At 70.3% G+C, this 96,168-nt stretch carries 92 protein-coding genes, 2 tRNA genes, 2 pseudogenes and 1 riboswitch (1 of these 97 only partly in view); of the genes and pseudogenes, 64 read left to right on the top strand and 32 right to left on the bottom strand.

Translation table 11 applies throughout. The features are described 5' to 3' along the window. The coding region (locus AB0N14_RS01515; protein WP_366023708.1) for a DEAD/DEAH box helicase at positions 1-1,977 on the bottom strand (1,977 nt) is incomplete at its 3' end. A 477-nt stretch (positions 1,978-2,454) separates the two neighbouring features. On the opposite strand from AB0N14_RS01515, the gene AB0N14_RS01510 reads away from it, so the two are divergent. Further along, positions 2,455-3,210 (top strand): ferritin-like domain-containing protein, encoded by a 756-nt coding sequence (locus AB0N14_RS01510; RefSeq protein WP_366023707.1) that lies wholly within the window; start codon positions 2,455-2,457, stop codon positions 3,208-3,210. Positions 3,211-3,386: 176 nt separating this feature from the next. On the opposite strand, the gene AB0N14_RS01505 is transcribed toward AB0N14_RS01510, so the two are convergent. From AB0N14_RS01505 to AB0N14_RS01490, 4 genes are all read right to left on the bottom strand, one after another. Next, positions 3,387-3,656 (bottom strand): hypothetical protein, encoded by a 270-nt coding sequence (locus AB0N14_RS01505; protein WP_366023706.1) that lies wholly within the window; start codon positions 3,654-3,656, stop codon positions 3,387-3,389. A 193-nt stretch (positions 3,657-3,849) separates the two neighbouring features. Beyond that, the gene (locus tag AB0N14_RS01500; protein ID WP_103843673.1) at positions 3,850-4,077 is read right to left on the bottom strand and encodes a DUF3107 domain-containing protein; all 228 of its coding nucleotides are present in this window, start codon (positions 4,075-4,077) and stop codon (positions 3,850-3,852) included. Between the two features lie 195 nt (positions 4,078-4,272). After that, complete coding sequence (locus AB0N14_RS01495) at positions 4,273-4,917, bottom strand: TetR/AcrR family transcriptional regulator (protein WP_366023705.1); 645 nt, start codon at positions 4,915-4,917, stop codon at positions 4,273-4,275. A gap of 260 nt (positions 4,918-5,177) precedes the next feature. After that, a complete protein-coding gene (locus tag AB0N14_RS01490) occupies positions 5,178-5,399 on the bottom strand; it encodes a hypothetical protein (RefSeq protein ID WP_366023704.1) in 222 nt (73 codons plus the stop codon). Positions 5,400-5,645: 246 nt separating this feature from the next. Here AB0N14_RS01490 and AB0N14_RS01485 point away from each other — a divergent pair, with 246 nt between their 5' ends. The 11 genes and pseudogenes from AB0N14_RS01485 (at position 5,646) to AB0N14_RS01435 (ending at position 16,637) form a co-directional block, all read left to right on the top strand. Then, positions 5,646-6,749: an alpha/beta hydrolase gene (locus tag AB0N14_RS01485; protein WP_366023703.1), complete on the top strand. Its 1,104-nt coding sequence runs from the start codon at positions 5,646-5,648 to the stop codon at positions 6,747-6,749. A 74-nt stretch (positions 6,750-6,823) separates the two neighbouring features. Then, positions 6,824-8,065: a DUF3152 domain-containing protein gene (locus AB0N14_RS01480; RefSeq protein ID WP_366024230.1), complete on the top strand. Its 1,242-nt coding sequence runs from the start codon at positions 6,824-6,826 to the stop codon at positions 8,063-8,065. 49 nt (positions 8,066-8,114) lie between these two features. Continuing rightward, the gene (locus AB0N14_RS01475) at positions 8,115-8,207 is read left to right on the top strand and encodes an Ms4533A family Cys-rich leader peptide (RefSeq protein ID WP_366023702.1); all 93 of its coding nucleotides are present in this window, start codon (positions 8,115-8,117) and stop codon (positions 8,205-8,207) included. 130 nt (positions 8,208-8,337) lie between these two features. Continuing rightward, positions 8,338-9,072 (top strand): annotated as a pseudogene (locus tag AB0N14_RS01470) (ATP-binding cassette domain-containing protein); the annotation flags it as partial. 235 nt (positions 9,073-9,307) lie between these two features. Next, positions 9,308-11,035 carry a DUF3492 domain-containing protein gene (locus tag AB0N14_RS01465; RefSeq protein ID WP_366023701.1) on the top strand — a complete coding sequence of 576 codons (1,728 nt, stop codon included), beginning with the start codon at positions 9,308-9,310 and terminating at the stop codon, positions 11,033-11,035. Beyond that, positions 11,032-12,339: a hypothetical protein gene (locus AB0N14_RS01460; RefSeq protein WP_366023700.1), complete on the top strand. Its 1,308-nt coding sequence runs from the start codon at positions 11,032-11,034 to the stop codon at positions 12,337-12,339. Before AB0N14_RS01465 ends, AB0N14_RS01460 begins: the two co-directional genes overlap by 4 nt. A gap of 183 nt (positions 12,340-12,522) precedes the next feature. Then, positions 12,523-13,482: an NAD-dependent epimerase/dehydratase family protein gene (locus tag AB0N14_RS01455; RefSeq protein WP_366023699.1), complete on the top strand. Its 960-nt coding sequence runs from the start codon at positions 12,523-12,525 to the stop codon at positions 13,480-13,482. Next, a complete protein-coding gene (locus AB0N14_RS01450) occupies positions 13,470-14,219 on the top strand; it encodes a spherulation-specific family 4 protein (RefSeq protein ID WP_366023698.1) in 750 nt (249 codons plus the stop codon). The genes AB0N14_RS01455 and AB0N14_RS01450 overlap by 13 nt, the downstream gene beginning before the upstream one ends. 63 nt (positions 14,220-14,282) lie before the next feature. Beyond that, positions 14,283-15,461 carry an adenylyltransferase/sulfurtransferase MoeZ gene (moeZ, locus tag AB0N14_RS01445; RefSeq protein WP_366023697.1) on the top strand — a complete coding sequence of 393 codons (1,179 nt, stop codon included), beginning with the start codon at positions 14,283-14,285 and terminating at the stop codon, positions 15,459-15,461. Between the two features lie 187 nt (positions 15,462-15,648). Further along, a complete protein-coding gene (locus tag AB0N14_RS01440) occupies positions 15,649-15,927 on the top strand; it encodes a hypothetical protein (protein ID WP_366023696.1) in 279 nt (92 codons plus the stop codon). A 167-nt stretch (positions 15,928-16,094) separates the two neighbouring features. Continuing rightward, positions 16,095-16,637, top strand: a complete 543-nt coding sequence (locus AB0N14_RS01435) for a hypothetical protein (protein WP_366023695.1) — start codon at positions 16,095-16,097, stop codon at positions 16,635-16,637. A gap of 192 nt (positions 16,638-16,829) precedes the next feature. Here the strand turns inward: AB0N14_RS01435 and AB0N14_RS01430 are convergent, their stop codons facing one another. Then, positions 16,830-17,408 (bottom strand): hypothetical protein, encoded by a 579-nt coding sequence (locus AB0N14_RS01430; RefSeq protein ID WP_366023694.1) that lies wholly within the window; start codon positions 17,406-17,408, stop codon positions 16,830-16,832. Between the two features lie 726 nt (positions 17,409-18,134). Here AB0N14_RS01430 and AB0N14_RS01425 point away from each other — a divergent pair. The 3 genes from AB0N14_RS01425 to AB0N14_RS01415 all read left to right on the top strand — a co-directional run bounded on the left by AB0N14_RS01425 (position 18,135) and on the right by AB0N14_RS01415 (position 21,095). Continuing rightward, positions 18,135-19,457 (top strand): ATP-binding protein, encoded by a 1,323-nt coding sequence (locus AB0N14_RS01425; protein ID WP_366023693.1) that lies wholly within the window; start codon positions 18,135-18,137, stop codon positions 19,455-19,457. Then, positions 19,454-20,080 carry an RloB family protein gene (locus AB0N14_RS01420; RefSeq protein ID WP_366023692.1) on the top strand — a complete coding sequence of 209 codons (627 nt, stop codon included), beginning with the start codon at positions 19,454-19,456 and terminating at the stop codon, positions 20,078-20,080. The genes AB0N14_RS01425 and AB0N14_RS01420 overlap by 4 nt, the downstream gene beginning before the upstream one ends. Before the next feature lie 454 nt (positions 20,081-20,534). Further along, on the top strand, positions 20,535-21,095 hold the full coding sequence (locus tag AB0N14_RS01415) for an HD domain-containing protein (protein WP_366023691.1): 561 nt from the start codon (positions 20,535-20,537) through the stop codon (positions 21,093-21,095). On the opposite strand, the gene AB0N14_RS01410 is transcribed toward AB0N14_RS01415, so the two are convergent. Both AB0N14_RS01410 and AB0N14_RS01405 read right to left on the bottom strand, forming a co-directional pair. Next, a complete protein-coding gene (locus tag AB0N14_RS01410) occupies positions 21,083-21,553 on the bottom strand; it encodes an NUDIX domain-containing protein (RefSeq protein ID WP_366023690.1) in 471 nt (156 codons plus the stop codon). The genes AB0N14_RS01415 and AB0N14_RS01410 overlap by 13 nt on opposite strands. Before the next feature lie 100 nt (positions 21,554-21,653). Further along, entirely contained in the window at positions 21,654-22,385 is a 732-nt protein-coding gene (locus AB0N14_RS01405; protein ID WP_366023689.1) for an XRE family transcriptional regulator, read from the bottom strand. A gap of 160 nt (positions 22,386-22,545) precedes the next feature. On the opposite strand from AB0N14_RS01405, the gene AB0N14_RS01400 reads away from it, so the two are divergent. From AB0N14_RS01400 to AB0N14_RS01340, 13 genes are all read left to right on the top strand, one after another. Next, positions 22,546-22,902, top strand: a complete 357-nt coding sequence (locus AB0N14_RS01400; protein ID WP_366023688.1) for a hypothetical protein — start codon at positions 22,546-22,548, stop codon at positions 22,900-22,902. Positions 22,903-22,905: 3 nt separating this feature from the next. Next, positions 22,906-24,261 (top strand): FtsK/SpoIIIE domain-containing protein, encoded by a 1,356-nt coding sequence (locus AB0N14_RS01395; protein WP_366023687.1) that lies wholly within the window; start codon positions 22,906-22,908, stop codon positions 24,259-24,261. Positions 24,262-24,342: 81 nt separating this feature from the next. After that, positions 24,343-24,549 carry a hypothetical protein gene (locus AB0N14_RS01390; protein WP_366023686.1) on the top strand — a complete coding sequence of 69 codons (207 nt, stop codon included), beginning with the start codon at positions 24,343-24,345 and terminating at the stop codon, positions 24,547-24,549. Between the two features lie 2 nt (positions 24,550-24,551). After that, positions 24,552-24,752 carry a hypothetical protein gene (locus tag AB0N14_RS01385; protein WP_366023685.1) on the top strand — a complete coding sequence of 67 codons (201 nt, stop codon included), beginning with the start codon at positions 24,552-24,554 and terminating at the stop codon, positions 24,750-24,752. 72 nt (positions 24,753-24,824) lie between these two features. Further along, a complete protein-coding gene (locus tag AB0N14_RS01380) occupies positions 24,825-25,508 on the top strand; it encodes a DUF2637 domain-containing protein (protein ID WP_366023684.1) in 684 nt (227 codons plus the stop codon). Positions 25,509-25,527: 19 nt separating this feature from the next. Next, positions 25,528-25,719 (top strand): mobile element transfer protein, encoded by a 192-nt coding sequence (locus AB0N14_RS01375; RefSeq protein WP_366023683.1) that lies wholly within the window; start codon positions 25,528-25,530, stop codon positions 25,717-25,719. Between the two features lie 12 nt (positions 25,720-25,731). Beyond that, complete coding sequence (locus tag AB0N14_RS01370; protein ID WP_366023682.1) at positions 25,732-25,887, top strand: hypothetical protein; 156 nt, start codon at positions 25,732-25,734, stop codon at positions 25,885-25,887. 24 nt (positions 25,888-25,911) lie between these two features. After that, complete coding sequence (locus tag AB0N14_RS01365) at positions 25,912-26,229, top strand: SpdD-like protein (RefSeq protein ID WP_366023681.1); 318 nt, start codon at positions 25,912-25,914, stop codon at positions 26,227-26,229. Between the two features lie 90 nt (positions 26,230-26,319). Beyond that, positions 26,320-26,517, top strand: a complete 198-nt coding sequence (locus AB0N14_RS01360; RefSeq protein ID WP_366023680.1) for a hypothetical protein — start codon at positions 26,320-26,322, stop codon at positions 26,515-26,517. Beyond that, positions 26,514-27,902, top strand: coding sequence for a replication initiator protein RepSA (gene repSA / locus AB0N14_RS01355; RefSeq protein ID WP_366023679.1), 1,389 nt, complete (start codon positions 26,514-26,516; stop codon positions 27,900-27,902). The genes AB0N14_RS01360 and repSA overlap by 4 nt, the downstream gene beginning before the upstream one ends. A 2-nt stretch (positions 27,903-27,904) precedes the next feature. Next, entirely contained in the window at positions 27,905-28,102 is a 198-nt protein-coding gene (locus AB0N14_RS01350) for a helix-turn-helix domain-containing protein (RefSeq protein ID WP_242712462.1), read from the top strand. Beyond that, positions 28,102-29,337: a site-specific integrase gene (locus AB0N14_RS01345; RefSeq protein WP_366023678.1), complete on the top strand. Its 1,236-nt coding sequence runs from the start codon at positions 28,102-28,104 to the stop codon at positions 29,335-29,337. The genes AB0N14_RS01350 and AB0N14_RS01345 overlap by 1 nt, the downstream gene beginning before the upstream one ends. Before the next feature lie 536 nt (positions 29,338-29,873). Next, positions 29,874-31,259, top strand: coding sequence for a hypothetical protein (locus AB0N14_RS01340; protein ID WP_366023677.1), 1,386 nt, complete (start codon positions 29,874-29,876; stop codon positions 31,257-31,259). Here AB0N14_RS01340 and AB0N14_RS01335 read toward each other — a convergent pair. Then, positions 31,250-31,456, bottom strand: a complete 207-nt coding sequence (locus AB0N14_RS01335) for a hypothetical protein (RefSeq protein ID WP_366024264.1) — start codon at positions 31,454-31,456, stop codon at positions 31,250-31,252. The genes AB0N14_RS01340 and AB0N14_RS01335 overlap by 10 nt on opposite strands. Between AB0N14_RS01335 and AB0N14_RS01330 the strand changes: the two genes are divergently transcribed. Continuing rightward, entirely contained in the window at positions 31,436-31,819 is a 384-nt protein-coding gene (locus AB0N14_RS01330; RefSeq protein WP_366024229.1) for an NUDIX hydrolase, read from the top strand. The two genes, AB0N14_RS01335 and AB0N14_RS01330, sit on opposite strands and share 21 nt — an antisense overlap. A 101-nt stretch (positions 31,820-31,920) precedes the next feature. Here the strand turns inward: AB0N14_RS01330 and AB0N14_RS01325 are convergent, their stop codons facing one another. The 3 genes from AB0N14_RS01325 to AB0N14_RS01315 form a co-directional block, all read right to left on the bottom strand. Further along, positions 31,921-33,405, bottom strand: a complete 1,485-nt coding sequence (locus AB0N14_RS01325) for an alpha/beta hydrolase (protein WP_366023676.1) — start codon at positions 33,403-33,405, stop codon at positions 31,921-31,923. A 186-nt stretch (positions 33,406-33,591) separates the two neighbouring features. Then, a complete protein-coding gene (locus AB0N14_RS01320; protein WP_366023675.1) occupies positions 33,592-35,136 on the bottom strand; it encodes an alpha/beta hydrolase in 1,545 nt (514 codons plus the stop codon). Positions 35,137-35,291: 155 nt separating this feature from the next. Next, positions 35,292-38,171: a lysylphosphatidylglycerol synthase transmembrane domain-containing protein gene (locus AB0N14_RS01315; protein ID WP_366023674.1), complete on the bottom strand. Its 2,880-nt coding sequence runs from the start codon at positions 38,169-38,171 to the stop codon at positions 35,292-35,294. 186 nt (positions 38,172-38,357) lie between these two features. Here AB0N14_RS01315 and AB0N14_RS01310 point away from each other — a divergent pair, with 186 nt between their 5' ends. Beyond that, entirely contained in the window at positions 38,358-38,723 is a 366-nt protein-coding gene (locus AB0N14_RS01310) for an MGMT family protein (RefSeq protein WP_366023673.1), read from the top strand. A 194-nt stretch (positions 38,724-38,917) separates the two neighbouring features. Here the strand turns inward: AB0N14_RS01310 and AB0N14_RS01305 are convergent, their stop codons facing one another. Continuing rightward, positions 38,918-39,046, bottom strand: a complete 129-nt coding sequence (locus tag AB0N14_RS01305) for a hypothetical protein (RefSeq protein ID WP_366023672.1) — start codon at positions 39,044-39,046, stop codon at positions 38,918-38,920. On the opposite strand from AB0N14_RS01305, the gene AB0N14_RS01300 reads away from it, so the two are divergent. The 5 genes from AB0N14_RS01300 (at position 39,047) to AB0N14_RS01280 (ending at position 49,134) form a co-directional block, all read left to right on the top strand. Continuing rightward, a complete protein-coding gene (locus AB0N14_RS01300) occupies positions 39,047-42,397 on the top strand; it encodes an ATP-dependent DNA helicase (protein WP_366023671.1) in 3,351 nt (1,116 codons plus the stop codon). Positions 42,398-42,502: 105 nt separating this feature from the next. Continuing rightward, complete coding sequence (locus AB0N14_RS01295; RefSeq protein WP_366023670.1) at positions 42,503-46,051, top strand: UvrD-helicase domain-containing protein; 3,549 nt, start codon at positions 42,503-42,505, stop codon at positions 46,049-46,051. A gap of 10 nt (positions 46,052-46,061) precedes the next feature. Further along, positions 46,062-47,465, top strand: coding sequence for a dipeptidase (locus tag AB0N14_RS01290; protein ID WP_366023669.1), 1,404 nt, complete (start codon positions 46,062-46,064; stop codon positions 47,463-47,465). Between the two features lie 164 nt (positions 47,466-47,629). Next, the gene (gene nudC / locus AB0N14_RS01285) at positions 47,630-48,571 is read left to right on the top strand and encodes an NAD(+) diphosphatase (protein WP_200419200.1); all 942 of its coding nucleotides are present in this window, start codon (positions 47,630-47,632) and stop codon (positions 48,569-48,571) included. A gap of 89 nt (positions 48,572-48,660) precedes the next feature. Continuing rightward, positions 48,661-49,134: a methyltransferase domain-containing protein gene (locus AB0N14_RS01280; protein WP_366023668.1), complete on the top strand. Its 474-nt coding sequence runs from the start codon at positions 48,661-48,663 to the stop codon at positions 49,132-49,134. A gap of 45 nt (positions 49,135-49,179) precedes the next feature. Here the strand turns inward: AB0N14_RS01280 and AB0N14_RS01275 are convergent. Continuing rightward, positions 49,180-49,254 (bottom strand): annotated as a pseudogene (locus AB0N14_RS01275) (NrdH-redoxin); the annotation flags it as partial. A 186-nt stretch (positions 49,255-49,440) separates the two neighbouring features. Between AB0N14_RS01275 and AB0N14_RS01270 the strand changes: the two are divergent. Continuing rightward, positions 49,441-49,569 carry a hypothetical protein gene (locus AB0N14_RS01270; protein ID WP_366023667.1) on the top strand — a complete coding sequence of 43 codons (129 nt, stop codon included), beginning with the start codon at positions 49,441-49,443 and terminating at the stop codon, positions 49,567-49,569. A 340-nt stretch (positions 49,570-49,909) separates the two neighbouring features. Here AB0N14_RS01270 and AB0N14_RS01265 read toward each other — a convergent pair whose 3' ends face one another. The 3 genes from AB0N14_RS01265 to AB0N14_RS01255 all read right to left on the bottom strand — a co-directional run bounded on the left by AB0N14_RS01265 (position 49,910) and on the right by AB0N14_RS01255 (position 51,146). Next, entirely contained in the window at positions 49,910-50,302 is a 393-nt protein-coding gene (locus tag AB0N14_RS01265; protein WP_366023666.1) for a transposase, read from the bottom strand. 54 nt (positions 50,303-50,356) lie between these two features. Next, positions 50,357-50,728 carry a Scr1 family TA system antitoxin-like transcriptional regulator gene (locus tag AB0N14_RS01260; RefSeq protein WP_366023665.1) on the bottom strand — a complete coding sequence of 124 codons (372 nt, stop codon included), beginning with the start codon at positions 50,726-50,728 and terminating at the stop codon, positions 50,357-50,359. Positions 50,729-50,888: 160 nt separating this feature from the next. After that, positions 50,889-51,146 (bottom strand): mycoredoxin, encoded by a 258-nt coding sequence (locus AB0N14_RS01255; protein WP_366023664.1) that lies wholly within the window; start codon positions 51,144-51,146, stop codon positions 50,889-50,891. Positions 51,147-51,259: 113 nt separating this feature from the next. On the opposite strand from AB0N14_RS01255, the gene AB0N14_RS01250 reads away from it, so the two are divergent. The 4 genes from AB0N14_RS01250 to AB0N14_RS01235 all read left to right on the top strand — a co-directional run bounded on the left by AB0N14_RS01250 (position 51,260) and on the right by AB0N14_RS01235 (position 54,943). Beyond that, positions 51,260-53,593 (top strand): ATP-dependent DNA helicase UvrD2, encoded by a 2,334-nt coding sequence (locus tag AB0N14_RS01250; RefSeq protein ID WP_366023663.1) that lies wholly within the window; start codon positions 51,260-51,262, stop codon positions 53,591-53,593. 165 nt (positions 53,594-53,758) lie between these two features. Beyond that, positions 53,759-54,079, top strand: coding sequence for a hypothetical protein (locus tag AB0N14_RS01245; protein ID WP_366023662.1), 321 nt, complete (start codon positions 53,759-53,761; stop codon positions 54,077-54,079). A gap of 175 nt (positions 54,080-54,254) precedes the next feature. Continuing rightward, entirely contained in the window at positions 54,255-54,623 is a 369-nt protein-coding gene (locus AB0N14_RS01240; protein WP_019072119.1) for a WhiB family transcriptional regulator, read from the top strand. After that, positions 54,620-54,943: a hypothetical protein gene (locus AB0N14_RS01235; RefSeq protein ID WP_366023661.1), complete on the top strand. Its 324-nt coding sequence runs from the start codon at positions 54,620-54,622 to the stop codon at positions 54,941-54,943. Before AB0N14_RS01240 ends, AB0N14_RS01235 begins: the two co-directional genes overlap by 4 nt. A gap of 128 nt (positions 54,944-55,071) precedes the next feature. Here the strand turns inward: AB0N14_RS01235 and AB0N14_RS01230 are convergent, their stop codons facing one another. Both AB0N14_RS01230 and AB0N14_RS01225 read right to left on the bottom strand, forming a co-directional pair. Continuing rightward, the gene (locus AB0N14_RS01230; RefSeq protein ID WP_366023660.1) at positions 55,072-56,445 is read right to left on the bottom strand and encodes an AarF/ABC1/UbiB kinase family protein; all 1,374 of its coding nucleotides are present in this window, start codon (positions 56,443-56,445) and stop codon (positions 55,072-55,074) included. Further along, a complete protein-coding gene (locus tag AB0N14_RS01225) occupies positions 56,438-57,661 on the bottom strand; it encodes a TOMM precursor leader peptide-binding protein (protein ID WP_366023659.1) in 1,224 nt (407 codons plus the stop codon). The genes AB0N14_RS01230 and AB0N14_RS01225 overlap by 8 nt, the downstream gene beginning before the upstream one ends. Before the next feature lie 223 nt (positions 57,662-57,884). On the opposite strand from AB0N14_RS01225, the gene AB0N14_RS01220 reads away from it, so the two are divergent. The 4 genes from AB0N14_RS01220 (at position 57,885) to AB0N14_RS01205 (ending at position 61,795) form a co-directional block, all read left to right on the top strand. Then, on the top strand, positions 57,885-58,481 hold the full coding sequence (locus AB0N14_RS01220; protein WP_366023658.1) for a M48 family metallopeptidase: 597 nt from the start codon (positions 57,885-57,887) through the stop codon (positions 58,479-58,481). 202 nt (positions 58,482-58,683) lie between these two features. Then, positions 58,684-60,330: a TerD family protein gene (locus tag AB0N14_RS01215; protein WP_366023657.1), complete on the top strand. Its 1,647-nt coding sequence runs from the start codon at positions 58,684-58,686 to the stop codon at positions 60,328-60,330. Between the two features lie 11 nt (positions 60,331-60,341). Continuing rightward, positions 60,342-61,022, top strand: coding sequence for an AIM24 family protein (locus tag AB0N14_RS01210; protein ID WP_366023656.1), 681 nt, complete (start codon positions 60,342-60,344; stop codon positions 61,020-61,022). A gap of 17 nt (positions 61,023-61,039) precedes the next feature. Continuing rightward, positions 61,040-61,795 carry an AIM24 family protein gene (locus AB0N14_RS01205; RefSeq protein ID WP_366023655.1) on the top strand — a complete coding sequence of 252 codons (756 nt, stop codon included), beginning with the start codon at positions 61,040-61,042 and terminating at the stop codon, positions 61,793-61,795. Positions 61,796-61,847: 52 nt separating this feature from the next. On the opposite strand, the gene AB0N14_RS01200 is transcribed toward AB0N14_RS01205, so the two are convergent. Together AB0N14_RS01200 and AB0N14_RS01195 are read right to left on the bottom strand one after the other, a co-directional pair. Further along, on the bottom strand, positions 61,848-62,363 hold the full coding sequence (locus AB0N14_RS01200; protein ID WP_366023654.1) for an NUDIX hydrolase: 516 nt from the start codon (positions 62,361-62,363) through the stop codon (positions 61,848-61,850). Then, positions 62,360-63,793 (bottom strand): zinc-dependent metalloprotease, encoded by a 1,434-nt coding sequence (locus AB0N14_RS01195; protein WP_366023653.1) that lies wholly within the window; start codon positions 63,791-63,793, stop codon positions 62,360-62,362. The genes AB0N14_RS01200 and AB0N14_RS01195 overlap by 4 nt, the downstream gene beginning before the upstream one ends. A gap of 191 nt (positions 63,794-63,984) precedes the next feature. On the opposite strand from AB0N14_RS01195, the gene AB0N14_RS01190 reads away from it, so the two are divergent. The 4 genes from AB0N14_RS01190 (at position 63,985) to AB0N14_RS01175 (ending at position 67,445) form a co-directional block, all read left to right on the top strand. Further along, positions 63,985-65,148, top strand: coding sequence for an SDR family oxidoreductase (locus AB0N14_RS01190; RefSeq protein WP_366023652.1), 1,164 nt, complete (start codon positions 63,985-63,987; stop codon positions 65,146-65,148). A gap of 286 nt (positions 65,149-65,434) precedes the next feature. Further along, the gene (locus AB0N14_RS01185) at positions 65,435-65,893 is read left to right on the top strand and encodes a molybdenum cofactor biosynthesis protein MoaE (RefSeq protein WP_366023651.1); all 459 of its coding nucleotides are present in this window, start codon (positions 65,435-65,437) and stop codon (positions 65,891-65,893) included. 239 nt (positions 65,894-66,132) lie between these two features. Beyond that, positions 66,133-66,264: a hypothetical protein gene (locus AB0N14_RS01180; RefSeq protein ID WP_366024263.1), complete on the top strand. Its 132-nt coding sequence runs from the start codon at positions 66,133-66,135 to the stop codon at positions 66,262-66,264. 83 nt (positions 66,265-66,347) lie between these two features. Beyond that, positions 66,348-67,445: a PDZ domain-containing protein gene (locus AB0N14_RS01175; RefSeq protein ID WP_366023650.1), complete on the top strand. Its 1,098-nt coding sequence runs from the start codon at positions 66,348-66,350 to the stop codon at positions 67,443-67,445. Between the two features lie 71 nt (positions 67,446-67,516). On the opposite strand, the gene AB0N14_RS01170 is transcribed toward AB0N14_RS01175, so the two are convergent. Continuing rightward, on the bottom strand, positions 67,517-68,059 hold the full coding sequence (locus AB0N14_RS01170; protein WP_366023649.1) for a PPA1309 family protein: 543 nt from the start codon (positions 68,057-68,059) through the stop codon (positions 67,517-67,519). A gap of 153 nt (positions 68,060-68,212) precedes the next feature. Between AB0N14_RS01170 and AB0N14_RS01165 the strand changes: the two genes are divergently transcribed. The 4 genes from AB0N14_RS01165 to AB0N14_RS01150 all read left to right on the top strand — a co-directional run bounded on the left by AB0N14_RS01165 (position 68,213) and on the right by AB0N14_RS01150 (position 73,643). After that, on the top strand, positions 68,213-71,197 hold the full coding sequence (locus AB0N14_RS01165; protein ID WP_366024228.1) for a UPF0182 family protein: 2,985 nt from the start codon (positions 68,213-68,215) through the stop codon (positions 71,195-71,197). 43 nt (positions 71,198-71,240) lie between these two features. Further along, positions 71,241-71,314 (top strand) — tRNA-Met (locus AB0N14_RS01160). 229 nt (positions 71,315-71,543) lie between these two features. Then, positions 71,544-73,481: a tetratricopeptide repeat protein gene (locus AB0N14_RS01155; protein ID WP_366023648.1), complete on the top strand. Its 1,938-nt coding sequence runs from the start codon at positions 71,544-71,546 to the stop codon at positions 73,479-73,481. Between the two features lie 88 nt (positions 73,482-73,569). Continuing rightward, a tRNA-Met gene (locus tag AB0N14_RS01150) sits at positions 73,570-73,643 on the top strand. A gap of 124 nt (positions 73,644-73,767) precedes the next feature. On the opposite strand, the gene AB0N14_RS01145 is transcribed toward AB0N14_RS01150, so the two are convergent. Beyond that, positions 73,768-74,184 (bottom strand): Fur family transcriptional regulator, encoded by a 417-nt coding sequence (locus AB0N14_RS01145; RefSeq protein WP_200419219.1) that lies wholly within the window; start codon positions 74,182-74,184, stop codon positions 73,768-73,770. Positions 74,185-74,335: 151 nt separating this feature from the next. Between AB0N14_RS01145 and AB0N14_RS01140 the strand changes: the two genes are divergently transcribed. Continuing rightward, the gene (locus AB0N14_RS01140) at positions 74,336-75,796 is read left to right on the top strand and encodes a catalase (protein WP_366023647.1); all 1,461 of its coding nucleotides are present in this window, start codon (positions 74,336-74,338) and stop codon (positions 75,794-75,796) included. A 126-nt stretch (positions 75,797-75,922) separates the two neighbouring features. On the opposite strand, the gene AB0N14_RS01135 is transcribed toward AB0N14_RS01140, so the two are convergent. Further along, the gene (locus AB0N14_RS01135; protein ID WP_263231972.1) at positions 75,923-76,318 is read right to left on the bottom strand and encodes a CBS domain-containing protein; all 396 of its coding nucleotides are present in this window, start codon (positions 76,316-76,318) and stop codon (positions 75,923-75,925) included. A 298-nt stretch (positions 76,319-76,616) separates the two neighbouring features. Continuing rightward, positions 76,617-77,417: a histidinol-phosphatase gene (hisN, locus tag AB0N14_RS01130; RefSeq protein WP_366023646.1), complete on the bottom strand. Its 801-nt coding sequence runs from the start codon at positions 77,415-77,417 to the stop codon at positions 76,617-76,619. 204 nt (positions 77,418-77,621) lie between these two features. Between hisN and AB0N14_RS01125 the strand changes: the two genes are divergently transcribed. After that, positions 77,622-78,230: a TetR/AcrR family transcriptional regulator gene (locus AB0N14_RS01125; RefSeq protein WP_366023645.1), complete on the top strand. Its 609-nt coding sequence runs from the start codon at positions 77,622-77,624 to the stop codon at positions 78,228-78,230. A 48-nt stretch (positions 78,231-78,278) separates the two neighbouring features. Here AB0N14_RS01125 and AB0N14_RS01120 read toward each other — a convergent pair whose 3' ends face one another. The 4 genes from AB0N14_RS01120 to AB0N14_RS01105 form a co-directional block, all read right to left on the bottom strand. After that, the gene (locus AB0N14_RS01120; protein WP_366023644.1) at positions 78,279-78,602 is read right to left on the bottom strand and encodes a multidrug efflux SMR transporter; all 324 of its coding nucleotides are present in this window, start codon (positions 78,600-78,602) and stop codon (positions 78,279-78,281) included. Positions 78,603-78,703: 101 nt separating this feature from the next. After that, a complete protein-coding gene (rsgA, locus tag AB0N14_RS01115) occupies positions 78,704-79,714 on the bottom strand; it encodes a ribosome small subunit-dependent GTPase A (RefSeq protein WP_366024227.1) in 1,011 nt (336 codons plus the stop codon). Positions 79,715-79,731: 17 nt separating this feature from the next. After that, on the bottom strand, positions 79,732-81,048 hold the full coding sequence (aroA, locus tag AB0N14_RS01110; RefSeq protein ID WP_366023643.1) for a 3-phosphoshikimate 1-carboxyvinyltransferase: 1,317 nt from the start codon (positions 81,046-81,048) through the stop codon (positions 79,732-79,734). Positions 81,049-81,201: 153 nt separating this feature from the next. After that, positions 81,202-81,933: a M50 family metallopeptidase gene (locus AB0N14_RS01105; RefSeq protein ID WP_366024226.1), complete on the bottom strand. Its 732-nt coding sequence runs from the start codon at positions 81,931-81,933 to the stop codon at positions 81,202-81,204. A 49-nt stretch (positions 81,934-81,982) separates the two neighbouring features. On the opposite strand from AB0N14_RS01105, the gene AB0N14_RS01100 reads away from it, so the two are divergent. The 10 genes from AB0N14_RS01100 to AB0N14_RS01055 all read left to right on the top strand — a co-directional run bounded on the left by AB0N14_RS01100 (position 81,983) and on the right by AB0N14_RS01055 (position 92,213). Continuing rightward, positions 81,983-82,837: an SOS response-associated peptidase gene (locus AB0N14_RS01100; protein ID WP_366023642.1), complete on the top strand. Its 855-nt coding sequence runs from the start codon at positions 81,983-81,985 to the stop codon at positions 82,835-82,837. A gap of 10 nt (positions 82,838-82,847) precedes the next feature. Next, positions 82,848-83,474: an alpha/beta family hydrolase gene (locus AB0N14_RS01095; RefSeq protein ID WP_366024225.1), complete on the top strand. Its 627-nt coding sequence runs from the start codon at positions 82,848-82,850 to the stop codon at positions 83,472-83,474. Between the two features lie 307 nt (positions 83,475-83,781). Beyond that, positions 83,782-84,462, top strand: a complete 681-nt coding sequence (gene sigR / locus AB0N14_RS01090; RefSeq protein WP_366024224.1) for an RNA polymerase sigma factor SigR — start codon at positions 83,782-83,784, stop codon at positions 84,460-84,462. Next, complete coding sequence (gene rsrA, locus AB0N14_RS01085; RefSeq protein ID WP_366023641.1) at positions 84,459-84,761, top strand: mycothiol system anti-sigma-R factor; 303 nt, start codon at positions 84,459-84,461, stop codon at positions 84,759-84,761. Before sigR ends, rsrA begins: the two co-directional genes overlap by 4 nt. Positions 84,762-84,955: 194 nt before the next feature. Next, on the top strand, positions 84,956-86,338 hold the full coding sequence (locus AB0N14_RS01080; RefSeq protein WP_366023640.1) for an HD-GYP domain-containing protein: 1,383 nt from the start codon (positions 84,956-84,958) through the stop codon (positions 86,336-86,338). After that, on the top strand, positions 86,335-87,579 hold the full coding sequence (locus AB0N14_RS01075; RefSeq protein WP_366023639.1) for an HD domain-containing protein: 1,245 nt from the start codon (positions 86,335-86,337) through the stop codon (positions 87,577-87,579). Before AB0N14_RS01080 ends, AB0N14_RS01075 begins: the two co-directional genes overlap by 4 nt. 140 nt (positions 87,580-87,719) lie before the next feature. Further along, positions 87,720-88,700, top strand: coding sequence for a hypothetical protein (locus AB0N14_RS01070; protein WP_366023638.1), 981 nt, complete (start codon positions 87,720-87,722; stop codon positions 88,698-88,700). 96 nt (positions 88,701-88,796) lie between these two features. After that, entirely contained in the window at positions 88,797-89,447 is a 651-nt protein-coding gene (def, locus tag AB0N14_RS01065; RefSeq protein ID WP_366023637.1) for a peptide deformylase, read from the top strand. Between the two features lie 319 nt (positions 89,448-89,766). Continuing rightward, positions 89,767-90,852 (top strand): epi-isozizaene synthase, encoded by a 1,086-nt coding sequence (cyc1, locus tag AB0N14_RS01060; protein WP_366023636.1) that lies wholly within the window; start codon positions 89,767-89,769, stop codon positions 90,850-90,852. Next, positions 90,849-92,213: a cytochrome P450 gene (locus tag AB0N14_RS01055; protein WP_366023635.1), complete on the top strand. Its 1,365-nt coding sequence runs from the start codon at positions 90,849-90,851 to the stop codon at positions 92,211-92,213. The genes cyc1 and AB0N14_RS01055 overlap by 4 nt, the downstream gene beginning before the upstream one ends. 64 nt (positions 92,214-92,277) lie before the next feature. Here the strand turns inward: AB0N14_RS01055 and AB0N14_RS01050 are convergent, their stop codons facing one another. The 3 genes from AB0N14_RS01050 to AB0N14_RS01040 form a co-directional block, all read right to left on the bottom strand. Continuing rightward, positions 92,278-93,291 carry a ribonucleotide-diphosphate reductase subunit beta gene (locus tag AB0N14_RS01050; RefSeq protein ID WP_366023634.1) on the bottom strand — a complete coding sequence of 338 codons (1,014 nt, stop codon included), beginning with the start codon at positions 93,289-93,291 and terminating at the stop codon, positions 92,278-92,280. Continuing rightward, positions 93,291-95,726, bottom strand: a complete 2,436-nt coding sequence (locus AB0N14_RS01045; RefSeq protein WP_366023633.1) for a ribonucleoside-diphosphate reductase subunit alpha — start codon at positions 95,724-95,726, stop codon at positions 93,291-93,293. The genes AB0N14_RS01050 and AB0N14_RS01045 overlap by 1 nt, the downstream gene beginning before the upstream one ends. 144 nt (positions 95,727-95,870) lie before the next feature. Then, positions 95,871-95,961: riboswitch (cobalamin riboswitch) on the bottom strand. A 77-nt stretch (positions 95,962-96,038) separates the two neighbouring features. Further along, on the bottom strand, positions 96,039-96,168 hold the 3' portion of the coding sequence (locus AB0N14_RS01040) for a GNAT family N-acetyltransferase (RefSeq protein WP_366023632.1). Its footprint extends 380 nt past the window's final position; only the last 130 of its 510 coding nucleotides appear in the window; its start codon lies beyond the right edge, outside the window; its stop codon occupies positions 96,039-96,041.

The raw sequence follows: 96,168 nt of genomic DNA, 5'->3' as shown, positions 1-96,168 counted from the left end.
GGCCGGTGCCGCTTCCGCGGTCTTGCGGGTGCGGCGGCGGGGCTTGGCCTCCGTGGCTTCGGCGGTGTCCAGGGCCTCCGCGGCCTCGCTCGCGGTGTCGGCGGCCGGGACCGTCTCGGCGGTCCTGCGGGTACGCCGACGCGGCTTGACCTCGGTCGCCTCGGTCGCGGTGTCGGTGGCCGGTGCCGCTTCCGCGGTCTTGCGGGTGCGGCGGCGGGGCTTGGCCTCCGTGGCTTCGGCGGTGTCCAGGGCCTCCGCGGCCTCGCTCGCGGCGTCGGCAACCGGCGCCGTCTCGGCGGTCTTGCGGGTGCGGCGGCGAGGCTTGGCCTCCGTGGCCTCCGCGGTGTCCACGGCGGTCTCGGCGGCTGCCGGGGCCGCCTCCGTCGCGGCGGTGGCCTCGGGCGCGACCGGGACGGGCTCGGACGTCTTGCGGGTGCGGCCGCGGCGCGGCTTCGTCTCCGTGGCCTCGACCGTCTCCGCCGCCTTCGTGGCCTCCGTCGCGGCCGGCTCCGCGGTCACCGGCGTCACCGGTGCCGCTGTCGCCTCCACCGGCGCACCGCCGCGCATACGGCGGCGTCGGCGGGGGGTACGGCGTTCCGCCGACTCGGTCGCCTCCGTCGCGGCCGTATCCATGGTGGCCGTGTCCGTGGTGGCCGTGTCCGTGGTGGCCGACGAGTCCAGCGGCGTACCGCTCCGCGTACGGCGGCGACGGCGCGGCGTACGCGCCGGGCGCTCGCCCTGCGCGGACGCGTCCGGGGAGCGGCGGCCGCGTGAGCCCCGGCCGCCCGTCTCGCCGAGGTCCTCGAGCTCCTCCGCCTCGAGCCCGGCGCGGGTTCGCTCCGAGCGCGGCAGGACGCCCTTGGTGCCCTCGGGGATGCCGAGGTCGGAGAAGAGGTGCGGGGAGCTCGAGTACGTCTCCACCGGGTCGTTGAAGTCCAGCTGCAGCGCCTTGTTGATCAGCTGCCAGCGCGGGATGTCGTCCCAGTCGACGAACGTGATCGCCGTACCCTTGGCGCCCGCGCGGCCCGTACGGCCGACCCGGTGCAGGTACGTCTTCTCGTCCTCGGGGGACTGGTAGTTGACGACGTGGGTGACGCCCTCGACGTCGATGCCGCGCGCGGCGACGTCGGTGCAGACGAGGACGTCCACCTTCCCGTTGCGGAAGGCACGCAGGGCCTGCTCGCGGGCGCCCTGGCCGAGGTCGCCGTGGACCGCGCCGGAGGCGAAGCCACGGCGCTGCAGCTGCTCGGCGATGTCGGCGGCCGTGCGCTTCGTACGGCAGAAGATCATCGCCAGTCCGCGGCCCTCGGCCTGCAGAATGCGGGCGACCATCTCCGGCTTGTCCATGGAGTGCGCGCGGTAGACGAACTGCTTGATGTTCGCGACCGTCACGCCCTCGTCGTCCGGCGCGGTGGCGCGGATGTGCGTGGGCCGGGACATGTAGCGACGCGCCAGGCCGATGACCGCGCCCGGCATGGTGGCCGAGAACAGCATGGTCTGCCGCTTGGCCGGCAGCATGTCGATGATCTTCTCGACGTCGGGCAGGAAGCCGAGGTCGAGCATCTCGTCGGCCTCGTCGAGCACCAGGCACTTGACGTGCTTCAGGTTCAGCTTCTTCTGCCCGGCGAGGTCGAGGAGCCGGCCGGGGGTGCCGACGACCACGTCGACGCCCTTCTTCAGGGCCTCCACCTGGGGCTCGTAGGCCCGGCCGCCGTAGATCGCGACGACCCGCACGTTCCGCACCTTGCCCGCGGTCAGCAGGTCGTTCGTCACCTGGGTGCACAGCTCGCGCGTGGGGACCACTACGAGCGCCTGCGGCGCGTCGGTGAGCGCCTCGGGCTCCGCGCGGCCCGCCTCCACGTCGGCGGGGACGGTGACACGCTCGAGGAGCGGGAGTCCGAAGCCCAGCGTCTTACCGGTACCGGTCTTGGCCTGACCGATGACGTCGGTGCCGGAGAGGGCTACGGGGAGCGTCATCTCCTGGATGGGGAAGGGATTGATGATGCCGACGGCTTCCAGGGCCTCGGCTGTCTCGGGAAGGATACCGAGTTCTCGAAAAGTCGTAGTCAGGGTGCTGCCTCTTCTGTGTGGGCGGCGCGAGGCGAGCGCGGGGGTCGTGACCGTGCCGGATGAACGTCGGCCTGCTTGGGGGACGGGCTGTGGCACGGGACCACGCCGACGCTCCAGCGCTCGTACCGCTGAGGGTCCCTCCGAACGCGTACGTCAGGTGCCGTACGCCCGTGGAGGGCTGTCGGGTCGGAGCCGATCGGGCCACCGACCGGGCATCCTCATACATGCGGCCCGTAGAGATACGTAGTCTTCATAGACGTACGCACTCAGCAGGCGCATTACCACCATACCCCGGAATCGCGCACTCGCGGTGGCCGATTCGGTCACGTAGCCGTCATCACACTGATTGACCAGGGACTTCCAGGCGGCGGTGAGCGGGCTATTGTGCGCTTCATGACGACGCCTGACAACGCCCCCGACAGCCCCGAGGCCCCCGCCGGACCCACCGGAGTGTCCGCCCAGGACTGGGCGACCGCCTCCGCCGATCCGCAGTACCGTGCCGCGATCGTGGACCTGCTGGGCGCGCTCGCGTACGGAGAGCTGGCGGCGTTCGAACGGCTCGCGGAGGACGCGAAGCTCGCGCCCACGCTGACGGACAAGGCTGAGCTGGCGAAGATGGCGTCCGCCGAGTTCCACCACTTCGAGCGGATCCGGGACCGGCTGAAGGAGATCGGGGCCGAGCCCACGGAGGCGATGGAGCCGTTCGTGGCGGCGTACGACAGCTTCCACAGGCAGACGGCGCCCTCCGACTGGCTGGAAGGGCTTGTCAAGGCGTATGTGGGCGACTCGATCGCGAGTGACTTCTACCGCGAGGTCGCGGCCCGCCTCGACACCGACACGCGCGAACTCGTCCTGGCCGTCCTCGACGACACCGGGCACGCCGGCTTCGCGGTGGAGAAGGTGCGCGCCGCGATCGACGCCGAGCCGCGCGTGGGCGGTCGGCTCGCCCTGTGGGCACGGCGGCTGATGGGCGAGGCGCTGTCGCAGTCCCAGCGGGTGGTGGCCGACCGGGACGCGCTGTCCACCATGCTGGTGGGCGGTGTGGCGGACGGCTTCGACCTCGCGGAGGTCGGCAGGATGTTCTCCCGGATCACGGAGGCCCACACGAAGCGGATGGCGGCGCTGGGGCTGGCTGCCTGAAGCCGCCCACCACCGGCCGCCGGGGTGCCCTGGGCCGAGCCTGCTGTTTGTCCGGCCGTCCCGCACGCTTCGGCGACGGCCGGCCGTACGGCGCGGGCCAGGCGCCCCCTCACCACAGGTGCCCCAGCCGTCGCCGTCTGCGGCGGCCGGCCTTGGGTCGGCCCCGGCGGCGGCCCTCAGGCCGTCGCCGAGCGGCGGCGAAATCCTTCCGCAGGCCTCAGCAGCAGGGACAGCGACGCCGCCGAGACCACCAGCGCCCCGGCCAGGATCACCAGGAGACCCGCCGGGCCCAGCGCGCTGTGGGTGAGGAACGCCCCGAAGAGCGCCCCCGCCGCACCCGTCGACAGCACCATGACACGGCTGGGCAGACGGTGCGGCAGCCGGCGTGCGGCCACCCATGCCAGGGCGAGCCCGAGGACGGCGGAGCCGAGCGCTTCCAAGAGCATGACGAGGTTCCCTCCCGCACGGCTGCTGCCTGGGCAAATCGGTCGTAGCCGGTATTACCCGCGGCGCGCGGAACACAATCATCCCCTGTGGGGCTGATGTGCTCCGTCTGTGTGTTCCTGAGCGGCACGCTCCCCGGACAGCGGAAGGGGCCCGGCGGTCCATCGACCGTCGGGCCCCTTCCGCTGTCCGGAACTACAGCGCGCCGAAACCCACCTTGCGCGGGGTGGGCTCGCCGATCTCCACGTAGGCGAGACGCTCGGTCGGGACCAGGACCTTGCGGCCGTGCTCGTCCACAAGGGACAGCAGCTGCGACTTGCCGGCCAGCGCCTCGGACACGACGCGCTCGACCTCCTCGGCACTCTGCCCGCTCTCCAGAACGATCTCGCGGGGCGCGTGCTGCACGCCGATCTTGACCTCCACGGCTTTGTCCCTCCGACGGTCAGTGATGTGCGCGGCCGTCCGCGCCGTACCCGCACACATTAGCCCGGTGAGGGGACGTACACGCTCCGCTCCGGCACGCCAGGAGCGAACACCCGCCGGGAACAAAACAGCCGTACGGCCCCGTCCGGTGGTGTCCGGACGGGGCCGTACGGCTGTCGATCGGTCGCCGAGGGGTCAGTGCTGAGGTTCGCTCCCGTGCAGCGGGAAGCCCGCGATGCCCCGCCACGCCAGCGAGGTCAGCAGCTGCACCGCCTGGTCGCGCGGCACGCTGCGGTCGCTGTGCAGCCAGGAGCGCGCCACCACCTGGGCCAGGCCGCCGAGCCCCGAGGCCAGCAGCATCGACTCGGCCCGCGACAGACCGGTGTCCTCGGCGATCACGTCGCAGATCGCCTCCGCGCATTCGTTCGTGACCTTGTCGACGCGCTCGCGCACGGCGGGCTCGTTCGTCAGGTCGGACTCGAACACCAGCCGGAAGGCACCGCCGTCGTCCTCCACGTACGCGAAGTACGCGTCCATCGTGGCCCGTACGCGCTGCTTGTTGTCGGTCGTCGACGCCAGCGCGTTCCGTACGGCCTGCAGCAGGGCCTCGCAGTGCTGGTCCAGCAGGGCCAGATAGAGGTCGAGCTTGCCCGGGAAGTGCTGGTAGAGCACCGGCTTGCTGACGCCGGCGCGGTCGGCGATGTCGTCCATCGCGGCCGCGTGGTAGCCCTGCGCCACGAAGACTTCCTGCGCGGCGCCCAGCAGCTGGTTCCGTCGGGCACGGCGCGGCAGGCGGGTGCCCCGCGGGCGTGCCGCCTCTGTCTGCTCGATGGCTGTCACGCCGCCTCCCAAAATCGTCCACATGCGGTGTGCGCCGCGACGCCATCGTACTTTTCGGTAACCCTGCTGTGCGCGGTGCGAACGCAGAATTTCACGGACCGGACGGCGGCGAAAGCCGTGCGGAACGCGCCGTACACGGGCAGGGAGGGCGAACGGACGCCGCCGACCCGTGTGACGACCCGCGGACGCTCACCGCATGCACTCGCTCCATTACCCGGCGTGGTCGTCGTACCTCACCGATCTGGCGACCCTCCGAGCGCTCACCGGTAGTCGTCCTCGTCGAGGGCGACGATGCGTGCCTGCTCCGCGAGGTCCGCCTCGTTGGCGCGCAGGATGTCATCCCCGGTCGGGGTCTCGTCCCGCTCGGGGGCCAGTTCGGCGTGCTGTTCGGCGGCGTCGTTCTCCGGGGCCTCCACGTCGAGTTCGGCGGCGTCGTCCGCCTCGTCCTCGAACGTCTCGGGATCAGTGGGGTCTACGGCCATGATGGGCTCCCTTCCTAGAACTCCTGGCACTTCTGGAACGTCCCTGAAGAGGCGGGGTCCATGTGCGGGTGCCCTGCTACGAGCCTAGGAGACACAGGAACCGGACGCTATGTGTGGTGAGAGGCTGCGCGTGGGGCAGGGGACGCTTCACGCCGGGCGTCGCCCGGCCTGATCCGACGGGCGGACCCCGGCCGTTGTGACAGCGAACACACGAACCACTATGTGATCGTCTCGTAACATTGCCGCATGTCTCCGACCGAGTTGCCGTCCGTCGCGGCCGCCAATGTTCTCCCGAAGGTGGCACCCGTCAGGGTCGAGGAAGGCGAGCGGCTCAGGTCGGTGGCGCTGCCCGGGATCACGCTGACGGTGCGGTCGAGACCACCGCGGCACGAGGAGCTGCCGCCCGCGCTGTACGTCCACGGACTCGGAGGTTCCTCCCAGAACTGGTCGGCGCTGATGGCGCTGCTCGACGGTCACGTCGACGGCGAGGCCGTCGATCTGCCGGGCTTCGGCGACTCACCGCCGCCGGACGACGGCAACTACTCCGTCACCGGGCACGCGCGCGCGGTCATCCGCTATCTCGACGCGGCCGGACGCGGTCCTGTGCACCTGTTCGGCAACTCGATGGGCGGAGCCGTCGCCACGCGCGTGGCGGCCGTCCGCCCCGATCTCGTGCGCACGCTCACGCTCGTCTCACCCGCGCTCCCCGAGATCCTCGTCCAGCGGGGCGCCATACCGACGGGCCTGCTCGCGCTGCCCGGGGTCGCCGCCCTGTTCACCCGGTACACCAAGGAGTGGACGGCCGAACAGCGCGTCCGCGGGGTCATGGCGCTGTGCTACGGCGACCCCGGACGGGTCACGCCGGAGGGCTTCCGCAACGCGGTGGAGGAGATGGAGAGGCGGCTGAGGCTGCCCTACTTCTGGGACGCGATGGCACGCTCGGCACGCGGGATCGTGAACGCATACACGCTGGGCGGACAGCACGGGCTGTGGCGCCAGGCGGAGCGGGTCCTCGCCCCGACGCTGCTCGTCTACGGCGGCCGGGACCAGCTGGTGTCGTTCCGTAAGGCCCAGCGCGCGGCCCGTGCCTTCCGCGACTCCCGCCTGTTGACCCTGCCCGAGGCGGGGCATGTCGCGATGATGGAATACCCGGACGTGGTGGCCGGGGCGTTCCGCGAACTCCTCACGGACGCGGGCGAGTCGGGCGCGGGCGAGTCGGGCGCGGGCCCGGCGAGCGCGGGTTCGGCGGCGACGGGCGGGACTTCCGCCGGGACCCCCACGCAGGACACCGGGACCTCCACGCAGGACACGGCGAGCGACGACACCGGCACGGCGGACACGAGGAGCTGAGACGCGGCGTGGGACGACACAGCCGCAAGGGGCGGGGCGACGGGACGAACGGTGACACGGAGGTGGTGCCGGGCATATCCGCGGCGGAGGGTTCGCCACGGGGAGCGGCGGTCGGCGGCACGCGTCGTACGGCCGACGGGACGCCCGCCCTAGGAGTCCCGCGGTTCGCCGACGGCACCCCCGCCCATGGCGTGCCCCGCATTCCCGACGGTGCCCTTCAGGCCCGCGGCGGTCACCCAGAGCATCGCGAGGACGGCGGCGCCTGGGGAGACTTCAGGGCCGGCGCGGCCCAGGAGGTGCCGCGCCAAGGTGCCGTGCCCCGTATCCCGCGGCAGCGGTCGCAGCCTGGCCCCCGTCAGGAGTACCTCGACGCGTTCGACGAGGACGAGGACGTCTTCACGCCGCGTCGCACCGGTCGCGCCCCCCACGCACCCCTGACCGGCGAACGCCACCCCGGCGCGCAGACCGAGGAGGCCGCGTCGCCCACCGGGACCGGTGAGGCGGCACGCGGCAGGGGCGGCAGGGGACGCTCGTACGCCGGGATCGTGGCCGCCGCCGTGACCACCGTGCTCGCGGTCGTCGTCGCCGGCCAGTTCCTCGCCGGACAGCACCGCGCCGCCGCACCGTCCCGGGCCGCCACCGACCAGGCCCGCGACACCTCCGGCCCGGTCACCGGCGCCGACCCCACCGTCTCGGTCTCGCCCAGCGCGACTCCGCTGACGTACGAGCAGGCGATGGACACGACGTACCCGCTCAGCGCCACGCTGAAGGGACCCGGCACGTTCTCCGCGGTCCCCGGCACCGCCAAGGCACCCGGCACCGGACGGAAGTACACCTACCGTGTGGACGTCGAGAACGGTCTCGGCCTCGACGGCGAACTCTTCGCCCAGGCCGTGCAGAAGACCCTCAACGACGACCGCAGCTGGGCGCACAACGGCGCCCGTACCTTCGAGCGCATCCACTCCGGCAAGCCCGATTTCGTGATCACGCTGGCCGGCCCCGGCACCACCGCCGCCTGGTGCGCGAAGTCGGGTCTCGACACCACGGAGGACAACGTCTCCTGTGACTCCGCCTCCACCGAGCGCGTGATGATCAACGCCTATCGCTGGGCGCAGGGCTCGACGACGTACGGTGACGAAATTCACGCCTACCGTCAGATGCTGATCAACCACGAGGTCGGCCACCGCCTCGGCTACGGCCATGTGACCTGCGACAAGAACGGCGAGCTCGCCCCGGTCATGCAGCAGCAGACCAAGTTCCTCGACCACGACGGAATCCACTGTCGTCCCAATCCCTGGCCGTACCCCGGGAGTTGACGGTGGCAGCTCTCGTCACATTGACACACTGAAACTTCGTTTGCTCCCCATGTCGCCCCGTCATGCCACCCGTCGCGCCGCCATCGAGCTGGCGCTCATCGGCGTGACCGCGCTCTGCGTGGTCGACATCCACTGTCGCTGACGCCCGCCTCAGGCGTTCACGTCGCGCCTTTCCTCTCTCTTCCGTGACCGTCGGCATGCGCCGACACCGGTTCACGCTTTTTCGACGACCCGGCGCCGAGGCAAACGTCTGACCAGATCCGTCTCACAAGTTCGCCGCCGTCGACGACGTGTCGCTGACGGTGCGGCGCGGGGAGACCCTCGGCATCGTGGGGGAGAGCGGCAGCGGCAAGACCACCCTGGGGCGCATGCTGGTCGGGCTGCTGGAACCCACGGCCGGCGAGGTCCGCCACGGGGTCATCGCACGGGCAGGGGTGGACCCGGCCGTGCAGATGGTCTTCCAGGACCCCGTCTCCTCCCTCAACCCCCGGCGCAGCGTGGGCGAGTCCATCGCCGACCCGCTGCGGGCGCGTGGGGAGCAGGACGAGCAGCGCGTCCGAGGGCGCGTGCGCGAGCTGCTGGAGCGGGTTGGCCTCGACGGGGCGCACTACGACCGGTACCCGCACGAGTTCAGCGGCGGTCAGCGCCAGCGCGTCGGCATCGCGCGGGCACTCGCCGCCGAACCGCGCGTCATCGTCTGCGACGAGCCGGGCTCCGCGCTGGACGTCACCACGCAGGCGCAGGTCGTCGCCCTGCTCGCCGAGTTGCAGCGCGAACTCGCGCCGGCACTCGTGTTCATCGCGCACGACCTCGCCGTCGTGCGCCAGGTCAGCGACCGGGTCGCGGTGATGCGGCGTGGCCGGATCGTCGAGTACGGCCGCACCGAGGAGGTGTACGAGTCGCCCAGGGACCCGTACACCAAGCAGCTTCTCGCGGCCGTCCCCGCGCTGGATCCGGCGGTCGCGGCCGAACGGCGCACGGCCCGCAGGGAGCTCACCGCCGCGTGACCCGGCCGCACGGCCGAAAGTGAGCCATGAGCCGGCCCCCGGGTGAACGACGGGAGTCCGACGACAGGACCTAGCGCGATCGAACGCGGCCTGTGCGGGAAAGTTACGCCCGTTCACCCCTTTTGGTGGCGCGACGGACAACCGTCCGTCGCGCCACCGCCCCGTCCGCGTACGTTCGTCCCGCTGCGGGCCGCCGGACGACGGCGGCTCCCTACGGGAGATCGGGGGTGCACACGTGCGCATCGGACTGCTTACGGAGGGTGGCTATCCGTATGTGAGCGGTGACGCCAGGCTCTGGTGCGACCGGCTCGTGCGCGGACTTCGGCAGCACGAGTTCGACGTCTACGCGCTCTGCCGCACCGAGCGGCAGGAGGCCGATGGCTGGATCCCGCTGCCGCCGCACGTCGGCCGGGTACGCACGGCACCCCTGTGGACCGCGCAGGACGACGGGGTCGCTTACGGGCGCCGGGCGCGGCGACGGTTCACCGAGGCGTACGGGGAGCTGGCCGCCGCCCTGTGCGCGGCACCGGAGCCAGGGGCGCCGCAGGGGGCGTCCGAACCGGCCGGCCCCGAGGCGGACCGTTTCGGCAGTGCCCTCTACGCGCTCGCCGAACTCGCCCGTGACGAGGGCGGACTGGCCCGCGCGCTGCGTTCCGAGACCGCCGTACGCGCGCTGGAGGGCGCCTGCCGCGCGCCGGGTGCCCTCCGGGCGGCGCACGCGGCGGGCGTCCCCGATCTGCTGGAGGTGGCCGCATTCGTCGAACGCGCCCTGCGCCCCCTCTCGCTGGACTGGTACGAGGACGACGGACTCGGCTCCGTCGACCTCTGCCACGCCACGTCGGGCGCCGCCGCGGCCCTGCCCGGGCTGCTCGCCGGGCACTTCGCCGGCATTCCGCTGCTGGTCACCGAGTACGGCGTACGGTTGCGGGCGCACTACCTGGGCGCGAAGGACGAGACGCGCCCGGTGCGCGCGCTGCTCGCCTCCTTCCAGCGCCGTCTGGCCGCCGAGGTCTACCGGCGGGCCGCCTGCGTCACGCCCGGCAACGCCCACGCCCGGCGCTGGCAGGAGCGGTGCGGCGCCGACCGCGCCAAGGTGCGCACCGTCTACCCCGGCATGGAGGCGTCCCGCTTCGCGGAGGTGGGCGAGGCCGCCGACCGCGCGGATCACACCCTGGTCTGGGTCGGCCGTGTCGAACCCGCCAAGGACCTGGTCTGCCTGCTCCACACCTTCGCGGAGATCCGCAAGGCGGAGCCGAAGGCCAGGCTGCGTGTCGTCGGGACCGCGGCGGACGCTGAGGGGGCGGAGTACCTCGGACGGTGCAGGGCCCTGGCCGCGCAGCTGTTCCCGGACGAGGCGGAGGGCGTGCACGCCGTAGGCGACAACCCGGTGTCCTTCGAGGAGATCGGCGGCCCCGAGGTGCCCGATCTGGCGGAGGCCTACGCGGCCGGGGCGGTCGTCGTCCTGTCGAGCGTCGTCGAAGGGTTTCCGATCAGCCTGGTGGAGGCCATGTTCTGCGGTCGCGCGACGGTGTCCACGGATGTCGGCGCGGTGGTGGAGGTCATCGGAGGCACCGGCCTCGTGGTCCCGCCGCGCAACCCGCGGGCGCTCGCGGAGGCGTGCCTGGCACTGCTGCGCGACCCCGCGCGCCGTGAGCGCCTCGGCGCGGCCGCCCGCGCACGAGCCCTCGAACTGTTCACGGTCGAGCAGAACGTGGCGGCATTTCACGGCATTTACCTGGAGATCGTCTCCCACGCACCGGTACGGCGGGTCGTGGTGGACGACGCGGGCGAACCCCTGCCGTTCGGAGCGCCCGCGGAGGCCCATCTGCCCGGCGGCTGGACCGAGCCCCGGCTCCCCGGCGCCCGACCCCGCTGGGCATGCGCCCAGGACGCCGCGCCGACACCCGTACGCGCCGCCATGTGGCCGCACGCAGCCGTTCCGGCAGCGGAGGGCGCGCGATGAGAGACGTGAGAGACGTGGGCGAACGGCCCCGCTCCGACGCCTGGGACACAAGGCCCGAGGAATGGGACCTGGGGGCGGAGGGCGCGTACGCGAGCGCGGAGGAGACGACGGAGGCGAGCACAGGGGCCATCACGGCGGATCGAGCGCCCCAAGCCGTCGTAGCGGAGGCCGCGCCCCATACCGCCGGTGCCGTGCGCGCCGCGGACGCCGGGAGCGCGGACCCCGCCCGCAAGCCCCCCGCCCGCAGGGGCGCCGCCGACCCCGTCAAGGCGCTCATGCACCGGCACCGCGAGCTGTGCGAACGGGCCGTCGACCCGCTGGAGATCGCGGCCGGTCTGGAGGCCCACGGACTGACCGACCGGGCCGCCGCCCGCTACCGGCACCGGGACGTCTTCTCGCTCGCCGAGGAGATGTACGCGCGCGTACCCCGCGACGACGACCGGCCCCCACCGCGCCCCGCCCCCACGGGCGGCCCCCGCGAGCACCGGGCATGGGCCGTCCTCGCCCTGCTCCCGGGTGCCCTGTGCGCCGCCGCCGTCCTCGGCCTGCGGGCCACCGAGGGCCGGGCCCACCTCGCCGTCGCCGTACTCGGCGCCCTCGCGGTCGCGCTCGGCCTGCGCGTGGCGCTCGGCCGTGGCCCGCTGCGCGCACCCGCCCACACCATGTCCGCGCGCGTGTGGACACACTGGCTGCTCGCCTACGCCCTCCTCGGCGACGGCCTGTTGCGCGCCGCCCTGGAAGGCGGCCCCGACGGCCCCTGGCCCCTGGCGACCGCGCCCGTCCTGGCACTCGCTCTGGCCTGCGGCCCGGCCGCCTGGTGCGCCCGCCTCTTCGCCGTCCACGCCCGCCGCAGACTCGCCGCGAGCCGCGGCTTCGAGGAGTTCACGGCCTCCGTCACCCCGCTGTTCCTCGGCGTGTTCGCACTCTTCCTGGCCGCCCTCGCCGCGCTGCTCGCGCTCACCGGAGCCCTCCTCGGCGCACCCGCCGTCTCGTTGGGAGCCGGTGCCCTGGGCGCACTCCTGCTGCTCGCCCGGCTGCTCGCCGTCCACGGCGCCAGGCGGGCCCCGACCGTCGTCCTCGGCACCGCGGCCGCCGCCGAGGCGACCGCCCTGGCCACGGTCTTCGCCGCCCGGCTCCCCGGCTGCTCCGCGCTGGTCACGCCGGTCGAGACCCTGACCGACGCCTGGGGCGCCGACGCCGTGCCGGCCCTCGTCTGCGCCCCGGCCGTCCTGACCCTGCTGATCCACGCGACCCGCACCCTGACCCGGGCCTCGGCCCACGCCCGGCCGCCCGGATCACCCTGAGCCGTCGGCCCATGACCACTGGAACTCATGGAGCCGCGACTGCCGCCCGGGACCCGATCCCCGGCACCCCCTCCCGCGGGGCCGACACCGCGGGGCCTCTCTCATCCCACGGCACCACCCTCGTAAGGAGAAACGCCAGATGATCACCTCCCGAACCGGAGAGTCCGCCCCGGGAGCCGCCCGATGAGGGTCCTGCTGATCGGAGCCAACGGGTACATCGGCCGCTTCGTCGCCGACCGCCTGCTCGCCGACCCGGCCGTCCAGCTCACCGCGCTGGGACGCGGCGACGACGCGGACGTACGGTTCGACCTCGCCGCCGGCAGCCCCGGCGCACTCACCCGCTTCCTGGACGCCGTGCACCCCGGAGTCGTCATCAACTGCGCCGGTGCCATCCGCGGGGGCGCCCGCGAACTCACCCGGCACAACACCGTCGCCGTGGCCACCGTCTGCGAGGCCCTGCGCCGCAGCGGCTGCGGGGCCCGCCTGGTGCAGATCGGCTGCAGCGCGGAGTACGGACCCAGCCAGCCCGGCTCCTCCACGGCCGAGGACGCGGTCCCGCGCCCCGGCGGCCCGTACGGCGTCAGCAAGCTCGCCGCCACCGAACTCGTCCTCGGCTCCGGGCTCGACGCCGTCGTGCTCCGCGTGTTCTCCCCCGCCGGGCCGGGCACCCCCGCCGGATCCCCGCTCGGCCGCCTCGCCGAAGCCCTGCGCCGCGCCATGCAGTCCGGCGACGGCGAACTCAAGCTCGGCGGCCTCGGCGTCCAGCGCGACTTCGTCGACGTACGCGACGTCGCCCGCGCCGTCCACGCCGCCTCCCTCTCCGCCGCCCAGGGCGTTATCAACATCGGCTCGGGCCGCGCCGTGCGCCTGCGTGACGCCGCCGCCGTCCTCGCCCGCGTGGCCGGCTACGGCGGCGCCCTGCACGAACTCGACGGCCCTCCCAGCCCGGTGCGGCCGGTCCTCGGCCACCACCGGGGAGACCCCGAGCACGCCGTCCCGGTCGCCTACCCCTACCCGGACGGCTGCGGCAGCTGGCAGCAGGCCGATGTCCGCACCGCCCGCGACCGGCTCGGCTGGCGGCCCCGGATCAACCTCGAGGAGTCCCTCGCGGACATCTGGATGGAGGCGGCATGCCGCATCTGACCGACACCCCGGCGAGCACCGCGAGCACCGACCTGGGCCTGGGCCTCGGCACCCCCGGCTATGCGCACCCCCTCCTCGCCCCCGAGGAGTGGGGCGCACTCGCCCGTCCGGGCACCCCGGTGCACTGGGCCGCCCTCAACGTGAGCAACGGTCCCGGCACCCGGCCCGACCCGTACTGCCTGCAGGCCGCGGGGCGACTGCACACCGCCGGCGTCCGTGTTCTCGGTCACCTCGACGTCGTCTGGGGCGCCCGCCCCTTCAGCGAGTTGATCTCCGAGGCGTACCGCTATCTCGACTGGTACCAGGTCGACGGCTTCCTCCTGGACCGCTGCCCCACCGAACGCGCCCTCCTTTCCGAGACCGGCCGAACGGTCACCACGCTGCGTGCGCTCCTCGGCCACGGGCACATCGTCCTGGGCCACGGCAGCCACCCGTATCCCGGATACGCCGAACACGCCGACCAACTGGTCACCTTCTCCGGCTCCTGGAGCGACTACCGCTGGTCGCAGGTCGCCGAGTGGACCGCCGAGCACCCGCCCGAGCGCTTCTGCCACTTCGTGCACGGCGTGCCCCGCGGCCACCTCGAGGAGGCGCTGCGCATCGCCCGCTGGCAGGGCGCCGCCACCATCTGGTTCACCGACCGCACGGACCGCGGCGGCCGCACCGTCCCCTGGGAGGCCATGCCCGGCTACTGGGACGACATCGTCTCGCGTCTCGGAACGGGTGTCTCGGAATGAAGAAGGGCGTGGCAGTGTTACCAGGAGAACAACCGTAGTGATTGACCGACCAACGGAGTCCCCGTGTCGCTGCCACCCCTGGTCGAGCCGGCTTCCGAGCTCACCGTAGACGAGGTCCGCAGGTACTCCCGCCACCTGATCATCCCCGATGTCGGGATGGACGGGCAGAAGCGGCTGAAGAACGCCAAGGTGCTGTGTGTGGGCGCCGGCGGTCTGGGCTCGCCGGCGCTGATGTACCTGGCCGCGGCGGGCGTGGGAACGCTCGGCATCGTGGAGTTCGACGAGGTCGACGAGTCGAACCTGCAGCGGCAGATCATTCACAGCCAGGCCGACATCGGACGCTCGAAGGCCGAGTCCGCGCGCGACACGGTCAAGGGCATCAACCCCTACGTGAACGTGGTCCTTCACGAGGAGCGGCTCGAGGCCGAGAACGTGATGGACATCTTCAGCCAGTACGACCTCATCGTCGACGGCACGGACAACTTCGCGACCCGCTACCTGGTCAACGACGCGTGCGTGCTGCTGAACAAGCCGTACGTGTGGGGTTCGATCTACCGCTTCGACGGCCAGGCCTCCGTCTTCTGGTCGGAGCACGGCCCCTGCTACCGCTGCCTGTACCCGGAGCCCCCGCCGCCGGGCATGGTCCCCTCCTGCGCGGAGGGCGGCGTCCTCGGCGTGCTGTGCGCGTCCATCGGCTCCATCCAGGTGAACGAGGCGATCAAGCTTCTCGCCGGCATCGGCGAGCCGCTGGTCGGCCGGCTGATGATCTACGACGCCCTGGAGATGCAGTACCGCCAGGTCAAGGTCCGCAAGGACCCGAACTGCGCGGTCTGCGGTGAGAACCCGACCGTCACCGAGCTCATCGACTACGAGGCGTTCTGCGGCGTCGTCTCCGAGGAGGCCCAGGCGGCGGCCGCCGACTCCACGATCACTCCCAAGCAGCTCAAGGAGTGGATCGACGACGGCGAGAACATCGACATCATCGACGTCCGCGAGCCGAACGAGTACGAGATCGTCTCCATCCCGGGCGCCAGGCTGATCCCGAAGAACGAGTTCCTGATGGGCACCGCCCTGGAGACCCTCCCGCAGGACAAGAAGATCGTCCTGCACTGCAAGACGGGTGTCCGCAGTGCGGAAGTCCTCGCCGTCCTGAAGTCGGCGGGCTTCTCCGACGCCGTCCACGTGGGCGGCGGCGTGATCGGCTGGGTCAACCAGATCGAGCCGCACAAGCCGGTGTATTAATCAGCGGTCCCGCTGACCAGCGAGGCAGAAGAAGCCCACGGCTCTGACCAGGTCGGATGCCGTGGGCTTCTGTTGTTGTTGGTCGGCGTCGGCTGACCTCGCACGGCCCAGAGACGGCCCGGGGCGTTGATGGCTGACCGGGAACCCGCAAGGAAGCAGTGTCGTAGGGATCGGCTACGTTGCACGGATGACTGACACGGAGCCGCTCGTGCCGGCACTCACCGGCCTGCTCGTTGACATCGTTTGGTGGCTGGACAGCTGCGGCGACGAGGAAGTGGATCCGGACTCCGCGGTGAAGATGATGGAGAGCGTGGGCTGGGTGCTGCTGCAATTGCCCTCAGACCAACGCGAACGGCTCTTGCAGGTGCTCGTGGACTTGGCCGAAGCGGAGCAAGATCCGGCACGGCGCGAGTTCCTGGAGTCGTTTCCCGTCGCCATCGGTATGGTCGAGGACGAGGAAAGCTGACCCACGTCTGGCTGCTGGAGCCAGTTCAGCCACTTCTGGTTTCCCCGCAGTGGGCCACTGACCTGGGAAGTTGTACGGCCTGGAGTAGCCTCGCATGCCGACTTCGACACGCATTCGCTGGCCTTTTCGCGTGCGACCAAGCCGGTGGTAGTGCACACTTCTTCGCCGTGGAGATCATCAAGGGCGAGCTTCGGCGTCTGCGAACCGGCTTCGGAGCTGATGACAGTCAGCAAAGGCCGTTTCTCGTGCGGGTCCGGTTCGCTGCCGAAAATCCGGCACAGGTCATCGCAGATGCCCGTGCTGTGCTGACGTCCGTGGTCGAGCGGACGGATGACTGGCCCGCCTTCGAGCGGTGGTCGGAGCTGCTGCCGGCATGGTTCGTGCAGCGGTGCGCGCCGGAGCACGCGGAGTCGGGGGCTGGCCTGCCATTCGACGCCCAGGCCTGGCTCCGGAAGTGGCAGGCGATGACGCCCGAGCAGAAGGCGGAGTTCAGTCAAGGGCCTTGGACGCTGTCAGGCTGGCTCTACTACTTCGACCCAACCGAGGAGGGCATGGGCGACGACCGCAGCTGGTGGTGGTGGGACGCGGGGTCAGACGAGCCGGGCAGCGGCTGGGTTGAGGTAGCCACCACCGGTTGGCCATTCGGCAGCGGTTCGCTGTCTTGGCTGATCGAGGCCAGCGGTGGCAGGGATCTCACGTATGGCGCGTGAGCTTCGAGGACTCCGGTGGTGGTAGCTGCTGTACAGCACTCGTGTTGACCACCGCTTTACAAGTTCGATTCGAGCCGGTTCCGACTGCTGCCGTCGGCTGGAGCGAAGGCCGGGCAGAGGTGCTGGTGTACGCCCCCGTCCGGCGTCGTTGATGTCAGCTGTGGATGTCAGACCGCCCCTCGATTTGGGGGGTCACCGCCCGGGCCGCACCTCGTCTCCCTCATCGAGAGCGTCACGAGCTACTAGCGTGAAGTTCGTCAGCAGCTGCTCGACTTCCTCTTTCAAAGCCATAAGGTCTGTGGGAAGGGCTTCTAGCTCAGGGTGACGCTGCTGAAATTCCCCAGCGTAATGCTGCATCAGCACAGCTCCGTCCCAGTCGCCAAGGGCGTACGCGAGCTCGCGGGCTACCACGGCGGCCCTCGAGGGGCCCTCAAGCTGAACGGTGATGCTGGCATCCCATAGCTCGGCCATCAGCTGACTGGTGTCGAAGGTACCGGGCAAGCGCGTGTCTTGCCTGAGGGCGCTACTTCTCGGGGCTAGCTCCCTGCGCACAGCATTGGCCACACGCAGCAGATCCTTGTAGGCATCCCTTCGCACCTGTCGACGCCAATGCGAGTGTTGCGCCCGGCTCTGACTCCGGCCGCTGATGATGGCCGAGAAGATCGCCCCAGCAGCCCCGACCGCTGCGCCCAGCACTCCTGCACACGCGCCCACCAGTGCTACGCCCCCTGTGTCCATGGCAGGCATTGTGCCGATCATCTCGGCAGGCACGGAGTCACCGTGCGCATCGGCAGCGATCCCGGCGCACACGCTAGGCGCCCCGGCAACACTCAACCGCGGCCAGGCGCTTAGAAGATGCGGGCAGGCCTCGGTGCGCTGGGTCGCTGACGCTTCGCCAGCGCCGAGTTGGACTGTCGAGTGCCGCTGCCGTCCGGCGGTGTTGCCGTCACTGCTGCCGTCACTGCCGTCGACCGCACTCCTATGGGTGCCGCATCGGGAGTTCCACCAACGGAGCCTCACGAGCCCGGAGGCATGGGAGACGAGGCCGCCCACAGCCGCTCGGAGCTCCTGTTGTCGGGCGTCGTTGACGTCGGGTGGATGTCAGGCAGGGGTTTGATCGCGCTCGGCGAACTAGCTCGCCAACTCGCTGGCACCTGCGACGCGACGCATTGGGCGGCCCACGCACTGTTGGACGAAGGACCACGGGCCCGTCCTAACGACTGGCTAGTGTGACCGGCGCGGGCCCAGCCAGCCCCCGGAGTAGAAGGATCTGGAGCTGCGAGGTGACGTTCAGACAACACCTCAGGTCGCGTCTACCTGCAACGAAGGACGTGACTGACCCGCGAACGCAGGCGTCCTCAGCTTGTGGCGAACGGGTTCGACGTGCCAGGCAGATGCTGGTTCCGTGCCTGTTGCTCAGGGTACAGTCTCAGTGACCGATTGGACGAAAAACGTCAGCAGAAGCCTCGAAACTGCAAGCATAAGGGTGATGTGATCATGCTTCTCCGCTTCCGCGTCACCAACCACCGCTCCATCCGTGATTCTGTGGAGCTGGTGCTCACCAAGTCGACCTTCGAGGGAGTGAGGCCGTTCGACGGTGACTGGCGGTCAGCGACGAATCGCGTAGTGGGAATCTTCGGCTCCAATGCTTCAGGAAAGACCAATCTGTTGCATGCTATGTCCTTCGCCCTCAACGTCATTCGTAATTCCGCCGACTGGAGCGATAAGGAATCTTTCCCATATCTTCCGTTTCGGCTCGATGCCGAATGCGCGAGGTTGTCTTCTGCATATGAGTTTGACTTCACGCTGCGAGAAGTTCGCTACGTATACGGATTTGAGAGTGACTCGAGTGGCATTCGAGCAGAGTGGCTACATTCATTCCCTGAGGGGCGTCGGCGGATTCTATTCGAGCGTTCTGGGCCACTCGGCGCGGATGTGACTTTCGGGCGTCACTTGAAAGGCGAAAACGTCCGGATCGGCCGACTGGTCGACAGAATGAACCTGTACCTGTCGGTAGCCAGCAAGGTTAATCACGAAGAGATTCGACGTATTCATCATTACCTTGCGAGGCGCATTGATTATGCTGCCTACTCGGAGCGTGATCAGGATAGTCGCATCAGAGCGATTAAGCGCTGGATGGAAGGTGACGACGTTCGTCGCCGAGCCGAGCGGCTCCTGAAGTTCGCAGACCTCGGCATTTCTCGACTAACGGTTGAGAATGTTCAAATGAAGGAGGAGGAGCTGCAGAAGTTCGTCAAGATTGTGACCTCTATCGCCGAAGGGCTGTCGAATGAACAATTGACGAATGAGGACAACCTGAAGCCTTTCATAGAGGATGTGCAGCGCAAAATCATGTTCTGGCATAGGGGTGAAAGTGAGGATTACGTCCTAGACATTGATAGCGAAAGCAGCGGGACCGTTGCGTGGCTTTCTTTGGCGATCCCTGCCGTAAGGGCAATTGAGAGCGGCGATGTGTATGTGGTCGATGAAATCGACGCTAGCCTGCACCCCCGGCTCACGTCTGCGTTCATCTCGCTGTTCAAAGATGAGGAGATCAACTCACTGGGTGCTCAACTGATCTTCGCTTCGCATGACACATCCCTGATGGGACACTTGGCCGGCGGCGCATTGGAGAAGGAGGATGTATGGCTCGCCGAGAAGCGAGGTGACGGGGCGTCAGAGTACTACCCCTTGACGGACTTCTCTGTGAAGGCTGATCATAACCTGGAACGTCGCTACCTAAGCGGTCGCTATGGGGCAGTACCTAACGTCTCGTGGGAAGATCTTCGAGCTTCGCTGGTGGTTGGGGAGCATGGGTGAGTCGTCGCCAAGTCAGAGGTTCGCAGAAGATTTCGAAGTCGCGCAACAAGCGAACGGAAAATAGGCGCATTCTCATAGTTGCAGAAGGTGTCAAGACAGAGCCTCAGTACTTCGAAAGCTTGGCAGCTCATCTAAATGCACAAGCCGTGCAGGTCGTTTCAGTGAAGCCGGTTGGTATCGGCCGCGATCCGCTACGTGTTGTCCAAGAGGCAGAGTCTCGTCGGCTTAAGGAGATGCGCGACGGTGACCCTTACGACTCGGTTTGGTGTGTCGTGGACGTTGATGAACATGCCACACTTCCGCAGGCATGCAGACTCGCGGCGAAAAGCAACTTAGGCCTTGCCGTGAGTAATCCATGCTTTGAGGTTTGGCTAGTCTGGCACTTTGAGGAACGCACCGCTTGGTCCACGGCAAGCGATTTATCTGAAAGATTGAAGAAGTTCGGGGTCCTTGGGAAGTCGTTGCCGCCGGATTTCCCTTACGATCGTGTCGGCTACGCAAAGGTGCGAGCAGGTAAGTGTGCTGAAATAAAGGACCAGCACAATCCCCCAAACCCAAGTAGCTCTGTAGTAAGGCTTGTGGAAGAGCTGGAAACTGCGTGTATGGGCAAGCAGGCGAAGTAGTTCGCAAAGTGCCGTACCTGCGTACGAATGTAAGCTCCGGCTTGTTTGGCGGAGTAGGGCAGAGTAGGCGGAGCGGCTTTGGGCTGGAGCTGCTTTGGGGCGAGTGATCATGGCCCCGTAAGCTTCCGGCGCGTCGGGCAGTCTGTGGACCTGCCCGGTAAAGCACGACGTTGGGGCCATGATCTTAGAGGCTCGCCCCAAAGTGGCTGCCTAAAGCCGTGGAGCCGACCGCCCCAGCCACAGACGGTTTCTCCCCACGACGTGCCCGCAGCCGCCGAGCGCGCCGCCGGGCGCGGCCAGCCGGGGCGCAGACAGGAGGCAGGCCGCGCCGCAGAGGCGGCGCGCGCCCGCGCCATGCGCGGGCCTTGATGATGTAGGGAAAGTCTGTCCGCGATCTTGGGACATCCCGTCCCAGACTGTCGGCGACCTGCCCGTCTGGGCTACGGTGCGATCTATGCCCTCTGGACTGGACACGCCCCAAGGCGCGGCCGAGCTGGCCGAGTCGCTCTTGCCTCCGCTCGGGAACCGCTGGCTGCACACTCAGGCCGTGGCGGCTCGAGCGCGCGAAGTATCCGCGGCTGTGTCCGAAGAGGACCGCGATCTACTCGTCGTCGCTGCATGGCTCCATGACATCGGCTATGCGCCAGAGCTGCGGGACACCGGGTTCCATCCCCTCGACGGCGCACGGCACTTGGAGAGGCTTGGGGCTCCGTCTCGTCTTGTGCGGCTGGTCGCTCACCACTCCGGCGCTGTGTACGAAGCCGAACAGCGTGGCCTAACTGAGGAGTTGGCCGTGTACGAGCGGGAGGACTCTCCCGTCTTGGATGCGTTGATCTACGCCGACATGACGACCGGTCCGGCCGGGCAGTCCTTCGACTTCGATCAGCGTGCGGACGAGATCTTGGAGCGGTACGAGGTGGGCAGCGTCGTGCATACCGCGATCAGCAAGGCGCGCCCGTACCTCGCCGCTGCCATCGAGCGGACTCGCGCTCGCCTCGGTGATCAGCCGATGTAGGGCTCAGCTCGCTTGGCCAATCCGTGGTCGATCCGCATCCGCATCGACGGATGGATGTTCAGGCTGTCCAGCTGGCTGGGGTGGACGAACGCCACCTCCTTGCTCTCGCTGCTCGTGTGCAGCTCGCCGCCGATGATCCGGGCGTGGAAGCAGATCGAGAACTGTTGGCGCACTTCGCCGTCGTCGTAGGCCAGGACGTGGGCCGGGTTGGTGTAGATGCCGACCAGGCCCGTCACCTCGACGTCGAATCCGGTCTCTTCCTTGGTCTCCCGTACGGCGGCATCGGGGGCTGACTCGCCGAGATCGACTCCGCCGCCGGGCAGTGCCCAAAGGTCGTTGTCCGTTTTGTGGATCAGCAGGACTTCCCCGGCGTCGTTGAGCGCGACCGCGGTCACGGACGGGACGATGCTGTTCGCCTTCGGGGCGTTCGGATCGTTGAAGTAGTCGACTCGGGCCATGTCCCCAGCTTTGCACGCCGAGCTGCCGAACCGAGTCGGCCGGGGACCGGGTGCCGGTTCCGCCGGCACCCGCAGCCCCGGCCCCCGAGGGCGTTCGTGGTCAAGAAGGCCGACCGCGCTCCCACGCGTAGTCGAAGCTCCGCATGTAGTGCCGGAACGTGCGGGCGCCGGGGATGTAGCGGAAGTGCAGCACAGGGTTCTGCCCGGCCGGTGCGCCGAGTACGTGCGGGTTCACCAGCACATCGTCGTCGAACCGATAGATGGAGTTGTAGAGGATCGTGTCGTGTAGTCGCACTTCGACGCCGGGCGTCGTCATGGCGGGTTCGAGGTAGCGTCGCGTTATCCGGGCACGCGCGGCCAGGTCACCGCCGATGCCTTCCTCTTCGCCCCGCTGACGCACCATGTCCGAGTCGGGGTCGCCGAGCAGGACGCGGACCGTTGCCCCCGCCTTGGCCTTCTCGGCCAACTGGTCCGGAAGGTCGGGGTGGCTATCAAACAGGAACAACCCCGCGTAGACGAGGATCTCTACCTGGTCCCTCGCCTTCTCGATCAGTGATGACCACAGCGCTGCCGGTACCGCGCCGCGGTGCGGGTAGTAGGTGATCAGCTCGGAGGTGCTCGCCGATTCGGTCTGCTTCTCGACGGTGGGCCACAGGTAGACCTCATCGACGCCGAGGAAGCTCGCGGCCTTCCAGCGGTGTCCCCGGTGCGGTGTGCGGTTCGTCGTGATCCAGCGCTCCACGCTCTTCGGATCGACTCCGACGTGTTCGGCTACAGACTGAATCGTCTCTCCCTTCGCCGAAATCGCCGCGCGCAGACGCTCGTTCGCCATGACGTGCCCTCTCCTAGGACGTCTCGGGGACGTTTTGACGATAGCTCAGACGTCCCCAAACGTCCATACGGACCGTGATACGTCCACCACCTTCCGCGGTCTCCTGATCTCACCGACGAGCGGTCGGTTCGAAAGCCGCCAGAGATCAGGAGAACAGACGATGCGTCAGATTCCCGTCGACACCTCCGCCGCTACCGTGATGGTCGCCCAGCCCCCGCAGAAGAAGATCCGTGACCGCCGTTCCGGCGAGATCGCCACCGACGCCGAGACCGGCGCCGACCTGATGACGGTCGACGTGATGTTCGCGGCGAACGGTGAGGTCGAGATCCTGACCGTGACCGTGCCGGAGACCGGCATCAGCGGTGACCTGGTGATGGGTACTCCGGTGGCGCTGACGGGCCTGATCGCCCGGCCGTGGGAGAACGAGTTCAACGGGCAGAAGCGGCACGGGATCGCCTTCCGCGCGGTCGCGGTCACCTCGCTGGCTGCAGGTGCCTCAGAGCCGAAGACGGCCTGAGCCATGACGTGGCCGACTGTCGCCCTGGCGCTGGTCGTCGTCACTGCGGGTCTCCTGCGGTGGCGGCGCCCCGCCTGGTACTGGATGACCTTCGGGGTCACCCTCGCGACCCTCCGGGTCCTATTCCGCTACGGCTCTGTGATGGACGCCTGCGGGTTGACCGTCCCGCCCTCTCGCTGGCGCTTGAGCCTGGCAAGGATGACGAATCGCCCGGTCCCTGGCCCAAGGGCTCCGCGCATCGTGCGGATACGGCCGACTCGTACCGGCCTGGTCCTGCGGCTCAAGCTCCGGCCCGGTCAGGACGCCTTCGATGTCGCCGCCTCGTGTGACCGGCTGCGGCACTCGTTCGCGATGTACGGCGTCACCTCGCGTGAGCTGCGCTCGGGAGTGGTTGAGGTGCGGATGACCGGCTACGACGTGCTCAAGCGGGTGCAGATGCCCGCCAAGACCGACACCCGCCCCATGCGGGTCCCGGTCGCCCTGCGTGAGGACGGCTCGGTCCACTACCGGGACTACCGGGCCGTGCCCCACGCGCTCACGCTCGGCGCCACCGAGTCCGGAAAGTCCGTCTACCAGCGCAACCTCGTCGCCGCGCTCGCCCCGCAGCACGTCGCGCTGGTCGGGATCGACTGCAAGCAGGGAGTCGAACTCTTCCCGCTCGCTCGCCGGTTCTCCGCGCTGGCCGACAACCCCGACACCGCCGCCGAACTCCTGGAAGCGCTCGTTGCGCACATGCAGGAGGTGTATCAGCTCATCCGCGCCGAACAGCGGATCACCGCTGACGTGCCGGATGCTGAGATCGCCGCCGACATCTGGGACCTGCCCGACCACCTGCGGCCTGTGCCGATCGTGGTCCTGGTCGATGAGGTCGCCGAGCTGGCCCTGTTCGCCACGAAGGAGGAAGAGAAGCGCCGGGACCGGATCATCACTGCTCTTGCCCGGCTGGCCCAGCTCGGCCGTGCTGCCGGGATCTACCTGGAGATCTGCGGACAGCGCTTCGGCTCCGAACTTGGCAAGGGCATCACCATGCTCCGCGCCCAGCTCACCGGCCGGACCGCACACCGCGTCAACGACGAAACCAGCGCCAACATGGCCTTCGGCGACATCTCCCCGGACGCCGTCCTGGCCGCCATCCAGATCCCCACCGACATGCCCGGCGTCGCCATCGCCGGAGACTCCACCGGCGGCTGGACCCGCATCCGCGCCCCGCATACCTCGCTGCGGCAGGCCGTGAACACCTGCAACCGGCACGCCGACCTGACCCCGGACCTGCCCGCCCTGGCCCCGTTCCGGCCCGTCCTCGACGGCCCGACACCGGTCGACGCCCCGGCCGTCGAGTCCATCCCGGCCACTGCCTGATCCCTCTCGCTCCACGGTCGGCGCGACCGCTTCGCGCCCGGTCCCTACCCGAGCCATGCCTGAAGAAGGGAGAGCCCCGCCATGTGCCCCCAGCGCGAAGACTTCGCCCGCACGGTGCTGTTGCTCCTCCAGCTCGGCCACTACGCCCACACGGCGGACGCCGACCAGAGCTTCATCGAGGCCATCGGCCCGTCCCTGGCTGCCTCACTGCCCGAGCCGCCGCCCGGCCTCTTCCCGCCCGGCTACGACCCCAACGACGGCCCCCAGTACCCCGGCGAAGGGCGGTGACCGTGGCCACCGCGAAACGACCCGCCGCCCGCCGCAAGACGGCTGCGCCGAAGCCTGAGCCGGTGAAGTGCCCGGACTGCCACGGCAAGGGCGAGATCACCGAAGCCGTCCGGGTCGGCGCTCGCAAGGGCCGGATCACCGGCGACCACCAGACCGGCCTGTGCCTGGCCTGCTGGGGCACCGGCGAAGCCCTCACCGACTGAACGCCCGCCAGGGGTGGGGCGGCCGGACACCGCCCCCGCTCCCCGGCCCCAACACCGGAAGGAGGACCCGCGATGCGCCCCGCACTGCGCCCGGATGCCGTGCTCGTACAGGCCGTGATCGCCGGAGCCCTGTCCTTCGCCCACCTCCACGACCTCGCCGCCGCGGCCGGACAGTCCGGCTGGAAAGCGTGGGCCTACCCGATCTCGGTTGACCTGCTCCTGGTCGCCGCCTGGCGACGACTCCGCTCGGACGGCCCGTCCCGGCTGGCCTGGTGCTGGTTCCTGGTCGCACTGGTGGCCTCGCTCGGCGCCAACGTCGCCACCGCCGGATTCCTCGACCTCGCCAACCCGCCCGCCCTGCTTCGCCTCGGCGTCGCCGGGTGGCCCGCGCTGGCGTTCCTCGGCGGCACCCTCCTTGCCCACTCGCCGACACCGGCCGGGGACCGGGTGCCGGTTCCGCCGGCACCCGCAGCCCCGGCCCCCGCACCTGAGGAACAGCCGGAACCGGCTTCTTCTTCGGCCCCGGAGCGCGAGGCACTCTCGGCGGCCGACGACACCCCGGCTCTGCCCGTCGCCACTCCGGAACCTGCGCCCACTCCGGCCGTGTCCGTCCCGGCCGCGCTGGTCGACCACGCCCGCAAGGTCGCCGCCGACCACGAAGCCCGCACCGGTGACCGGATCGACGTCGACACCCTCCGCGCACGCCTCGGCGTCCCCGCACCGATGGCGGACGCCATCGCCGCCCAACTCGACTGACCGACAAGGAGATCAGCTCATGCCTGCGCGCGACTTCTTCCACTCCGTGATGCAGATCGGCCCGGTGCAGATCGGAACCCACCGCGACCGCCACGGCCATACCAAGCACGCCGCGGTGTGCACCTCTGACGGCTGCGGCTGGTCCGCCGACTACAGCAACCAGTCTGCCGCGCAGCTCGCCGCCCGCACGCACCGCTGCAAGGTCCGCTGAGGGGGCATCGCCATGCAGGTTCCGCTCTGGCTCGCCCTGCTCGTCGTCGGCTACCTCGGCGTGAAGCTCATCCGCCCGCCCTGGTGGCTGATCGCCGTCCTGCTGCTCGGCGGCTTCCTCCTCGCCGACAGCGTTCTCGCACCCGCCATCGACGCCTTCGTCAAGTAGCTCACCTAAGAGGGGAGAACCGCCATGCTCCGCCCGAAGATCCCGACCATGCCCACGCCGACCGGGCACGTCACCGCGCCCGCCGTGGTCGAGCCGACGACCGTCGTCCCGTCGGCCCCGACCCCGCCGCCTACGCCCGTGGCTCCGGCGCCGTCCCGGCCGGTGGTCCAGCTCACCCCCGGCGCCCTGGTCGCCCTCGTCGGCGGCGGCACCGCCGTGGTCCTGGTCGTCGGCGCCGTCCTGGTCTCCATGCTCCTGGCGGTCGCCATCACCGCCGCGTCGGTCGCCGTGTGCGCCGTCATCCTGCGCTCCCTGCTCGCCTCCGAGGCCAAGCGCCGCTGACCGGCCCCCGGGCGGCTCCGATACCGCCAAGCATCCGCCGCCCGGGCGCCGTCCCTGTCCGATCCCACTGAACCGGAAGGAACCTCCATCATGACCGGCCCGATCCCGGCCCAGACCGCTTCACCGAGGATCTGCCCGAACTGCGACGGCTTCGCCTCCGCGGCCGTATCCTCCGGCGCCCGCGATGCCCGCGGCCACCTCCCGACGATCACCGTCGACTGTCCGGCCTGCCACGGCACCGGCGCCGTACCCGCCCCCATCGCCCAGCTCGTCGGGGGCCGCGCATGACCAACCCCGCGACCTTCGCGGGCCTGGACCCGATCACCCTGGGGGACCTCCTCAGGGTGGCCGGGTCTCCGGGCTTCGACCGCTGGCAAGACCAGGTCCGCCGCACCGGCGGCTGCGCCGACCCGATCCATCTGCGGGGCTGGGTCGTGCACAAGGACAAGACGACCGGCGAGACCCTGCACCACTACAGCACCGAGAACGAGCCGGGCGGACGCCTCCGCGTCGCCTGCGGCAACCGCCGCGCCTCCCGCTGCCCCGCCTGCGCCTGGACCTACGCCGGGGACACCTACCACCTGATCCGCGCCGGGCTCGCCGGAGATCCGGACAAGGACATCCCGGCCACTGTTCGTGATCACCCCAGGGTCTTCGCCACCTTCACCGCTCCCTCGTTCGGTCCGGTGCACAACCGGCCCGATCGCGGTGACTGCCGCTGCGGCACCCGCCACGCACCGGATGATCCGGCCCTCGGTACGGCGCTTGATCCGACGACGTATGACTACGCGGGCGCCGTGCTGTTCAACAACCACGCGGGTGACCTGTGGCACCGGCTCGTCAACCGGCTCCGCCGCGAGATCGCTGCCCGTGCCGGGCTGACACAGCGAGAGCTGAAGGAGGTCTGCCGGATCTCCTACGGCAAGGTCGCCGAGTTCCAGAAGCGGGGCGCCGTCCACTTCCATGCCGTAATCCGGCTCGACGGGCCGGAGGGTCCCGACTCTCCGCCGCCGTCCTGGGCCACGGTCACACTCCTCACGGATGCGATCCGCGCAGCTACCCGTCACGCCTACACGACCGTGAGCGTCCCGGCCTCCGGTGACCAACCGGCCCGCACGTTCCGGTGGGGCCGACAGCTCGATGTCCGGCCTGTGAAGGCCTTCGGCGACGGCTCCGAGATCACGGAGCAGGCCGTGGCCTCCTACGTCGCCAAGTACGCCACCAAGGCCGCCGAGAACACCGGCACCCTGGACCGCCGCATCGGCGAACTCTCTGAGCTCGACCGCCACGGCGTCCCCGATCACACCCGCCGCCTGATCGAGGCGTGCAAGCTGCTCGACCCGCTGTACCCGGACCGCCGCCTGTGGGCCTGGGCTCACATGCTCGGCTTCCGCGGCCACTTCTCCTCGAAGTCCCGGCGCTACTCGACCACGCTCGGCGCCCTCCGCCAGGAACGCGCCGACTACCGCGCCGCCCAGGAACGCGAAGCCCTCGGCCTGAACGACACCGAGCCGGACACCGTCCTCGTCCTGGCCGACTGGCAGTACGCCGGACACGGCCACACCCCCGGCGAATCTGCCCTCGCCGCCACGATCGCCCGCGACCTCCAGCTCAACCGCGAAACCGCCCGCGAAGCCCTACGCGACCAACTCACCGACGAAAGGGAGTGCTGACCATGGCCTCAGAGCTGCCGAATCGGTTCCTGACTCCTGACGACCTGGTCGAGATGTTCGAACTCCCCAGCGTCGAGACCGTCTACCAGTGGCGCCGCAAGCACACCGGACCCCGCGGCTTCCGGGTCGGCCGGCACCTGCGGTTCGACCCGAACGACGTACGGGCCTGGGTCGATTCCCAGCTCGGGGAGGCTGCCTGATGGCTGGGCACATTCAAGACCGCTGGTACAAGGTCGAGCCGGGACCCAATGGCAAGTCTGTCAAGGTCAAGACTGAGCGGTACGGCGTCGGCCTGCGCTACCGCGCCCGTTACGTCGGCCCGGACGGCACCGAGAAGTCCAAGAGCTTCCCCGACCGCCAAAAGCGGCTCGCCGAGCAGTGGCTCGCGCAGATCGAGGCGGACATGTCGCGCGGGCAGTACATCGACCCGCAAGCCGGTCGCCTCACCGTTCGGCAGCACGCCGAACGGTGGTTGGCGTCGCTCACCATGGACCCGGGCACCTTCGTGGGCACTGAGCAGCGCATCCGCCTGCATGTCCTGCCGTATCTGGGCAGTCGCACCCTAGGCTCGCTCCGCCCGACGCACATTCGCGAGTGGCTGCGGAAGCTGCAGGACGCGGGAGTCGCGCCCGCCTATCAGCGGGTGATCTTCGCGAACCTCTCAACCATGCTGACGGCGGCAGTGGATGACCGCCTGATCCCCGAGAACCCCTGCCGCTCCTCGTCCGTGCGGGCACCGAAGCTCGACCCGCGCCGGATCGTTCCATGGCCGCGTGAGCGCGTGCTCGCGGTCCGCTCGGCGCTGCCGGAGGAGTACCGGGCCATGGTGGATCTGGCTGGTGGCTGCGGCCTGCGTCAAGGTGAGGTCCTGGGCCTGGCGGTCGAAGACGTGGACTTCATCGACGGAGTGGTCAACGTCATCCGCCAGGTCAAGCTCATCCGTAACCGCCCGGTCTTCGCGCTCCCCAAGGGGGCCAAGGCACGCACGGTGCCGCTTCCCGAGAGCGTTGCCCGGGCGATCGAGGAGCACATCAGCCAGCATCCGCCTGCCGCGGTGACGCTGCCGTGGCGGGCGGTCGACGGTGCTCCGGTCACGGCGTCCCTGCTCTTCCACAGGGATCAGGAACGCCCGGTCAACCGGAACGAATTCAACCGCTGGTCTTGGCGCCCGGCTCTGGACGCGGCGGGCGTCCCTCGCGGCCGGGCGAGCGGAATGCACGCACTGAGGCACTTCTACGCCTCCGTCCTGCTGGACGCGGGGGAGAGCATCAAGGCGGTGTCCCAGTACCTGGGGCACCACGACCCGGGCTTCACCCTGCGGACGTACACGCACCTGATGCCGAGCAGTGAGAAGCGGACCCGGGAAGCCGTGAACCGTGCCTTCGCGGACGGCCCGGCCACCGATGACGGCCCGACCACGGCCCAGGGGGAGTGAGGATGTAGGAAACGCGCAGGTCAGGCGATAGATGACCTGACTTGCCGGTGTACTAATCAGCGGTCCCGCTGACCAGCGGGACAGAAGAAGCCCGCGGCTCTGACCAGCTCAGACGACGTGGGCTTCTGTCGTTCCTGGGTGGCCACGGGCGCTCTCGCACGCCCCGTAGACCGCCCAGTGATCAGCCGTCAGGCACTCTGGTGCAGTCGAGTGAGCTAGCCACGTGTGATCATGCGATCGTAGGCTGCGTGGGTCGTGCCGGATGGCGCGCGCGCCGGAGGCTGAGACAGGAGCACCACAACTGACAGGGGCAGAGACCTGTCTGGAACAGCTTCATAAGCACCCTCCACAGCTTGGCGGCAGCGTTCAGTAGTGGCGACTTGGGAGCGGATATGGCTTTCTCAAGCGGTCCAGACCTTCAGTACCTGGAGTCACTTGACTCCGTACGGATGCCCTGGCCAGGTCCGACTGGCACCTCGGAATCCGAGCGGCAACGACGGGATGACCTTGAACTTCAGATCTTTGTCGAAGTGCTCATGACCCTTGCGCTGGGGCGCGATGTCGTCGTTCCTCAGTCCTATGCTTTCGACTCCACCGGATTTCTCACCCTCGCGCGCACCGTACTCCAGGCCCGCAATAGAGCAGCAATTGATGAACACCCCTTCCGGCTTCATCTGTTCAGTGCGGATTCTTTCGAGGGCGCCGCAGCAAGCATGCTCAGTCGCGCCTTCGACAAGAATCGCCCATTTTTCAGTTCCTTACTGCCGGAGCTTCACAAGCCGGAACAATATGGCCTCGATCCTCGCGATGTTCGCCAGCAGTCCGAGAACCTCGATCGTCTGCTCAATAGTGACTGGATAGGCGTCGACCGGGCGCAGGCGCTGAACGATATTCGTGCGGAATTTCGCGGCCTTCCCCGAGTGAGGGCAAAATCCCCGGCGGCACCATTGGGACTTGGAGAGCTGCTCGCCTCCACCATTGCGGAGGGATCCCTGATGGGCCGAGCGGTACAATCTCTTCCGGAGCCTTTCCGCGATGTGCATGCAGACCTCGTCAGCGCGATTCGTCGTCTTGATCCGACGCGGTCTCGGGCGTTCAACGAACGCAGTCGACTCCGAATCGCAGAACCATGGCCCAATGATTCAGATCGTAGGACGCCAGAGGAAATCGTCGGAAGCAAGGATACTCTCGACCTCGTAATCGAGTTCGTTGACACTTTGTACAATGCGATCGTGGCTGATTCAATCGGGGTTGCACCCGCGACCTTCAGTACTGATGTAGCCCTAGGGGATCGGATCCTCATCTCACGCGCCATTGCCCAGGAGCTCGCAATCGCGCAATATCGTTCCGGGGCGCACCAGGCAGCCTGGTTGCCGCGCGAGGATGTTTCGACAGGCGGGTCGGAGGAACACCCTTTGTTCGAAGTGTGGCTCAATTCACAAGCGGTCGCTACCGAAAGTCAAACCCGTGGCCAACTGTCAAATCTTCGGGACAGTGCGGTAGACGCCATCGCCGCACTCCTTGACGCGCGAGCGCAGCGGGGAGGCCAGGGCCGGGCCCGGTCGCCCTTCTGGAAGGGATTGGACAAATTGGCTGCGGCAGATGACGCGACAGCCGCCCGCAATGCACTCGATGATCACCTTTCCTGCGTCGCGTCGATTCTCGGCGGTCGGGGCGATGCCGGCCTGGTAGGCAAATTTGGAGTTCAGGTTTTCCTTACCGGTAGTGGTGCCGCCGGACCTGCAATTGCGGCTGCTCTCTGGCAAGTGCCGGGTATCCTTGAGTTCCCTGCGACAGCAATCGGGGCAGTCGCCCCTGCCGTGGCTAAAAAGGGAGTTCAATCCGTCCGTCGCTGGCAGGGCACGCGGCGCAGGGCCCATGCGCTTGGACGGGTTGTCGACGTGAGGGGATATCAGCCTTGAGAGGCCCGGAACGCCAAGAGCCAATCCGCCGGAAGCGCGAGGTCCTCGCTTATGCGAATCGCTTCGCCGAGGTCTTCGATGACGAGGTGGAGTTCCCGGACGGGACCCTTGGCCGATACCTGAGAATCGCAAATCGCGGCGAAGGTCCAGGTGTGGTGATATTGCCCATCCATGGAATGACCGTCGGGCTGGTCCATACATACCGTTACCCGGTGGGCTCGTGGCAGTGGGGCCTGCCTCGGGGTTTCTCGCATGATCACGATCCCCTTGTCAGCGCCCGGGTGGAACTCCGCGAAGAGCTTGGTGTGCAAGACGCCGAACTCGAACGCTTGAGCGCCATGACGCCAGATTCGGGAATGTTGGCGACCCGGGTTGCCATAGTGCTCGCACGAGTCAACAACCCCGTAGGGAACGTAGTTGATGTGCAAGAAGTGTCGGCCGTGCGCTGGCTTCACGTCCGAGAACTATGGCATTGGGTGGCTCAGGGGCGTATCGAGGACGGCATGTCTCTGGCTGCTCTGGCTCTTGCCCACGCACTCGATCACCTGCCCGGTCGATGATCATGCAAGCGGGCCGGGGCATCGAAGTCCACGAGATGCTCACCTTCTCCCTGGACGGCGGGGGCTTCGGGTGTCATGGGTGTCCGAAGCTCCCGCCGTCGTCATGAGCAGACCGTTCCGTCCTTCGGCACGGTCCCGTTGAGCAGATACGCGTCCACCGCGGAGTCCACGCAGGTGCTCCCGCTTCCGTACGCCCCGTGGCCCTCGCCCTTCCAGGTGAGCTCTACACCGACACCCTTGCCCAACCCGTCGGCCATCTTCCGGGCGCCCTCGTAAGGCGTCGCGGGATCCCCGGTGTTGCCCACCAGCAGCACCGGCGCGGCTCCCGGCGCGCTGACAAACGGGTGGTCGAACTGTCCGGCCACCGGCCAGTTGTGGCACCAGCCGGCCGTGTCCCAGCCCAGGAAGTCGCCGAAGACGGGTGAGATCTTCTCGAACTCCGGCAGCAGTTTCTTCACCGACTCGGATGCCGGCCGCTGCCTGTCGTCCAGGCACGATATGACCCGTTGCGCGTGTGTCGTGGTGCCGTAGTGGCCCGACGGGTCCCGCTCGTTGTAGTCGTCGGCCAGCGTCAGCAGCCCGGAACCGTCGCCCGCCTCGGCCGCCTGCAGGGCATCGGTGAGCATGGGCCAGCTCTGCTTGCTGTAGAGCGGCAGCACGATGCCGGTGACGGCCAGTGTCTGGGTGAGCTCCCGGCCCGACGACGTCGGCAGCGGCTTCGCGTCGATCCGCCGCAGCAACTCCGTGATCTCCTTGGAGCCCTGCTTCGGGTCCTGCCCCGTCGACCTCAGATAGTCGTCCAGCGCGCGCTGGAACCCGAGGGCCTGGTTCTTGGCGTGGCCGACGCTGTCCGCGGTGGGGTCGACGACGGCGTCCAGCACCATGCGCCCCACGTTCTTGGGGAACAGGTGGGCGTACACGCCACCCAGTTCGGTGCCGTACGAGATGCCGAAGTAGTGCGTCGTCCGGTCGCCGAGGACCTGGCGCATCAGGTCCATGTCCCGCGCGGTGTCGGTCGTCGAGACGTGCCCGAGCAGCTTTCCGGCTGCCTTCGCGCAGCCCTTGCCGAAGGTGGCGGCGTCATCGAGGTACGCCTTCTCCTCGGCAGTGTCGTCCGGTGTCACATCGATGCTCTCGGCGGCCTGGATCGCCCGGTCGCTGCGGCAGCGGATCCCCCCGCTGGCGCCGACGCCGCGAGGATCCCAGCTCACCAGGTCGTACCGCTGGTGCAGGGTGGAGACCGTGCTCGCGAACGACGGCATCATCGAGACCCCGGAGCCGCCGGGACCGCCGAAGTTGAAGAGCAGTGAGCCGATCCGGTTGCCCCCGTCGGCCCGGGACCGGATCAGCGCCAGGCCGATCGTCTCACCGTCCGGCTTCGCCCAGTCCAGCGGTGCCTTCAGCGTGGCGCACTGCCAGTCGCCGCCCGGCGCCGACGTGCCCTTGCAGCGGCCCCAGTCGAGCTTCTGCGCGGTGAGCGAGGCGGGCAGCCCCGAGGTCCGGCCTCCGCCGGAGGAACCGCCACCGCAGCCGGCCACCAGCAGCGCGGCGGCGATCACGGCCGTCCACCGTGGAAAACGTGACATCTGTACCCCCCTCCTCCGCTCCCCGCTCGGTGCCGCGGAAAGCAATGAGGCCATGGTAGGCGGGTCGAGCGGAGCCCATATCGGCCTGTGGACAACCATCTGACCTGGGGTTTCCGTAATGAGGGGTGGGATTTTCGTCTGTGGGTGGGAGGATGGGGGCCGGTTGGTCGGGTGCAGGCGCGTCGGTCAGGTGCAGACGGTGCCGGCCGCGGGGACCTTTCCGTTCAGCAGGTAGCCGTTCACGACGCTCTGCACGCACTTGTTCTTGCTGTCGTAGGCACCGTGCCCCTGGCCCTTGTACGTCACCTCCACGCCGACGCCCTTGCCCAGCGCGTCCGCCATCCTCTTGGCGCCCTCGTAGGGGGTGGCCGGGTCGCCGGTGTTGCCGATCACGAGGATCGGCGGGGCGCCGGGTGCGCTCACGTTCGGATGGTTGGCGGCTCCTGCCACGGGCCAGCCCGTGCAGCTGAGCATGCCCCAGGCCAGGAAGTCGCCGAACACCGGGGAGGCGGCCCGGAACTCCGGCAGTTTGGCCTTCACGTCGGCCGGCGTGTACCGCGGCTTCTCGTCAGCGCAGTTGATGGCGACGTTCGCGGGGATCAGGTTGCTGTACTGGCCGTTCTCGTCGCGCCCGTTCATCGCGTCCGAGAGCACCATCAGCACCTCCCCGTCGCCCGCGTAGGCCCGCTGCAGCCCTTCGGTCAGGTAGCCCCAGAAGTCCTTGGAGTACAGCGCCTGTGCGATGCCGTTGGTCGCCTCGGTCTGGGTCAGCCTGCGGGGGAAGATTCCGGGGATCGGCTTGGTGTCGAGTCTCTTCAGCAGGGCGACGATCCGGTTCTCGACATCCTGCGGGGTGCGGCCGACCGGGCATCCGGTGGTCTTTGAGGTGCAGTCCCGGGCGTAGTTGTCGAGCGCGAGCTGGAAGCCCTTGGCCTGTCCGAGCGCGCTCTGTTCCGGGTTCTGCGTCGGGTCGACGACCCCGTCCAGCACGGCCCGCCCGACGTTCTTGGGGAACAAGTGCGCGTAGACGCCGCCGAGTTCGGTGCCGTACGAGATGCCGAAGTAGTGCAGCTTCTTGTCGCCGAGCACCTGGCGCAGCAGGTCCATGTCGCGTGCCGCGTCGGTGGTGCGCACATACGGCAACACCTTGCCGGAGTGCTTCTGGCAGGCGTTGTTGAACTGCTTGGTGCTGTTGAGGAAGGCCGTCAGTTCGGTCGCGTTGTCGGGCGTCTCGTCCTGCTGGAAGAAAGCGTCGAGTTGCTGGTCGTCCTCGCACTTCACGCCCGCGCTCCGGCCGACTCCGCGTGGGTCGAAACTCACGAGGTCATGCCGGGTGCGCAGGGTCTCGTAGTCCTGTGCGAAGGCGGGCAGCGCGGTCACGCCGGAGCCGCCCGGACCGCCGAAGTTGAAGATCAGGGAACCGATCCGCCGGCTCGGGGGGCCGCTGGACTTGACCCTGATCAGCGCGATGTCGATGGTGCCGCTCGTGGGGTCGTCCCAGTTCAGGGGCGCCTTCATGGTCGCGCACTGCCACCGTCCGCCGTTCGGCAGCGGCGAGGGGGCGGTGCCGCCGCCCTCGGACGCGGACGGCGCCGGGCAGTTGTTCCAGATCAGCTTCTGACTCGACAGTTCCCCGTCCACGAAGCCGCTGGCGCAGCCCGTCAGAAGGGAGGACACAAGCACGGCGGCGGCGCTCACGGCGGCGGCGCGCTTCGAGAGACGGTTCGGCATGTCCCCATCGTGCGACCGCACGGCCCGGGGCGCTCGGGACGCGGTCCGTGCGGGTGACTCCCGGGCTGCCGTCACCGCGTGTCACCTGTGCCCAAGGCCGGTGAGGGCAGCACCGTATGTGCCTGCGAGCCCCCACGCGCGCGTGCGCGGCAGTCCTAGAGCGCGCCCTTGCGTGTCAGATGGTTGAAGAAAAGCCACCCGGGCAGCACCGGCAGCCACAGCGTCAGCAGCCGGTACAGCAGCACCGCCGGAGCCGCGACCTCCTTCGGGAGGCCGACCGCGATCAGACCGACCGTCAGGGTCGCCTCGACCGCGCCCACACCGCCCGGGGTCGGGGCGGCCGAGCCGAGGGCGTTTCCGGCGAGGAAGACGACCGCGACGCTGGCCAGGCTCAGCGTGGTCCTCTCCTCGTGCCCGAACGCCCGGATCGAGGCGTCAAGGCACATCACGAAGGACGCGGTCAGCAGCAGCATGCCGCCGATGCCGGTGACCAGTTTCTGCGGCCGCTGCAGTACGTCGAGCATGCGCGGGACGACACCCGCGAACAGCGACCGCACGCGCGTGACGACGAATTTCCGCAGGAACGGCACGGACGTGACCACCAGGACGAGCACCGCGACCGTCAGCAGGCCCGCGATGACCGTGCGGGACGGGGACAGGGACGGCGTCTTCTCGGTGCCCGTGAGGTAGCCGAAGGACAGCAGCATCAGGATGTGACAGCCCAGCCCGAACAGCTGCGAGGCGCCCACGCTCGCCACCGCGAGCCCCGGCCGCACCCCGGCGCGCTGGAGGAACCGCGTGTTGAGCGCGACGCCCCCGACCGCGGCGGGCGCCACGATCTTCACGAACGACCCGGCGACCTGCGCGGCCACGGTCCGCAGGAACGGCACCCGCTCGGGCACGAAGCCCAGCAGCGCCATCGCCGCCGCGAGGTAGCTCAGTGCGGAGAAGAACACGGCCGCCGCCACCCAGCCCCACTCGGCGTTGGCGAAGAGCGTGCCGAACTGGATGTGGGTGAGCTGCGTCAGCAGGAAGTACGCGCCGATGGCACCCGCCATGAAGCTGATCAGTGTGCGCGGCCGGACCCGCTCCAGCCGGGCCGGCTCCACCGGTGCCTGCGGCCGGATGCGCAGCACCTGGTGGCGGATCTGGGTGAGCAGGTCCTCCTCGCGGGCCTCCTCCAGCGCCTCGTCGATCGCCCGCTTCTCGGCCCGCTGCTCGGCGCGTACCGCCTTCTTGTCGGGCTTCTCGAGGACGACCACGGAGCCGTCGTGGGTCTCCTCCCCACGGGCCGCTTTGGCCTGCTGGGACGCCTCCAGGACCGCTTCCCGCTCGCGCTGGGCCCGTTCACGGGCCAGCCTCCGGAGCGTCGCGCGCGTGGAACGGGTCAGCGCGATGGGCTGCAGCATGGGCAGACAGTCGGCGACCGCGTCCGGGCCGAGCACGTCGAGCGCGGATGCCACCGCCCGCTCGGCGCCGACCCGGAGCCCGAGCGTGGTCAGCAGCTGCGCGATGTCCATGCGCAGCACCAGGTCACCGGCCGCGATCTCGCCACCGCGCAGATCCGTCAGGATGACGGTGCCGGAACGATCCACCATGAGGGCGTCACCAGCGAGCCGACGGTGCGCGATGCGTCGCGACTGCAGCGCCCGTACCTGCTGCCAGGTGTCGTGCAGCAGTTCGTCGGTGATCTCCTGATCGGTCAGCTGGTCCAGGGTGCGGCCGCCGGTGTGCTCGTAGACGAGCATCACGGCGTCGGGACCCAGCTCGGAGGTCGCGATCAGCTTGGGCGCGTTGGCGCCGGCCGCGATGGCCGCGTACGCGAGGAGCGCCTCCTGTTCCAGGGCCTGCCGCAGCGACTGCAGGCTGCGCCGCGTGGTGATCCCGCGCAGCGTCAGTCGCCGCCACACGCGGTAGAAAAAGCCCTGCGCCTGCTGTTCGCGGTCGACGACGGTGACGTCGAGGGGCAGGCCGTCCTCCAAGGTGACGAAGTAGCGGCGGCCGCGGTCGCCGTTGTCCGCCGTGTCGTGCATCTCCTCGCGCGCCGCGCTCACCGGGCGGAAGCCGACGGTGCGCAGCCCCGCCATCAGGGTCCGCCCGGTGGGCCGTACGTTCGGCGAGCCCACCGCGTACAGCGTTCCGGCCGCGACACTCCAGCCGATCAGCACCGTCAGGATGATCGAGAACGGTGTGGTGTAGCCGGTGACCAGCATCGAGAAGGCGTCGAGCAGCAAGACCACCCACAGCACGGCACGCCAACGCGGCCTGCGTGACATGCCCACGGCCGTCATATAGGCGATGACGGGTGCGAGATAGCCGTGCACCGGGTCGGTCAGGGCATGGATGTCGCCGGGGGAGGGCTGGGTGAGCGCTTCCTGGATGGAAGGCGGGGCGGCCCGGGCGACCCACAGATCCGTGGCGAGTGTCACTCCGTGGGCCAGGACTGCCGCGAGGACGCCGTCGGCGATGCGCACCCCGTCCCGCTTGATCAGCCGTTCGATCGCGAAGGCGACCGGTACCAGCAGGATCGCGATGCTCGATGCCAGACCCGCGATCTTGATCAGCAGATCGGGTGCCTGCCCTGTGCCCCTGTTGATGTCCTGCTCGAGCCCCGACGTGGTGCCGTGCGCGAACGCGGCGACCGCGAGCAGGACCACGATCCCGAGCACGCCCACCAGAAGCCGCATCAGGTCCGAGGGACGGTGCACGCGCGCGGGGAGCAGCGGTTCGTCGCCCTCCACCTCGTCGTTGTGGGTGTCGGCGCCCTCCTCGTCCCGCCGCGGTCCCCGATGGGCAGCCGCTGTCCGCGGCGTGTCGTCGCCGGGCGGCCTGGCGGGTCCGGTTTCGCTGTCGGGCGCCTTCTTGCCGTGGCTGTCGTGCGCCGTCTCGCGCGCGAGGCCGTCGGCGCGCCTCTCCTTGTTCGCTTCTTCGTTCGCCTCTTCGCCGGCGTGATGGCCCGCGGCGGCGGTGTCAGGGCGCGACGAACCCCCCGAGGTGCCCTCCGCGCCGTCGGGGTGCACGCCCTGCTGCTTCATCGTCTCTTCTTGGTCTCGTATCACCAGTCACCGCCCGCACGATGGTGGCATGCCCACCCGACACACGGGGGCATCAGGGTGCAAATGCGGGGGCGCACAGTCTGCCCGAAGAGCTGCGCCGGGGCGAGGGTCTCGCTCGGCCGCTCTCTCATCACATTGTCGGTGGCGTGGGGCAGGATGGGGCGGATGAGCGAGGAGAACCTTGCGGCGGACGCCCTTCCCGAGTACGCGGAACGGGTCCTTGACGTGGCCGAACGCATTCCGCCGGGGCGCGTGATGACGTACGGGGACGTCGCCGAGTGGCTGGAGGACGGAGGCCCGCGCCAGGTGGGCCGGGTGATGGCTCTCTACGGCGGAGCGGTCCCGTGGTGGCGCGTCATCCGCGCGGACGGCGTACTGCTCCCGGGCCATGAGCTGGAGGCGCTCGGCCACTACCGGGCGGAGGGCACCCCACTGCGGGAGGCCGGCCGCGCCTCGGAGGGGCATCTGCCGCGGGTCGACATGAGGCGGGCGCGCTGGGACGGCGTCGAACGCGCGGAGGGTCACATCTGACAGCTTCCGGCATTGGACGGGCCGAACGGGCACGCCTCGCTCGTACGGGTGAAGTAGGGCACAAGCGTGGCATGCCGTACGTTCATGGACTGGGCAACCACAGTGGCGTCGGTGACGGGAGGGGCATGCGGGAGGTCGGGGAAGCCCTGCTTCCGCGGACCGGGCGGGCGTAGCGTCGAGGGCGCGCGTCCCCTTCATCCCGCGACCACCGCCCGCCACACGCGGCAGCCCTGCCGGCCGCCGCCCGACCACCACCCCTCGACGACGGCGTTCCGCGCCTGCAGTGACCAGCACGAGTACGACCACCAGGACCGGCGAACCACGTGAGCTCCTCTTCCTCCACCAGGCGCCTGCCGCACCCCCGGGTGCGGGAGGGGAGCCGTGGCGCTTACCGACTGGTGCGTACCCCGCCCGTCCGGGTGGATCCCCCTCGACTGGACGCGAGCCAGCGCGCGGTGGTTGAGCACGGGTCCGGCCCCCTGCTCGTTCTCGCAGGTCCGGGCACCGGTAAGACGACCACGCTCGTCGAGTCCGTCACCGCCCGGATCGCCCGCGGCGGCGACCCGGAACGCATCCTGGTGCTCACGTTCAGCCGCAAGGCCGCCGTCGACCTGCGCGACCGGATGGCGCTGCGCACCGGCGCGGCGCACGCCCCGCAGGCGACCACGTTCCACTCGTTCTGCTACGCCCTGGTCCGCGCCCATCAGGACAGTGGCCTCTTCGCCGAGCCCCTGCGGCTGCTGTCCGGCCCCGAGCAGGACGTGGCCGTGCGCGAGCTGCTCGCCGGCCAGCCGGATCTGGAGCGCCTCGGCCTCGCACACGTGCGCTGGCCCGACGAGCTGCGCGCCTGTCTGACCACGCGTGGCTTCGCCGACGAGGTCCGCGCCGTGCTGGCCCGCAGCCGTGAACTCGGCCTCGGCCCGGACTCCCTGCGCCGCTTCGCCGAGCGTACGGGCCGCCCCGACTGGCAGGCCGCGTCCGCCTTCCTCGCCGAGTACCTGGACGTCCTCGACCTCCAGGGAGTGATCGACTACGCCGAGCTGGTCCACCGCGCGGTCCTGCTGGCCGGCCGCCCCGGCGTCGCCGAGCGCCTCGCCGGCCAGTACGACGCGGTCTACGTCGACGAGTACCAGGACACCGACCCCGCTCAGATACGGCTCCTGCGGGCGCTCGCGGGCGACGGCCGGACCCTGGTGGCCTTCGGCGACCCCGACCAGTCGATCTACGCGTTCCGGGGCGCCGACGTGAACGGCATCCTGGACTTCCCCCACGCCTTCCCGCGCACCGACGGCACACCGGCGCCCGTCGAGGTCCTCAGGACGTCCCGCCGCTCCGGAGCCGCTCTCCTCGCCGCGACCCGGCTGCTGACCCAGCGCATGCCGCTGACCCGGCTTCCGGCGGAGAAGGTACGCGCCCACCGGGAACTCGCCGCCGTACGGGACGGGGGCCGCGTCGAGGCCTGCACGTACCCCACCCCCGGCACGGAACTGGACAACATCGCCGACATCCTGCGCCGGGCGCACCTGGAGGACGGCGTTCCGTGGGGCGAGATGGCCGTCCTGGTGCGCGCCGGAGCCCGCACGATCCCGACGGTCCGCCGCGCCCTGACGGCCGCGGGAGTTCCCCTGGACATCGACGGCGACGACCTGCCGCTGCGTCATGAACCGGCGGTGACCCCGCTGCTGACGGCGCTGCGGGCGGTGGCGCGGGCGGTGGCGCGGGCGGTGGCGCGGGCGGAGGCGTCGGGAACAAGGTCGGAGGAAGCCCAGCAGGAGGGGGCCGAACCGGAACCCTGGCTGGACACCGAGACCGCGCTCACCCTCCTCGCCTCCCCGCTCGCCGGCATGGACGCCGCGGACCTGCGCCGCCTCGGCCGTGCCCTGCGCGAGGAGGAGCGGGCGGCCGGCAATCCCGTACCCCCGCCCTCCGACGACCTGCTCGCTCGGGCGCTGGCGGAACCCGAGCGACTGGTGACGCACGACCCGGCGTACGCGCGCGGAGCCCAGCGCCTCGGTGCGCTGCTCAGGAAGGCCCGCGAGCGGCTCGCGGACGGCGGCACCGCGGAGGAGGCCCTGTGGGTGCTGTGGGACGGCACGCCGTGGCCCAGGCGCCTGGAGAACGCCTCCCGGCGCGGCGGCGCGGCCGGGCGCAACGCCGACCGTGACCTGGATGCCGTGTGCGCCCTGTTCGCGACCGCCGCGCGCGCGGAGGAGCGCACCGGCGGCCGGGGCGCCCTGAACTTCCTGGAGGAGATCGAGGCCCAGGACATAGCCGCCGACACGCTCACCCGCCGCGTCGTACGTCCTGACGCCGTACGCCTGATGACCGCGCACCGCTCCAAGGGACTGCAGTGGCGCCTGGTCGTCGTCGCCGGCGTCCAGGAGGGCCTGTGGCCCGACCTGCGCCGCCGCGGCTCCCTCCTGGAGGCCGACCGCATCGGCCGTGACGGGCTCGCCGAACCCCTCACCTCGGGCGCGCTGCTCGCGGAGGAGCGCCGCCTGTTCTACGTCGCCTGCACGCGCGCGCGTGAGCGGCTGGTCGTCACCGCCGTCAAGGCCCCCGCCGACGACGGCGACCAGCCTTCCCGCTTCCTCGCGGAACTCGGCGTCGAACCAAGGGACGTCACCGGCCGCCCACGCCGTCCCCTGTCCGTCGCCGCCCTGGTCGCCGAACTGCGCGCCACGACCGTCGACCCGCGCGTTTCCGACGCCCTCCGTGCGGCCGCCGCCCGTCGGCTGGCCCGGCTCGCCGCCCTCACCGACGACGACGGACGGCCCCTGGTGCCGTCCGCCCACCCGTACCGCTGGTGGGGCATGTGGGACCCGACCGAGAGCAAGGTGCCGCTGCGCGACCGCGACCAGCCCGTCGTGCTCTCCGGAAGCGCCCTCGACCAGCTCGCGAACACCTGTGCCCTGCAGTGGTTCCTGGGCCGTGAGGTGAAGGCCGACGCGCCGGCGACCGCCGCCCAGGGGTTCGGGAACGTGGTGCACGTCCTCGCCGACGAGGTCGCCTCCGGTCGCACCCCCGCCGACCTGGACGTGCTCATGGAACGCCTGGACTCGGTGTGGAACGCGCTCGCCTTCGACGCGCCGTGGAAGTCCGCCCAGGAGAAGGACAACGCGCGCGCGGCGCTCGAACGCTTCCTGAAGTGGCACGTCGACTCCAATGGCGCCCGCGCCGGGCGCACCCCGGTGGCGAGCGAGCACGACTTCGACGTCACCCTCGAAGCGGGTGACTACCAGGTGCGCATCCGCGGCTCCATGGACCGCGTGGAGTCCGACGGCGAGGGCCGCGCCTACGTGGTCGACTTCAAGACCGGCAAGCAGGCGCCCGGCGCCGCCGAGGTGGACCGTCACCCGCAGCTCGCGGTGTACCAGCTGGCCGTGCGTGAGGGCGCCGTCGACGAGGCGTTCGGCGGCCGGCGTCCCGAGCCGGGCGGCGCGGAACTGGTCCACCTGCGGCAGGGCGCCGCGAGGAAGGACGGCGGGGAAACGCTGCCCAAGGTGCAGGCGCAGCACCCCCTGGAAGGTGAGTGGGCCGGTGAGCTGCTGGCCACCGCCGCCGGCAAGGTCCTCGACGAGCGTTTCTCGCCGACCACCGGGCAGCACTGCACGCACTGCGCGTTCCGGGCGTCGTGCAGCGCGCGGCCGGAGGGCCGGCAGGTCATGGACTGACAGGACGGGTGTGACCAGTCGCACCACCCGTGCTGACCAGCACATCGTCCGGCGCGGCAGGCAGTTCGGCACCCACTGTCAGTGGCCACCGATAGCCTCTCCGTCATGCCCGCTCGCATCACCGACCCCGAGCAGCTCAAGGAGCTCCTCGGCATCCCGTTCACCCCGGAGCAGACGGCCTGCATCACCGCGCCGCCCGCCCCGCAGGTGATCGTGGCCGGAGCCGGGTCGGGCAAGACCACGGTGATGGCCGCCCGCGTGGTGTGGCTCGTCGGCACCGGTCAGGTCGCCCCGGAGCAGGTCCTCGGCCTGACCTTCACCAACAAGGCGGCCGGTGAACTCGCCGAGCGTGTCCGCAAGGCGCTGATCAAGGCGGGCGTCACCGACCCGGACGTGATCGTCCCGGACGACCCGCCGGGCGAGCCGGTGATCTCCACGTACCACGCCTTCGCGGGCAGGCTCCTCACCGACCACGGCCTGCGCATCGGACTCGAACCCACATCACGCCTGCTCGCCGACGCCACCCGCTACCAGCTCGCCGCACGCGTGCTGCGCGAGGCACCGGGCCCCTATCCGGCGCTGACCCGGTCCTTCCCGGACCTCGTCGGAGACCTCCTCACGCTCGACGCCGAACTGGCCGAGCACCTCGTGGCTCCGGAGGACCTGCGCGCCCACGACGCCGAGCTGATGCGCACCCTGGAAGGCGTCCGGCTCACCAACGCCGACCTGCGCAAGGTGCCCGAGACGGCCGCCGCCCGCCGGGAACTCGCCGAGCTGGTGATCCGCTACCGGGCGGCCAAGCGCGAGCGGGACCTGCTCGACTTCGGCGACCAGATCGCCCTCTCCGCCCACCTCACGGGCCTCCCCGAGGTGGGCCGCATCCTGCGGGACGAATTCCGCGTGGTCCTGCTCGACGAGTACCAGGACACGTCGGTGGCCCAGCGCGTCCTGCTCGCCGGACTGTTCGGCGGCGGCAGCGGCCACCCCGTGACCGCCGTCGGCGACCCCTGCCAGGCGATCTACGGCTGGCGCGGAGCCTCCGTCGCCAACCTCGACGACTTCCCCGAGCACTTCCCGCACGCCGACGGCCGCCCCGCGACCCGCCAGGCCCTCAGCGAGAACCGCCGCAGCGGCGGCCGCCTCCTCGACCTCGCCAACGGCCTCGCCGCCCCCCTGCGCGCGATGCACGCGGGCGTGGAGGCCCTGCGCCCCGCCCCGGGCGCCGAGCGTGACGGCCTGGTGCGCTGTGCCCTGCTGCGGACCCACTCCGAGGAGATCGACTGGATCGCCGACTCCCTCGCCCACCTGGTGCGCACCGGCACCGCGCCCGGTGAGATCGCCGTCCTGTGCCGCACCGCGACCGACTTCGCGGAGATTCAGGGCGCCCTCGTCGCACGCGACATCCCGGTCGAGGTCGTGGGCCTGTCCGGACTGCTGCACCTGCCCGAGGTCGCCGACCTCGTCGCCGTCTGCGAGGTCCTGCAGGACCCCGGCGCCAACGCCTCCCTGGTCCGCCTCCTCACCGGTCCGCGCTGGCGCATCGGCCCCCGCGACCTCGCGCTCCTGGGCCGGCGCGCCCGGTTTCTCGTGTCGCACGCGCGGGTGGACGACGGCGAGGACCCGGACCGCAGGCTCGCCGCCGCCGTCGAGGGCGTTGACCCGTCCGAGGTGATCTCGCTCGCGGATGCCCTCGACACCTTCCTCGAACTGCCCATGGAGGCCGACCGGGAGGACGACGGGCTGCCGTTCTCGCCCGACGCGCGCGTACGGTTCGCACGGCTGGCCGCCGAACTGCGCGACCTGCGCCGCTCCCTCGCCGACCCGCTGATGGACGTCCTGCACCGCGTGCTCGCCGTCACCGGCCTGGAAGTGGAGCTGTCCGCGTCCCCGCACGCACTGGCCGCCCGCCGCCGCGAGACCCTCTCGAACTTCCTGGACATCGCCGCGTCCTTCGCCGCCAACGAACCGGACGCCAGCCTTCTCGCGTTCCTCGGCTTCCTGCGCACCGCCGCCCAGTACGAGAAGGGCCTGGACAACGCCCTGCCCGGAGGCGAGAACACCGTCAAGGTGCTCACCGCGCACAAGTCCAAGGGTCTGGAGTGGGACGTCGTCGCCGTCCCCGGGCTGGTCAAAGGAACCTTCCCGAGCGCCCAGGGAAGAGAGAAGTGGACCGCGCAGGGCAAGGTGCTGCCGCACGCGCTGCGCGGCGACGCCGACACCCTCCCCGACGTCGAGACCTGGGACTCCCGCGGCCTGAAGGCCTTCCACGAGGCCATGAAGGAGCACCAGCACACCGAGGAGCTGCGCCTCGGCTACGTCACCTTCACCCGCCCCCGCTCCCTGCTGCTCGGCTCCGGCCACTGGTGGGGCCCCGCCCAGAAGCGCCCCCGAGGCCCCTCGGACTTCCTCCAGGCCCTCTACGAGCACTGCGAGGCCGGATACGGCGAGATCGACGTGTGGGCCGACCCGCCCGCCGAGGACGAGGCGAACCCGGCACTCCACGAGGCCGCCACCGACCACGCCTGGCCGCTCCCGCTGGACGAGGCGGCCCTGGCCCGCCGCCGCGCCGCCGCCGCGACCGTACTCGCCCACCTGGAGCAGGTCGCCCCACACGAAGGCGCTCACCCGGCGGCCCACCACGCCCCCTCCGCGTACGACGACCCGGAATGGCCGCCACCGCCGGACGACGAGGACCTCTACGACGACTCCGACGGGGAGGAAACCGCCCACGGCGCGTTGCCGCCCGCCGAGGAGGAAGCCGCCCGGGACGACCACCACGAAGGGGATGCCTCCGACTGGGACTCCTGGACGACCCACCGTCCCACGCCCCCTTCCACGCCCCCCCACGCGCGCGTACCCGCGGGCGACGGCACTCCCACCGTCCCGCACGCGCGGCGGCACCCGCCCGAGGACGCCCCCGCGCTCACCCCGGAGGAGGCCCGCACCGTCGCCTCCTGGGACCGCGATCTGGACGCCCTCACCGGAGAGCTGCTGCGCGCCCGCGCGGCCGTCACCGACGTGCCGCTGCCGCCGTCGCTGACCGCCTCCCAGGTGCTGCGACTGACCGCCGACCCGGACGGGCTCGCACAGGAACTCGCACGCCCCATGCCCAGCCCCCCGCAGCCGGCGGCGCGCCGGGGCACCCGATTCCACGCCTGGGTGGAGGCACGCTTCGAGGAGCTGCGGCTGCCCATGCTGGAGCCGGAGGAGCTGCCCGGCAGCGACGCCGAGATCGCCGACGAGCGCGACCTGGAGGCCCTCAAGGACGCCTTCGAACGCACCCCGTACGCCCATCGGACCCCGTACCGCGTCGAGGCACCTTTCCAGCTCGGCATCGCCGGCCGCGTGGTGCGGGGCCGCATCGACGCCGTCTACCGCGTGGACGGCGAGGACGGCGCGCAGTACGAGATCGTCGACTGGAAGACCAGCCGGGCCCGCACCGCCGACCCGCTCCAGCTCGCCCTGTACCGGCTCGCCTGGGCCGAGCAGCAGGGCGTGCCCCTGGACGCCGTCAGGGCCGCGTTCCTGTACGTCCGCAGTGGCGAGGTCGTACGCCCCGAAGGACTCCCCGACCGGGCCGCCCTCGAGCGGCTGTTGCTGGCCGGCCCCTCCGGTGGGGAACCGGCGGACCAGGATGTCGGCGCCGGCCGATAGGCTCGTGACCATGAGCGAGACCCCGGACAGTGCCGTCCGCACGTACATCGACAGCCACCGCGCCGCCTTCCTCGACGACCTCGCGGAGTGGCTGCGCATCCCGTCGGTGTCCGCACAGCCCGAGCGCGCGGCGGACGTGCGGCGCAGTGCCGAGTGGCTCGCCGCCAAGCTCCGGGAGACCGGCTTCCCCACCGCCGAGGTCTGGCCGACTGCCGGAGCCCCCGCGGTCTTCGCCGAGTGGCCCTCCGACGACCCGCAGGCACCCACCGTCCTCGTCTACGGCCACCACGACGTCCAGCCCGCCGCCCGCGAGGACGGCTGGGACAGCGACCCCTTCGAACCGGTGATCCGCGACGGCCGCCTGTACGCGCGCGGGGCCGCCGACGACAAGGGCCAGGTGTTCTTCCACACACTCGGCGTCCGCGCCCACCTCGCCGCCACCGGGCGTACCGCCCCGGCCGTCCACCTGAAGCTGCTGATCGAGGGTGAGGAGGAATCCGGCTCCCCGAACTTCCGCACCGTCGTCGAACAGCACGCCGACCGGCTCGCCGCCGACGCGGTGATCGTCTCCGACACCGGCATGTGGTCCGCGGACACCCCCACCGTCTGCACCGGAATGCGTGGCCTCGCCGAATGCGAGATCACCCTGTACGGACCCGAGCAGGACATCCACTCCGGGTCCTTCGGCGGCGCCGTGCCCAACCCCGCCACCGCGGCCGCCCGCCTGGTCGCCGCCTTGCACGACGAGCACGCGCGCGTGGCGATACCGGGCTTCTACGACGGCGTCGTCGACCTCACCGACCGCGAACGCGAACTCTTCGCCGAACTGCCCTTCGATGAGGAGCAGTGGCTGCGGACCGCCCGGTCGACCGCCAGGTACGGGGAGGCGGGACACACCACGCTGGAGCGCATCTGGGCCCGCCCCACCGCCGAGGTCAACGGCATCGGCGGCGGCTACCAGGGCCCCGGCAGCAAGACGATCATTCCGTCCTCCGCCATGGTCAAGCTCTCCTTCCGGCTGGTCGCGGGCCAGGACCCCGACCACATCGAGAAGGTGGTGCGCGCCTGGGCGGCGGACGCGCTGCCCGCCGGGATCCGGCACGAGATCACGTTCGGCGCGGCCACCCGCCCCTGCCTGACGCCCCTCGGCCACCCCGCCCTACAGTCCGTCGTACGCGCCATGGGCCGCGCCTTCCAGCAGCGCGTCCGCTTCACCCGCGAGGGCGGGTCCGGACCCGCCGCCGACCTCCAGGAGGTCCTCGGCGCACCAGTCCTGTTCCTCGGCATCTCCATCCCCTCAGACGGCTGGCACGCCCCGAACGAGAAGGTCGAACTCGATCTGCTCCTCAAAGGCGTCGAAACCGCCGCATACCTGTGGGACGACCTGGGGGAGAACCGGCACGATGCCGACTGACGAAGGCGCGGGGCACAAGGTCGCCCGAGCGAACCGCCCGGCGCGGCACACTGGAAGGACCGCCCCGCCCGCCTCAGGCCCGCCCGACCCGGTCCCCGCCCGACCTGCGCCTCGCTGAACCGCCCGCCGAAACCACCCTTGCACCGGGGGAGTTGGAAGCACACGTGACCACCTGGACCGACCACACCGCCGACCGGCCCATCTCGCTCACCGCGCCGAGCGGCATCGACCGGGCCGCCCACCACCGGCTCGACGAGGCATGGCTCGCCGCGGCATGGAGCCACCCCTCGACGCGTTGCTTCGTGGTCTCCGGGGGCCAGGCCCTCATCGACGAGACGCCCGACGGCCGGACCGAACTCGTCATGACCCCCTCCTTCGAGGCACCGCTCACCGAGGCCCACCGTTACTTCCTGGGCACCGACGCGGACGGCGTCAGCTACTTCGCCCTTCAGAAGGACGCACTTCCCGGCCGGATGGACCAGTCGGCGCGCCCGGCCGGCCTGCGCGAGGCCGGACTGCTGCTGTCGCCACGCGACGCCGGCCTGATGGTGCACGCGGTCGCGCTGGAGAACTGGCAGCGCCTGCACCGCTTCTGCTCGCGCTGCGGCGAGCGCACGGTCATCGCGGCCGCCGGTCACATTCGCCGCTGCCCCGCCTGCGGTGCCGAGCACTACCCGCGCACCGACCCGGCTGTGATCATGGCGGTCACGGACGACGACGACCGCATCCTGCTCGGCCGCCAGGTGCACTGGCCCGAGGGCCGCTTCTCCACCCTCGCCGGCTTCGTCGAACCGGGGGAGTCCATCGAGCAGTCGGTGCGGCGCGAGGTGTTCGAAGAGGTCGGCATCACCATCGGCGAGGTCCAGTACATCGCCAGTCAGCCCTGGCCCTTCCCGTCCAGCCTGATGCTCGGCTTCCTCGCGCACGCCACCACCACGGACATCGACGTCGACGGGGACGAGATCCACGAGGCCCGCTGGTTCTCCCGGGAGGAGCTGCGCTCCGCGTTCGAGACCGGAGAAGTCCTGCCGCCCTACGGCATCTCCATCGCGGCCCGTCTGATCGAGCTCTGGTACGGCAAGCCCCTGCCGACCCGGAGCGTCTGACCCGGTGCCGGCGCGCACGAAGGACCCGTACTGGAACCACAACCTCCACTACCACCCAGCGGTCCTCGCCGCAGTCCCCGACGACTGCGGTGCGGCTCTGGACGTCGGCTGCGGCGACGGCCTGCTCGCCCGGAAGCTCGCGTCGAGGGCGGGATCCCACGTTCCTCGAGGCGGACTACCTCGATGACCCCTCGCTGCCGGAAGGCGGGTACGACTTCGTCAGCGCGGTCGCCGTCGTCCACCACGCAGCCTTCGAGGAGGCGGTGGGGCGTCTGGTGCGCCTCACGGCGCCCGGCGGCCGACTGGTGATCGTCGGGCTGGCGTACAACCGGACATCCCTGGACTGGGTGATCAGCGGCTGTGGCGTGCCGGCGAGCCGGCTTCACGCGCTGCTGCACGGAGGCAAGCGAGGCCCGGTCGGCATGCCGATCGAGGACTCGACCATGCACTGGGGTCAGGTCCGGAAGGCTGCCCGGCACCTGCTGCCCGGTTGCCGGTGCCGACGACGGCTCCTGTGGCCGTACACGCTGATCTGGGACGAACCACAAGAAGGCGGTCCCTGAGGCATCTCAGGAACCGCCTTCCGCGCAGGGCCGGCCCTGCGGCCGCTAGGCGCCGATCCTCTGCTTGACCTGTGCCATCGACGGGTTCGTCAGGGTCGTCCCATCCGGGAACAGCACAGTCGCACGGTCTGTAGACTTCCCTCCTGCTTGTGGCGGGCAGGGAGGGTCGGCCATGTCTTGGGGAGGGGCAAGGGTGAGCGACAAGCCCAGGGCGCTTGGCGTGGTCCGTCGTCTGTAGGTAACGAGAACCAGACAGGCGAGGAAACGCAGCGGACCCGCATCAGCAAGCGGGCAGACGCTGAAGAAGTGGAGTTGGTCGACTTCGCCGTGGACATCGATGTTTCGGCGTCGATCTCGCCGTGGATGCGTCCGTCTCTGGGGGACTGGCTCAACAACAAGAGGGACCAGTTCGACCACATCATCATCCTGGCCTGACGGCGGCGTTCGCCGTTCTGACCGGCGGCGGACAGGATCCGGTACATCGTCCGCGCCGAACACCAGTAGTTTCCCGCGTCCAGCTCACGCGCCCAGACCTGTGCGGGCGGCAGGTCGGCGTACTCCGGCCGGTTCAACAGCGCCAGGACCTCGGCCCGCTCGGCCGGCGAGAGGGCCGAGGCGGGCGCGGGTCTTGGGGACGGTTCGGACCTCGGCTTCGGGCTGAGGTGGCGGTAGTGGGTGGCGCGTGAGCGCCCGGTGAGCCGGCAGGCCGCCGCGGTCCCCAACTGCTCCTGCACACCAGTGAAAGCCTCATCGACCACCGGCGCGGCGGCGTGTTTCAGTCCGCGCTCTCGGAGAGCAGTTCCAAGAGCGCGTTGGCTTTTCCCATGACTTCCAGGGCCGCGTCCCGGCGAGCCAGGTCCCTCTCCAGCCGGGCGACCTTCTTACGCAGTCGCTCCAGCTCGGCCTGCTCGGCCGCCTTCTTCGGCCGTACCGCCGAGGTCCGCCGGTCGGTCAGCGCGTCCAGCGCGCCGGCCTCCCGGGCCTGGCGCCATTCGATGATGTGCGAGTGGTACAGCCGCTCACGCCGCAGGATCGCGCCCTTCTCCCCGGCCGGGGCGGCGTCGTACTCGGCAACGATCCGCAGTTTGTACTCCGCGGAGAACGTTCGCCGCTTCGGCTTCGGCGCCGGATCATCACCGGCGGCGGGTATCGGGGTGGTGCTGGCCATGCTGAAGGGATCTCCTGTCTCGCCCATCCAGACTAACCCGACAAACGGGGTGTCTCAGCCGAGACTGTCAGAGAGGGACACGCCGGCGAAGCGGTGGAAGGTGTCGACGTATGTCTGAACGTCCCTGGGGTCGCGTGTCGTGATCTCTGAGTGGAACGTCTCAACGATCACAAGCCGATCATCGTGGAGGCTGAAGCACGTCATCGGGAAGTCAGGCATCCGACCGGCCAGGGGCACCACCACAACGGTCACGTTGGGGAGCCGGGACAGGGACACGAGCCGGTCGAGTTGGACTGCCTGCTCGGGGTCGTTGATCACGTAGCCCTGCACGACGTAGTCATTGCCGTCGTCGGTCCCCCACAGCGTCGGGCACGTGCCGTTCTTGCACTCCGGATCTCCCGACAGTTTCCGCAGCGGTGCGCCCACGGCTTCCCCCTCACATCGACAGTCCTCGTCGCGTTCGATGCTTCCGACCCGCGGACGCCAAGGTCAAGATCCCCGGCTTTCCAGAACAGGAAAGGAGTACCGCGGCACGCAAAACCCCCGATCAGCCGTTGAAGCCGTCGGGGGTCGTGTGGCGCGAGGATCAGGCGGTGAGTGCCTGCTTCACCTGGGCAAGGCTTGGGTTCGTCATCACGACCTCGTTGCCACCCGAGGTGGGAACTACCCGAACGGTCGGGACCGTCTGGTTTCCGCCATTCGCCTTCTCCACGAACGCGGCCGACTCCGGGTCCTGCTCGATGTTGATCTCGTCGTACGCGATGCCCTCACGGTCCAGCTGGCTCTTCAGCCGACGGCAGTAGCCGCACCACGAGGTGCTGTACATCGTCACAGTGCCCGACATGTCGGTTGTGCTCCTTTACGGCTAGGGTGCGTGGTCGCTGAGAAGGCAACGTTCGTGAAGGTTCCACCATTCCCCGCCCGCGCCGACGTCTGCACCGACGTGACGGCCGTCGTATGGGCGCGATGGCTGTCGTAGTCGTATTAGTGCGACCGCGATCGTCCCCCTGTGGACAACCGCCGCACCCGCCTCCGCCGACCTGGCAGCATGGCGGGGTGACAGCAGCAAGGCATTCCACCCTCTTCTCCCGGGTTCCCGGCAGTTCCCTGTACTCGTCTCCGCCGAGCGGGGCGGACGCCGTGCTCGAGGGGCTCGACCCCGAGCAGCGCGAGGTGGCGACCGCCCTGCACGGACCGGTGTGCGTGCTGGCCGGCGCCGGCACGGGCAAAACCCGGGCCATCACCCACCGCATCGCCTACGGAGTCCGGGCCGGCATCCTCCAGCCCTCCAGCGTGCTCGCTGTCACCTTCACCAACCGTGCCGCGGGCGAGATGCGCGGGCGCCTCCGCCAGCTCGGCGCCGCCGGCGTCCAGGCCCGCACCTTCCACTCCGCCGCTCTGCGCCAGCTTCAGTACTTCTGGCCGAAAGCGATCGGCGGCACCCTCCCGAAGATCGTCGACCGCAAGGTGCAGATCGTCGCGGACGCGGCCGCCGCCTGCCGTGTCCGCCTCGACCGCAACGAGCTACGGGACGTCACAGCCGAAATCGAATGGTCCAAGGTCACCCAGACCGTCCCCGCCGACTATGCCGCCGCGGCCGCCAAGACCGGCCGCGAAGCGCCCCGCGACCCCGCCGAGATCGCCCAGCTCTACGCCGCCTACGAAGACCTCAAGCGGGAGCGCGGCGTCATCGACTTCGAGGACGTCCTCCTCCTCACCGTCGGCATTCTCCAGGACCGGCACGACATCGCGGAGGAGGTCCGTGCCCAGTACCAGCACTTCGTCGTCGACGAGTACCAGGACGTCAGCCCCCTGCAGCAGCGTCTGCTGGAGTTGTGGCTCGGCGACCGCGACAACCTGTGCGTGGTCGGCGACGCCAGCCAGACGATCTACTCCTTCACCGGCGCCACGCCCGACCACCTGCTCGACTTCCGTATCCGCCACCCAGGAGCCACGGTCGTCAAGCTGGTCCGGGACTACCGCTCCACCCCGCAGGTCGTCCACCTCGCCAACGGCCTGCTCGCCCAGGCCCGGGGCCGCGCCGCCGAACACCGCCTCGAACTGGTCTCGCAGCGCGACCCCGGTCCCGAACCCGTCTACACCGAGTACGCCGACGAGCCCGCCGAGGCGGAGGGCGCCGCCCGCCGCATCCGCGACCTGCTCGCCGACGGTGTGCCCGCGTCCGAGATCGCCATCCTGTTCCGCACCAACTCCCAGTCCGAGATCTACGAACAAGCCCTCGCGGACGTCGGAGTGCCGTATCAGCTCCGTGGCGCCGAACGGTTCTTCGATCGTCCCGAGGTACGCAAGGCGGGCGTCGCCCTGCGCGGCGCCGCCCGCTTCGGCGCGAACGACTCCCTCCTCGACGACGCCGTCGACCTGCCCTCCCAGGTGCGTGCCGTCCTTGCGGGCGAAGGGTGGACATCCGTGCCGCCCGCGGGCTCCGGAGCCGTCAGAGAGCGGTGGGAGTCGCTGGCCGCGCTCGTAAATCTGGCCCAGGACTTCGCCGCGGCCAAACCGGGTGCCACCCTCGGGGACCTGGTGGCGGAACTCGACGAGCGGGCGAACGCCCAGCACGCCCCGACCGTGCAGGGCGTCACCCTCGCCTCCCTGCACTCCGCCAAGGGGCTGGAGTGGGACGCCGTCTTCGTCGTCGGGGTCGCCGAGGGCATGATGCCCATCACCTACGCGAGGACCGACGAGCAGATCGAGGAGGAGCGCCGCCTCCTCTACGTCGGCGTCACCCGCGCGAGGGAACGTCTGCAGGTCTCCTGGTCCCTGTCCCGCTCACCGGGTGGCCGCCCGGTCCGACGGCCGAGTCGCTTCCTCGACGGACTGCGTCCCGGCTCCTCCGCCACCACCGGCCGTACCTCCATCGGGGGCACCGGAGGCATCGAACGGGGCGTCAGCGCCTTCAGTACGGCCGCCACGGCCCTCACCCCACGCCGGACCAGCAGAACTCCGGCCCGCTGCCGGGTCTGCGGGCGCACGCTGTCCGACGCGGGGGAGATGAAACTGATGCGCTGTGACGACTGCCCCTCCGACATGGACGAGGGCCTGTACGAACGGCTGCGTGAGTGGCGGGCGGTGCAGGCGCAGCGCAGTGGGCAGCCCGCGTTCTGCGTCTTCACCGACAGGACGCTGATCGCGATCGCCGAGGCCGTGCCCGCCGATGAACGTGAACTGGCCCGCATCCCGGGGGTCGGAGCGCGCAAACTGGGCCGCTACGGAGCCGAAGTTCTGGCCATCTGCGCAGGTCGCGATGTCGGGGAACAGGACAACGGTGACTGATACCAACTCGTCGAAAAAATAGTTTGCGCATGCCCCAGCGATCCCCATAGGTTCTTAGCCACGGGGACAGCGGCCTTCTCGGAGGCCCTGATTCCGTGTTGTACTTGCATATCCGTCGGACTGGCTCACCCCAGTCCCCCGAGACGCCGAGAGGAGGCGATTGAAGTGATCAGCATCAGCACCAGCTCCACCCGCACCGCCAAACTGACCGATCGCTCGGTCGTCTCCACGTGCATGCTCGGCGCCTCCGACCTGGGCACCGGTCTGTCCGGCATTCGTGCCGTCCGTCCGGCGTCCTCCCTGTCTCTCGCGGGTCTTCCCATCCGCGAGCGCAATGAGCGACCGACCAAGGCACTGGAAGCAGTAGTGGCACAGGCCCAGGCCTATGCCTTTGCGGCGGCCGGTGCCGGATTCCGGAAGCAGACGACGCAGCACCACCTGATGTGGGCCTTCCGTGGGCCAGAACCCTGGAGTGATCCAGCCTGATCGATGATCAGGCCGGCGCCTTCAGGGCCGCGGAACCCCATCCGGGATCCGCGGCCCTTCTGTTTTCCCCGAACGGGGACGGCAGAGCGAAGGGGCCTCGGGACAAGAAAAGAACCCGGTACCAGCCGCCACCCGGTCCGATCGGACCGGAACGACCAGACGAGGAAGACGAACCGTGCAACTCGAAGCGCACGCCCCGTCCGTACCGCCTTCCGAAACGATCCCCCCGCCCGGCCTCACGGAGGACTCCACCTTGACCCCGCTCACCGCGCTGACCGCGCTCGACGACGCCATCGAGAACCTCGGCGTACCCGTCCCGTGCCGCTCGTACGACCCGGAGGTCTTCTTCGCCGAGTCGCCGGCCGACGTCGAGTACGCCAAGTCCCTCTGCCGTACCTGCCCGCTGATCGAGGCCTGCCTCGCCGGGGCCAAGGAGCGGCGTGAGCCCTGGGGCGTCTGGGGTGGCGAGCTCTTCGTCCAGGGTGTCGTCGTCGCCCGGAAGCGGCCGCGTGGCCGCCCGCGCAAGAACCCGGTCACGGCATGAACACCGCAGGAACGATCGACCGCCCCCTCACGCACGACCCCAAGAAGCAGGCCCCGATGAAGCCGTCCACGAGTGAGCCCATGGGCTCCGCGATCCCAGACGTCACCACCACCGGCGCGAACGCCTCGCGTCAGAACAGGACCCGAGAGATGCAACTCATCCCAGAAGCCCTGGCTCGTGCGCATATGCATGAGCGGCTGCACGAGGCCGAGCGGGAACGCCAGGCGGTGCGTCTGGTGGTGGCCCGCCGGATGCAGCGCCGGGCCGAGCGCGCCTCGCTGCGCGCCCGCCGCGCGCTCGCCATGGCCGTGATGCAGTAGCCGACCGCCGTCGGCACAGGAGAACCACGCAGGGGCCGGCCCGAGGGGTCGGCCCCTGCGGCGCGTTGGGAGATCCGGGCCGAACCGGTCACCCGTGTGCAGCCTGGTCCGGTGCGGGTCCAGGCCGGTCAGGCCTCCGCTGCCGGCTCCTCCTCCGGTGCCTCATCCGGCAGGAAGCCCGGCAGCCACTCCTCCAGTTCGTCACGCAGGCGGACCGTCGCGCCCAGCTGGCACAGCACGCCGATCGTGCTCAGGGTCACCCGGTGGATGAGGAGGTAGGCCGGAGGAAGGTTGAGCTGCTTGCCCAGCTGGTGGGCGGGTGAGCGCGGGTCGGCGATACGGGCCGCCTGGCTGCGCATCCAGCCGCGGGTGAAGGTGAATTCGTCCGCCTGTGCCGGTTCGATGATCGGGAGGAGGTAGTCGAGGACCGCGTCGGGGTCGAGTGCGATGGACTCCTTGACGAAGCCCTCCTCGCAGAGCAGTTCGTACACCGACTGGGCGTCGCCCTCCAGGGTCATGCGCAGGGAGTGCCCGATCGGGGTGGGCAGGCCGCCCGGCAGGCGGTCGACCGTGCCGAAGTCCAGGACGCCGAGTCGCCAGCCGTCCTTCTCGTCACCGCGGCGGGGGCCGGGCAGGAGACGGAAGTTGCCCGGATGCGGGTCCGCGTGGAGCAGGCCCGTACGGGCCGGGCCGGAGAACAGGAAGCGGGCCAGCAACTGCCCGGCGCGGTCCCGCTGCTCCGGGGTGCCGTCGGCGATCACCTCCGACAGCGGTATGCCGTCGATCCACTCGGTCACCAGGATCTGCTCGCACTGGTGCACCACCGCCGGCACTGTGACGTCGGGGTCGCCCGCGAACTCCTCCGCGTGGGCCCGCTGCGCCTGCGCCTCCAGCCCGTAGTCCAGCTCCTCGGAAACCCGGTCGCGCAGCTCCGCGATCAGCGGCTTGATGTCCATGCCCGGGATCAGGGGGCCCAGCAGACGGGCGAAACGGCTGAGTTGGTTCAGGTCGGAGAGCAGGGCGTCGCCCGCGCCCGGGTACTGGACCTTGACCGCGACCTCACGGCCGTCGTGCCACACCCCGCGGTGCACCTGCCCGATCGAGGCCGCCGCCGACGGCTTGTCCTCGAATTCCAGGAACAGCTCCTGCCAGTCCGCGCCGAGCCTCGCCTCGAGGACCCCGTGCACCGTGCGGGTCGGCATCGGCGGGGCCGCCTCCTGAAGCTTGGTCAGGGCCGCGCGGTAGGGGCCGGCGACCTCTTCGGGGAGCGCCGACTCGAAGACGGACAGGGCCTGCCCGAACTTCATCGCGCCGCCCTTGAGCTCACCGAGCACCTTGAACAGTTGTTCCGCGGTGCGCTGTTGGAGTTCACGGCCGACCATTTCCGCGGACTCGCCGACGATCCGCTTGCCGAGCCCCCAGGTCGCCCGCCCGGCGAAGCCGAGCGGGAGCGCGGCGAGCTTGGCGGTCCGGGTGACCGCCTTCCGGGGAAGATCAGACATGCGCCCTCCAAGTCCCAGACAGCCGTGCCGCGTGTGCCTTGCGGGAGAGGTTCCTCGACGGCCGTTGCTCCGCCATTGTCTCGCGTGGCTCCTCGTCCTCCGAGGTGTGTCCCTCCTTACCTTTCTCCGCCGCGCCGCACCCGCATGCGGGATGCGCCCATACCGGCCGGGCGTGCCAGTCGAACCGGGGCACGGACGCCTCCCAGCGTGCGCCCGAGCTGGCGGGCTCGGAGCCGTCCAGGAAGGCCAGCGCGTGCCCGGCGGCGACCCCCGCGACGGCGGTGGCCAACGCCAGGTCGCACGCCTGGACCTGGGGCTGGCGCCCCGAGCGCCACTGGGCGACCAGACGTGGCCAGGTCTCGTCCCGGTCGGCGCGCCCCCGGTCGAGGCAGCCGGCGCAGCTCGTCTCGCCGGGCAGGACGAACGGGCCGACGATGCCCGTGCCTTCCGCGACACCCGCGTACAGATGGGGTGTTCCCGAGGCAATCAGCGGTTCCGCGCCGAGAGGGTCGGGAGCGTGCACGTCGACGCCGTCGCGCGGGGCGAGGATCACCAGCGAGAAGCCGGGGTCCGGGTCGTCGTGGAGAGAGCGGCGCGCGGTGCGTTCCCGTCGCGGGGGCCGGTCGGGGGCTGCCGCGCGGACCGCGCGGCGGGCCGCCTCCTCTCTGCGCTCGCCGATCGCGTCCGCCGGCAGGCCACCCGGAGCCACGTCCCACGGCTCGACGCAGCCAGTGTCGCGGACGTCGACCTCGCCGACGCCGGCGCCCGCGAGGAGCGAGGCGAGGAGGACGCCCACACGGCCCGCGCCGCGGACCTGGACGCGGAGGGAGCGGCGGGCGGCCAGACGCCGGGCGGCCCCGCCGGGTGAGCGGGTGACCAGGGACAGGGAGGCCAGATCGACACGGAGGCGGTCGAGGACGGTCGCCTTGCCGCGGAGGGTGTCGGCCTGCGGGCCACCGCCGGTGGCGTCGTCGAGCAGGCCAGCGCCCGACAGATTGCCCACGAGCGCGTCGACGTGTCCGTCCGGCAGGCCCATGCGGCGGGCCTCCTCGCGCAGCAGCGGGAGCCCGCGGGTGCCGTCGAGCAAGGTGAGGAAACTGCCCGTCGCGGTGTCCACCGGGCCCAGCACCACCGCGTGCGCGGGTGCCATCCCGAACTGGACGGTGTTCAGATCGCGCCAGCCGCGCCGCAGCGCGGGCTTCACCATCGGATGCATGACCGGCCCCCGTAGTCCGTAATGCGTCGGTACGTCGTCGTATGACGGCGGATGTGTCGGTCCGCCGACTCATGCCAGCATGCCTGGACGCAGCGGGAGCGTGCCGAAAGTTGTCCACAGGCGGAGGCGTTCGTCATATGAATCAAGTGCGCAGGGGCGGGGGGCAGCGCGGAACCGCGCCGGAGGCGGGACTTCCCCGGTGTGCAGCGGGTAACGTCGGGGCGTGTCCGCCGACCCACCGCACCATGCCGGAAAGCCACAGCGCAGCACGACGAGCCAGCCGCCGAGCGGCTCGGGGACGAGCGCGATCGAGGTTCGCAGAAGCGCGCGACGCCGCAGAACGGTGTCCGCGTACCGCGAGGGTGATCGCACCGTCGTGCTCATCCCCGCTCGGATGTCCAAGGCGGAGGAGCAGCGCTGGGTGACCGTCATGCTCGACAAGCTGGCCGCCCAGGAGAGCCGCCGGGTGATCGGCGACGCCGATCTGGCCGAGCGCGCCGAGCGGCTGTCGCTGCAGTACCTGGACGGCCGGGCGCGGCCCGCCTCGGTCCGCTGGGTCACCAACCAGAACACACGCTGGGGATCATGCACCCCGTCCGAGGGCAGCATCCGTCTGTCGCACCGGCTGCAGGGCATGCCCGAGTACGTCATCGACTACGTCCTGCTGCACGAGCTCGCACATCTGCTCGTACCGGGACACGGGCCGCGTTTCTGGCGGTTGCTGGAGGCGTATCCGCGCACCGAGCGTGCCCGCGGCTATCTGGAAGGGGTGGTCGCGGCCGACCGGCTGCCGTACCAGCCGGCGCAGGACGAGGAGTAGGGGCGATCCGCCCACACCGTCCTCAACGGTCGTACGGGTCATCTCCGTACTGCGCGCGCACGCCGTACAGCGCCGAGAAGCAGCCGGGTCCTCGCGACGATGCGGTTGTGTACCGGGTCTGTACCGGCCCACTCCGCTCCGCGCGTTTGCCGTTAGCCTGGCGCGACGCACTCACATTCGGGATGGGGGACGGTCGTTACGCATGGCCAGGGAATTCCAACGCGGCCACAAGGCCAGGATCAGTGACCTCACGGCGGGCACGGACCTGTACGTAGGTGTGCAGATCTCGGGGCCAGGACTGACCTTCGACATCAGCTGCTTCGGGCTGGACGCCGATGAACGGCTCTCGGACGACCGGTACTTCGTCTTCTTCAACCAGCCGAAGACGCCGGAGGAGGCCATTCAGCTCCTCGGTCCGCAGGCGGGGGACACGGAGTCCTTCCGGGTCACGCTCGACAAGATCCCGCCGCACATCCACAAGCTGTCCTTCACGGCGACGATCGACGGCGCCGGACAGATGTCGCAGATCGGCCCCGGATACCTGCGTATCGTCGCGGGCGGCGAGGAAGTGGCCCGCTACCCCTTCAGTGGCTCGGAGTTCACCACCGAACGCGCCGTCATGCTGGGCGACTTCTACCTCAAGGACGTCTGGCGGTTCGCCGCGGTCGGGCAGGGTTTCGACGGCGGCCTCGAGGCACTGCTGAAGAACTTCGGCGGGGAGGCCCTCGAGGAGGAGCAGACGCCCGCCCCGCAGCCGCAGACCGGTGCCGCCCCGGGGTTCGCCCCGCCGGCGTTCGCCGCCCCGGCCGCACCTGCCCCGGCGCCCGCACCCCCCGCACCTCCGGCACCCGCTCCCGCGCCCTTGCCGCAGCCCGCCCCCCAGGGCTACGCGCCGCCTCAGGGAGCCACTCCGCACGCCCCGGCGCCCGCGCCCTCCGTGCACGCCGCGCCCACCATCGTCGCGCCCCTGAACACTCCTCCCGCCGGAGCCGTGCCGCCGCCGGGCCCGGCGCCACACGCCCAGCCGCCCGCTCCGCCCGGCCCCCCGCCCGGATACGGACAGCAGCCGGCCGCGTCGATGCCACCCGGATACGCACAGCAGCCGCCGTACGGCCAGGCTCTCGGCCAGTACCCGGCCCCGCCCGGCGCCCCCTCCCCGTACGGCGCTCCCCAGGGCGCTCCGCAGGCCGCAGGTGTGGCCGCTGTTTTGCAGGCCTTCAAGGAGACGTCCACAGGGCAGCGGTGGACGCAGCAGAACAAGAAGCTCGTCCGCGTGGACCTCGGCATCGGCGGCCAGCCCGTACTGGCCCGCCAGGGCAGCATGGTGCTCTACCAGGGCAAGGTCGACTTCGGCTACAAGGGAGCCGGCTTCGCCGGGCGGATCGTGGGCAACGCAACCGGCCAGGAGATGCAGCTCATGCGCTGCACGGGCCAGGGGCAGGTGTTCCTCGCGGAGAACGCCACGGATCTGCACCCGATCGAGCTCCAGGGGGACGCGATCTGTGTCTCCGCGGAGAACGTCCTCGCCTTCGACGAATCCCTCCAGTACGAGGTGCGGCGCATCGAGGGGCACGGCATCCCCGGGGGCGCCCTGTTCACCATGCAGTTCCAGGGGACCGGCACGATCGTCGTCAAGACGCACGGCGCACCCGTGGTGCTGCCCGTCACCCCGACGACGTTCGTGGACTCCAACGCCGTCGTCGCCTGGTCGGCCGCCGCCCAGGTGATCGTCTCCAGCCAGGTGCGCATGCGCCGCAACGCCTATCCGGGCCACACCGGAGAGGGCGTCAACCTGCAGTTCCGCGCCGCGCCCGGCAATTTCGTCGTCGTCCAGCCGTACGAGGTCTGAGGGAGCCCGTCATGCACCAGCCGCTCGCGGGCTACGCCCCCGCGCCCGTCACCGCCCGCATGGAGAACCATGGCAGCCACATGCTGAAGGTCGCCATGCAGACCGGGAACGACCTCCTCGCACGCGTGGGCTCCATGGTCGCCTACGAAGGGTTCATCCAGTACGAGCCCAACCCGCCCGCCGTGCGCCAGATCGCGCGGGACTGGATGACCGGTGAGGGCGCGCCCCTGATGAAGTGCTCCGGCGACGGTCTGCTCTACCTCGCCGACTACGGGGCGAACGTCGTCGTCATCAACCTGGGCGGCGACGCGATCTCCGTGAACGCCACCAACCTGCTCGCCTTCGACGCCCACCTGCAGTGGGGTGTCGAACGCGTCAAGGGGCTCGCCAAGTTCGCCGGGCAGGGCCTGTGGAACACGAAGATCTCCGGGCAGGGCTGGGTGGCCCTGACCTCCCGGGGCACCCCCATCGTGGTCGACTGCGGCGGTGGCGAGGACGAGACCTACGTCGACCCGGACGCGCTCGTCGCCTGGTCCCCGAACCTCAAGGTGAAGGGCAAACGCAGCTTCAAGGCGCAGTCGCTCATCGGGCGCGGCAGCGGCGAGGCCTACCAGATGGCGTTCTCCGGGCAGGGCATCGTCGTCGTCCAGCCCAGCGAGGACAGCACCGACCGCCTCCGGATCCGGGGCTGAGGGGGAAACCGCACACCATGCAGAGCTCGCTTTTCGCCTACAACGAGCAGCAGACCCAGGAGCGCTACAGCCTGCAGAACCCGCAGATGCTGCGCGTCCTGATGCAGGGCCACGACGACGTCCTGGCGCGCAAGGGCACCATGGTCGCCTACCAGGGGCTCATCGAGTTCGACGCCGAGTACCAGAGCGGCGGTCAGCGGCGCGCGCGTGCACACACCGGCGAGGGCCTGGATCTGATGCGCTGTCACGGACAGGGCACCGTCTACCTCGCCAACCTCGCCCAGCACGTGCACATCATGGACGTCGAGCAGGACGGGCTGACCGTCGACAGCAGCTACGTCCTCGCGATGGACTCTTCGCTGCACCATGAGGTCATCGCCGTCGACAGCCTGTACGGGATCTCCGGCTCGGGCAAGTACCAGCTCAACATCACCGGCCGCGGCAAGGTCGCGCTGATGACGTCGGGTGCGCCGCTGCTGATGCAGGTCACGCCGGACAAGTACGTCAACTGCGACGCCGACGCGATCGTCGCCTGGTCCACCGGCCTCAGGGTGCAGATGCAGGCCCAGACGCACTCCTCCGGGGTGTGGCGGCGCCGCGGCAACACCGGTGAGGGCTGGGAGCTCAGCTTCATGGGCAACGGCTTCGCGCTGGTGCAGCCCAGCGAGCTGCTGCCGCCGCAGAACGCCCAGATCGGGCAGGGGCTGGCCGCGCAGTTCGGCATGGGGCAGCACGGGGCACGGGGACAGAACCAGGGCAACGTCTGGAGCTGAGCATGAGTGAGGGGTGACCGCAGTGGCGGTCACCCCTCACCCGTTCACACCTTCACAGCCTGGCGCGTGTCGCCTCCAGCAGCCGTACGACGGACTCGTCCGCCACGTCCGCCACCTCGGCGTACGGGAACCAGCGCAGGTCCAGGGACTCGTCGCTGATCGCCTCCACGGCTCCGGCCGCGGCGAGCGCCGCGTACTGGACGTCGAGGTGCCAGGCGCACGGCGTGTGATGCCGGTCCAGGCGCACCGGCCCGCCGGGCAGCAGGATCAGTCCCTCGATGCCCGACTCCTCGGCCGCCTCGCGGTGTGCGGCGTCCGCCAGCGTCGCGTCGTCCGGCTCGCAGTGGCCGCCCATCTGCAGCCACATCCGGATCTTCCTGTGGAGGGTCAGGAGCACCCGGCCGTGCTCGGGGTCGATCACCAGTGCGCTCGCGGTGATGTGCCCGTCCCCACAGGACTTCCACATGCCGTCCGGGTGCGCCTGGAGGTGGTCCAGATGGGCCTGGCGCAGTTCTTCCTGGTCCTCGTAGGACTTGAGCACGAGGACCGCGTCGTCGTAGAGGCTCACTCGGCGTCGTCGCCCTCGGCTTCGCCGTCGTCCTTCTTCTTCAGGTCAGGCTTCGGAGCGGAGCCGTCCGCCGCCTCGCCGAGCATCTTGTCCAGCTCGGAGAAGTCGAGCTGCTCGCGGTGCACGAAGCCGTCCGGGTCGTCCAGGTCGGAGGCCGTCGGCAGCATGTCCGGGTGGGCCCACAGGCCGTCCCGGCCGTCCACACCGCGCGCGTCCGTGAGCGACGCCCACAGACGGGAGGCGTCCCGCAGCCGGCGCGGGCGCAGCTCCAGGCCGATCAGCGTGGCGAACGTCTGCTCGGCCGGGCCGCCCGAGGCGCGACGGCGGCGCAGGGTTTCGCGCAGCGCGTCCGCGGAGGCCAGGCGCGGCTTCGCGGCCGCGTGCACCACCGCGTCCACCCAGCCCTCGACGAGCGCCAGCGCCGTCTCCAGACGCGCCAGGGCCGCCTTCTGCTCCGGGGTGTCCTCCGGCTGGAACATGCCCTGCTGGAGCGCCTGCTGCAGCTCCTCCGGGTTCTGCGGGTCGAACTGGCCGACCACGTCCTCCAGCTTGGCCGTGTCGACCTTGATGCCGCGGGCGTAGCCCTCGACGGCGCCGAACAGGTGCGAGCGCAGCCACGGCACGTGCGCGAACAGGCGCTGGTGGGCGGCCTCGCGCAGCGCGAGGTACAGCCGCACCTCCTCCTTGGGCACGCCCAGGTCCTTGCCGAGCACCTCGATGTTCAGCGGCAGCAGCGCGGCCTTCCCGGCCGGACCGAGCGGCAGACCGATGTCGGTGGAGCCGACGACCTCGCCGGCGAGCACACCGACGGCCTGCCCGATCTGTGTACCGAACATGGCGCCGCCCATGGAGCGCATCATGCCGATCAGCGGGCCCGCCATGGCCTGCATCTCCTCCGGCAGGACGTCGCCCATGGCCGCGCCGACGCGCTCGGCGACCGGGTCGACGAGCTCCTTCCACACCGGCAGGGTCGCCTCGACCCACTCCGCGCGGCTCCAGGCCACCGCGGAGCCTGAGCCGGACGGCAGCGACGTCGCGTCGTCGAGCCACAGGTCGGCCAGGCGGACGGCCTCCTGAACGGCGGAGCGCTCGCCGGGGCTCACGCTCTGGTCCTTGGTGCCGTCGGGGGTGCCCTGGGAAACCGTCTGGCGGGCGATCTGCTTGGCCATGTCCCAGTTCACCGGGCCGCCCTCGTACGAGAGCATCTGGCCCAGCTGCTGGAAGGCGGCGCCCAGGTCGGTGGGGTTCAGGGAACCGAACATCGCTGCGAGCGGGTTGTCGGCGCCGGCACCGCCGGCTCCGGGCGTGCCGAAACCGAACGGGTTGGCCGGTCCCTGGCCACCGCCGCTCTGCTGGTCCTTCTTCTTGCCCTCGTCGCCGTTCTCCGGCTCCTCCGGCGGAAGGCCGAATCCGAATGGGGTGTCACTCACGGGATTCCTCGGCTGGTAAGGCCACCGGTTCCTTCCGGCGGCTGGCTGCCCGACAACACCACCCAGCGTAGACACCTTGACCCGATCGGGCCTGGGTGCTTCGCCGACTCCCGGCCTGCGGCAGGATGGATGCCACCTGGTACGCACGCGTGCTTTGCGTCCGTATGGAAGACAACCGCTGGAGACGCCCGGTGAGTTCCCCAGATCCGCAGGTTCGCGCAGCGCGAAACCATTCAGCCCACCCGTCGCCCGACCACCGCCCCTCAAGGACGACGCTTCGCGTCGGCGAGTCGACTGCCATCCGCGGGCCCGTCGTCGCGGTCACCGGCGCCGCGTCCGGGGTCGGCGCGCTGCTCACCGAGCGGCTCGCCGCGTCCGACGAGATCAGGCAGGTCGTCGCCATCGACGAGCGGCGCGGGGAGTGCGCGGCGGCCCAGTGGCACATCCTGGACGTGCGGGACCCGGCGATCGCGGAGAAGCTGCGGGGCGCGGACGTGGTGGTGCACCTGGCGCTCGACCTGGACCTGGAGACGGACCCGGTGGCGCGCACGGCGTACAACGTGCGGGGAACGCAGACCGTGCTGACCGCGGCGGCGGCCGCCGGGGTGCACCGGGTGGTGCTGTGCACGTCCGCGATGGTCTACGGGGCGCTGCCGGACAACGAGCTGCCGCTCTCGGAGGACGCCGAGCTGCGGGCGACGGCGGAGGCGACCGGGGTCGGAGACCTGCTGGAGATCGAGCGACTCGCGCGGCGGGCGCCGAGGGCGCACCCGGGGCTCAACGTCACCATGGTGCGGCCTGCTGTGCTGGTCGGGGGCACGGACACGGCGCTGACCAGGTACTTCGAGTCGCCTCGGCTTCTGGTGGTGGCGGGCTCGCGGCCGGCGTGGCAGTTCTGCCACGTCGAGGACCTGTGCAGTGCGCTGGAGTACGCCGTTCTGGAGAAGGTGGAGGGGGAACTGGCCGTCGGATGCGAGGGGTGGCTGGAGCAGGAGGAGGTCGAAGAGCTGAGCGGGATCCGGCGGATGGAGCTGCCGTCCGCGGTCGCGCTGGGCGCGGCGGCCCGGCTGCACCGGATCGGGCTGACGCCGTCGCCGGCCGGGGACCTCGCGTACACGATGTACCCGTGGGTCGTGAGCGGGAGCCGGCTGCACGGCGCCGGGTGGCGGCCGAAGTGGACGAACGAGGAGGTGCTGGCCGAGCTGCTGGAGGAGGTGGCCGGGCGGCACACCGTGGTGGGGCGGCGGCTGGGACGCAAGGACGCGACGGCGGCGGGGGCCGCCGGGGCGACGGTCGCTCTGCTGGGTGCGGCGGCGGTGGTGCGGAGGGCGCGGAAGGCGCGGCGGCGGGCCTGAGGGGCGGTGCGGGGGCTTCGGCAGGAGCCTTCGGGCTGCGCCCCCAGACCCCCGCTCCCCGGGCTCGGCCTCGTCCTCGGCTGCGCTGAGAGTGCGCGCCGCTGGGAGAGCGGCCTGCGGTCGCCTCCTCCTCATGCGTCCTTCTCATCCCTCCTCCCGATACGTCCTCACAGACCGGACGGCCAGGTGTGGCTCGCCCCGTACCGCGACGCTTCGAATGGCCACGCGCGCGTGTCTCCTGGATCGTCTGTTCCTTCTTCTCCGGGGTGTACGGCACGATGGGGGCATGGCACCCAACAGTGATCACCCCGGTGAGCAGGTGGCGGACGAGCCGATCAAGCTGCTGGCCATTCGGGACACCCCGCTCTCCGTCGACGAGGTCTTCCGGGCCGTCGGGGACGACGCCGCCGGAGGGATCGCGCTGTTCGTCGGGACCGTGCGCAACCATGACGACGGGGCCGACGTCGACGCGCTCGGGTATTCGTGCCATCCGACCGCCGAGGCCGAGATGCGGCGCATCGCCGAGAAGGTCGTCGCCGAGTACCCCGTGCGGGCGCTCGCGGCGGTGCACCGCGTGGGGGACCTGCGCGTCGGTGATCTCGCCGTCGTCGTCGCCGTGGCGTGTCCCCACCGGGGCGAGGCCTTCGAGGCCTGCCGCAAGCTCATCGACGACCTCAAGCACGAAGTGCCCATCTGGAAGCACCAGAGGTTCTCCGACGGCACCGATGAATGGGTCGGCGCGTAGCGCCGTCGTCGAGGGGTGGTGGTCGGGCGACGGGAGGGCGGGTGGGTGCCTGCTGAGCGGGGGAGTGAATACCTCTCCTGGGGTTAACCAACCTCTCACCCGGGCTCCGGTTGCGTAACCGTACCCCTCGCGTGAGCGTTGACATTGCGGATGATTAATCTGCTGATCAGTCAGTTGCGGTCGCTCATCGGGGTTGGGAGGTCGGCATGGCGGCGCTCGCCTGGTTGCTGATTCCGCTTATGGCTGCGATCGGTGCAGGACTGTGGGGCAGTTGGGCCAGTCGGAACCGCAAGGCCGCGGGCGACGGCTCCGAGCTCGCCGGGTACGCGCGTTTCCGCGAGGCCATGGAGAGGTCCCACTCGGGCGGCTGAGCGCGCCGAGGATCCAGGGGCCGCCGTGCTCGTACGGACGGCCCTGACGGTCCGCTGACAGCACCGTCCCGTACTGTCGTTCCATGCCACGCCGCACCGCGACGATGCTCGCCTCCACCTTGATGCTGATCGCGCTCCTGTGTGCGGGAGTGTTCATCAAAGTGCCGTACTCGGAGATGTCCCCGGGGCCGACGGTGAACACCCTGGACGACAACGACGGCCAGCCGGTGCTGCAGATCTCCGGGCGCAGGACATACCCGACGACCGGACACCTGAACATGACCACCGTCCGGGTCACCAGCGCCGACTACAACATGAACCTGGTGGAGGCCGTCTACGGCTGGCTGGCGCACGACACCAAGGTGGTTCCGCACGACACGCTCTACCCGGACGGCAAGACCGAACAGCAGTCCACGCAGGAGAACGCCGAGGAGTTCAGCCAGTCCCAGGAGAGCGCCAGGGTCGCCGCCCTGAAGGAGCTGGGTGTCCCGGTGAAGTCCTGGGTGATCGTGTCCACCGTGCTCAAGGGGTCGCCCGCCGAGGGCAAGCTGCACGCCGGAGATGTCATCAAGGCCGTCGACGGCAGTGCCGTGAAGGTGCCCGAGGACGTCGCCAAGCTGGTCACCAAGCACAAGCCCGGCGAGAATGTCGTGTTCACGATCGTGCCCGCCAAGGAGCAGGCCGCCGCCGAGAAGGCGCGCAAGACGGCCACCGCAACCAAGGATGTGACGATCACCACGACGAAGTCCCGCGACACCGGCAGGGAGCGCGCCATCGTCGGGATCTCCGCCGGGACCGATCACACCTTCCCGTTCACCATCGACATCAAGCTCGCCGACGTGGGCGGACCGAGCGCAGGGCTGATGTTCGCGCTCGGGATCTACGACAAGCTCACCCCGGGCAGCCTCACCGGCGGCACGTTCGTCGCCGGCACCGGCACCATCGACGACGACGGCCAGGTCGGGCCGATCGGCGGCGTCGAGATGAAGACCGTCGGCGCGCGCAGCAAGGGCGCCCAGTACTTCCTCACCCCCAAGGACAACTGCGCGGCAGCCGCCAACGACACCCCCGAGGGGCTCACCCTCGTCAAGGTCAACACCATCGGGGACGCCCTGAACGCCCTCAAGGACATCCGCACCGGCAAGACAGCCGATCTGCCGAAGTGCACCACCAAGGGCTGACGAGCAGAGCCTTCACATGAGTGGGGGGCGCCCGGAAACCTCCAGGCGCCCCCCACGTGTACGCGGAGCCCTCAGTCCTCGAACGTCGCCGCCAGTGCCTCCGCCAGGCCCGGCACCAGGTCCGGGCCCGTCAGCACCTCCGTCGGCGAGTCCTTCTCGCGCAGCCGCAGCGCCGACTCCCGCGCGCCGTCCCGCAGCACCGCCACCGTCATCCGCACCTCCTGGCGCTCCGGGTGCTCGGCGACCCACGCGGCCAGCTTCTTCTCACCCAGTCCCTGGGGGACCTGCGACTCCGCGGACGGCGGCAGCATCAGCCGCTCCACCGTGAGCGCACAGCCGGCCACCGCGTCGGGCCAGGCGATGGTGCCGAGGAACTCGTCCAGCGGCCGGTCGGCAGGGATCTCGTCCTGCTCGATCGGGGTGAGACCCGCGGCCTCGGGCTCGACCTCCAGGCCGAGCTGGGTCGCGAGCGCGGGCTCCTCGGTCCGCAGACGCGCGGTGTCGACGAGGGCGAAGAGGCGAGCGGGCTGGTCCCAGCCGAGGCCGGAGGCGTACTCGTCGATCTCGAGCACGGCCCGGGTGAGCGGGTTCGCTGCCATGGGAGTGTTGGACATGGTCACAATCCTGCCTCGTTCCCACCCGGAAGCGGGAACCGAGTAAAGCGCCAGTAAGTTGCATAGGTGAGGCTCCGCGATCGTGGAGCCTCATCCATGGTCCGCGTTCACGGGGGCCTGACGGATCAACTCGGATCAACAGCGAACTTCGAGGTGCGCACCTTGGCTTTCCAGATGCCGGACCGCGGCGGAGGCCCGACGGGGCCACGGATCAGAGTGGGCCGCCCGTCCGGGCGGGCCCGGACCCTGCTCATGACGCTCGGGGTCCTCGCCGTCCTCGGTATGGCGTTCGTCATGTTCGCCGGCTTCTGGACGGACTGGCTCTGGTACCGGTCGGTGAAGTACTCGTCCGTCTTCACCACCACCCTGTGGACCAAGATCGGGCTCTTCTTCGTCTTCGGTCTGCTGATGGCGGCAGCGGTCGGCGTCAACATCTGGCTCGCGCACCGGCTGCGTCCGCCGCTGAGCGCCATGTCCATGGAGCAGCAGAGCCTCGACCGCTACCGGATGGGGATCGCGCCCTACAAGACGTGGCTGCTGCTCGGGATCACCGCCCTGGTGGGGCTGGTCGCGGGCGCGTCGGCGTCCAGCCAGTGGCGGACCTGGCTGATGTGGGTGAACGGCGTGCCCTTCCACCAGAAGGACCCCCAGTTCCACCTGGACGTCTCCTTCTACGCCTTCGACCTGCCCTGGTACCGCTTCCTGCTCGGTTTCGGCTTCGCCGCGACGGTCCTGTCGCTGATCGCCGCCGCGCTGACCCAGTACCTGTACGGCGGGCTGAGGATCACCTCCCCGGGAGCGCGCGCCACGGCCGCCGCCACCGGGCACCTGTCCGTGCTGCTCGGTGTCTTCGTCGCCCTGAAGGCGGTCGCCTACTGGCTCGACCGGTACGGACTCGCGGTCAAGTCCAGCGACTTCAAGGCGACCGGCAACTGGACGGGCCTGAGGTACGTCGACGCGAACGCCTACCTGCCGGCCAAGACGATCCTGTTCTGCATCGCGGTCATCTGCGCGCTGCTGTTCTTCGCCACCCTGTGGCGGCGCACCTGGCAGCTGCCCGTGATCGGCTTCGGCCTGATGGTGCTCTCGGCGATCCTCATCGGCGGGCTGTACCCGGCGATCGTCCAGAAGTTCCAGGTCCAGCCGAACGAGCAGGCCAAGGAGGCGCCGTACGTCGACAAGAACCTCAAGGCGACCCGCGAGGCCTACGGCATCGACGACGCCCAGGTCAGCGAGTACGCCGGGACGAGCAGCACCAAGGACAAGAGCACGCTGCGCGACGACGCGGACGCCACGGCGAGCATCCGCCTGCTGGACCCGAACATCGTCTCGCCGACGTTCCAGCAGCTCCAGCAGATGAAGAACTACTACGCGTTCCCGACCAACCTGGACGTCGACCGGTACACGAAGGACGGCAAGGACCAGGACACGGTCATCGGTCTGCGTGAGCTGAACCTGAACGGCATTCCGAAGAACAACTGGATCAACGACCACTTCCGCTACACTCACGGCTTCGGCGTGGTCGCCGCCAAGGGCACCACCGCCGACGCCAACGGCCAGCCCGTCTTCACCGAGTCCGACCTGCCGTCGACCGGTGACCTCGGGACGTACGAACAGCGGATCTACTACGGCGAGAAGACCTCCACGTACTCGATCGTCGGCGGCCCCCAGAAGGAGATCGACTACTCCGACGACAACGGCGAGAAGACCACCAGCTACCGGGGCAAGAGCGGGGTCAGCCTCTCCAACCCGATCAACCGGGCCGCATACGCGGTGGCGTTCAGCGAGCCGCAGATCCTCTACTCCGGCGCCATAGGCGACGGCTCGCGGATCCTGTACAACCGCACGCCCAAGGAGCGCGTCGAGGCGGTCGCGCCGTGGCTGACCATCGACGGTGACGCCTATCCCGCGGTCGTCGACGGCCGCATCCAGTGGATCGTCGACGCCTACACGACGTCGAACGGCTATCCGTACTCCTCCCGTACGACGTTGGGTGACACGACGGCCGACTCGCTGACGGCGGGCAACACCCAGCGCGCGGTGATGGCCCAGCAGAACCAGGTCAACTACATCCGCAACTCGGTGAAGGCGACCGTCGACGCGTACACGGGCGAGGTCAAGCTCTACCAGTGGGACACCGAGGACCCCGTCCTGAAGACCTGGATGAAGGCGTTCCCGGGCACCGTGGAGCCGCGGAGCGACATCTCGTCGTCGCTGATGTCCCATCTGCGCTATCCGCAGGACCTGTTCAAGGTCCAGCGCGAGCTGCTGACCCGCTACCACGTCAAGGACGCGCAGACGTTCCTCAGCGGCAGCGAGGTCTGGCAGGTGCCCGACGACCCGACGAACAAGACGGGCAACGCGGTGCCGCCGTACTACCTGAGCATGAAGATGCCCGACCAGCAGGCGCAGGCGTTCTCCCTGACGACGACGTTCACGCCGAACGGCCGTGACAACCTGAGTGCCTTCATGGCGGTCGACTCCGAGGCGGGCACCCCCGACTACGGCAAGATCAGAATCCTGAAGCTGCCGACGAGCAGAACGGTCGACGGGCCGAAGCAGGTCCAGAGCCAGTTCAACTCCGAGCAGAGCATCGCCGAGTCGATCAGGCTGCTGAAGGGCGGCGACTCCGACATCGAGTACGGCAACCTGCTGACCGTGCCGCTCGACGGGGGACTGCTGTACGTGGAACCCGTCTACGTCCGCGGCGGCGGGCTCAAGTACCCGCTGCTGCGCAAGGTGTTGGTGACGTACGGCGGCAACACCGCGTTCGAGGACACGCTCGACGAGGCGCTCAACAAGGTCTTCGGCGCACAGGGCCCCACCCCGCCGCCGGGCACCGGGACCGGCAACCCGCCGACGCCCGGCAACCCGACCGTCCAACAGGCGCTCCAGGACGCCCAGAAGGCCTTCGACGCCGGCCAGGAAGCCCTCAAGAAGGGCGACTGGGAAGCGTACGGGCGGGCGCAGAAGGACCTGCAGGACGCGCTGAAGCAGGCCGAGGAGGCCCAGACCAAGGCCGGGAAGACCAGTGGCGGTGGCAGCGGCGGCGCGAGCGGCAGCAGTGCCTCCGCCACTCCCGGCAGCTCGCCCAGTGGTTCGCCCAGTAGTTCGCCGAGCGGTTCCGGCGGGGGCTGAACCGGGGACCCTCCCGCGCCGTGGTACGGTTGAGGAACAACGGCGCGGGGTGGAGCAGCTCGGTAGCTCGCTGGGCTCATAACCCAGAGGTCGCAGGTTCAAATCCTGTCCCCGCTACTGAAGTCGAGGGCCCGGATCCTGATCGTGGATCCGGGCCCTCGGCGTGTGTGCGACACGAGGGGGCGTACGGCGTGACCAGGCGACTTGCCTGAAATGCGGCTACTTGTGGGGGCAGTTGGCCACTTCTGTGTTTGACTTGTCTCTCTGTGGGCATGTCGACAAAACGCTGAAGTGACCTCACTGGCTGCGGTATACCAGGTGTACCCAGGTTGCAGGTGGTGCGACGATGGACGTTATGGGGGACAAGGCAACTCTGTTCGGGACGGGCCGATTTGTGCGGTCCGCCGACCGGCTCGTGGACCGGCCGGCCGAGCAGTCCGCCGACATGTCCGCCCACCGGCTCGCCCACCAGTCCGTCGATCATTCGGCCGATTCCTCCGTCGACCCATCCGTCGACAAGGCCGTCGAGCAGGCCGTCGAGCGGGACGAGGCCGGTGAGGCGGCCGAGGAGGCACGGCAGCGGCTCGCCGCCGAGGCCGGCGACGTCCAGGCGATGAGCGTCCTCGGGGCCATGCTGCTGCGCCGCGGCGATCTCGACGGGGCCGAGCCCCAACTGCGCACCGCCACCGCCGCGGGTGACCGCGCCGCCGCCAACAACCTCGGCGTCCTTCTGCACCAGCGGGGATACGCGGAGGAGGCGGCCGGCTGGTGGCGCATCGCCGCCGTCGCCGGGTCCGCCGCGGCCGCGCACGCGCTCGGGCGGCACCACCGTGAGCGCGGCGACGAGCCGGCGGCCGAGTACTGGCTGCGCCAGGCGGCCGAGCAGGGGCATGTTCTGGGGGCGTACGCGCTCGCCGACCTGCTGGAGCACCGCGGTGACGACAGTGCGGAGCAGTGGATGCGGGCCGCCGCGGAGCGCGGGCACCGTGAGGCCGCGTACCGGTTGGCGAGAACGCTCGACCGCAGGACCCTGTGTGAGCAGGAGGCCGGTGCTGGCAACGGTGTCGAGTCGTCCGCGCTCGAGGAGGCCGAGCAGTGGTACCGGCAGGCCGCTGCGCGCGGGCACCGGCGGGCGGCGCTGCACCTCGGGGCGATCCTGGAGAGGCGGGGCGATCTGAAGGAGGCCGGTCGCTGGTACCTGACCAGCGCGAAGGACGGCGAGGCGCGGGCCGCCTGCGCGCTCGGCTTCCTGCTGCGGGACGCGGGGGACACCGAGAGCGCCGCGGTGTGGTGGCTCAGAGCCGCCCAGGAGGGCGACGGCAACGCGGCGAACGCACTGGGCGCGCTGCACGCCGAGCGTGGAGAGACGCAGACCGCCGAGCGGTGGTACCGGGCGGCGATGGACGCGGGCGACGTCAACGGCGCGTACAACCTGGGGCTGCTCTGTGCCGAGCAGGGGCGGACCGCGCAGGCCGAGCAGTGGTACCGGCGCGCGGCGTACGCCGGGCATCGCGAGGCGGCGAACGCACTCGCCATCCTGCTGCTGCAGGGCGGGGACGCGACGGGGGCGGAACCGTGGTTCTCCAAGGCTGCGGAGGCGGGGAGCGTGGACGCCGCGTTCAACCTGGGGATCCTCTATGCCGGGCGGGGCGACGACGACACGGCCCTTGGATGGTACGAGCGGGCGGCTGCCGCCGGGCACACCGAGGCGGCGCTCCAGGTCGGGATCGCCCGACTGCGTCACGGGGACGAGCAGGCGGCCGAACGGCATCTGCGCTGCGCCGCGGGGGGCGGCAGCGCGGAGGCGGCGTACCGGCTGGCCACGCTCCTGGACGCGCGGCGGCCCCCGGTGCCCGCGCACGAGCTCGGGGAGCCGTCGCATGAGAAGAGCGAGTGCGAGGAGTGGTACGAGCGGGCGGCCTCGCAGGGTCACCGTCGGGCGCAGGTACGGGTCGGGATGCTGGCCGCCGCGCGGGGGGACGTGGTGGAGGCGGCGCGGTGGTACCGGGAGGCGGCGGAGGGCGGGTCGCGGAACGGCGCGTTCAATCTGGGGCTGCTGCTGGCGAGGGAGGGGAGCGAGCCGGAAGCCGCTTTGTGGTGGACCCGGGCGGCCGACGCCGGGCACGGTCGGGCGGCGTTGCGGCTGGCGCTGGTCTACGCGCGTCGGGGGGAGCTGGCGGAGGGGCAGCGGTGGGCCGACCGGGCTGTGTCGCTGGGGCCGGCGGAGGTGGCGGAGCGGGCGGCGCGGTTGCGGGACGCTCTGCGGGAGGAGCTGTCGGCGTGACGGAGAGCGGCTCCGGGCACCGGAGGAGCGGGGCCGCTGAAGCGATTTGCCTCTGTCCGTGTCGTTGACGTAATGTTGCGTTCACCGACGCGGGGTGGAGCAGCTCGGTAGCTCGCTGGGCTCATAACCCAGAGGTCGCAGGTTCAAATCCTGTCCCCGCTACTGAAGGACCGAGGCCGGAAACCCAAATGGGTTCCGGCCTCGGTCTGTTGATGCCTCCATGCGTCCCTTGTGACGCTGTGATGTGTCCCTTGCGCAGGCGGACGCAAAGCCCGGCGAAGCGCCGCTACGCCGCCGCGCAGTTCGGGCACAGGCCGCGGTACGTCACCTCTACGTCCGACACCGTGAAGCCGAAGCGCTCCGAGTCGGGGAGGTCCGCCAGCGGATTGCCCATCGGGTGGACGTCGCGGATCGTGCCGCAGTTGGCGCACACCAGGTGGTGGTGCGGCCGGTGCGCGTTCGGGTCGTACCGCTTGGCGCGCTTGTCCGTGGCGACCTCGAGCACCTCGCCGAGGGACACCAGCTCACCCAGCGTGTTGTAGACGGTTGCCCGGGAGATCTCCGGCAGCTTCGCGACGGCACGCGCGTGCACCTCGTCGGCCGTCAGATGGACGTGCTCGCCGTCGAGGACCTCGGCCACGACGCGCCGCTGCGCGGTCATCCGCCATCCACGTCCGCGCAGCCGCTCCAACAGGTCACTCATACCAACCAGCCTAACAGCAAAGGACCAGTTTCCGAATAGGTGTGACTTTGGATGACTGCTTGACTTGGACTTTGTCCAATGTAGGATCAATTTCGGCACTGGTCGGGTGACCGGGCTGGAAGAAGGCAGTGCAGTGACTCAGGAGGCTGACGTGACGCAGGGACCGCTCACGACGGAAGCCGGTGCTCCGGTGACCGACAACCAGAACAGCGAGACGGCAGGCGTCGGCGGCCCGGTTCTCGTTCAGGACCAGCTCCTGCTGGAGAAGCTCGCCCGCTTCAACCGGGAGCGGATCCCGGAGCGAGTGGTGCACGCCCGTGGCGCGGGTGCCTACGGCACCTTCACGGTCACCGCCGATGTCAGCCCGTACACGCGCGCCGCCTTCCTCTCCGGGATCGGCAAGCAGACCGAGGTCTTCCTGCGCTTCTCGACCGTGGCCGGCAACCTCGGTGCCGCGGACGCCGTCCGCGACCCGCGCGGTTTCGCGCTGAAGTTCTACACCGAAGAGGGCAACTACGACCTCGTCGGCAACAACACCCCGGTGTTCTTCATCAAGGACGCCATCAAGTTCCCCGACTTCATCCACACCCAGAAGCGCGACCCGTATACGGGCAGCCAGGAGGCGGACAACGTCTGGGACTTCTGGAGCCTCAGCCCGGAGAGCACCCACCAGGTGACCTGGCTCTTCGGCGACCGCGGTATCCCGGCGTCCTACCGCCACATGGACGGCTTCGGTTCGCACACCTTCCAGTGGAACAACGAGGCCGGCGAGGTCTTCTGGGTCAAGTACCACTTCAAGACCGACCAGGGGATCAAGAACCTCACCTCCGAGGAGGCCGAGATCCTCGCGGGCAAGGACCCCGACTCCCACCAGCGTGACCTGCGCGAGGCCATCGAGCGGGGCGAGTACCCGACCTGGACCGTCTCCGTCCAGATCATGCCCGCGGCCGAGGCGGCGACCTACCGCTTCAACCCCTTCGACCTGACCAAGGTGTGGCCGCACGGCGACTATCCGCTGGTCGAGATCGGCAAGCTCGAGCTCAACCGCAACCCGGAGAACATCTTCGCCGAGGTCGAGCAGTCGATCTTCAGCCCCGCCCACTTCGTGCCCGGTATCGGTCCCTCCCCGGACAAGATGCTCCAGGGCCGCCTGTTCGCCTACGGCGACGCGCACCGCTACCGCGTCGGCATCAACGCCGACCAGCTGCCGGTGAACCGCCCGCACGCCACCGAGGCGCGCACCCACGGCCGGGACGGTTTCCTGTACGACGGCCGTCACAAGGGCGCCAGGAACTACGAGCCGAACAGCTTCGGCGGCCCGTTCCAGACCGACCGGCCGCTGTGGCAGCCCGTCCCGGTGCAGGGCGCCACGGGCAACCACGAGGCCCCGGTGCACGCCGAGGACAACGACTTCGTGCAGGCGGGCAACCTGTACCGCCTGATGTCCGAGGAGGAGAGGGAGCGCCTGATCGGCAACCTCGCGGACTCCCTCTCGCAGGTCTCGCACGACGACATCGTCGAGCGCGCGATCGACAACTTCCGTCGGGCGGACGGCGACTTCGGCAAGCGCCTGGAGGCCGGGGTGCAGGCCCTGCGCGCCCTTCGCGGCTGAACCGGCGCCGCTCACGCGGACCTGGTTGCCCACAGTCGGGCTCGGTCGGTCGATGGTCGGTCGGTCGATGGTCGCGGTCGAGTGCGGTGCCTGTGCGGATCCTGTCCGTACAGGCACCGTCGTGCATCAGCTCACCGCTGCCGGTCGGCGGGCCGGGGCCCAGCAGCGGATGATGTCGCGGACCGAGACGACGCCCACCGGTTCGTCGTCGTCCAGGACGATCAGATGCCGGAAACCGCCGTGGGCCATGGCCCGCGCGGCCTCCTCGAGGGTCCAGGACGGCGCGGCGAACACGACGTCCATGGTGGTGTGGGCCTGCGCCCGTTCGATGTCCGGGCTCTGGCCCAGGCCGACGGAGTTGAGGATGTCGCGCTCGGTGAGGATGCCGGGGCCGCCGGCGTCCGGGTCGAGGACCACCGCCGCGCCGACCCGGCGGGCGGACATCAGGGCTGCTGCCTGGCGGAGAGTGTGTGCGGGGCCGATGGTGAGGACCACGGTGCTCATGGCGTCGCGGACGAGCATGGGCGGAGCCACCTCCTACGAGTGCGCTGGAGCTACGAGTGCGCTGGACCGAACCCACTCGACCGCACTGGCTCAGGGCTCCGGAACCGTGGGATGCCGCCCGCCGGAAGCGCCCGCCCCAGGCTTCACAAATTCACAAGTGGGTGATGCCCAGGTTCCCAGGCAAAAGGCCGGTCAACAAGAGGGCGCGCGACGTGAGTTCAGGGGCGCTCGCGGTGCACACAAGCATCCCCGTGCACCCCTGGTGTCTCGTACCGGCCGGTAGGGCCAGTGCCGGTCGTTCAGATACCGGCAGGGGCTAGTACCGGTCGTTCAGATAGTCGAGCAGGGTGTCGTGGAGCAGTCCGTTGGACGCGGCCGCGTTGCCGCTGTGCGGGCCCGGGCGGCCGTCGAGGCCCGTGAAGGAGCCGCCGGCCTCGGTCACGATGATCGCGTTCGCCGCCATGTCCCACAGCGACAGCTCCGGCTCGGCGCAGATGTCCACCGATCCCTCCGCGACCATCATGTACGGCCAGAAGTCGCCGTAGCCGCGGGTGCGCCACACCGCGCGCGTCAGGTCGAGGAAGCCGTTCAGCCGGCCCTGCTCCTCCCAGCCGGACAGCGAGGAGTACGCGAAGGACGCGTCCGACAGCCTTGAGACGCGCGAGACGTGCAGCCGCGACGCCGAGGACAGACTGCGCCCGGTGAACGCGCCGTGCCCCTTCGCCGCCCACCAACGGCGGCCCAGCGCGGGTGCCGAGACGACACCGACGACGGGCTGGTAGCCCCCTTCGCCCGCCTCCATCAGCGAGATCAGCGTGGCCCACACCGGCACGCCGCGCACATAGTTCTTGGTGCCGTCGATCGGGTCGATCACCCAGCGGCGCGGACCCGTGCCCTCGACGCCGTACTCCTCGCCGAGGATCGCGTCGCGCGGCCGGGCGCGCTGGAGCTGGCCGCGGATGAGCTCCTCGGCGGCCTTGTCGGCCTCGCTCACGGGTGTCATGTCCGGTTTGGTCTCGACCTTGAGGTCAAGGGCCTTGAACCGGCCCGTGGTCGCGGCGTCGGCCGCGTCCGCGAGCACATGGGCGAGCCGCAGGTCATCGAGATAGTCGGGCATGACCGAACCGTATCTGCCCCTTCGCCGGACCGGCCACACGGGACGCGGGATCTTCCTGGGGCGCCTCCGCGGGCGGCCCCGCGCTGCCGTGCGATCGCGGCGTGTGACGGCCGGTACGCGCCCTTCAATGCGGCCGAGAACCCTTGACACTGTTGGTGCACGCGTCAACCCTGTGCGTCAGAGCCGCTGGTCCCGAGGGAGGCGATGATGCCTGCAGCGCGGGAATCCCTGCTGGACGCCGCCTATACGGCGCTCCTGCGCCGTCCGTGGTCCGCCGTGCGCATGGTGGACGTGGCCGCGGCGGCCGGTGTCTCCCGCCAGACGCTGTACAACGAGTTCGGCAGCAAGGACGGGCTCGCCCGGGCCCTGGTGCGCCGGGAGGCGGACGGGTACCTCGCCGGTGTCGAGAGGGCTCTCGCCGCGCACGGGGACGTCGGCGAGCGACTGGCTTCGGCCGCGGAGTGGACCGTCTCGGCGGCCCGCGAGAACGTCCTCGTCCGTGCCATGCTCACCGGATGCTGGAGCGAGTCGTTGCCGTCGCCGCCGCTCGCGGCCGTGCCGTCCGGCGCCGCCGTACCGGCACAGCGGCGAGCCGACGGGCCACTGCCCTCACCGGCGGATCTTGTGGGCCTGGTCCGTGATCGCGCCGTGGCGGCGGTGACCGTGCCCGGCATGGGCAAGGGCGAGGCTGCGGAGTTGGCCCGTGCCTGTGAGGTGGTCGTCCGGTTGTCGCTGTCGTGTGTGGCGGCTCCGCCGGGGGAGGGTGGGGTCGCGGAACTGGTGCGGGCTGCTCTGCCGCGGCAGGTTCGGTGACGGTGCGCCGCCGGCCCCGCGCCTTTTATAAAGGCGTGCCCCTCAGTCTCAGTGAGCCGAGCCCGAAAGCTGCAAGCCGATCACGCCCACGATCACGAACGAGATCGAGACGATCTTCAGCGTGGACACGAGGTCCCCCAGGAACACCATCCCGTAGATCGCCGTCCCCGCCGCCCCGATCCCCGTCCACACCGCGTACGCCGGACCCACGTCCAGCTTCCTCAAGGACAGCGTGAGGAGACCGAAACTGCCCAGCGCGAAACAGCAGAAGGCGATGGTCGGCCAGAGCCTGGTGAAACCGTGGGAGAGCTTGAGGCAGACGGCGAAACCGGTCTCGAGAAGTCCGGCCACGATGACCAGCAGCCACGCCATGTGTCGTCCTCCCGCGTCCCCACGCCGACTGCTCAGGTCCTGTCGGATCTCGATGCGAGTAAGCCTTTACCTGCGGGTGAGCGACGCAAACACCGGCGAGGTCAGTCGCCCTCCCTGCGTTCCCTTGTGGAGAGCAGCCTGCGCAGGGAGTAGAGCCGGGCCGGATCCGCGTGCCCCTCGGCGACCCACGCGTCGAGCGCGCAGTCCGGTTCGTCGTGGCTGCACGCTCGCGGGCAGCCCTCGGTGCCGGGCTCGAGGTCCGGGAAGGCGTGGATGACGCGGGACGGGTCGATGTGCGCCAGGCCGAACGACCGTAGGCCCGGGGTGTCGACGACCCAGCCGTCCGCCTCCTGCAGCGGCAGCGCCAGCGCCGAGGTCGTGGTGTGCCGGCCGCGGCCCGTGACCGCGTTGACATGCCCGGTCATACGGCGCCGGTCCTCCGGAACCAGCGCGTTGACCAGGGTCGTCTTGCCCACGCCCGAATGCCCGACGAACGCGGTGACCTTGCCGTCGAGGTGCTCGCGCACCCGGTCCGCGGCGTCGCCGGTCTCCAGTTCCTCACGGTTGGTGACGACGTAGGGGATGTCCAGGTCGCCGTACAGCTCCAGGAGCTTCTCGGGCGGGGCGAGGTCCGACTTGGTCAGCACCAGCAGCGGGTCCAGGCCGCCGTCGTAGGCCGCGACCAGGCAGCGGTCGATCAGGCGCGGGCGCGGCTCGGGGTCCGCGAGGGCGGTGACGATGGCCAGCTGGTCGGCGTTGGCGACGACCACGCGCTCGTAGGGATCGTCGTCGTCGGCGGTGCGGCGCAGCACCGACGAGCGCTCCCCGATGCGGACGATCCGCGCGAGAGTGTCCTTCTGGCCGGACAGGTCGCCGACCAGGGCGACGCGGTCACCGACCACCGCGGCCTTGCGGCCCAGTTCACGGGCCTTCATCGCCAGGACCGTACGGCCGTCGACGAGGCAGGTCAGCCGCCCGCGGTCGACGGTGAGGACCATGCCCTCCGCCGCGTCCTCGTGCTTCGGCCGGATGTTCGTACGCGGCCGGTTGCCCCTGCGGTTGGGACGCGTGCGGATGTCGTCCTCGTCGGTGTGCTTGCCGTAGCGGCGCATGGTCGTCAGTCCGCCCGTCAGTTTCCCAGCATCCCGGTCCACAGCTCGGGGAAGTCCGGCAGTGTCTTGGCCGTGGTCGCCACGTTCTCGATCCGCACGCCCTCGACCGCGAGGCCGATGACGGCGCCCGCGGTGGCCATGCGGTGGTCGTCGTAGGTGTGGAAGACCCCGCCGTGCAGGGGGCGCGGGCGGATGTGGAGACCGTCGGCGGTCTCGGTGACGTCACCGCCCAGCTCGTTGATCTCCTTGGTCAGGGCGGCCAGGCGGTCGGTCTCGTGCAGCCGCAGATGGGCCACGCCGCGCAGGGTGGACGGGGAGTCCGCGAGGGCCGCGACCGCCGCGATGCCCGGAGTCAGCTCGCCGACCTCGCCCAGGTCCACGTCGATGCCGTGGATGGCACCGGAACCGGTGAAGACCAGGCCCCGTTCGGTCAGTTCGCAGGAGCCGCCCATCTCCGTGAAGATCTCACGCAGGCGGTCGCCGGGCTGGGTGGTGCGGGCGGGCCAGTCCGGGATGACGACCTTGCCGCCGGTCACCAGGGCGGCGGCGAGGAACGGCTGGGCGTTGGACAGGTCCGGCTCGACGGTCAGGTCACGGCCGAGCAGGGCGCCCGGCGTTACCCGCCAGACATTGGGCTCACCACCCGACTCCGGGGTGTCCACCTGGGCGCCGACCGCGCGCAGCATGTCGACCGTCATGCGGATGTGCGGTAGGGAGGGCAGCGTCGCACCGGTGTGGCGGACCTCGACGCCCTGGTTGAAACGGGGGGCGGACAACAGCAGGGCGCTGACGAACTGGGAGGACGAGGACGCGTCGACCGACACCGGTCCGCCGTCCAGCGCGCCGCCGCCGTGGACGGTCAGCGGCAGCGCGCCGCGGCCGTCGTCGTCGATACGGGCGCCGAGGGTGCGCAGGGCGTCGATCACGCCGTTCAGGGGGCGTTCGTACGAGCGCGGGTCGCCGTCGAAGCGGACCGGGCCGTCGGCGAGCGCGGCCACCGGGGGCAGGAAGCGCATCACGGTGCCGGCGTTGCCGACGTCGACCGTGGCCGGGCCGTGCAGTGCGGCGGGGATGACGCGCCAGGTCTCGCCGGAGCCGTCCGGGCCGACCCCTTCTTCGATGCCGACGCCCATCGCGCGCAGGGCCGCGGCCATCAGCAGGGTGTCGCGGGAGCGCAGCGGGCGGCGCAGCCAGCCCGGCTCGGAGGCGAGGGCGGCGAGCACGAGGGCGCGGTTGGTGACCGACTTGGACCCGGGCACGTGAACCGTCGCGTCGACGGCTCCGCTCGCGTGCGGGGCGGGCCAGAGGGCGGTGTGCGGGGGGTTCGGGGCCATGGCCCCACTCTATAAGGGCGCTGTTGAGGGGAGCATCGTTCGGGAGCGGCACCGTCGTGGCTGGTCGCTCCCCCGAGTTCTCGGCTTTGTTCGGACAGGGGGGACGCCGTCGCGGCGGAGCCGCACATCGACACGGTGGCGCCCCGTTCGGTGTCACATCTCCAGCAGCCAGCGTCCGCCGCCCATCAGGGAGCACAGCGACACCGTGTGGAACAGGAACAGCCACAGCCCGGCGGGCACGTTCGTCAGCCGGGCGAGCTGGTCGGCGTCCGAGTCCCCGGCGCCCCCGCGGGACCGCTTGGCCTGCAGCTCGAAGGCGGGGCGTACGCCGCCGAGGAGCAGGAACCACACCGCCGCGTAGGCGAACGCCGCCTGCACCTGCGGGCCGGTCAGCCAGGACACCGCCAGGAACGTGCCGCCGGTCAGCAGCACGGTCAGCGCCCCGTACGCGTTGCGGATCATCAACAGCATCGACACGAGCAGTGCGGTGGCCAGCCACAGCAGCGCGGTGATGTGCCCGGCGGCGAGCAGCGCCGCGCCGCCGAGGCCGAGGAGAGGGGGAGCGGTGTAGCCCGCTGCGGCGGTGAGGATCATGCCGAGTCCGTACGGCTTGCCACGGCTGACCGTGAGGCCGCTGGTGTCCGAGTGGAGCCGGATGCCGGTGAGCGTGCGGCCGGTCAGCAGCGCGACCAGGCCGTGGCCGCCCTCGTGCGCGATGGTGATCGCGTTACGGGATATCCGCCACAGGCTGTGCGGGACGACCACGGCGAACGCCGCGACCATCGTGGCGATCACCATCCACAGAGCGGGGTCCGGTTGGCTGCCGAAGACCGCGTCCCAGAGATCGGGCAGCGAACTCAGCGAGGTCGAGGCGAGGCTGTCCATTGCGGTGAGTGGCTCCAGGGGTGTCGGCGGATCTGGCAGTGTGGCACGCATGTGCGGACGGTACGCAGCGAGTCGCAGGCCCGAGGATCTCGCAGGAATCTTTGAAATCGAGATGGGGGTCCCCCCTGCCGGAGCGGAGTCCGGAGCTTGGGGGAGGGAGCCGGAGGAGACACTGGCGCCCGACTACAACGTGGCTCCGACCAAGGAGGTCTACGCGGTCCTGGACCGTCCGGTGAAGGACGCCGACGACCCACGCCCGGTTCGCCAGCTGCGCCGGCTCAAGTGGGGCCTCGTCCCGTCCTGGGCCAAGACGCCGGAGGGCGGCGCCCGCATGATCAACGCGCGTGCCGAGACCGTGCACGAGAAACCGTCGTACCGCCGGGCCTTCGCCGTCCGGCGCTGCATCCTGCCCGCCGACGGCTACTACGAGTGGGTCACCGGCGAGGACGAGCGGGACCTGGAGGTCGAGGGCAGGCGCAAGCGCCCGCGCAAGCAGCCGTACTTCGTGCTGCCCGCCGACGGGTCGGTCTTCGCGATGGCCGGGCTGTACGAGTTCTGGCGGGACAGGACCCTGCCCGACGACCACCCGCGGGCCTGGTGGGCGACCTGCTCGGTGATCACCACGGAGGCGGAGACGGCACCGCTGGCCGTGGCCCCGGTCGAGGGCCCGCGCACCCTGGCCGACATCCACCCCCGGATGCCGCTGATGCTCACCCCCGACCGCTGGGACGCCTGGCTCGACCCCTCCCGCACGGACCCCGACGACCTGCGCTCCCTGCTGGACCCGCCACCCCCGGGCCTGATGCGCGCCTACCCGGTCTCCACGGCGGTCAGCAACGTCCGCAACAACGGCCCGGAGCTGCTGAAGGAGCTGGCGGGGCCCGAAGAGGGCACACTGTTCTGACGTGACCGATGTGACACAGAGCGTCGAGACGGACGCCGGTACGGCCCGCGTCACCTGGCACCGGGCGAAGCGGGCGAGGCTGGTCCTGGCCGTGAGCCACGGCGCCGGCGGCGGCATCGAGGCACGCGACCTCCAGGCACTCGCCCGGGTCCTGCCCGCGCACGGCGTGAGCGTCGCGCTCGTGGAGCAGCCCTGGCGCGTCGCCGGCAAGAAGGTGGCGCCCGCGCCGAAGACGCTGGATCTGGGCTGGCGCGGGGTGTGGCCCGCGCTCGCGGCCCCCGGGCTGCCGGTGATCTCGGGCGGACGCAGCGCCGGGGCCCGGGTCGCCTGCCGCACCGCCGTCGAGCTGGGCGCGCACGCGGTCCTCGCCCTGAGCTTCCCGCTGCATCCGCCGGGCAAGCCGGAGAAGTCCCGCGCGGACGAACTGCTGGGCGCGGGCGTGCCCACACTGGTGGTGCAGGGCGGCAACGACCCGTTCGGCAAGCCGGAGGAGTTCCCCCGGGGCTCCTACGAGATCGTCGAGGTGCCGTACGGGGACCACGGCTTCGCGGTGCCCAAGCGCGCGGACATCACCCAGGAACAGGCCCTGGAGACCCTCACCGACGCCGTGGTGAAGTGGGCCACGTCACTCGGGTGACGCCGGGAATGTTGCGAGGCGGACCACTGTTGTCGGGATCAGACAGCACCGGGCGTGCTGTACGCACCGACGAGAGGAAGTCCGCCGCATGGGTTCGACCATCTGCCCACCCGTCGCCCACCACCACCCCGTGGACGGGCTGCGCCCGGCGGAGTTCGATCCGAGCCGCAGCAGCAGCGCTGACCTGGACTGGACGGTGCTGCACGCGGCCAAGACCGCTCCGATTCGAGCGGCGGCGGGCAACGATGTTCGTCTATCCTCCGATTCGAGTGGGATCGGTTTCGGTCCTGCCATGTCGCTGGAGGAGGTGGGTCCGGTCACCGGTACCGACGCAGGGACCGACTACGGCCAGGCGGAGCAGCCCGAGGGCCGGGGCACGGGCATGGAATCGTCCGCCGAGCGCAGTGCGCGCTTCGAGCGGGACGCGCTCGAATTCCTCGACCAGATGTACTCGGCCGCGCTGCGCATGACGCGCAACCCGGCCGACGCCGAGGACCTGGTGCAGGAGACGTACGCGAAGGCGTACGCGTCCTTCCACCAGTTCCGCGAGGGCACCAACCTCAAGGCCTGGCTGTACCGGATCCTGACCAACACGTTCATCAACTCGTACCGCAAGAAGCAGCGCGAACCCCAGCGCAGCGCGGCGGAGGAGATCGAGGACTGGCAGCTGGCACGCGCCGAGTCGCACATGTCGACCGGTCTGCGCTCGGCGGAGTCGCAGGCGCTCGACCACCTTCCCGACTCGGACGTCAAGGAAGCGCTGCAGACGATCCCCGAGGAATTCCGCATCGCCGTCTACCTCGCGGACGTAGAGGGCTTTGCCTACAAGGAGATCGCCGACATCATGGGGACACCCATCGGCACGGTGATGTCCCGGCTGCACCGGGGCCGTCGTCAACTGCGCGGCATGCTCGAGGACTACGCCCGCGAGCGCGGGCTGGTCCCGGCCGGCGCCGGAGAGTCGAACGAGAAAGGCTCGGGCTCATGAGCTGCGGAGAGCCGCACGAGACGGACTGCAGTGAGGTCCTGGACCATCTCTACGAGTTCCTCGACAGTGAGATGCCGGACGTCGACCGCTCCAAGTTCCAGCAGCACTTCAAGGAGTGCTCCCCCTGCCTGGAGAAGTACGGGCTGGAGCAGGCCGTGAAGAAGCTGGTCAAGCGGTGCTGCGGCCATGACGACGTGCCGACGGATCTGCGGGCGAAGGTCATGGGCCGTATCGAACTGATCCGCTCCGGCCAGACGGTCCCCGAGCACGATGTGACCGCGACTCCGCAGGAGTCCTGAACTCAAGTTCGGACGCTCGGTCAAGCCTCGGCAGTTCGTCACTCGAACGTGCTAATCCATGGGCCGGAAGCCCATGGATTCGGCCAATGCCACCCCGGTGCGCCACCTCCCCCTCTAGGCTCCCGAGCCTGAATGGGGCATGCCCGGGCCCGCCCGATTCCAGGGCCGGGCGCCGGTCGGCGGGAGGTGGCGTCGTGGGACCGGTTCGGCCTTGGGGCTATGTGTATGTCGGCTCTGCCGCCCTGGCCGCCTTGTTCTGTGTGGCTCCCGTGCCGGAGCTGCCCGTCCCCTGGTGGGCCGTCGCCCTGCTCGCCGTGCTCTACGCCGGCTGCGAGCAGGTCCCCCGGTGCTCCCTCGTGGGCCGCCACGCACCCGACGGCATGGGCACGTTCTTCCCCGTGCTGCTCGCCGGCGCCTTCCTGCTGCCGCCCCCGGCCGCCGCGCTCGTGCCGCTGCCGGGCGCCCTGCTCGCCCGGGTCGAGGGGCGGCCGGCCCGGCTGCGCCGGACCTGGCGGGCCGCACAGCTCGCCCTGGCCGTGTGGGCGGCCTCCCGGGTGCACTGGTCGCTCGGCGGCCACGACGCGGTCGTCGGCCCCCGCTTCCCGTACGCGCTCCTGCCCGCGGGCGCCGCCGTGGTGGCGTTCTGCCTGGCGCTCACCGCCCTCGACGGCGGGATCCTGGCGCTCGCCGAGGGCGTACCGGCGCGCACCGCCTGGCGCGGACTGTTCCTGCGCTCCCTCGCGCCCGTCGCCGTGCACGGCCTGGCCGGGCTGATGATGGCTGTGCTGTGGCGCAGCACGTACGGGCCGGTCTCGGCTCTGCTCGTGCTGCTGCCCATGTACGTCTCCTGCTGGGTCTTCGCCCAGTACCACCGCGAGCGGGCGGCCCATCAGGCCACGATCCGGGCGCTCGTCCAGGCGGTCGACATCAAGGACGGCTACACCCGCGGGCACAGCGAACGGGTCGGACAGGCCTCGATGATGATCGCCCGCGAACTCGGCATGGACGACGAACGCGTCGAGGTGCTGCGGTTCGCCGGGATCCTGCACGACGTGGGCAAACTCGGCGTGCCCACCCGGCTGCTCCGCAAGGACGGGCCGCTCACCCCCGAGGAGCGGCGGATCATCGAACTGCACCCCGAGTACGGCCACGAGATGGTCCGCGGCATCGAGTTCCTCGACGAGGCGCGGTCCGCGATCCTCCACCACCACGAACGCCTCGACGGCAGCGGGTATCCGTACGGGCTGACGGGCGACCGCATCCCCGAGTGCGCCCGTGCGGTCGCCGTCGCCGACGCCTTCGACGCCATGACGTCCACCCGCTCCTACCGGCGGGCCCGCCCCGTCGCCGCGGCCCTGGACGAACTCCAGCGGTGTGCGGGGTCGCAGTTCGACCCGGCGATGGTGAGGGCGTTCGTCCGGGCCCTGGCACGGCACGGCTGGCACCCGGTGGTGACCGCGGACGAGGAGCGGCGCGAGGAGGCCCGGGACGCCCGGGCGCACGGAAACGTACCGCCTCCGGCCCTGCCCGTGGTCGGCCGCCCGGCCGGGCGGGGACCCGGTGGGGGCGGTGCATGACCGCCCACCGCCTCCCCCTCGTCCTCGCCCACGCGGCGGCCGGGCTCCTCGGCGCCGGCTGTCTCGCCCACACCCTCTGGCACGGCCTCGAGGAACCCGGTGCCGCCCTCGCCTTCGGAGTGCTCGTCGGCGTCGGCGAGCTCGGCCGGTGGAGCGGCAGCGGCGAGCGGGAGCCCGCACCCCTCGGGGCGGCCGGGGCGCTCGCCTACGCCCTGCTCGGGGAGACCGCCGGCCGGCCCACCCACCACGGCGTGCCCCAGGTCGTCGCGGTGGTGCTCGCGGCCTCCCTCGCCGGCTGCGTGCCGCACGTGGCCCGCGGGCGCGGCCCCACCACCGACCACCTCACCCGCCGCCTGCTCACCGTCGGCTTCGCCGCCGTCTGCTTCCAGCCCCTCTACCACCACGGCGGACCGCATCACCGGAGCGGACCCGCGTACGCGCTGATCGTCGTCGCCCTGCTCGCCCTGACCACCCTCTGCGACGCGGTGCTCGCCGCCGCGCTCGCGCACTGCCGGACCCGCTGGCCGTTCGGGCCGCTGCTGCGCGACGAGCTGCGCGGCAGGCGCGGCATCGGCTCCGCCGTGTGCGCCACGGGAGCCGTGATGTCCCTGGCCGTCGCGGTCGCCGGCTTATGGGCGCTGCCCGTCTTCTCGCTGCCGCTGCTGCTCACCCAGCTCTCCTACCGGCGCTACGCGGCCGTGCGCACCACCTACCGGCAGACCATCGCCTCCCTGGCCCGCGCCACCGAGATCGCCGGGTACACGCTCCCCGGACACGCCCGCCGCGTGGCCGAGCTCAGCCGGGCCGTCGGCCGTGAGATGGGCCTCACCGAGCCCGAGCTGACCGTCCTGGAGTACGCGGCCCTCATGCACGACATCGGGCAGCTCAGCCTGGTCGATCCCGTCCCCGCCGGGGCAACCGCCCGGCTGCCTGCCGAGGAGCAGCGGCGCATCGCCCTGCTCGGCGGCGCCGTGGTGCGTCAGACCGGCGTGGACGCCGAGGTCGCCGTCGTCGTGGAACGGCAGGCCGACCCCTACCGGGAACAGCCGGTGAGCGCCAGAATCGTCCGGGCGGTCAACGCGTACGAGGAGATGGCGAGGGAAGAGACAGGACCGGGGGGACCGCTCAGCGCGCTGGAGCGGCTGCGGCTCGCCTGCGCCCGCGACTACCAGCCGGAGGTCGTGGAATCACTCGCACGAGTGCTGCAGCGAGACGGTCTGAGGGCCCCAGTGGTGGGGTAACCCATCGGTAATGAGCGCCCGTCCGGCCGTACGTGGTTGGATGCGAGGAGAGGGCGTTCGGGGGCACAGCTCGGTCCGTGGCCCCCGCAGACGGCAGCAATCCGGCAGGCGGGAATCGCAAGGGACTGGCAGGCGGAATCGTGAGGATCTTCGGGAAGGGACGGCACCGGCCCTCCGCCTCCTGGCGGCAGGCCACCGACCGCGCGTTCACCCTGATCGGTGACGGCCGGTACGAGGACGCGGGAGCGCTGCTGACCCGTGCCGCGGACCTGGAGCCCTGGCTTTCGGAGTCCTGGTTCAACCTGGCGCTGCTGCACAAGTTCCGCCACGACTGGGAGCAGGCCCGTACCGCCGGGCTGCGCGCGGTGGCGTTGCTCGAGAAGGAGACCGGGGCGCCCGACTGGTGGAACGTGGGCATCGCCGCCACCGCCCTGCAGGACTGGCCGCTGGCCCGCCGCGCCTGGCAGGCGTACGGGCTGAGGGTGCCGGGGGGTGCCGCGGTCTCCTCGGAGCCCGCCGGGATGGAGCTGGGCAGCGCGGCCGTGCGGCTGTCGCCGGAGGGCGAGGCCGAGGTGGTCTGGGGCCGCCGGCTGGACCCCGCCCGTATCGAGGTGCTCTCCATCCCGCTGCCGTCCTCCGGGCGCCGCTGGGGCGAGGTCGTGCTGCACGACGGGGTGCCGCACGGGGAGCGTACGACGGCCGCCGGGCACACCTACCCCGTCTTCGACGAGATCGAGCTGTGGGCGCCCTCGCCGGTGCCCACCTGGGTGGTCCTGCTGGAGGCCGCCACGGAGGCCGACCGGGACGCGCTGGAGCAGCTGGCCGCCGACGCCGGGTTCGCCGCGGAGGACTGGTCCTCGTCCGTGCGGCTGCTGTGCCGTACGTGCTCCGAGTCCCGGATGCCGGCCGACGAGGGCGACGGCGAGCATCTCGACCCGCACGACCACAGCGAGCCCGGCCACCCGGGGCCGCTGGGGCACCGTACGGACGGGCAGCTGTGGGTGCCCGAGCGGGAGTGCGGGGTGGCCGCGCCGGCTTCGCTCGTTCGGGGGCTGCTGGACGGGTGGGTCGCGGACAGTCCTGATTCCCGGGACTGGCGGGACCTCGAAGAGGTGTGTTGACCGGGCCTTCACCGGTCTCCCGGGGAAGTCACCCGACCACGCCCCGTAGGCTGTACTCGCAGATTTCCCATGGTTGCAGGAAGGCGTACGTCGGTCATGGCGCAGCAGGACACCGATCAGCAGCACGCGGGCGTGCTCCCCGTCGACGGCGAGGGTTTCGTCGTCGACACGGAGGACTGCGAGGAGCGCGAGACGGCCTGGCGGGAGCGTGGCACCTCGCGGCCGATCACGGTCGTCGGCAACCCGGTGCTGCACAAGGAGTGCAAGGACGTCACCGAGTTCGGCGAGGAGCTCGAGCAGCTGGTCGCGGACATGTTCGCCAGCCAGCGCACCGCGGAGGGCGTGGGCCTGGCCGCCAACCAGATCGGTGTCGATCTGAAGGTCTTCGTCTACGACTGCCAGGACGACGAGGGCGTGCGCCACGTGGGCGTGGTCTGCAACCCCAAGCTCGTCGACCTGCCCGCCGACAAGCGCCGCCTGGACGACAGCAACGAGGGCTGCCTGTCCGTGCCGACCGCCTACGCGCCGCTCGCCCGCCCCGACTACGCCGAGGTCACGGGGCAGGACGAGAAGGGCAACCCGATCAAGGTGCGCGGCACCGGCTACTTCGCGCGGTGTTTGCAGCACGAGACGGACCATCTGTACGGCTACCTCTACATCGACCGGCTCTCCAAGCGCGAACGCAAGGACGCCCTGCGGCAGATGGCCGACAACGAACCCCGCTACCCCGTGGTGGCCAACGACTGAACCCCAGGGGTGTCTCGGACACCCTGGCACTCCCTCGTCGACGGCGCCGGGCCGGGCACTCCGCGCTGCCCCGGCGCCGTTCGCGTAGGTGTCGCGTTCATGTGCGCGTCGCACATTCGATCCCTTGTACGCATGAACTGATACTTAATCAGTCACACAAGGGGAGAATCTCGGCACAGTAGGGGAGTGAGTGGAGCAAATCCGTTCCCATGCCGGTCAGTCGTAGTGCTGAATGGAATGCGCGGGACAACGCGACGGCGGTGCGCCCGGCACGACGGAGGGGGCGCGGCGCCAACCGGCCGCTGAGAGGGGTTTGTTCGTGCCAACTTTCCCACACAGCACTTCACCGACGGCGACCGCGGTCGCGGTTCCACCGGCGCTCCGACTGCCGGTGATCGAGGCCGCGTTTCCCCGTCGGCTGCACTCGTATTGGCCCTGCCTGCAGGAGAAGACGCGTTCCTGGCTGCTGGAAAAGCGGCTCATGCCGGCGGACAAGGTCGAGGAATATGCCGACGGACTGTGCTACACCGACCTCATGGCGGGCTACTACATCGGCGCCCCCGACGAGGTTCTGCAGGCGATAGCCGACTACAGCGCGTGGTTCTTCGTCTGGGACGACCGCCACGACCGGGACATCGTGCACCGTCGGCCCGCCGCCTGGGGGAGGCTGAGGTCGCGACTGCACACGGCCCTGGACTCTCCCGCGGACCATCTGCACCACCAGGATCCCCTGGTCGCAGGGTTCGCGGACAGCGTGCTGCGGTTGTACTCGTTCCTCGGCCCCACGTGGAACGCGCGCTTCGCCCGGCACTTCCACGCGGTGATCGAGGCGTACGACCAAGAGTTCCGCAACCGCACCCTGGGGCGCGTCCCGACGGTGGACGCCTACCTCGAACTGCGCCGACTCACCTTCGCGCACTGGATCTGGACGGATCTGCTGGAGCTGAGCGCCGAATGCGAACTGCCGGAGCACGTCAGGAAACACCCCGCATACCGGCGGGCGGCCTTGCTGAGCCAGGAGTTCGCCGCCTGGTACAACGACCTGTGTTCGCTCCCCAAGGAAATAGCGGGGGACGAGGTGCACAATCTCGGAATCAGTCTCATCCATCATGAGGGGCTGACGCTCGAAGAGGCCGTCACGGAAATACGGCGGCGGGTCGGGCAATGCGTCACCGATTTCGTCGCCGCCCAAAAGGAGGCACTGCGGTTCGCCGACACCCTCGCGGACGGAACGGTAGGGGAAAAGGAACTGGGCGTCGCGGTCAGGGCGATCGTCGCAAACATGCGGAACTGGTTCAGCACCGTGTACTGGTTCCATCACGAGTCCGGCCGGTACCGGGTCGACAACTGGGACGACCGGTCGACACCCCCGTACGTCGACAACGAAGCGGCAGGTGAGAAATGACTCTGGAATCGGTCAGCACCCGGGCGCCCATGGAGCCGTCTGTTCCGCCACTCGCCGCGGGCGGCGTCCCCGGTCTGGGACACGGCTGGAAACTGGCCCGCGACCCGCTCGGCTTCCTCACCCGGCTGCGGGACGACGGCGAGGTCGTACGGCTGAGGATCGGCCCGAAGACGCTGTACGCGGTCACCAGCCCCGAACTCGCCGGCGCCCTCGCGCTCAGCACCGACTTCCAGATCGGCGGGGCGCTGTGGGAGTCGCTCGAGGACCTGCTCGGCAAGCAGGGCGTGGCCACCAGCAACGGGCCGCTGCACAGGCGCCAGAGGCGGGCCATCCAGCCCGCCTTCCGGCTCGAGGCCATCCCCGCCTACGGCCCGATCATGGCGGAGGAGGCGCACGCGCTCGTGGAACGCTGGCGCTCCGGCGCCGCCCTCGACGCCACCACGGAGTCCTTCCGCGTGGCCGTCCGCGTCGCCACCCGCTGCCTGATGCGCGGCAGTTACATGGACGCGCGGGCCGAGCGGATCTGTGCGGCGCTCACCACACTGTTCAGTGGTATGTACCAGCGCATGGTCCTGCCTCTGGGGCCGCTTTATCGCCTGCCGCTTCCAGCCAACCGCGAATTCAACCGGGCATTGGCCGATCTGCATCTCCTGGTCGACGAGATCGTCGCCGACCGCCGGGCATCCGGTCAAAAGCCGGACGATTTGCTGACGGCTTTGCTGGAGGCGAAGGATGAGAATGGCGAGGCCATCGGGGAACAGGAGATCCACGACCAGGTCGTCGCCATCATCACCGCCGGAAGCGAAACCGTCGGTTCCATGATCATGTCGCTCCTCAAGGTCCTCATCGAGCACCCGGACCAGAGTGACAAGATCCGCGACGAGGTGAAAACCGTCGTGGGTGACCGGCCGGTCGCATTCGAGGACGTCCGGAAGCTGACGTACACCGCTCATGTCATCGTCGAGACAATGCGTTTGCATCCCGCCGTATGGATATTGACGCGGCGGGCTGTGGCCGACGCACAGCTCGGCGGGTACCGCATTCCGGCCGGGGCCGACGTCGTCTACAGCCCGTACGCGATCCAGCGTGATCCTCGCTCGTACGGGCGGCATCTGGAGTTCGACCCCGACCGGTGGCTTCCGGAGCGGGCCAAGGAGGTCCCCAAGCACGCGATGACCCCGTTCGGTGTCGGCAACCGCAAGTGCCCGGGCGACCACTTCTCGATGGCCGAACTCACGCTCCTCACCGCAGCGATGGCCTCTGCCTACCGCTTCGAACCGGCACCCGGGTCCGAGCCCGGGCCCCGCATCGGCATCACGCTCCGCCCACGCCGACTGCTGCTGCGGGCCCTGCCCCGCTGACCACGCGCACCGGACGCAGGTTCAGGCGGCCCGAGGGCCGCCTGAACCTGCGTCCGGCAGGCGTTCAGAAGTCCTCGTCGAGGTCGACGGTGCCCTCCACCGCGACCTGGTACGCCGACGGACGCCGCTCGAAGAAGTTGGTCAGCTCCTGGACGCCCTGGAGCTCCATGAAGGAGAAGGGGTTCTCCGACCCGTACACCGGGGCGAACCCGAGGCGTGTGAGGCGCTGGTCGGCGACGCACTCCAGGTACTGCCGCATCGAGTCGGTGTTCATGCCCGGCAGGCCCTCACCGCACAGGTCGCGGGCGAACTGCAGCTCGGCCTCGACGGCCTCGCGGAGCATGTCGGTGACCTGCTGCTGGAGCTCGTCGTCGAAGAGGTCCGGCTCCTCCTTGCGGACGGTGTCCACGACGTCGAACGCGAACGACATGTGCATCGTCTCGTCGCGGAACACCCAGTTGGTGCCGGTGGCCAGACCGTGCAGCAGGCCCCGGCTGCGGAACCAGTAGACGTACGCGAAGGCGCCGTAGAAGAACAGGCCCTCGATGCACGCGGCGAAGCAGATGAGGTTGAGGAGGAACCGGCGGCGGTCCGCCTTGGTCTCCAAGCGCTCGATCTTCTCGACCGAGTCCATCCATGTGAAGCAGAACTCGGCCTTCTCGCGGATGGAGGGGATGTTCTCCACGGCCGCGAAGGCCGCCGCCCGGTCGTCCGGGTCCGGAAGGTAGGTGTCCAGGAGAGTCAGGTAGAACTGGACGTGGACGGCCTCCTCGAAGAGCTGCCTCGACAGGTACAGCCGCGCCTCGGGGGAGTTGATGTGCTTGTAGAGGGTCAGCACCAGGTTGTTCGCGACGATCGAGTCACCGGTCGCGAAGAAGGCCACCAGGCGGCCGATCAGGTGCTGCTCGCCCGGGGTGAGCTTGGCGAGGTCGGCGACGTCCGAGTGGAGGTCGACCTCCTCCACGGTCCAGGTGTTCTTGATGGCGTCCCGGTAGCGCTCGTAGAAGTCCGGGTAGCGCATGGGGCGCAAGGTCAGCTCGAAGCCCGGGTCGAGCAGGTTCTGGAGTCGGGTGGTCATTACTGGCAGGCCTCGCAGGACTCGGGGTTCTCCAGGGAGCAGGCGACCGCTTCGGGGTCGGCGGCCTGCTGGACGGGGATGGGCTTGTGGGACTGGGCCTGGCCCTGGGCGGCGCGGGCGATACGGGTCGCCGGGCGGGAACGCAGGTAGTACGTCGTCTTCAAGCCCTGCTTCCAGGCGTACGCGTACATCGAGGAGAGCTTGCCGATGGTCGGCGTCTCCATGAACAGGTTCAGTGACTGAGCCTGGTCCAGGAACGGGGTGCGCGCGGCGGCCATGTCGATCAGGCCGCGCTGCGGGATCTCCCAGGCCGTGCGGTACAGCGCCCGTACGTCGGCCGGGATCCAGGTGAAGTCCTGCACCGAGCCGTTCGACTCGCGCAGCGCCTCACGGGTCCGGGCGTCCCACACGCCCAGCTCCTTCAGGTCCTGCACCAGGTAGGAGTTGACCTGCAGGAACTCCCCGGACAGCGTCTCGCGCTTGAACAGGTTGGAGACCTGCGGCTCGATGCACTCGTACACGCCGGCGATCGAGGCGATGGTGGCGGTCGGGGCGATGGCCAGCAGCAGCGAGTTGCGCATCCCGGTCGTCGCGATCCGCTCGCGCAGCGCCGCCCAGCGCTCCGGCCACGTGAACTCGACGCCGTAGTGGTCCGGGTGCAGCACACCGCGGGCCGTGCGGGTCTTCTCCCAGGCCGGCAGCGGGCCGATGGGAGTCCCCCCTGCACCGGAGCTTGTCGTAGGTGCTTGGGGGCGCTCGGCGAGGTCGGCGGAGGCCTCGTAGGCAGCCAGCATGATGCGCTCGGCGATCCGCGTGGACAAGGCCTTGGCCTCGGGGGAGTCGAAGGGCAACCGCAGCTTGAAGAAGACGTCCTGCAGGCCCATCGCGCCGAGGCCGACCGGGCGCCACTTGGCGTTGGATCGGCCCGCCTGCTCGGTCGGGTAGAAGTTGATGTCCACGACGCGGTCGAGGAAGGTCACGGCCGTGCGGACCGTCTCGTCCAGCCGCTCCCAGTCGATGTCGCCGGTCGCGGTGTCGACGAAGGCACCGAGGTTGACCGACCCCAGGTTGCAGACCGCCGTCTCCCCGTCGTCGGTGACCTCCAGGATCTCCGTGCAGAGGTTGGAGGAGTGGATCACGTGGCCCGGCTCGGCCGTCTGGTTGGCGGTGCGGTTGGCGGCGTCCTTGAACGTCATCCAGCCGTTGCCGGTCTGCGCGAGGGTGCGCATCATGCGGCCGTACAGGTCCCGGGCGGGGATCGTCTTCTTGGCGAGACCTGCCGCCTCGGCTCTGCGGTAGGCGGCGTCGAACTCCTCGCCCCACAGGTCGGCCAGCTCGGGCACGTCCGAGGGGGAGAACAGTGACCACTGCTCGGCGGCGCCCACCCGGCGCATGAACTCGTCCGGGATCCAGTGCGCGAGGTTGAGGTTGTGGGTGCGGCGGGCGTCCTCGCCGGTGTTGTCCCGCAGCTCCAGGAACTCCTCGATGTCGGAGTGCCAGGTCTCCAGGTAGACGGCGGCGGCGCCCTTGCGCCGGCCGCCCTGGTTCACGGCGGCGACCGAGGCGTCGAGGGTCTTCAGGAACGGGACGATGCCGTTGGAGTGCCCGTTGGTGCCGCGGATCAGGGAGCCGCGGGAGCGGATGCGGGAGAAGGCGATGCCGATCCCGCCGGCGTGCTTGGAGAGGCGGGCGACCTGGTGGTAGCGCTCGTAGAGGGAGTCCAGCTCGTCCTTCGGGGAGTCGAGGAGGTAGCAGGACGACATCTGGGGGTGCCGGGTGCCGGAGTTGAAGAGGGTGGGGGAGGAGGGGAGGTAGTCGAGCCGGCTCATGAGCCCGTAGAGAGCCGCGACGTCGTCCACCGCCCGGCTGCCCGTCCGTGGATCGAACGCGGTGTCCTCGGCGAGCCCGGAGGCGACGCGGAGCATGAAGTGCTGGGGCGTCTCGACGACCTTGCGGGTGATCGGGTGTCGTAGGAGGTAGCGGCTGTGCAGGGTGCGCAGGCCGAAGTAGCCGAAGCGGTCGTCGGCCCGCTCGTCCACCAGGGCGTCGAGACGGTCGGCGTGCAGGCGTACGAACGTGGCGGTGCGGTCCGCGATGAGCCCTTCCCGGTGGCCGACGGCGATGGACTCGGTGAACGACGTGACGCCCTGGGAGGCGGCCTCGGCGCGGATGCCGATGGTCAGCAGGCGGGCGGCCAGCTTCGAGTAGGCGGGGTCCTCGGAGATGAGGCCCGCGGCCGCCTCCGTGGCCAGCTCGCGCAGCTCGGCCTCGTCGGCGCGGGCGGACCGGCCGCGCAGCGCGGCGGCGGCGACCCGGCCGGGGTCGGCGTCGGGAAGGTCGGTGGTCAGCTCGGTCAGGGTCCGCAGCAGCGCGGCACCGGGACCGTCGGGTTCCAGGCCCGCGGCTGAAGCCGGATCGACTGGCGCGATGGTCACGTGGGGCTCTCCCTCGCTCGGCACAGGGCCTGGCGGAGGGCAGGGGGCAGCTCACGAGCGCACGCGGCGTCGCGTCCACCGGCCCATTCCACGAGGCCCGGACGTCAGGACACCCGGACCGGACGGCCGGGCGCACTGTCGGCAGGTCCTCGGACTGACGCTCGTACGACGGCATGTGGGCATACGTGTACGAGTACACCGTTGCGGGACAGTTCCGGATTCGCACCGGATTCCCCTGCGGCGACAGCGAGCATGAGCATACATCTTGTGCCGGGCTGCGACGCCACCCCCAGATGTTGTGTCGCAGTGGCCTCAGAGCGTCAACTCGTAGGTGAGGAGAGTGATGTCGTCGAGATGGGGGAGGGGCTTCCAGTCCCGCTCGGGTGTGCGAGCGAAGCCCAGACGTTCATAGATGCGGTGGGCGGTGTGCATCGTGCGCTGG

The sequence above is a fragment of the Streptomyces sp. NPDC051104 genome (genome assembly GCF_040682835.1).
In the GTDB taxonomy this organism is placed as follows: Bacteria; Actinomycetota; Actinomycetes; order Streptomycetales; family Streptomycetaceae; genus Streptomyces; species Streptomyces cynarae.
This window is presented reverse-complemented; position numbering and strand designations above follow the sequence as displayed.

Bases quoted from the DNA above. Each gene is read 5' to 3' on its own strand.
- AB0N14_RS01175 (WP_366023650.1), top strand. From the start codon at position 66,348: ATGCCACGCCGCACCGCGACGATGCTCGCCTCCACCTTGATGCTGATC.
- AB0N14_RS01100 (WP_366023642.1), top strand. From the start codon at position 81,983: ATGTGCGGACGGTACGCAGCGAGTCGCAGGCCCGAGGATCTCGCAGGA.
- hisN (WP_366023646.1), bottom strand. From the start codon at position 77,417: ATGCCCGACTATCTCGATGACCTGCGGCTCGCCCATGTGCTCGCGGAC.
- AB0N14_RS01180 (WP_366024263.1), top strand. From the start codon at position 66,133: ATGGCTGCGATCGGTGCAGGACTGTGGGGCAGTTGGGCCAGTCGGAAC.
- AB0N14_RS01205 (WP_366023655.1), top strand. From the start codon at position 61,040: ATGCAGAGCTCGCTTTTCGCCTACAACGAGCAGCAGACCCAGGAGCGC.
- AB0N14_RS01330 (WP_366024229.1), top strand. From the start codon at position 31,436: ATGACCGTCGGGCTGGTCCATACATACCGTTACCCGGTGGGCTCGTGG.
- AB0N14_RS01120 (WP_366023644.1), bottom strand. From the start codon at position 78,602: ATGGCGTGGCTGCTGGTCATCGTGGCCGGACTTCTCGAGACCGGTTTC.
- AB0N14_RS01400 (WP_366023688.1), top strand. From the start codon at position 22,546: ATGCGTCAGATTCCCGTCGACACCTCCGCCGCTACCGTGATGGTCGCC.
- AB0N14_RS01365 (WP_366023681.1), top strand. From the start codon at position 25,912: ATGCTCCGCCCGAAGATCCCGACCATGCCCACGCCGACCGGGCACGTC.
- AB0N14_RS01105 (WP_366024226.1), bottom strand. From the start codon at position 81,933: ATGGACAGCCTCGCCTCGACCTCGCTGAGTTCGCTGCCCGATCTCTGG.
- AB0N14_RS01250 (WP_366023663.1), top strand. From the start codon at position 51,260: ATGGGCGCGATGGCTGTCGTAGTCGTATTAGTGCGACCGCGATCGTCC.
- AB0N14_RS01485 (WP_366023703.1), top strand. From the start codon at position 5,646: ATGTCTCCGACCGAGTTGCCGTCCGTCGCGGCCGCCAATGTTCTCCCG.
- AB0N14_RS01460 (WP_366023700.1), top strand. From the start codon at position 11,032: ATGAGAGACGTGAGAGACGTGGGCGAACGGCCCCGCTCCGACGCCTGG.
- AB0N14_RS01255 (WP_366023664.1), bottom strand. From the start codon at position 51,146: ATGTCGGGCACTGTGACGATGTACAGCACCTCGTGGTGCGGCTACTGC.
- AB0N14_RS01335 (WP_366024264.1), bottom strand. From the start codon at position 31,456: ATGGACCAGCCCGACGGTCATTCCATGGATGGGCAATATCACCACACC.
- AB0N14_RS01265 (WP_366023666.1), bottom strand. From the start codon at position 50,302: ATGGCCAGCACCACCCCGATACCCGCCGCCGGTGATGATCCGGCGCCG.
- AB0N14_RS01155 (WP_366023648.1), top strand. From the start codon at position 71,544: ATGGACGTTATGGGGGACAAGGCAACTCTGTTCGGGACGGGCCGATTT.
- AB0N14_RS01145 (WP_200419219.1), bottom strand. From the start codon at position 74,184: ATGAGTGACCTGTTGGAGCGGCTGCGCGGACGTGGATGGCGGATGACC.
- AB0N14_RS01405 (WP_366023689.1), bottom strand. From the start codon at position 22,385: ATGGCGAACGAGCGTCTGCGCGCGGCGATTTCGGCGAAGGGAGAGACG.
- AB0N14_RS01345 (WP_366023678.1), top strand. From the start codon at position 28,102: ATGGCTGGGCACATTCAAGACCGCTGGTACAAGGTCGAGCCGGGACCC.
- AB0N14_RS01410 (WP_366023690.1), bottom strand. From the start codon at position 21,553: ATGGCCCGAGTCGACTACTTCAACGATCCGAACGCCCCGAAGGCGAAC.
- AB0N14_RS01505 (WP_366023706.1), bottom strand. From the start codon at position 3,656: ATGCTCTTGGAAGCGCTCGGCTCCGCCGTCCTCGGGCTCGCCCTGGCA.
- AB0N14_RS01235 (WP_366023661.1), top strand. From the start codon at position 54,620: ATGAACACCGCAGGAACGATCGACCGCCCCCTCACGCACGACCCCAAG.
- AB0N14_RS01350 (WP_242712462.1), top strand. From the start codon at position 27,905: ATGGCCTCAGAGCTGCCGAATCGGTTCCTGACTCCTGACGACCTGGTC.
- AB0N14_RS01230 (WP_366023660.1), bottom strand. From the start codon at position 56,445: ATGTCTGATCTTCCCCGGAAGGCGGTCACCCGGACCGCCAAGCTCGCC.
- AB0N14_RS01310 (WP_366023673.1), top strand. From the start codon at position 38,358: ATGAGCGAGGAGAACCTTGCGGCGGACGCCCTTCCCGAGTACGCGGAA.
- AB0N14_RS01390 (WP_366023686.1), top strand. From the start codon at position 24,343: ATGTGCCCCCAGCGCGAAGACTTCGCCCGCACGGTGCTGTTGCTCCTC.
- AB0N14_RS01170 (WP_366023649.1), bottom strand. From the start codon at position 68,059: ATGTCCAACACTCCCATGGCAGCGAACCCGCTCACCCGGGCCGTGCTC.
- AB0N14_RS01375 (WP_366023683.1), top strand. From the start codon at position 25,528: ATGCCTGCGCGCGACTTCTTCCACTCCGTGATGCAGATCGGCCCGGTG.
- AB0N14_RS01360 (WP_366023680.1), top strand. From the start codon at position 26,320: ATGACCGGCCCGATCCCGGCCCAGACCGCTTCACCGAGGATCTGCCCG.
- AB0N14_RS01295 (WP_366023670.1), top strand. From the start codon at position 42,503: ATGCCCGCTCGCATCACCGACCCCGAGCAGCTCAAGGAGCTCCTCGGC.
- AB0N14_RS01380 (WP_366023684.1), top strand. From the start codon at position 24,825: ATGCGCCCCGCACTGCGCCCGGATGCCGTGCTCGTACAGGCCGTGATC.
- rsrA (WP_366023641.1), top strand. From the start codon at position 84,459: ATGAGCTGCGGAGAGCCGCACGAGACGGACTGCAGTGAGGTCCTGGAC.
- AB0N14_RS01315 (WP_366023674.1), bottom strand. From the start codon at position 38,171: ATGAAGCAGCAGGGCGTGCACCCCGACGGCGCGGAGGGCACCTCGGGG.
- AB0N14_RS01320 (WP_366023675.1), bottom strand. From the start codon at position 35,136: ATGCCGAACCGTCTCTCGAAGCGCGCCGCCGCCGTGAGCGCCGCCGCC.
- def (WP_366023637.1), top strand. From the start codon at position 88,797: ATGGCGCAGCAGGACACCGATCAGCAGCACGCGGGCGTGCTCCCCGTC.
- AB0N14_RS01050 (WP_366023634.1), bottom strand. From the start codon at position 93,291: ATGACCACCCGACTCCAGAACCTGCTCGACCCGGGCTTCGAGCTGACC.
- AB0N14_RS01185 (WP_366023651.1), top strand. From the start codon at position 65,435: ATGGCACCCAACAGTGATCACCCCGGTGAGCAGGTGGCGGACGAGCCG.
- AB0N14_RS01225 (WP_366023659.1), bottom strand. From the start codon at position 57,661: ATGCATCCGATGGTGAAGCCCGCGCTGCGGCGCGGCTGGCGCGATCTG.
- rsgA (WP_366024227.1), bottom strand. From the start codon at position 79,714: ATGCGCCGCTACGGCAAGCACACCGACGAGGACGACATCCGCACGCGT.
- AB0N14_RS01210 (WP_366023656.1), top strand. From the start codon at position 60,342: ATGCACCAGCCGCTCGCGGGCTACGCCCCCGCGCCCGTCACCGCCCGC.
- AB0N14_RS01440 (WP_366023696.1), top strand. From the start codon at position 15,649: ATGACTGACACGGAGCCGCTCGTGCCGGCACTCACCGGCCTGCTCGTT.
- AB0N14_RS01125 (WP_366023645.1), top strand. From the start codon at position 77,622: ATGATGCCTGCAGCGCGGGAATCCCTGCTGGACGCCGCCTATACGGCG.
- aroA (WP_366023643.1), bottom strand. From the start codon at position 81,048: ATGGCCCCGAACCCCCCGCACACCGCCCTCTGGCCCGCCCCGCACGCG.
- AB0N14_RS01135 (WP_263231972.1), bottom strand. From the start codon at position 76,318: ATGCTCGTCCGCGACGCCATGAGCACCGTGGTCCTCACCATCGGCCCC.
- AB0N14_RS01215 (WP_366023657.1), top strand. From the start codon at position 58,684: ATGGCCAGGGAATTCCAACGCGGCCACAAGGCCAGGATCAGTGACCTC.
- AB0N14_RS01395 (WP_366023687.1), top strand. From the start codon at position 22,906: ATGACGTGGCCGACTGTCGCCCTGGCGCTGGTCGTCGTCACTGCGGGT.
- AB0N14_RS01325 (WP_366023676.1), bottom strand. From the start codon at position 33,405: ATGTCACGTTTTCCACGGTGGACGGCCGTGATCGCCGCCGCGCTGCTG.
- repSA (WP_366023679.1), top strand. From the start codon at position 26,514: ATGACCAACCCCGCGACCTTCGCGGGCCTGGACCCGATCACCCTGGGG.
- AB0N14_RS01075 (WP_366023639.1), top strand. From the start codon at position 86,335: ATGACCGCCCACCGCCTCCCCCTCGTCCTCGCCCACGCGGCGGCCGGG.
- AB0N14_RS01490 (WP_366023704.1), bottom strand. From the start codon at position 5,399: ATGGCCGTAGACCCCACTGATCCCGAGACGTTCGAGGACGAGGCGGAC.
- AB0N14_RS01455 (WP_366023699.1), top strand. From the start codon at position 12,523: ATGAGGGTCCTGCTGATCGGAGCCAACGGGTACATCGGCCGCTTCGTC.
- AB0N14_RS01340 (WP_366023677.1), top strand. From the start codon at position 29,874: ATGACCCTTGCGCTGGGGCGCGATGTCGTCGTTCCTCAGTCCTATGCT.
- AB0N14_RS01450 (WP_366023698.1), top strand. From the start codon at position 13,470: ATGCCGCATCTGACCGACACCCCGGCGAGCACCGCGAGCACCGACCTG.
- AB0N14_RS01370 (WP_366023682.1), top strand. From the start codon at position 25,732: ATGCAGGTTCCGCTCTGGCTCGCCCTGCTCGTCGTCGGCTACCTCGGC.
- AB0N14_RS01415 (WP_366023691.1), top strand. From the start codon at position 20,535: ATGCCCTCTGGACTGGACACGCCCCAAGGCGCGGCCGAGCTGGCCGAG.
- AB0N14_RS01290 (WP_366023669.1), top strand. From the start codon at position 46,062: ATGAGCGAGACCCCGGACAGTGCCGTCCGCACGTACATCGACAGCCAC.
- AB0N14_RS01055 (WP_366023635.1), top strand. From the start codon at position 90,849: ATGACTCTGGAATCGGTCAGCACCCGGGCGCCCATGGAGCCGTCTGTT.
- AB0N14_RS01425 (WP_366023693.1), top strand. From the start codon at position 18,135: ATGCTTCTCCGCTTCCGCGTCACCAACCACCGCTCCATCCGTGATTCT.
- AB0N14_RS01475 (WP_366023702.1), top strand. From the start codon at position 8,115: ATGTCGCCCCGTCATGCCACCCGTCGCGCCGCCATCGAGCTGGCGCTC.